Annotated in this window: 80 protein-coding genes (1 of these 80 cut by a window edge); 41 read left to right on the forward strand and 39 right to left on the reverse strand. The window is 74.3% G+C overall.

The window, feature by feature from the left end; genetic code table 11:
• Positions 1-545 carry the 3' portion of a glucose-6-phosphate isomerase gene (pgi, locus tag IFT72_RS00315; protein WP_192045259.1) on the forward strand. 1,183 nt of this gene lie to the left of the window's left edge, so only the last 545 of its 1,728 coding nucleotides appear in the window; its start codon lies beyond the left edge, outside the window; it ends in the stop codon at positions 543-545.
• Positions 546-648: 103 nt separating this feature from the next.
• Here pgi and IFT72_RS00320 read toward each other — a convergent pair whose 3' ends face one another.
• Complete coding sequence (locus tag IFT72_RS00320; protein WP_371741114.1) at positions 649-1,638, reverse strand: diacylglycerol kinase family protein; 990 nt, start codon at positions 1,636-1,638, stop codon at positions 649-651.
• A gap of 77 nt (positions 1,639-1,715) precedes the next feature.
• On the opposite strand from IFT72_RS00320, the gene IFT72_RS00325 reads away from it, so the two are divergent.
• Together IFT72_RS00325 and IFT72_RS00330 are read left to right on the forward strand one after the other, a co-directional pair.
• Positions 1,716-2,531, forward strand: a complete 816-nt coding sequence (locus tag IFT72_RS00325) for an alpha/beta fold hydrolase (RefSeq protein ID WP_192045260.1) — start codon at positions 1,716-1,718, stop codon at positions 2,529-2,531.
• A gap of 171 nt (positions 2,532-2,702) precedes the next feature.
• Positions 2,703-7,796, forward strand: a complete 5,094-nt coding sequence (locus IFT72_RS00330; RefSeq protein WP_192045261.1) for a glycoside hydrolase family 3 N-terminal domain-containing protein — start codon at positions 2,703-2,705, stop codon at positions 7,794-7,796.
• An 85-nt stretch (positions 7,797-7,881) separates the two neighbouring features.
• Here IFT72_RS00330 and IFT72_RS00335 read toward each other — a convergent pair whose 3' ends face one another.
• From IFT72_RS00335 to IFT72_RS00350, 4 genes are all read right to left on the reverse strand, one after another.
• The gene (locus IFT72_RS00335) at positions 7,882-9,954 is read right to left on the reverse strand and encodes a fructose-specific PTS transporter subunit EIIC (RefSeq protein ID WP_185231498.1); all 2,073 of its coding nucleotides are present in this window, start codon (positions 9,952-9,954) and stop codon (positions 7,882-7,884) included.
• A gap of 33 nt (positions 9,955-9,987) precedes the next feature.
• Positions 9,988-10,956: a 1-phosphofructokinase family hexose kinase gene (locus IFT72_RS00340; RefSeq protein ID WP_185234323.1), complete on the reverse strand. Its 969-nt coding sequence runs from the start codon at positions 10,954-10,956 to the stop codon at positions 9,988-9,990.
• A gap of 488 nt (positions 10,957-11,444) precedes the next feature.
• Positions 11,445-14,054: a lamin tail domain-containing protein gene (locus tag IFT72_RS00345; RefSeq protein WP_192045262.1), complete on the reverse strand. Its 2,610-nt coding sequence runs from the start codon at positions 14,052-14,054 to the stop codon at positions 11,445-11,447.
• 153 nt (positions 14,055-14,207) lie between these two features.
• Positions 14,208-14,459 (reverse strand): hypothetical protein, encoded by a 252-nt coding sequence (locus IFT72_RS00350; RefSeq protein WP_185231502.1) that lies wholly within the window; start codon positions 14,457-14,459, stop codon positions 14,208-14,210.
• Positions 14,460-14,584: 125 nt separating this feature from the next.
• Between IFT72_RS00350 and IFT72_RS00355 the strand changes: the two genes are divergently transcribed.
• Complete coding sequence (locus IFT72_RS00355) at positions 14,585-15,046, forward strand: SRPBCC family protein (protein WP_244634133.1); 462 nt, start codon at positions 14,585-14,587, stop codon at positions 15,044-15,046.
• On the opposite strand, the gene IFT72_RS00360 is transcribed toward IFT72_RS00355, so the two are convergent.
• A complete protein-coding gene (locus tag IFT72_RS00360) occupies positions 15,021-15,881 on the reverse strand; it encodes an alpha/beta fold hydrolase (protein ID WP_192045263.1) in 861 nt (286 codons plus the stop codon). The two genes, IFT72_RS00355 and IFT72_RS00360, sit on opposite strands and share 26 nt — an antisense overlap.
• 85 nt (positions 15,882-15,966) lie before the next feature.
• On the opposite strand from IFT72_RS00360, the gene IFT72_RS00365 reads away from it, so the two are divergent.
• Positions 15,967-16,464, forward strand: coding sequence for a CGNR zinc finger domain-containing protein (locus tag IFT72_RS00365; protein ID WP_185231506.1), 498 nt, complete (start codon positions 15,967-15,969; stop codon positions 16,462-16,464).
• Between the two features lie 72 nt (positions 16,465-16,536).
• On the opposite strand, the gene IFT72_RS00370 is transcribed toward IFT72_RS00365, so the two are convergent.
• The 7 genes from IFT72_RS00370 to IFT72_RS00400 all read right to left on the reverse strand — a co-directional run bounded on the left by IFT72_RS00370 (position 16,537) and on the right by IFT72_RS00400 (position 22,615).
• Positions 16,537-17,463: a carbohydrate ABC transporter permease gene (locus IFT72_RS00370; protein WP_235491133.1), complete on the reverse strand. Its 927-nt coding sequence runs from the start codon at positions 17,461-17,463 to the stop codon at positions 16,537-16,539.
• Positions 17,464-17,476: 13 nt separating this feature from the next.
• A complete protein-coding gene (locus tag IFT72_RS00375; protein ID WP_192045264.1) occupies positions 17,477-18,388 on the reverse strand; it encodes a carbohydrate ABC transporter permease in 912 nt (303 codons plus the stop codon).
• Positions 18,388-19,668 (reverse strand): sugar ABC transporter substrate-binding protein, encoded by a 1,281-nt coding sequence (locus IFT72_RS00380; RefSeq protein WP_192045265.1) that lies wholly within the window; start codon positions 19,666-19,668, stop codon positions 18,388-18,390. The genes IFT72_RS00375 and IFT72_RS00380 overlap by 1 nt, the downstream gene beginning before the upstream one ends.
• On the reverse strand, positions 19,665-20,720 hold the full coding sequence (locus IFT72_RS00385) for a phosphotransferase (RefSeq protein ID WP_192045266.1): 1,056 nt from the start codon (positions 20,718-20,720) through the stop codon (positions 19,665-19,667). The genes IFT72_RS00380 and IFT72_RS00385 overlap by 4 nt, the downstream gene beginning before the upstream one ends.
• A 94-nt stretch (positions 20,721-20,814) precedes the next feature.
• Complete coding sequence (locus IFT72_RS00390; protein ID WP_056052505.1) at positions 20,815-21,219, reverse strand: tautomerase family protein; 405 nt, start codon at positions 21,217-21,219, stop codon at positions 20,815-20,817.
• A 62-nt stretch (positions 21,220-21,281) separates the two neighbouring features.
• Positions 21,282-21,779, reverse strand: a complete 498-nt coding sequence (locus IFT72_RS00395) for a DUF2231 domain-containing protein (RefSeq protein WP_192045267.1) — start codon at positions 21,777-21,779, stop codon at positions 21,282-21,284.
• 38 nt (positions 21,780-21,817) lie between these two features.
• Positions 21,818-22,615: a hypothetical protein gene (locus tag IFT72_RS00400; protein WP_192045268.1), complete on the reverse strand. Its 798-nt coding sequence runs from the start codon at positions 22,613-22,615 to the stop codon at positions 21,818-21,820.
• A 129-nt stretch (positions 22,616-22,744) separates the two neighbouring features.
• Here IFT72_RS00400 and IFT72_RS00405 point away from each other — a divergent pair, with 129 nt between their 5' ends.
• Genes IFT72_RS00405 through IFT72_RS00420 form a run of 4 tightly spaced genes read left to right on the forward strand, consistent with a single transcriptional unit; the run spans position 22,745 to position 25,935 of the window.
• On the forward strand, positions 22,745-23,551 hold the full coding sequence (locus IFT72_RS00405) for a phosphatase PAP2 family protein (RefSeq protein ID WP_192045269.1): 807 nt from the start codon (positions 22,745-22,747) through the stop codon (positions 23,549-23,551).
• A complete protein-coding gene (locus IFT72_RS00410; protein WP_371741115.1) occupies positions 23,548-24,204 on the forward strand; it encodes a DedA family protein in 657 nt (218 codons plus the stop codon). The genes IFT72_RS00405 and IFT72_RS00410 overlap by 4 nt, the downstream gene beginning before the upstream one ends.
• Positions 24,191-24,862, forward strand: coding sequence for a response regulator (locus IFT72_RS00415; RefSeq protein ID WP_192045270.1), 672 nt, complete (start codon positions 24,191-24,193; stop codon positions 24,860-24,862). The genes IFT72_RS00410 and IFT72_RS00415 overlap by 14 nt, the downstream gene beginning before the upstream one ends.
• Positions 24,859-25,935, forward strand: a complete 1,077-nt coding sequence (locus IFT72_RS00420; protein ID WP_192045271.1) for a HAMP domain-containing sensor histidine kinase — start codon at positions 24,859-24,861, stop codon at positions 25,933-25,935. The genes IFT72_RS00415 and IFT72_RS00420 overlap by 4 nt, the downstream gene beginning before the upstream one ends.
• Before the next feature lie 41 nt (positions 25,936-25,976).
• On the opposite strand, the gene IFT72_RS00425 is transcribed toward IFT72_RS00420, so the two are convergent.
• Positions 25,977-26,738, reverse strand: coding sequence for an SDR family NAD(P)-dependent oxidoreductase (locus IFT72_RS00425; RefSeq protein WP_192045272.1), 762 nt, complete (start codon positions 26,736-26,738; stop codon positions 25,977-25,979).
• Positions 26,739-26,840: 102 nt separating this feature from the next.
• Between IFT72_RS00425 and IFT72_RS00430 the strand changes: the two genes are divergently transcribed.
• Positions 26,841-27,704: a helix-turn-helix domain-containing protein gene (locus IFT72_RS00430; RefSeq protein ID WP_192045273.1), complete on the forward strand. Its 864-nt coding sequence runs from the start codon at positions 26,841-26,843 to the stop codon at positions 27,702-27,704.
• 283 nt (positions 27,705-27,987) lie between these two features.
• A complete protein-coding gene (locus IFT72_RS00435; RefSeq protein WP_192045274.1) occupies positions 27,988-28,137 on the forward strand; it encodes a hypothetical protein in 150 nt (49 codons plus the stop codon).
• Between the two features lie 200 nt (positions 28,138-28,337).
• Here the strand turns inward: IFT72_RS00435 and IFT72_RS00440 are convergent, their stop codons facing one another.
• Both IFT72_RS00440 and IFT72_RS16540 read right to left on the reverse strand, forming a co-directional pair.
• Entirely contained in the window at positions 28,338-29,003 is a 666-nt protein-coding gene (locus IFT72_RS00440; RefSeq protein WP_056052528.1) for a TetR/AcrR family transcriptional regulator, read from the reverse strand.
• A gap of 128 nt (positions 29,004-29,131) precedes the next feature.
• The gene (locus IFT72_RS16540; RefSeq protein WP_056052533.1) at positions 29,132-29,734 is read right to left on the reverse strand and encodes a TetR/AcrR family transcriptional regulator; all 603 of its coding nucleotides are present in this window, start codon (positions 29,732-29,734) and stop codon (positions 29,132-29,134) included.
• 238 nt (positions 29,735-29,972) lie between these two features.
• Between IFT72_RS16540 and IFT72_RS00450 the strand changes: the two genes are divergently transcribed.
• Positions 29,973-30,254 carry a DUF4190 domain-containing protein gene (locus IFT72_RS00450; RefSeq protein WP_185231528.1) on the forward strand — a complete coding sequence of 94 codons (282 nt, stop codon included), beginning with the start codon at positions 29,973-29,975 and terminating at the stop codon, positions 30,252-30,254.
• 114 nt (positions 30,255-30,368) lie between these two features.
• On the opposite strand, the gene IFT72_RS00455 is transcribed toward IFT72_RS00450, so the two are convergent.
• The 3 genes from IFT72_RS00455 to IFT72_RS00465 form a co-directional block, all read right to left on the reverse strand.
• Positions 30,369-30,527 carry a hypothetical protein gene (locus tag IFT72_RS00455; protein ID WP_185231530.1) on the reverse strand — a complete coding sequence of 53 codons (159 nt, stop codon included), beginning with the start codon at positions 30,525-30,527 and terminating at the stop codon, positions 30,369-30,371.
• Between the two features lie 173 nt (positions 30,528-30,700).
• Positions 30,701-31,132 carry a hypothetical protein gene (locus tag IFT72_RS00460; RefSeq protein WP_056052539.1) on the reverse strand — a complete coding sequence of 144 codons (432 nt, stop codon included), beginning with the start codon at positions 31,130-31,132 and terminating at the stop codon, positions 30,701-30,703.
• Positions 31,133-31,189: 57 nt separating this feature from the next.
• Positions 31,190-32,143 carry a helix-turn-helix domain-containing protein gene (locus IFT72_RS00465; protein WP_192045275.1) on the reverse strand — a complete coding sequence of 318 codons (954 nt, stop codon included), beginning with the start codon at positions 32,141-32,143 and terminating at the stop codon, positions 31,190-31,192.
• Positions 32,144-32,386: 243 nt separating this feature from the next.
• Between IFT72_RS00465 and nadE the strand changes: the two genes are divergently transcribed.
• Entirely contained in the window at positions 32,387-33,214 is an 828-nt protein-coding gene (gene nadE / locus IFT72_RS00470) for an ammonia-dependent NAD(+) synthetase (RefSeq protein ID WP_192045276.1), read from the forward strand.
• A gap of 151 nt (positions 33,215-33,365) precedes the next feature.
• Positions 33,366-34,214: an alpha/beta fold hydrolase gene (locus IFT72_RS00475; RefSeq protein ID WP_185231541.1), complete on the forward strand. Its 849-nt coding sequence runs from the start codon at positions 33,366-33,368 to the stop codon at positions 34,212-34,214.
• A gap of 74 nt (positions 34,215-34,288) precedes the next feature.
• Here IFT72_RS00475 and IFT72_RS00480 read toward each other — a convergent pair whose 3' ends face one another.
• A complete protein-coding gene (locus IFT72_RS00480; protein ID WP_192045277.1) occupies positions 34,289-35,734 on the reverse strand; it encodes a nucleobase:cation symporter-2 family protein in 1,446 nt (481 codons plus the stop codon).
• A 286-nt stretch (positions 35,735-36,020) separates the two neighbouring features.
• On the opposite strand from IFT72_RS00480, the gene IFT72_RS00485 reads away from it, so the two are divergent.
• Together IFT72_RS00485 and IFT72_RS00490 are read left to right on the forward strand one after the other, a co-directional pair.
• Positions 36,021-36,296, forward strand: a complete 276-nt coding sequence (locus IFT72_RS00485; RefSeq protein WP_056052552.1) for a GlsB/YeaQ/YmgE family stress response membrane protein — start codon at positions 36,021-36,023, stop codon at positions 36,294-36,296.
• Between the two features lie 115 nt (positions 36,297-36,411).
• Positions 36,412-36,723: a putative quinol monooxygenase gene (locus tag IFT72_RS00490; protein WP_056052556.1), complete on the forward strand. Its 312-nt coding sequence runs from the start codon at positions 36,412-36,414 to the stop codon at positions 36,721-36,723.
• 9 nt (positions 36,724-36,732) lie between these two features.
• Here IFT72_RS00490 and IFT72_RS00495 read toward each other — a convergent pair whose 3' ends face one another.
• Positions 36,733-37,548 carry a hypothetical protein gene (locus IFT72_RS00495; protein WP_185231547.1) on the reverse strand — a complete coding sequence of 272 codons (816 nt, stop codon included), beginning with the start codon at positions 37,546-37,548 and terminating at the stop codon, positions 36,733-36,735.
• Positions 37,549-37,748: 200 nt separating this feature from the next.
• Here IFT72_RS00495 and IFT72_RS00500 point away from each other — a divergent pair, with 200 nt between their 5' ends.
• Together IFT72_RS00500 and IFT72_RS00505 are read left to right on the forward strand one after the other, a co-directional pair.
• The gene (locus tag IFT72_RS00500; protein ID WP_192045278.1) at positions 37,749-39,176 is read left to right on the forward strand and encodes a hemolysin family protein; all 1,428 of its coding nucleotides are present in this window, start codon (positions 37,749-37,751) and stop codon (positions 39,174-39,176) included.
• Entirely contained in the window at positions 39,169-40,209 is a 1,041-nt protein-coding gene (locus tag IFT72_RS00505; RefSeq protein WP_056052565.1) for a hemolysin family protein, read from the forward strand. The genes IFT72_RS00500 and IFT72_RS00505 overlap by 8 nt, the downstream gene beginning before the upstream one ends.
• Here IFT72_RS00505 and IFT72_RS00510 read toward each other — a convergent pair.
• Positions 40,206-40,934 carry a GntR family transcriptional regulator gene (locus IFT72_RS00510; RefSeq protein WP_192045279.1) on the reverse strand — a complete coding sequence of 243 codons (729 nt, stop codon included), beginning with the start codon at positions 40,932-40,934 and terminating at the stop codon, positions 40,206-40,208. The genes IFT72_RS00505 and IFT72_RS00510 overlap by 4 nt on opposite strands.
• A gap of 245 nt (positions 40,935-41,179) precedes the next feature.
• The gene (locus IFT72_RS00515) at positions 41,180-42,925 is read right to left on the reverse strand and encodes a glycerol-3-phosphate dehydrogenase/oxidase (RefSeq protein WP_056052571.1); all 1,746 of its coding nucleotides are present in this window, start codon (positions 42,923-42,925) and stop codon (positions 41,180-41,182) included.
• A 124-nt stretch (positions 42,926-43,049) separates the two neighbouring features.
• Here IFT72_RS00515 and IFT72_RS00520 point away from each other — a divergent pair, with 124 nt between their 5' ends.
• The 3 genes from IFT72_RS00520 (at position 43,050) to IFT72_RS00530 (ending at position 53,016) form a co-directional block, all read left to right on the forward strand.
• Entirely contained in the window at positions 43,050-44,012 is a 963-nt protein-coding gene (locus tag IFT72_RS00520; protein WP_341777173.1) for a sugar-binding domain-containing protein, read from the forward strand.
• A gap of 283 nt (positions 44,013-44,295) precedes the next feature.
• The gene (locus tag IFT72_RS00525) at positions 44,296-52,296 is read left to right on the forward strand and encodes a pectinesterase family protein (protein ID WP_192045282.1); all 8,001 of its coding nucleotides are present in this window, start codon (positions 44,296-44,298) and stop codon (positions 52,294-52,296) included.
• Positions 52,297-52,440: 144 nt separating this feature from the next.
• The gene (locus tag IFT72_RS00530) at positions 52,441-53,016 is read left to right on the forward strand and encodes a DJ-1/PfpI/YhbO family deglycase/protease (protein WP_056052581.1); all 576 of its coding nucleotides are present in this window, start codon (positions 52,441-52,443) and stop codon (positions 53,014-53,016) included.
• Between the two features lie 90 nt (positions 53,017-53,106).
• Here IFT72_RS00530 and IFT72_RS00535 read toward each other — a convergent pair whose 3' ends face one another.
• The 4 genes from IFT72_RS00535 to IFT72_RS00550 are packed head-to-tail and all read right to left on the reverse strand — an operon-like array spanning position 53,107 to position 58,379.
• Positions 53,107-54,246: a ThiF family adenylyltransferase gene (locus IFT72_RS00535; RefSeq protein ID WP_192045283.1), complete on the reverse strand. Its 1,140-nt coding sequence runs from the start codon at positions 54,244-54,246 to the stop codon at positions 53,107-53,109.
• A complete protein-coding gene (locus IFT72_RS00540) occupies positions 54,243-56,636 on the reverse strand; it encodes an ABC transporter permease (RefSeq protein WP_192045284.1) in 2,394 nt (797 codons plus the stop codon). Before IFT72_RS00540 ends, IFT72_RS00535 begins: the two co-directional genes overlap by 4 nt.
• Before the next feature lie 31 nt (positions 56,637-56,667).
• The gene (locus IFT72_RS00545) at positions 56,668-57,450 is read right to left on the reverse strand and encodes an ABC transporter ATP-binding protein (RefSeq protein ID WP_056052589.1); all 783 of its coding nucleotides are present in this window, start codon (positions 57,448-57,450) and stop codon (positions 56,668-56,670) included.
• A complete protein-coding gene (locus IFT72_RS00550) occupies positions 57,447-58,379 on the reverse strand; it encodes a hypothetical protein (protein ID WP_056052592.1) in 933 nt (310 codons plus the stop codon). The genes IFT72_RS00545 and IFT72_RS00550 overlap by 4 nt, the downstream gene beginning before the upstream one ends.
• A gap of 318 nt (positions 58,380-58,697) precedes the next feature.
• Here IFT72_RS00550 and IFT72_RS00555 point away from each other — a divergent pair, with 318 nt between their 5' ends.
• Together IFT72_RS00555 and IFT72_RS00560 are read left to right on the forward strand one after the other, a co-directional pair.
• The gene (locus tag IFT72_RS00555; protein ID WP_192045285.1) at positions 58,698-59,294 is read left to right on the forward strand and encodes a hypothetical protein; all 597 of its coding nucleotides are present in this window, start codon (positions 58,698-58,700) and stop codon (positions 59,292-59,294) included.
• A 148-nt stretch (positions 59,295-59,442) separates the two neighbouring features.
• Positions 59,443-60,711 (forward strand): GAF domain-containing protein, encoded by a 1,269-nt coding sequence (locus IFT72_RS00560; RefSeq protein ID WP_192045286.1) that lies wholly within the window; start codon positions 59,443-59,445, stop codon positions 60,709-60,711.
• Positions 60,712-60,958: 247 nt separating this feature from the next.
• On the opposite strand, the gene IFT72_RS00565 is transcribed toward IFT72_RS00560, so the two are convergent.
• From IFT72_RS00565 to IFT72_RS00575, 3 genes are read right to left on the reverse strand one after another with little or no spacing between them, the layout of a single operon-like run.
• Positions 60,959-63,337: a GNAT family N-acetyltransferase gene (locus IFT72_RS00565; RefSeq protein ID WP_192045287.1), complete on the reverse strand. Its 2,379-nt coding sequence runs from the start codon at positions 63,335-63,337 to the stop codon at positions 60,959-60,961.
• Positions 63,334-64,686: a lysine N(6)-hydroxylase/L-ornithine N(5)-oxygenase family protein gene (locus tag IFT72_RS00570; RefSeq protein WP_192045288.1), complete on the reverse strand. Its 1,353-nt coding sequence runs from the start codon at positions 64,684-64,686 to the stop codon at positions 63,334-63,336. Before IFT72_RS00570 ends, IFT72_RS00565 begins: the two co-directional genes overlap by 4 nt.
• Positions 64,683-66,224 carry a pyridoxal-dependent decarboxylase gene (locus IFT72_RS00575; RefSeq protein ID WP_192045289.1) on the reverse strand — a complete coding sequence of 514 codons (1,542 nt, stop codon included), beginning with the start codon at positions 66,222-66,224 and terminating at the stop codon, positions 64,683-64,685. Before IFT72_RS00575 ends, IFT72_RS00570 begins: the two co-directional genes overlap by 4 nt.
• 292 nt (positions 66,225-66,516) lie before the next feature.
• Between IFT72_RS00575 and IFT72_RS16290 the strand changes: the two genes are divergently transcribed.
• From IFT72_RS16290 to IFT72_RS00585, 3 genes are all read left to right on the forward strand, one after another.
• A complete protein-coding gene (locus tag IFT72_RS16290) occupies positions 66,517-66,651 on the forward strand; it encodes a hypothetical protein (RefSeq protein WP_255354131.1) in 135 nt (44 codons plus the stop codon).
• A gap of 131 nt (positions 66,652-66,782) precedes the next feature.
• Positions 66,783-67,949 carry an RtcB family protein gene (locus tag IFT72_RS00580; protein WP_192045290.1) on the forward strand — a complete coding sequence of 389 codons (1,167 nt, stop codon included), beginning with the start codon at positions 66,783-66,785 and terminating at the stop codon, positions 67,947-67,949.
• A gap of 318 nt (positions 67,950-68,267) precedes the next feature.
• Positions 68,268-68,582, forward strand: a complete 315-nt coding sequence (locus IFT72_RS00585; RefSeq protein ID WP_192045291.1) for a hypothetical protein — start codon at positions 68,268-68,270, stop codon at positions 68,580-68,582.
• A 13-nt stretch (positions 68,583-68,595) separates the two neighbouring features.
• On the opposite strand, the gene IFT72_RS00590 is transcribed toward IFT72_RS00585, so the two are convergent.
• The 4 genes from IFT72_RS00590 to IFT72_RS00605 form a co-directional block, all read right to left on the reverse strand.
• Positions 68,596-68,943, reverse strand: coding sequence for a LysR family transcriptional regulator (locus IFT72_RS00590; RefSeq protein ID WP_056052618.1), 348 nt, complete (start codon positions 68,941-68,943; stop codon positions 68,596-68,598).
• Between the two features lie 65 nt (positions 68,944-69,008).
• Entirely contained in the window at positions 69,009-69,836 is an 828-nt protein-coding gene (locus tag IFT72_RS00595) for a hypothetical protein (protein WP_056052621.1), read from the reverse strand.
• A gap of 23 nt (positions 69,837-69,859) precedes the next feature.
• The gene (locus tag IFT72_RS00600) at positions 69,860-72,244 is read right to left on the reverse strand and encodes an SDR family oxidoreductase (protein ID WP_192045292.1); all 2,385 of its coding nucleotides are present in this window, start codon (positions 72,242-72,244) and stop codon (positions 69,860-69,862) included.
• A complete protein-coding gene (locus IFT72_RS00605; protein ID WP_056052626.1) occupies positions 72,241-73,062 on the reverse strand; it encodes a hypothetical protein in 822 nt (273 codons plus the stop codon). Before IFT72_RS00605 ends, IFT72_RS00600 begins: the two co-directional genes overlap by 4 nt.
• 86 nt (positions 73,063-73,148) lie before the next feature.
• Between IFT72_RS00605 and IFT72_RS00610 the strand changes: the two genes are divergently transcribed.
• The 5 genes from IFT72_RS00610 to epsC all read left to right on the forward strand — a co-directional run bounded on the left by IFT72_RS00610 (position 73,149) and on the right by epsC (position 78,207).
• Positions 73,149-73,928, forward strand: a complete 780-nt coding sequence (locus IFT72_RS00610) for an SDR family oxidoreductase (RefSeq protein WP_056052629.1) — start codon at positions 73,149-73,151, stop codon at positions 73,926-73,928.
• Positions 73,925-74,851, forward strand: coding sequence for a lysophospholipid acyltransferase family protein (locus IFT72_RS00615; protein ID WP_192045293.1), 927 nt, complete (start codon positions 73,925-73,927; stop codon positions 74,849-74,851). Before IFT72_RS00610 ends, IFT72_RS00615 begins: the two co-directional genes overlap by 4 nt.
• The gene (locus IFT72_RS00620) at positions 74,848-76,554 is read left to right on the forward strand and encodes an FAD-binding oxidoreductase (RefSeq protein WP_371741116.1); all 1,707 of its coding nucleotides are present in this window, start codon (positions 74,848-74,850) and stop codon (positions 76,552-76,554) included. Before IFT72_RS00615 ends, IFT72_RS00620 begins: the two co-directional genes overlap by 4 nt.
• Positions 76,555-76,703: 149 nt before the next feature.
• Complete coding sequence (gene cysK / locus IFT72_RS00625) at positions 76,704-77,654, forward strand: cysteine synthase A (protein ID WP_192045294.1); 951 nt, start codon at positions 76,704-76,706, stop codon at positions 77,652-77,654.
• 1 nt (position 77,655) lies between these two features.
• Positions 77,656-78,207, forward strand: a complete 552-nt coding sequence (epsC, locus tag IFT72_RS00630; RefSeq protein ID WP_192045295.1) for a serine O-acetyltransferase EpsC — start codon at positions 77,656-77,658, stop codon at positions 78,205-78,207.
• Between the two features lie 351 nt (positions 78,208-78,558).
• On the opposite strand, the gene IFT72_RS00635 is transcribed toward epsC, so the two are convergent.
• Entirely contained in the window at positions 78,559-79,320 is a 762-nt protein-coding gene (locus IFT72_RS00635; protein ID WP_197981052.1) for an ABC transporter permease, read from the reverse strand.
• Positions 79,321-79,375: 55 nt separating this feature from the next.
• Positions 79,376-80,287 (reverse strand): ABC transporter ATP-binding protein, encoded by a 912-nt coding sequence (locus tag IFT72_RS00640; RefSeq protein WP_192045296.1) that lies wholly within the window; start codon positions 80,285-80,287, stop codon positions 79,376-79,378.
• A gap of 130 nt (positions 80,288-80,417) precedes the next feature.
• Between IFT72_RS00640 and IFT72_RS16545 the strand changes: the two genes are divergently transcribed.
• Both IFT72_RS16545 and IFT72_RS00650 read left to right on the forward strand, forming a co-directional pair.
• Positions 80,418-81,629: a histidine kinase gene (locus tag IFT72_RS16545; RefSeq protein ID WP_192045297.1), complete on the forward strand. Its 1,212-nt coding sequence runs from the start codon at positions 80,418-80,420 to the stop codon at positions 81,627-81,629.
• Entirely contained in the window at positions 81,626-82,228 is a 603-nt protein-coding gene (locus IFT72_RS00650; protein ID WP_192045298.1) for a DNA-binding response regulator, read from the forward strand. The genes IFT72_RS16545 and IFT72_RS00650 overlap by 4 nt, the downstream gene beginning before the upstream one ends.
• A gap of 46 nt (positions 82,229-82,274) precedes the next feature.
• Here the strand turns inward: IFT72_RS00650 and IFT72_RS00655 are convergent, their stop codons facing one another.
• A complete protein-coding gene (locus IFT72_RS00655; protein WP_056052644.1) occupies positions 82,275-83,024 on the reverse strand; it encodes a FadR/GntR family transcriptional regulator in 750 nt (249 codons plus the stop codon).
• Between the two features lie 218 nt (positions 83,025-83,242).
• Between IFT72_RS00655 and IFT72_RS00660 the strand changes: the two genes are divergently transcribed.
• From IFT72_RS00660 to IFT72_RS00685, 6 genes are all read left to right on the forward strand, one after another.
• Entirely contained in the window at positions 83,243-84,604 is a 1,362-nt protein-coding gene (locus tag IFT72_RS00660) for an MFS transporter (RefSeq protein WP_056055583.1), read from the forward strand.
• A gap of 177 nt (positions 84,605-84,781) precedes the next feature.
• Positions 84,782-86,518 carry a dihydroxyacetone kinase family protein gene (locus IFT72_RS00665; RefSeq protein ID WP_192045299.1) on the forward strand — a complete coding sequence of 579 codons (1,737 nt, stop codon included), beginning with the start codon at positions 84,782-84,784 and terminating at the stop codon, positions 86,516-86,518.
• A gap of 52 nt (positions 86,519-86,570) precedes the next feature.
• Positions 86,571-87,062: a ribose-5-phosphate isomerase gene (locus IFT72_RS00670; protein WP_056052650.1), complete on the forward strand. Its 492-nt coding sequence runs from the start codon at positions 86,571-86,573 to the stop codon at positions 87,060-87,062.
• Positions 87,059-87,874, forward strand: coding sequence for a triose-phosphate isomerase (locus tag IFT72_RS00675; RefSeq protein ID WP_192045300.1), 816 nt, complete (start codon positions 87,059-87,061; stop codon positions 87,872-87,874). Before IFT72_RS00670 ends, IFT72_RS00675 begins: the two co-directional genes overlap by 4 nt.
• A complete protein-coding gene (locus IFT72_RS00680; RefSeq protein WP_371741117.1) occupies positions 87,871-88,680 on the forward strand; it encodes a sugar phosphate isomerase/epimerase family protein in 810 nt (269 codons plus the stop codon). Before IFT72_RS00675 ends, IFT72_RS00680 begins: the two co-directional genes overlap by 4 nt.
• A complete protein-coding gene (locus IFT72_RS00685; RefSeq protein WP_167258261.1) occupies positions 88,673-89,593 on the forward strand; it encodes a phosphogluconate dehydrogenase C-terminal domain-containing protein in 921 nt (306 codons plus the stop codon). The genes IFT72_RS00680 and IFT72_RS00685 overlap by 8 nt, the downstream gene beginning before the upstream one ends.
• A 145-nt stretch (positions 89,594-89,738) precedes the next feature.
• Here IFT72_RS00685 and IFT72_RS00690 read toward each other — a convergent pair whose 3' ends face one another.
• On the reverse strand, positions 89,739-89,984 hold the full coding sequence (locus IFT72_RS00690; protein ID WP_056052658.1) for a hypothetical protein: 246 nt from the start codon (positions 89,982-89,984) through the stop codon (positions 89,739-89,741).
• Between the two features lie 123 nt (positions 89,985-90,107).
• On the opposite strand from IFT72_RS00690, the gene IFT72_RS00695 reads away from it, so the two are divergent.
• A complete protein-coding gene (locus IFT72_RS00695; protein WP_192045301.1) occupies positions 90,108-90,884 on the forward strand; it encodes a histidine phosphatase family protein in 777 nt (258 codons plus the stop codon).
• Positions 90,868-91,737, forward strand: coding sequence for an NAD(P)H-hydrate dehydratase (locus tag IFT72_RS00700; protein WP_192045302.1), 870 nt, complete (start codon positions 90,868-90,870; stop codon positions 91,735-91,737). Before IFT72_RS00695 ends, IFT72_RS00700 begins: the two co-directional genes overlap by 17 nt.
• 46 nt (positions 91,738-91,783) lie before the next feature.
• Here the strand turns inward: IFT72_RS00700 and IFT72_RS00705 are convergent, their stop codons facing one another.
• Positions 91,784-92,962 (reverse strand): acyltransferase, encoded by a 1,179-nt coding sequence (locus IFT72_RS00705; RefSeq protein WP_192045303.1) that lies wholly within the window; start codon positions 92,960-92,962, stop codon positions 91,784-91,786.
• Between the last annotated feature and the right edge of the window lie 137 nt (positions 92,963-93,099).

Below are 93,099 nucleotides of genomic sequence, written 5' to 3' on the forward strand. Positions count from 1 at the left end.
TCTTCTGGGGCGAGCCCGGCACGAACGGCCAGCACGCGTTCTACCAGCTCATCCACCAGGGCACCCGCATCGTGCCCGCCGACTTCATCGCGGTCGCCAACCCGGCGCACCCCCTGAAGGACGAGTCGGGCGACGGCAGCACGGTCGAGCCCGGCCAGGACGTGCACGCGCTCTTCATGGCGAACTTCTTCGCGCAGTCGAAGGCCCTGGCCTTCGGCAAGACGGCCGACGAGGTCCGCGCCGAGGGCACCGCCGAGGCGGTCGTGCCCGCCCGCGTCTTCAGCGGCAACCGCCCGACGACGTCGATCCTCGCCCCGGCGCTGACCCCGAGCGTGCTCGGCCAGCTGATCGCGCTCTACGAGCACATCGTCTTCGTCGAGGGCACGATCTGGGGCATCGACTCGTTCGACCAGTGGGGCGTCGAGCTCGGCAAGCAGCTCGCGCTGCAGATCGCCCCGGCGGTCGACGGCGACGTCGCCGCGCTCGAGGCGCAGGACAGCTCGACCGGCGCGCTGATCGCGAAGTACCTGGAGCTGCGCGACTAGCGAGCGACGAGGTCACCGGGCGAGGGCCCGGGGGAGGCGCGGGGCAGGCTCGACCTGCACCGCGCCTCCTGCGTCCGGGCCGTGTCGTCGGCCCCCGCCGGGCTCAGCCCGCGGGCGGCACGCGCACGGTCAGCGCGTGGTGCGCGACCGTGATGGCGACCTCGCTGACGAGGCCGCGGGGGTCGCCGTCGATCTGGATCTCCTGCGGGGCGGCGAGCTGCACGCGCATCGCCCGCGCCTGGGCGAAGCGCATCGAGCGGGGCCGGGGGCTCCACCGGGTGACGACACGGCCGATGCCGGTGCGGTGCAGCAGGCGGTTGAAGGCGAGCCGGTAGCCGATGTACGTCCACCCCGGACCGCGCCCGGGGCGGAGCACGACGGCGTCGAGCAGCCCGTCGTCGACGACGGCGTCCGGGATCATCAGGATGCCCGCGGTCAGCGTCCCCGAGTTGCCGACGATCACCGTGTGCACGCGGGTCGACACCGGGGGCTCGTCGTCGAGCGCGTACGTCATGTCGAACTGGCGGTTGCCGAAGACGCTCCGCGCGATCGGGTCGGAGTACGCGAGCCAGCCGATCCGGGCCTTGAGCCGGGGGTCGGTGTGCCCGGCCATGTGGGCGTCGACGCCGATGCCGGTCATGACGAGGAAGGCGTGGCCCGTGCTCGTCCCGTCGGGGCGCCCGAGCTCGACGGTGCCGACGTCGACCGGGCGGTCGCGGCCGCCGAACGCGGTCTCGACCGCCGAGCGCAGCGCGTTGAGGGGCAGGCCCAGCTCCCGGGCGAACAGGTTGCCGGTGCCCGCGGGCACGAGCCCGAGCGGGGTGCCTCGCCCGGCGGCGACCTCGGCCACGGCGCGCAGCGTGCCGTCGCCCCCGGCCACCACGAGGAGTCGCGGGTCGGCCGCCAGCGCCGCCTCGGCCGCCGAGCGCCCGTCGTCGCCCGCGCTCGTCTCCCACCAGGTCGCGGGAGCCCAGCCGAGCCGCTCCTCCTGCTCGGCCACGAGCAGCCGGAGCGCGGCGACGTCGACCTTGACCGGGTTGACCACCACGGCGGCCCTGGCGGGTGTCGGAGCGTCGTGCCGGGGTGGTTCCACAGGCGAGACCCTAGTGCAGGGCGCCGGGCCGCCCGCCGGTACACTCCCAGACGGCAGATCCCCTGCCTCACCCGCCCGTGGAGGACACCATCGCCGAGTCGTCCCCCCGCCGCGGCGGCCCGTCGGCCGACCGGCCCTCCGTGCACTGGTGGTCCGCCCACGGCCCGGAGCGGCACCCGCCCGGAGCGCCGGTGTTCGTGCTCGTGCACGGGCTGGGCCTGTCGCACCGTTCGTTCAGCCGGCTCGCGGCCGCGCTCGTCGCCCACGGGCCCGTGCTGGCCCCGGACCTGCCCGGCTTCCGGCGCTCGCCCGGCCCGGGGCGGCGCCTGGCGATCCCGCAGCTCGCCGAGGCCCTGCTGCCGAGGCTCGACGCGCTCGCCTCGGCTCCGCTCGCCGGTCCGGTCGTGCTCGTCGGGCACTCGCTCGGCGCGCAGGTGGTCGTCGAGATGGCCCTGCGTCGCCCCGACGTCGTCGCGGGCGTGGTGCTGGTGGGCCCCGTCGTCGACCGCGTCGCGCCGGGCGTCGTCGGCCAGGGCCGCCGGCTCGCCCTCGACATGCTCGGCGAGCCGCCGCTCACGAGCGCCATGGTGACGCGTGACTACCTGCGCGGCGGCCTGCTGTCGTACGCGGCGGGCACCCGCTCGATGCTCCGGCACCCGATCGACGAGCGCCTCCCCGGTCTGGCGGCGCCGCTGCTCGTGCTGCGGGGCCGCCACGACCCCGTGGCGCCCGCCCGCTGGGCGGACGAGCTCGTCGCGCTCGTCGTCGACGGCGAGGCGCGCGACGTGCCCGCCGCCGTCCACGACGTCGTGCACTCGCGGGCCGCGGAGGTCGGCCGCGAGGTCGTCGACTTCGCCCGGCAGTGCTGCCCGGGGGCCGTGTCGCAGGTCTGACATCGATGTCGTCCACCCCTTGCCTCGGAATGAGCTGTGTGGATACGATCAGCCGGTCGAGCCCCTGGCCCCCGATCACGGGGTCGGTGAGGGCCGACGTCCCCCTGGTGAGCCACCGCGCACGATGTCGTGCGCACCGGCCCGCCTGCTCGTGATTACAAGGGAGTAGTCGTGACCGTCGTCCCCACCCGCCCACCTCGAGGCCGAGCCGGCAGGGCGACGCGCCGCGTCGCCGTCGGCACGGCCCTCACCGCCGTCTCGGCCCTGCTGCTGTCGGGCCTGCCGGCCCTCGCCGCCGTCGCCGCCCCGGTCGACCTCGCCCGCTTCGGCACCGTCACCGCGTCGGCCTCGCAGTCCGACGCCGACGGCACCTTCCCCGCCGAGGCCCTGAACGACGGCGACGCCGCGACCCGGTGGGCCAGCGGCAACGGCCCCGACGAGGACGTCCCGTTCACCGCCTCGGTGATCGTCGACCTCGGCGGCGTGGCCCGCGTCGACGCGATCGGCCTCGACTGGGAGTCGTCGTACGCGACGCGCTACACGGTCGACGTGACCACCGGCGACCCGGCGCTGGCCGAGAGCTGGACCACCGCCCAGACGGTCGACGCCGGCGACGGGCAGCGCGACGAGGTCGCCCTGTCGGCGCCCACGGACGCCCGCTACGTGCGCGTGAGCATGCTGCAGCGCTCGGCGGCGACCTGGGACGCCTCGCGGCCGCACTGGTACGGCTACTCCGCCTACGGCCTCCAGGTGTACGGCGAGGCGCAGACCCGCTCCGTCAGCTTCGACCGCGCGACCGCGACCGTCGCCGCCGGGCAGACCCTCACCGCCGGCCTCAGCCTGACCGGCACCAGCGACGAGCCCGTCAGCGTGCGGGTCCGCTCGACCGGCGGCACCGCCGTCGCCGGCACCGACTACCGGGCCGTCGACGAGACGGTGACCTTCGCGCCCGGCGAGACCACCGCCTCCGTCGCGCTCGAGACGATCTCGACCGGCGCGCTCAGCCCCCGCCGCACGGTCGAGCTGACCGCCTCCGACGCCAGCGAGCCGACCGTCGTCGGGTCGCGCGGGTCGCTGGCCGTCACGCTCACCCCGACGGGCGAGCTGCCCAACGTCGGCGAGACCCGCGTGCTCGACGACTTCGAGGCCGGGGTGCCCTCGGGCTACTTCGGCTGGGGCGCCAGCGCCGCGGTCACGCCCGCGCTCTCGACCGTCGCCGCCGAGCGCGAGGGAGCCGCCGGCACCCAGGCGCTCAGCGCCGTCGTCGCCGGGCCCACCGCCCCCGACAGCTGGTACGGCTTCTCGCACGACCAGCCCGCCGCCGACTGGAGCGACGCCGACGGCTTCTCGTTCTGGTTCAAGGGCGCGGCCAGCGGCCAGCAGCTGCGGTACGAGCTGAAGAACGGCGGCGTGCTCTTCGAGACGAGCGTCACCGACGACAGCACCGACTGGAAGCGCGTCAGCGTGCTCTTCGCCGACCTGCGCGTCAAGGGCCAGCCGACCAGCGACACCCGCTTCGACCCGTCCGCCTCGACCGGCTTCGCGGTGACGCTGACGCAGCTCGGCGCCGGCACGTACCTGGTCGACGACGTCGCCGTCTTCGACCGCGCCACCATGATCGAGGACTTCGAGGGCGACGTGCCGCTCAGCACGACCGCCGACCCCGTCGGCTTCTTCACCTGGGGCTCGCCGGCTCCGACCGAGCCGACCATCAGCCGCGAGGTCACCGTGCAGGAGCGCGGCAGCGACGTCGAGAACCACGTGCTCTCGGGGCAGTTCTCGATCCCCTCCGGGGGCTACGGCGGGCTGAGCCACAACCTGGCCGACAGCCAGGACTGGTCGAGCTACCAGGGCATCCGCTTCTGGTGGTACGCGTCGCAGTCGAACAACCCGGCCTCGCCCACGGCGGGCGCCGACATCAAGCTCGAGATCAAGGACGGCGACCCGGCCGGCGGCGACACCGCCGAGACCAGCGAGCTGTGGGCGACGACCTTCAAGGACAACTGGGGCAGCAGCACCTCGCGCTGGAAGCTCGTCGAGCTGCCCTTCTCGTCGTTCACGCCGTCGGGCTACCAGCCGGGCGACGCCGCGACGACGAACGGCACCCTCGACCTGACGGCCTCGTTCGGCTACTCGTTCACCTTCACGCCGGGCACCCCGGCGCCCGTCGGCTGGGCGATCGACGACACGCAGCTCTACGGCACCCCCGCCTCCGCGGCGTCGGTGACCGTGGACTCCACGCAGGACGTCTGGCTCGTCGACGCCGGCCAGCCGGCCGAGGTCGCGCTGACCGTGACGACCGCCGGTGACGAGCCCCTCGCCTCCGACGTGTCCGTCGACTGGGCCACCGCCGACGGCACGGCCGTCGCCGGCACCGACTACGACGCCGCGTCGGGCACCGTGACCTTCCCGGCCGGGAGCGCCTCGGGTGCTCAGCAGACGGTCACCGTGGCGACCCGCGCCTCCGCGGGGGCCGCCGAGGCCAAGGAGCTCCAGGTGACGCTCGCGTCGACCACGGCGAAGGTCGGCGACGGCCCGCGCGTCGTGCTCGCCGCGCACGACCTGCCGTACCTCGACGCCTCGCTGCCCACCGCCGACCGCGTCGCCGACCTGCTGGGCCGGATGACGCTCGAGGAGAAGGTCGGGCAGATGGCCCAGGCCGAGCGCCTCGGCCTCACGTCGACGAGCGACATCAGCGACCGCGCCCTCGGCTCGTTGCTCAGCGGCGGAGGGTCGGTGCCCGAGGGCAACACCGCCGTCGCCTGGGCCGACATGGTCGACGCGTACCAGCGCGAGGCCCTGTCGACCCGTCTGCAGATCCCGATGATCTACGGCGTCGACGCCGTGCACGGCCACAGCAACGTGGTCGGCGCGACGATCTTCCCGCACAACACGGGGCTCGGCGCCACCCGCGACCCGGCCCTCGTGGAGGAGATCGCCCGCGTCACCGCGAAGGAGGTGCGCGCCACGGGCGTGCCGTGGACCTTCGCCCCCTGCCTCTGCGTCTCGCGCGACGAGCGCTGGGGCCGCAGCTACGAGTCGTTCGGCGAGGACCCTGCGCTGGTCCGCACCTTCGCGGCCCCGTCGGTGCTCGGCCTGCAGGGCGACGACCCGACCGACATCGGCGGCGCCGACGAGGTGCTGGCCACGGCCAAGCACTGGGCCGGCGACGGCGGCACCACGTACGACGAGTCGGTTGCCGGCACGGGCGCCTACCCGATCGACCAGGGCGTCACCGAGGCCGGGTCGCTCGAGGAGTTCACCCGCCTGCACGTCGACCCGTACCTGCCGGCGCTCCAGGCCGGCGTCGGCACGATCATGCCGTCGTACTCGGCGGTCGACCTCGGCGACGGCCCCGTGCGCATGCACGAGAACACCGCCCTGAACACCGACCTGCTGAAGGGCGACCTCGGCTTCGAGGGCTTCCTCATCAGCGACTGGGAGGGCATCGACAAGCTGCCCGGCGGCACCTACGCCGAGAAGGCGGTGCGGTCGGTGAACTCGGGCCTCGACATGGCGATGGCGCCCTACAACTACGGGGCCTTCATCGACAGCATCGTCGCGGCCGTCGGCTCCGGCGCCGTGTCGCAGTCGCGGGTCGACGACGCCGTCCGCCGCATCCTCACCCAGAAGTTCGACCTCAACCTGTTCGAGCAGCCCTTCGCGGACCGCACGAACGTCGACGGGGTCGGCTCCGCCGCGAACCGCGCCGTGGCCCGCCAGGCCGCCGGCGAGTCGCAGGTGCTGCTGACGAACGAGGGAGGCGCGCTGCCGCTCTCGAAGACGGGCTCGCTCTACGTCGCCGGCTCCAGCGCCGACGACCTCGGTCGCCAGATGGGCGGCTGGACGATCAGCTGGCAGGGCGGGTCGGGCGACACGACGACGGGCACGAGCATCGCCGAGGGCATCCGCGAGGTCGCCCCCGACGCCGCCGTGACCGTCAGCCCCGACGCCTCCGCCCCGATCGGCGCCGACCAGACCGGCGTCGTCGTGGTGGGCGAGCGCCCGTACGCGGAGGGCCAGGGCGACGTGCCGAACAACGGCTCGAGCCTCTCGCTGACGCCCGCCGACCAGGCGACGGTGGCGAAGGTCTGCGCCGCGACGGCCACCTGCGTGGTGCTCGTCGTGTCGGGCCGGCCGCAGCTGCTCGGCGACGTCGTCGGCCAGGCCGACGCCGTGGTCGCCTCGTCGCTGCCCGGCTCCGAGGGCGCCGGCGTCGCCGACGTGCTGTTCGGCGACCGGCCCTTCGCCGGCCGCCTGCCCGTGACCTGGGCGGCCAGCGCCGACCAGGTGCCGATCAACGTCGGCGACGCCGACTACGAGCCGCTCTTCCCCTACGGCTGGGGCCTCCGCACCGACGGTGCGCGTGACCGGGTGGAGGCGCTGGTCGCCGGCCTGCCCGAGGGCGCGGCCCGCGAGGCGGTCCAGGCCCTGCTCGACGCCGACGTCTGGGGCGACGACGGGAGCGTGACCGACCCGGCCGCGGCCCTGCGCCTCCTCCTGGCTGCGGTGGGCCCGTTCAGCGGCACCGACCTCGGGGCGATGACCACGGCCGACGTGCTCGTGTCGCTCGCCCGTGACCTCGCGCAGGCGGCGATGACCGACGGCACGGCCGCGGCGGGCTCGGACGCCCTCACGGCCGACGCCGAGGCCGCGCTGCAGCGCGGACTGCCCGACGTGGCCCTCCGGGGCTTCGCCGCGGTGCTCGGCATCGACCTCGAGGTCGACGAGCCCACGAAGGCGATCGTGCCCGGCACGCTCGACCCCGCGACCGCCCGCCCGGGCGACTCGGTGTCGATCACGGCCACCGGCTTCGTCGCCGGAGAGGCCCTCGCCGGCACGGTGTTCTCCGAGCCGCAGTCGATCGGCACGGCGACCGCGACGGTCTCGGGCGTCGGCGTCCTGCGCTTCACGGTGCCGGCCGACCTCGAGCCGGGGGCGCACGTCGTCGAGCTCGAGGGTGCGGGGCAGATCGCCCGCGCGACGCTGACGGTCCTGGCGGCCGACGGCCCCGGCGACCCGGGCACGCCCGGCACGCCCGGTGCGGGCACGCCCGGCACGCCCGGCGCCGGGGTGCCCGGTGCCGGGGTGCCCGGTGCCGGAGCCGGCGGCTCCGACGGCCCCGGCCGCGTCTCCGCCGCCCGCGGTCCGCTCGCCTTCACCGGCTCGGACGCCTGGGTCGGCATCAGCGCCGCGGCCCTCATGATGATCGTGATGGGCGCCTGGCTGACGCTCCGTCACCGTCGTCGACAGGGCAACGACTGAGCGGTCGCGCCACGTCGCACTGACGACGGAGGCCCCCGTCCCTTCCCGGGGCGGGGGCCTTCGTCGTGCGGTGCGGCGGTGGTCGCTAGGCGGCGACCGGCTTGCGCTGGCCGACCACGGCGCCGGCGTCGGCGGCCTGCGCGGCCTCGACGGTGACGCTCTCGCCCGAGCGGCGGACGAAGCGCTTGAGGCCGACGAGCACCACGGCCGACACCACGGTGCCGGCGAGGATCGCGACGACCCACATGCCGAGGTTCCCGATCGCGAAGAACACGAAGAGGCCGCCGTGCGGGGCCTGCGACGTGACGCCCGCGGCCATCGAGATGGCTCCGGTCACCGCGCCTCCGACCATCGAGGCCGGGATGACGCGCAGCGGGTCGGCCGCGGCGAACGGGATGGCCCCCTCGGAGATGAACGAGGCCCCCAGCAGCCACGCGGCCGTGCCGTTCGAGCGCTCGACCTGCGAGAAGCCCTTGCGGTACAGCACGGTCGAGGCGAGGGCCATCGCGAGCGGCGGCACCATGCCCGCGCCCATGACGGCGGCCATGATCATCAGCGGCGCGGGGTTGTCGGTGAGCGAGCCCGCCGAGAGGCCGGCGACGGCGAACGAGTAGGCCACCTTGTTGACGGGGCCGCCGAGGTCGACGCACATCATCAGGCCGAGCACGACGCCGAGCACGACCGCGCCCGTGCCGTTGAGGCCGTTGAGGAAGTCGGTGAGCGCGACGGTCAGCGCGGCGATCGGGCCGCCGAGCACGAGCACGAGCAGGCCGCTCGCGAAGATCGACGCGAAGAGCGGGATGATCACGACGGGCATCAGGCCGCGCAGCCAGCGCGGCACGGTGGGCCGGCCGATCCAGTACGCGGCGAAGCCGGCGAGCAGGCCGCCGACGAGGCCGCCGATGAAGCCGGCGCCCATGAAGACGGCGACGGCGCCCGCGACGAAGCCGGGCGCGATGCCCGGGCGGTCGGCGATGGCGTACGCGATGTAGCCGGCGAGGGCCGCGACCAGGAAGCCCATCGACAGGTTGCCGATCTGGAAGGCGGCGGCGCCGAGGAAGTACACCAGGCCCTCGGGCGGCAGGTTCGTCAGCGAGTAGTCCGTCAGCACGGTCGCGGCGTTGCCCGCGATCTCGTAGCCCGAGAGCAGGAAGCCCAGGGCGAGCAGCAGGCCGCCGCCGGCGACGAACGGGATCATGTACGAGACGCCGGTCAGCAGCCAGCGCTTCAGCGACGAGCCGAAGCCCTCCTTCGCGCGGGTCTCCTGCGCCGACGCGTCGTCGGCCGAGCCCGCGACGCGGGGAGCGGCGGGGTCGGTGGCCGCGGCCATCGCCTCCTTCACCATGGCGTCGGGGGCGTCGACGCCGCGCTTGACCGGCCCGCGCACGACGGGCTTCCCGGCGAAGCGCGACTGGTCGCGCACGTCGACGTCGACGGCGAAGATGACGGCGTCGGCCGCGGCGATCACGGCGGGGTCGAGCGGGGTCACCTTCGACGAGCCCTGGGTCTCGATCTGCAGGTCGGCGCCGAGGCGGGCGGCGGCCGCGACCAGCGCGTCCGCGGCCATGTAGGTGTGGGCGATGCCGGTGGGGCACGCCGTGACGCCGACCAGCTGGGGGCGACGGGCGCCGTCGGCCGGGGAGGTGCCGGAGGCGCTGTTCGCGCCCGCGGGAGCGGTGCCGGTGGTGCCCCGCGCCTCCGCCACGTCGCCGCTGACCTCCTGGTCGACGAGGGCGACCACGTCGGCGGGGGTGCGCGCGGCCCGGAGCGCCGCGGTGAAGTCGTCGCGGATCAGCGCGCGGGCGAGGGTGGAGAGGACCGTCATGTGGTCGCTGTCGGCGCCCTCGGGCACCGCGATCATGAAGACGATGTCGGCGTCGCCGTCGGGGGCGCCGAAGGGCACCGTGCGGGCGAGGCGCGAGAAGGCGAGCGTCGGCTCGGTGACCGAGGTCGACCGGGCGTGGGGGATGGCGATGCCGCCGGGCACGCCGGTGCCGATCGAGGCCTCGCGGGCGATCGCGTCGTCGGCGAGCGAGTCGGCGGAGCCGGCGCGGCCGGCGGCGGCCACGCGGCCGGCGAGCACCCGGATCACGTCGGACGACGTGGCTCCCAGGTCTTCGTCGAGGCCGACGAGGTCGGTGCTGATGAGTGCGGACATGGTGGAGTGCTCCTTGGGGTCGGGCGTCGTTGCTCAGCGGTGGCCGACGGCCACGGGGGCCATCGGGACGACGTCGATGTCGTCGGGGGAGGTCTGGTCGAGGGAGGGGACGATGCTGCCGGGGAGGGCCGCGGCGGCCGCGCCCGAGGCGACGGCCTGCGCGAGGCGGCCGGCCGGGTCGGCGCCGGCCTGCTCGGCGAGCAGCCAGCCCGAGAGGGAGGAGTCGCCGGCGCCGACCGTGCTCAGCGGCACGATGCGCGGGGCGGCGGCGAACCACGCGCCGGAGTCGTCGACGAGCACGGCACCCACGCTGCCGAGGGTCAGCAGCACCGCCCCGACGCCGAGCTCGCGCAGGCGCTGGGCGCCCGCCACGGCGGCGTCGAGGTCGCGCTCGTAGGTGTCGGCGTCGCCGCCGACGACCTCGGCGAGCTCCTCCGCGTTCGGCTTGACCAGGTCGACCCGGACGCCGGAGGCGACGAGCGCGGCGAAGGGGGCTCCCGACGAGTCGACGGCGATGCGCGGCGCGGCGTCGCCGTGGGCGGCGCGGACGGCGCCGACGACGTCGGCGAGCCAGGTCACCGGCAGCCCCGGGGGCAGCGACCCCGCGAGCACGAGCCACGACGCCAGGGGGGCGTGCTCGACGACGAGGCCGGTCAGCGCCTCCACGTGGGCTCCGAGGTCGGGGCCGACCTCGTTGATCTTGGTCGTCGTGCCGCCGGGCTCGGTGACGGTGACGTTCGCCCGCAGGCGCTGCTCGATCGGCAGGTTGACGGTGGGCACGCCGCGCTGGCGGAGGGCCGTGAGCACGGGGTCGTCGAGCAGCCCGGGCAGCAGCGCGACGGTCTCGGCGCCCGAGGCCGCGAGGGCCCGCGAGACGTTGACGCCCTTGCCGCCGGGCTCGTCGGTCGTGCGGGCGGCGCGCTGCACCTCGCCGCGGCGGAGCTCGTCGGTGAGCTCGATCGTGCGGTCGAGGGAGGGGTTCGGGGTGACGGTGAGGATCATCCGCCGGGCGGGGGCGCCCTCGGCGGGGCCGGTGCCGGTGCCGGTGCCGGTGCCGGTGCCGCTGCCCGCGGGGCCGTGGGCGGTCGGTGCTGTGCTCATCGTCGGACCTCGTCGTCGTCGGGAGCCTGATCGACTCCGTTCCGGACGATGAAACCACATGATCGGGCAGAGAACAACAAGAACGGGCATCCGATTCGGCCCACATGCCTCGGGATGTGCGACAGACCCGACGTCATCCACCGGTTCCTCTCGAATTTGAGAGTGATCCGTGCCTGTGAGCGTGGTTCTTCTCAAATTCGCGAGTGATCTGCTCGGCGGGCTCCGTGCCTCCCCGGCGTCTGGTCGCCGCCGAGCGAAAAGCTCGCGTTCTGCGGCGGGTTGCGGGCTGGGAGTCACGCGATGACGCCGACGGGCCGCGGCCGACGACGGTGAGGTCGACGGCCGCGGCCCGGGGGAGGCGCGGTGCGGGTGCCGGAGTCGCGCCGCGGTCAGGCGCGACGGCGGCTGACGAGCACCCCTCCCGCTCCGGCGAGGAGCAGCAACGCCGCGAGCGCCGCGCCGAGGCGAGCGTCGGCGCCGCCCGTGTAGGCGAGGCCGCCCGCGCGGGTCGGGGCGGCGGCGACGCGGGTCGGCGTCGTGCCGGCCGGGACGGTGCCCGTACCCGTACCCGTGCCCGCACCGGCGCCGGCGCCGGGCGCGCCGGCTCCCGTCCCCGGCACGACCGGCGTCGTCGGGTCGGTCGGCGCCGTCGGCGCCTCGCACGGCAGCGTCCCGGCGCGGAGCGAGAACCCGTCCGTGTCGGCGTCGTCGGCGTAGAACGTCTGGCGCGCGCCGTCGGTGCAGGTCGCGGCGTCGGCCACGGCGAAGCCCTCGTTGGCGAGCCCGCGGTCGGCGTTCAGCGGGGCCTCGTAGACGACCTGCTCGGCGAAGGCGCCCGAGGCGTCGACGTCGAAGAGGGCGGTGCGGCCCGAGCAGGCCTCGTCGCAGACGACCCAGAGGGCGTCGAGGTCGGCGTCGAACTGCACGTCGGCGACGAGGTCGAACGAGGTGGCGATGGTCGCGACGCGCTCGGCCGAGCCGTCGGCGGAGAGGGCGTAGGCGTAGACGCTCGCGGTGCCCTCGACGCCGACGAAGAACAGGCCGTCGCCGTGGCCGGGGCGGGCGGCGGGGTCGTAGGCGGCGCCGGTCGACTCGTCGACGAAGCCGCGCTCCGTGAGCCACGAGTCGGGCACCCAGGTGACGCCCTCGAGCCCGGCGTTCGCGCCGAGGCCGGGGAAGTCCGCGGCGAGGTTCCACTCCTGCGTCGCGACGAGCGTCGTCGCGCTGCCGGCGGCGGCCACGTCGTAGCGCAGCACCGAGGGGCGGCTGACGCTCGAGGCGGCGTTGTTCCGCTCGGACGAGACGTACATGCCGCCGTCGCTCGAGTCGCCGGTCACGGTGACGCCCTCGGCGTCGACGCGGCCGGTGCCGTCGGTGTAGCGCAGGGCCTTGCCCGCGGACCAGCCGGAGTCGGTGGCCGGGGCCCAGCCCCCCGCGCCGTCCGAGACGATGCGGTAGAGCAGGCCGTCGCCGTTCTGCACGGCCCAGAGGGTGCCGTCGGCCGAGGTTCCGGAGGGCTCGTAGTCCAGGCCGCTGAGGTCGCCGGTGAAGGTCGCCTCGTCGTCGAGCGGCAGCTCGTCCGGGCCGCCCGGCCACGGCTGCGTGAGGACGGTGCCCGCGGCGATGTTCGCCGAGCCCTTGGTGGCCTCGAGCGTGCCCGTGAAGTCGCCGGTGTCGTCGGGGCTGCGGCCCCAGGTCACCGCGGCGTGCTGCGTCCAGGCGTACGAGTCGACGAGGGTGACGCCGTCGCGGGCGAACAGGCGGACGCTGTCCGCGCCTCCCAGTCCGAAGTCGAACCCGGCGGGCGTCATCGCCGTCAGCTCGTCGAGCACGAGGAAGCCCCCGGGCTGGATGACGGAGCCCGTCGGCAGCACGTACCGGTGCGTGTCGTCGCTGTCACGGAGCACGAAGCCGCTGACGTCGACGGGGGTCGCGCCGACGGTGGTCAGCTCGACCCAGTCGCCGGGCGTGCCGCCGCTCGACTCGACCTCGTTGAGGCGCACGGGGGAGGAGCAGTCGTTCGCCGCGCCCTTCGTGCTCGTCGTCGTGGTGGCGAACTCGCCGGTGCCGTCGGGGCAGCGGCCGTAGCTGACGAGGCTGTGCTCGGTCCAGCTGTAGGTGAGCGCCAGGGCGCCGGAGGCGTCGTAGACGCGGGCGGAGTCGGCGCCGCCGAGGCCGAAGTCGAAGCCGGGGCGGACGCCCTGGGCCTGGTCGATGACGAAGAAGCCGCCGGGGGCGACGGTCGAGCCGGCGGGCAGCACGTACTTCGCGTGCGAGTCGTCGCCGTCGAGGAAGGACCAGCCGGAGACGTCGACGGCGGTGCTGCCGACGTTGGTCAGCTCGACCCAGTCGGTGTCGTCGCCGTTCGACTCGACCTCGTTGATGCGCAGCGTCGACGCGACCGGCGCGGGTGCGGGTGTGGGCGTCGGAGCCGGGGTGGGCGCGGGGGTCGGAGCCGGCGTCGTGCCGGGGTCGGCCGGCGTCGGCGTCGTCGCCGCGGCGTTGGCGGCGCCCTTGCTCGAGGCGGGCGTGACGCCGAAGGCGCCCGTGCGGTCGGGCAGGCGACCGTACGTCGTGGCGGCGGCGGCCGTCCAGCTGTACGAGTCGAGGAGCGTCGTGCCGTCGGCGTCGAACAGGCGCACCGAGTCGGCCTTGCCGAGGCCGAAGCTGAGACCGAGGGCCGGGTCGGTCGACTCGTCGACGACGAGGAACCCGAGGGCCGGGATGGTCGTGCCCGCCGGCAGGGTGAAGGCGTGGGTGTCGTCGTTGTCCTTCAGCACGAGGCCGGAGACGTCGACCGGGGCCGAGGTGGTGTTGGCGAGCTCGATCCAGTCGCCGGGCGTGCCGCCGTCCGACTCGATCTCGTTGACGACGACCGTGCCGGGGAGCGTCGGGGCTCCCGTGGCGGCCGAGGCGGGGGCGGCGGTGCCGACGAGCCCGACGGCGGCGACGCAGCCGACGAGGGTCGTCGCGCCGAGGCGCCGGAGGAGGGGGTGCATGCGTGATCCGTTCGTGGGGTGACGTGGTCACTCGAACTCTCGTGCCCCGCGACGTGCAGCCGGTGAACCCCCGGTGAACGACAGGTGGTGCGCATCACCGCGTCGACCGGGAGCGCTGCCTCCCGTCGGGCCGGAGGCCTGCCCGGAGGGGGCTCAGGCCTCCTCGTCGTCCTCGTCCTCGTCGCCCTCCGCGGCGCCCGCGGCCTCGACCCAGTCGGTCGCCTCGTCGGAGAGGTAGAACTCGTCGTCGGTGCCCTCGCCGACCCAGGTGTCGTCGTCGCCCGGCTCACCCGTGACGGCGGTGATCTGCTCGAGGATCTCCGGCGGCACGGCATCGCCGGCGTTGTCGATCAGCCACTGCCGGGTGCTCGGGATCAGGTCGGGCCACCACTCGTCGATTCGCATGCGCCGAGCCTGGCACGCCGCGGCGGGCCGTGCCAGCCCGGAGGGGCGTGGTCGGAGCGGGCGTGGTCGGAGCGGGCGTGGCCCGGAAGGGTGCGACAGGGCCGGCCCGGCGCTAGTGTCCCGGCATGACCTGGCCCGTCGTCCACCTCTCCCGCTCGTTCGACCACGACGTCGCCGCGGTGTCCCGCATCGCCGGGGACCCTGCGAACCTGCCCGCGTGGGCGGCGGGCCTCAGCGCGGGCGTCCGCGAGGAGGGCGGTCGGTGGTTCGCGGACTCTCCGATGGGCGTCGTCGAGGTGGCCTTCACCGGGCCGGTGGAGCTGGGGGTCCTCGACCACGACGTGACCCTGCCCGACGGGACGACGGTACGGAACCCGTTCCGGGTGGTGGCCAACGACCAGGGCAGCGAGGCCGTGTTCACCCTCTTCCGGCGTGACGGCGTCTCCGAGGCGGCGTTCGAGGCCGACGCCGCCGCCGTACGGAGCGACCTCGACCGGCTCGCGGCGCTGCTCGACGAGCGGCTCCCTCGCCCCCGCCGGGGGCCTCAGCCGACCGCGCCCGTCAGCGGGTCGACAGCCAGTCCCTGACCGTGGCCGCGACGACGTCCAGATGCGACTCGAGCAGGAAGTGCCCTCCGTCGACGAGCTCGACCCGGGCCTCGGGCGAGTCCTGGCGGAAGGCCGCGGCGCCCTCGGCGGCGAAGATCTCGTCGTGGCGTCCCCAGATGGCCAGGACGGGGACGCGGGAGTCGCGGAGCCAGTCGTGGACGGCCGGGTAGAGATCCCTGTTGGTGGCGTAGTCGCGGAAGAGCGCCAGCTGCACGTCGTCCTGGCCGGGGCGCGCGAGGAGCGCGAGGTCGTGCTCCCAGGCGTCCGGGTCGACGGTCGAGGTGTCGGGGACGCCGTGGGTGTACTGCCACTCGACGGCGTCACGGCCGAGCGCCGGGCGGAGGGCGTCGCGGGTCTCGGCTGTCCGCTCCGCCGCGTCGGCCCAGATCGGGTCCCAGAAGCTCGGCACGAAGCCCTCCTCGTAGGCGTTGCCGTTCTGTGAGATGACGCCCGTCACGGCCTCGGGGTGGTCCAGGGCCAGCCGCCAGCCGACGGGTGCGCCGTAGTCCTGGACGTAGATCGCGTACTCGTCGACCCCGACGGCGGCGAGGAACCGACCCGTCACCTCGGCGAGGGCGGCGAAGGTGTAGTCGAAGTCGTCGACGGACGGCGCCGACGATCGCCCGAAGCCGATGTGGTCCGGCGCGATGACGCGGTACCGGTCGGCCAGGGCGGGGATGAGGTGCCGGAACATGTGGGAGCTGGTGGGGTACCCGTGCAGGAGCAGGACGACGGGTGCGTCGGCGGCGCCCGCTTCCCGGTAGAACACGTCGAGGCCGTCGACGGAGACGGTGCGGTGGTGGACGGTGGTCATGACTAACCCCTAACGGCTTGATTACTGGTTAGTCAGGACGCTAGCATGATCCTGTCGGCGTGGCCGCGGAGGAGATCGGAGAGACGTGCTCGAGAACGAAGACCTTCTCCTGGCGCTGCTCAACAGCGCACCGGTGATCGACGGCGTGCCGACGGACGCCCTCGAGGGGGCGGAGGGCCGGGCCCTCGCTCTCCGGTGGGGCGGGACGGGCACCGACCGGGAGTCCGCTCAGCTCGCCGACGTCCGTCGGCTCCTCCAGGCCGTCGTCCGCGGGGGAGGCGCGGGTCCCGTCGACGAGCTCGCCGCGGTGCTCGAGGGCGCGGTCCAGGTGCCCCGCGTGACTCCGGCGGGCGTGCGCTGGGAACTCCGCGCCCCTGACGACGAGAAGCTCGCCGTCCGTGCCGTGCTGGCCTGGTCGGGCGTCGCGGAGGAGCTGCCCGGGCGACTGCGCGCGTGCGCCAACGACGAGTGCAACCTCTTCCTCGTCGACCACAGCCGCCCCGGCACGGCGAAGTGGTGCTCGATGGCCGTCTGCGGCAACCGCATGAAGGCCCGCGCGCACGCGAGCCGCGCCGCGCGCTGACCGCCTCGACGCAGACGTCCCGTACGGCCCGGCTGCTGACCCGGTCAGGCACGTCTCCGCCGCAGCCGTCGGCTACCGCACCCCGCTGCGCACGAAGCCCTGGACGAAGAAGCGCTGGAACGCCAGGAACAGCACCACCATCGGGAGCACCGAGATCACGGCCAGCGCCATGATGCCGTTGTAGTCGGGCGTCGTCTGCCCCTTGAGGTAGAGCAGCCCGACGGGCAGCGTGTAGAGGTCGGGGTCCTTCAGGGCGATCAGCGGCCAAGCGAAGTCGTTCCAGCTGCCGAGCAGCGTGAGCAGCACGAGCACCGCGACGAGCGGGCCGCTGAGCGGCAGGACGATCGCGGTGAAGACCCGCACCGGGCCCGCGCCGTCGAGGCGGGCGGCCTCGATGAGCTCCTGCGGGATGCCGAGCATGAACTGCCGCGCGAGGAACACCCCGAACGCGGTGGCTGCCGAGGGCAGGATGACGGCCCAGTAGGTGCCGTAGATCTCGAGCCCGTTCACGAGGCGGAACTGCGCGACCATGGTCGCCTGCACCGGGATCATCAGCGTCGCGAGGAAGACGAGGAAGACCGCCGTGCGCCCCGCGAAGCGCAGCTGCGCGAACGCGTACCCGGCCAGCAGGTTGACGACGACCGTCAGCACGGTGACGAAGACGCCGATGACGACGGAGTTGCCGAACCACTCGGCCACGGGGTACCGGTCGAGCACCCGGCCGAAGTTCTCGAGGGTGAGGGCGCTGGGGAGGAGGCGCAGGCCGCGCCCGAACACCTCGCCCCGCGGCGAGAAGGCCACGACGAGCATCCACAGCAGCGGGAACGCCACCACGACGGAGGCGACGACGGCGACGACGGTGCGGACGACGACGAAGCCGCCGCGCCGGGGAGGACGTCGACGTGGGGCGCGGGCCCCCGCGGCACGGTCGGCGCCGAGGGCGGTGCTGCGGGGCGCGCCGGCCGCAGGCGGGTCGGCGACGGTCTGGGGGATGGTCACAGGCTGGTCCTCGTCATTCGGTGAGGTCGCGGGTGCGGTTCGTGCGCCACTGCACGACGGTGAAGGCCAGCGTCACGACGAGGATCACGACGCCGAGGGCGGCACCGTAGCCCTGCTCGCGGATCTGGAAACCGTTGCGGTAGGCGTAGGTGCCGAGCACCGAGGTGGAGTAGCCGGGGCCGCCGCCGGTGAGGACGAAGACGAGGTCGAACACCTGGAACGACGCGATGACGTTGAGCACCAGCAGGAAGAAGGTCGAGGGCCCGACGAGGGGCACCGTGATCGACCGGAACCGCTGCCAGGCGCCCGCGCCGTCGAGCTCGGCGGCCTCGTACAGCTCGGGGGAGACCGACTGCAGCCCGGCCAGGTAGATGATCATGTTGAGGCCGACGCGCAGCCAGATCATGGTGAGGATCACCGACACCATGGCCAGGGCGCCGTCCGACTGCCACGGCACCGCGCCGAGCCCGATCGCCCGGAGCACCTGGTTGACCAGGCCGTTGGCCTCGGTGAAAAGGATGACGGCGATCATCGCGCTGGCCACCCCCGAGATGACCATCGGGAGCACGAGCATCGTCCGCCAGGCACGGCGACCGGGCAGCACCCCGTCGAGCAGCACGGCGAGGCCGAGGCCGAGGGCCATCTCGACGGGCACGGTGACGACGGTGAAGAGGACGGTGTTGCCGAGGGTCTGCCAGAAGACCGGGTCGGCGGCCATGCGCGCGTAGTTCGCGCCGCCGACCCACTCGGGGTCGCCGAAGCCGCGGGTCTCCTGGAACGACAGCTGCACGGCCCCGAGGATGGGCACGAGCAGGAAGACCGACAGCAGGACGAGGTTCGGTCCGATGAAGGCCCAGCCGACGAGGCCCTCCCGGAGGCGCGCGGCGCGCTGCCCGGGGCGGCGCGCGCCCGTCAGCACCGTCATCAGTCGGTGGCCTGGCCGACGGCCTCGTCGATGGCGCTCAGGGTGTCGTCGACCGACTGCCCCTGGGTGAACGCCGCCTCGAGCTGGTCCTGCATCGCGACGGTGATCTCGGCCAGGTAGGGCGACGTCAGCTGCTTCACGTCGGAGGGCTCGATGGTGGTCGCCTGCTCGACGAAGACCGGCATGACGTCCGGCCGCACCGCGAAGTCGATCGACGAGGCGTCGACGTCGGTGCGGGTGGGCAGCTCGTTGGTGGCGGCGCAGAACTCGGTCATCGCGTCGGCCGAGGCCATGAAGTTCAGGAACTCCGTGGCGAGCTCGCCCTGGTCGGTGTCGGCCGTCGCGACGAGGGCGTTGCCGCCGAGGTCGGTGGCTCCGCGCTCGTCGACGGGCAGGGGCACGGCCGTCCAGTCGAAGTCGGTCGACGCGAGCTCGGGCACGAGGAACGAGCCCACGAAGGCCATCGCCGTCGTCTGCTCGCTGAACAGCGTGTCGGCGTACGAGGTCGACTTGACGCTGCTGGTCGGCGGCACCCACTGCTGGTCGAAGAACGACGTCGTGAAGGCGAGCGCCTCGGCCGCCTCGGGCGAGTCGATCTCGCTCGTCGTGCCGTCGTCGCCGAGCAGCGCGCCGCCCGACTGGAAGAGCCAGCTGAGCCAGCGGGGCGTGCCGCCCTGCTGCCAGTTGACGACGAAGGGGTACTGCTCGGCCGGGAGGCTCGTGCGCAGCGCCGCGGCGACCTCGCCGAACTCGTCCCACGTCCACGCGTCGGCCTGCGTGGTCGGCAGGTCGGTCACGCCCGCCCCCGCGAGCAGCTCGGTGTTGACGAGCAGCGCCGAGACGTCGGTCTGGTGCGGCACGCCGTAGACGGCGCCGTCGTACGAGACGGCCTCGAGCATGGCGGGCTGGAAGGAGTCTTCGTCGTCGACCTGGCCGGTGAGGTCGAGCAGCTGGCCCTGGCTCGAGTAGACGCCGAGGTTGCCGTAGTCGACGCGGAACACGTCGGGCGCGTCACCGGTGGAGAGCTGCGCGTCGATGTTCGAGAACATCTGGTCGTAGGGCACGACGTTGAGGTCGACCGTCGCGCCGTCGTGCTCGCTCTCGAACTGGGTGACCAGGGCCTCGAACGACTCCTGCTCGGACTCGCTCGCCCAGGTCGTGAAGGTCAGCGCGCCGTCGGCGTCGTCGTCGGAGCCTCCGGTGAAGCCGCTGCAGCCGGAGAGGCCAGCGGCCAGGGCGAGGGTCGCGGCGGCTGCCGCGGTCGTGCGTCGGGTCGTCATGTCGGTTCTCCTGGCGTCGGTTCGGTCGTGATCGGTGCGCGGGGCGTGGGGGGTGCGGTGAGGCGTTCCTCGACGAGGGACACGAGGCCGAGCGGCCCCAGCAGGTCGCGGAGACCGGCGTGTACCCCGACCGCGTCCGGGTCGTGCTGCGCAGAGTGTGCTCCCTCACGCGTCGTGAAGGCCGCCGTCACGTCTTCCAGGGCCCGGACGCACGCGAATCGGATGAGCCGGCCCTCGTCGAGGGCGGCGTCGCCGTACCCCGCACGGAACGCCGCCCGGTGCTCCGACTCGACGGGCAGCCCCGGCAGGACCCCGAGCTCGACCAGCACGAGATCGACCTCGCGGGGCGCGACGGTGGCCTCGTCGAGGTCGATCAGCCAGGGCCGGCCCCCGTCGTCGACGACGACGTTGCCGAGGTGCGGATCACCGTGGCAGGGCACCCGCGGTGCGGGTCGGCGCTCGGCCTTGAGGCGCAGGGCCGTCGCCTCGAGCTGTCGGAGGCGCCCCCGGTTCGCTCGCCAGAGGTCGGTGAGCTCGGGGTCGGCCGTCGAGGCAGCACCGTCGTCGCCCAGGAGGGCGTCCAGCTCGCGGAGGCGGACGCGTGCCCGTCGCCCCGCGCGCTTGACGCCGCTCCGGAGCGGCGCGATGCCGGCCGGGGGCTGCTGGGAGTGGATCCGTCGCACGACGGCGCCCAGCTCCGACCACTGGCCGAGGTCGAGCCCGCGGCCGTCCTCCGCGGCGTCGTCACCGAGCACCCAGGGCGACACGGAGACCGTCGAGCCCTCGTGCTCGGACCAGAGCTCGCCCGCGAGGGTCGGCAGGGGAGCGACGACGCCGGGCGCGCCGCCGAGGGAGGCGGCCAGGGCGAGGCCGAAGCGGCAGTCGCGCCGCGTCGCCTTCACCGACCAGTGGCCGCCCGAGCTGTCCTCGACCTGCCAGACCGACGCGTCGGGGTCGAGGCCACCGACGATCGGCACGTCGGCCACGACGACGAGGCCCCACGCGGCGAGGGGCGGAGGCGGCGTGCGCGTCGAGCGCGCGGGAGGCTGCACCGGGCGAGCGTGTCACCCGCCACCGACATCGCGCCTCCGGCCGGGCGACGCGGCCCGGCGATCCGCCTCCGGCCTCGGCGTCCCGCCGGCAGCGTCACGCCCCGGGCGTCGCGAGCTCCCCGGTCGTGTACTGGGCGCGGCCGAAGCCGAACGACCAGTCGGCGGGCGTGTTCTCGACGAACCCGATCACGAGGTCCTCGCCCGCGACTCCCACCCCGGCCAGGGCCTCGGCCAGCGCGCGGAAGAACTCCTGTTTCTCGTCGGTGCTGCGCCCGGCCTGCGTGAAGATCTGGATGACGACGACCTGCTCTGAGCGCTCGATGCCGAGCCCGACGTCGAGGGCGGTCAGGCGGCCGGGTGCGTGCTCCGTGACGATCTGGAAGCGGTCGCGCTCCGGCAGCCCGTAGACGTCGACGAGGGTCTGCATGAGGGCGTCGCCGATCGCGGCGATCTGGTCGTCAGAGCGACCCTCGACGAGGTCGATCCTGATGAGGGGCATGTGTTCTCCTGTCGTGGGGCGGGAGCGGGCGCTCCTGGTCGAGCTGTACTCGGGGGCCTGGGTCACCCCTCGCTCGAGTCCGACCACACGGCCTCCGCGCCCGAGTGGCCGATCCGGACCGTCGTGACGATCCCGCCGATGCTCGTGCCGACGGCCAGCACCATCAGCACGACGCCGACGACCAGTCGTGCGCTGCCGCGGACGGCCGGGCGCTGTCGCTGGGCCTCGGGGGTCAGCACCCAGCGCTGCCAGATCCACTGCGCCACGGCGACGACGAACACCGCGATCGCCCAGGGCAGCAGGGTGTCGCCCAGCTGCGTGTGGGCCTCGAGCAGGGCGCTGCTGTCGACCCGCTCCTCCAGCGCCTCACCGGACGAGGTCGCGAGGGGAACTGCGATCAGCGAGACCAGGGCGATCAGCGGAGTGATGACGCCGAGTCGTCGACGGAGCGCGGGCCAGAAGGCCCCGACCAGGACGAGCAGCGACGCCGTCGGGAACGCGACGGTGACGAGGTGGACGATGAGCGGGTGCAGGGGGAGGCCGTCGAACTGCCAGTCCATGGACGTGCTTCTCTCTCGAGGGGGTGGAGGAACGGGGGTCAGACGCGGAGGGCGGGCTGAGCCGGTCGCCGTACAGTGAGGACGACGACCAGGGCTGCGATGGCCAGGAGGAACACGACGCTCGTGACCGTCGAGCCGAGGCCGAGCCCGCCGTCGCCCACCGGCTGCGACAGGAAGTCCCCGACGGAGGCGCCGAGCGGGCGGGTGAGGACGTACGCGGCCCAGAAGGCGAGCACCGACCCGACGCCGGCGAACCGGTGCGCCAGGGCGACGACGGCGATGGCCGCGGCGAACAGCAGCGCCGAGGGCAGGTAGCCGAGGGCCAGCTGTTCGCCGAGGAGGTCGCCGACCGCGGTGCCGAGCGCGAACGTCATCAGCACGGCTGCCCAGTAGAACGACTCGCGACGGGGCGTCGTCACCTCGTGGATCGACAGGGTGCCCTCGGCGCGGTGCCAGACGGCGAACACGGCGGCCAGCGCCACCGCGAAGACGGCCGTCGAGACCCAGAGGTCGACGCCGAGCGAGTCGGTCAGCGTGTCGGTGAGGAGGGTGCCGACGACGCTGATCAGCACGACCGCGAGCCAGTAGACGACCGGGACGTAGGCCCGCGCCCGGAACTGCACCACGAGCGCCACGACGAGCAGGGCCGCCATCACGACGCTCGTCACGGTGAGCCCGAGCCCGAGGCCGTCGGCGAGGAAGTCGGCGAACGTCTCGCCGACGGTGGTGCAGAGCACCTTGATCACCCAGAACGCGAGGGTGATCTCGGGGACCTTGTTCAGCAGGGCCCGGCGCTCGAGGGCCGTGGCCCCGCTCGGGACAGCGCGTGTCGTCATGCCACCACGGTCGGGGGTCGCCTCCCAGGAACCCCCCAGAAGCCACCGAGGGCCCGCGTCGAGGAGGCGCGCGGCCGGTCGGCAGGGCGTCTGGGCGGTTCCTGGGACGGTGGCGCGGAGCCTGCGTGCATGACCGTCCTGCACCGCCCGCCCTCGCCGGCGCTCCCTCGCGGCCGCACCGCGCCTCCTCTCTTCCCGGCCGTCCGCGCCGTCATCCACGACCGAACATGGGCCGTGGGGGGCGCGACGGGCATCACCGGCGTCGTCGTCGCCGGGCTGCTGATCACGTCCGGAGCCGGCGGCGTGAGCGAGGTCGACCTCGACCTCGTCCAGCACGTGAGCCGCGCGCACCTTCCCGTGCTCGACGAGGCCGCGCTGCTCGTCGACCGGCTGTTCGGGCCCCAGCTCGGGGCCGCCCTCGTGCTGCTGCTGACCGTCGCGGTGTGGGTCGTGAGCCGTCGAGCGGCCGCGGCCCTGACGGTCCTGGGCGTCGCCGTCGGTCCGTGGGCCGCGGCCGAGCTGGTCAAGCTCGTCGTGCAGCGCGATCGGCCCGACCCGGGGCTCCTCGCCGACCCGTTGATCGTCGAGCCGCACTCCTTCTCGTTCCCCAGCGGGCACACGGCCCTCGCGACCGGGCTCGCGCTGGCGATCGTGCTGCTCGCAGCGGGGCAGCGCCGCGCTCTGGTCGTCATCGTGACCGGCGCGGCATCGGCTGCGGTGGCGGTCGTCGGGCTGTCGCGCGTCTGGGTGGGCGTGCACTACCCGAGCGACACCGTCGCGTCGGTCGCGCTCGGCTGCTCGGTCGTCGCGCTGGCCCTCCCGTCGTGGCTGCGCCTCCTCGACCACCTCGACGACCGCCGCGGCGCCGCCCCGCCCGTCGGGCCGTCGGCACCGAACTTCCCCACGACCACCGACCCAGGACGGACCCGCGCGTGAGCATCCTCGACCCCCAGACCCTCCTCGCCGGCATGGGCCCCTGGGCCCTCGGTGGCCTGTCGCTGATGATCTTCGTCGAGTCCGGCCTGCTGTTCCCCTTCCTGCCCGGCGACTCCCTGCTGGTCACGGCGGGCCTGCTGCACCAGAGCCTCGGCCTCAGCGTCGCCCTGATCGCGCTCTGCGCGTTCCTCGCCGCGGCGGCCGGCGACCAGGTCGGGTTCTTCCTCGGCCACCGGTTCGGGCGCCGCTGGTTCCGCCCCGACGCCCGCGTGCTGAAGACGGCGCACCTCGAGCAGGCCGAGGCGTTCTTCGAGCGCCACGGCGGCGCGGCGCTCGTCCTCGGCCGGTTCGTGCCCGTCGTCCGCACCTTCGTGCCCCTCGCCGCCGGCACCAGCGGGTACCCCTACAAGAAGTTCGTCGTCTGGAACCTCACCGGGGCGTTCCTGTGGGCCGTCGGCATGACGGTGCTCGGATCGCTGCTCGGTGGCCTACCGTTCGTGGCGGACCACATCGACCTGCTCGCCGTCGGGCTCGTCGTCGTGTCGGTGCTGCCGATCGTGGTCACGGCCCTGCGGCGTCAGCACGCAGTCCGGGCCGACGAACGATCCACGGCGAGGACGAGAGGTGAGGAGGCGGCGGGTGACCGGTCCTGACACGCGCCCCCGCCTCCTGCTGGTCGAGGACGACCCGCAGCTCGGCCCCATCGTGGCCGAGGTGCTCGGCGAGGCCTGGCAGGTCGACCTCGTCGCCGACGGCCGGCGGGGCCTCGACGCCGCCCGCGCCGGCGGGCACGCCGTGCTGGTCGTCGACCGCCGCCTCCCGGGGCTCGACGGCACCGAGCTGGTCGCGGCCCTCCGTCGTGAGCACGTGACGACGCCGGTGCTGATGCTGACGGCCCTCGGCACCACGGCCGACCGCGTGGCCGGGCTCGACGGCGGTGCCGACGACTACCTCGTCAAGCCCTTCGAGTTCGACGAGCTCCTCGCCCGGCTGCGCGCCCTCACCCGCTCCTTCGCCGTCGAGGAGCGCTGGCTCGACATCGGCGAGGCGCGGCTCTGGCCCGACAGCCGCATCGTCGTCACGCCCTGGGCGAGCCGGGTCGTGCTGAGCGAGCGCGAGTGCGCCCTGCTCGCCGAGCTGGCCCGTCGGCCCGACCACACCTTCGACCGGGCGGACCTGCTCGCCCGGGTGTTCCCGCACGGGGAGCAGCTCGGCACCGTCGACACGTACGTCAGCTACCTGCGGCGCAAGATCGACCGCGACGTCGTGCTCACCGTGCGGGGGAGCGGCTACCGGGTGGGGGCGCTGTGAGCGCGCGACGCCGTGCGGGCGGCACCGCCACCGACCCCGAGTCCGAGGCCCTGCAGGCCGCCGCCCGGTCGATCGGGCGGCAGATCGTGCTCGTCTCCGCGCTCGTCGTCATGGGGGCCCTCGCGCTCACGATCGCGTGGGTGCTGCACCAGACCGTGCCCCGGGAGCGGCTCGAGCAGGCCGTGGCCGCGGGCCGGGGCGAGATCTTCGTCTCCGCCACCGACGTCGTGGCGGGCCTGGTGGTGCTCGGCCTCGGCGGAGTGGTCTTCGCGGGCCTGGTGACGGTGGTGATCGCCAGGCGTGCCGTCCGGCCGCTCGGCGAGGCGCTCCGCCTCCAGCGGCAGTTCGTCGCCGACGCGAGCCACGAGCTGCGAACGCCCCTCGCCGTGCTCGACGCCCGGCTGCAGGCGCTCCAGCGGGCGATCGCCGGAGGCGCGGCGACGGCCGACGAGCGGGTCACGACCGACCTCGCGAGGCTGCGCGACGACTCCCGGGCCCTCGTCGACATCGTCGGCGACCTGCTCGAGGCGGCGGGGCGCGACCCGTCCGAGGCGGCGCCCGCCGAGCCCGTGGTCGTCGACGACGTCGTCGAGGACGTGCTCCGGTCGATGTCCGTGCTGGCCGAGGAGCGCGGCGTCGCCCTGCAGCACGACGGGGCGGCCGCCGCTCGCGTCCCCGTGCCGCCCGCGAGCCTGCGGCGGGCCGTGCTGGCCCTGGTCGACAACGCGCTGAGCCATGCTCCGTCAGGGTCGACGGTCACCGTGTCCACGCGCGTGGACGGAGGCGCGGCGGTGCTGTCGGTCACGGATCGCGGGGCGGGCATCACGGGCATCGACCCGGCTCGCGTCTTCGACCGGTTCGCCCGGGCCGACCCGCCCCCGGCCGCACCGGCTGCTCCGGCCACGGTGGTCGCACCGGCCGCCGGCCCGGGCCGCCGCCCGAGCTTCGGCATCGGCCTCGCGCTCGTCCGCGAGATCGCCCTCCGCCACGGCGGCAGCGTCCGGGTGGCAGCGACGGCCGCGACCGGGACGACGCTCGAGCTGGCCCTGCCCGTCGCGGCGACCTCCGACTAGGCGAGGCACAGACCTCGCGGCCCGGCCCGGGAGGGCGCCGCCTAGAACGGCGCGACGCCCGAGCGGTCGGTGAACGTGCCGGTCGGCCCCTGACCGCCGCGGGTCGCGAGCTCGACCACGGCGTCGGTGCCCTCGGTCACCGTCTGGTGGCCGCTGTTGCCGTTGAGGTCGGTGGCCGTGTAGCCGGGGTCGGCGGCGTTGACGCGGATCTCGGGCAGGGCCTTGGCGTACTGCACCGTCAGCATCGTGACGGCCGCCTTCGACGCCGTGTAGAGCGGCGCGACGACGGTCGACTCGATGCGGTCGGCGTCGTGCACCGCCGTGAACGACCCGAGGCCGCTCGTCACGTTGACGATGGTCGGGGCCGACGAGCGGCGGAGCAGCGGCAGGAAGGCCGTCGTCGTGCGCACGATGCTCGCGACGTTGGTGTCGAGCACCTCGAGGGCGTCGGCCCCGGTGAGCTGGTCGGGCGAGGAGTGCGACCCGGTGATGCCCGCGTTGTTCACGAGGACGTCGAGGCCGCCGGCCGCGGCGATCGTCTCGGCGGCGGCGGCGACCGAGGCGTCGTCGGTCACGTCGAGCTGCACGAAGCGGGCGCCGAGCTCGTCGGCGGTGGTGCGGCCCCTGGCCTCGTCGCGGGCGCCGATCCAGACCGTGTGGCCGGCCTCGAGGAGGCGGCGGGCGGTCTCGCGCCCCAGCCCCTTGTTGCCCCCGGTGACGAGGGTGGTCGTGGTCGCGGCGGTGTCGGCGGAGGTGGTGTCGGGGGAGGGAGCGGTGCCCGTGGCGGGCGTGTCGTTCGTCATGACCCGAGTCTCCGCCCTGCCCCCGACGCTCTGCCAGGCCCGCCGCGTCGGGAGGACCCGCAGTACCACCCCGTCGGCCCCCGGCGCTGCGAGACTGACGAGGTGGACACCCCTGCCGGCGACCTCGGCGCGCTGCTGCGCGCGTGGCGCGACCGCCTCTCGCCCGTCGACGTCGGCCTGCCCGCCGGCGACCAGCGCCGGGCCGCGGGCCTGCGGCGGGAGGAGCTCGCCGCGCTCGCGGGCCTCAGCGTCGACTACGTCGTGCGGCTCGAGCAGGGCCGGGCGCAGCACCCGTCGGCACAGGTCGCCGCGGCGCTGGCGCGGGCCCTCCAGCTGAGCGACGCCGAGCGCGACCACCTGTTCGTGCTCGCGGGCCTCGTGCCGCCCTCGCCCGCCACCGTGCCCGAGCACGTGCCGCCGGGGGTGCAGCGGCTGATCGCGCGGCTCGGCGAGACGCCGCTCGCGGTCTTCACCGCCTCCTGGGACCTGCTCAGCTACAGCCCTCTCTGGGGCCGCCTCTTCGGCGAGCCCGTGGGCGAGGGCGGCGAGCGGCCGAACCTGCTGCGGTCGTGGTTCGGCGGCACGGGAGCGATCACGCCGGGCGAGCGCGTCGAGCACGGGCGCGACGGCGGCCTCCGGGCGTTCGAGGCCTCGCTCGTCGCCGACCTGCGGCGGGTGCACGGCCGCTACCCGGGCGACCCGCGCGTGCGATGCCTGATCGACGACATGACCGCCGTGAGCGACACCTTCCGCGAGCTCTGGCGCACCGGGGCCGTCGGTGAGCACGTCTCCGAGCGCAAAGTTATCCGCCACCCGGTCGTGGGCGACGTCGAGCTCGACTGCGACGTGCTCACCGTGGCGGGCACCGACCTGCGCCTCGTCGCCTACACGGCCGCGACCGGCTCGCCCGCAGCCGCCGCCCTCGACTTCCTCCGCGTCTCCGCCGTCACGGCCGACGCCCGCTGAGGCGCCCCCGGCCGCGTCCCGCGCTCCGTGGTGCTGTACCCCGGCGCGCACGGCTCGTCGCCGCCCCGCAGCCGACCGGTCGACGACCGCCCGTGGCCCTGTCCCCCGAACGGGAAACGCGGGCGACTGTCCGATTCACGCAACTAGCTAGACCGTCTAGCTGTTCGGTGTCATGATCGTCCCGTACCGGTTCACGGCGGTACGCGGCCCTGGCGACAGGGCCGACCACCCGGTCACCACGGTCACCGACGGCAGCGCAGGGCTGCCAGAGACGAGCAGCACCATGAGCCTCATCCACGGCAGCAGGAGCCCCTTCTCCGAGATCCGCGGCGCGGATCGTCAGATCACGCTCCTCGTGATCGCCACGTCGGCGCTGGCGACCTGCGGCACCGCGATCGCCGGCATGCTCGTCGTCCTCGGCGCCGGCGCGTGACCGCCTCCGTCGCGATGGTCGACCACCTCGACCTCCCGATGACCGAGCCCCTCGACCTGGCGGAGCTCGTCACGAGCGACGCCGCCTGACGCACCCGCGTCGCCCCGGCCCGTACCAGCCGCCCACGTCGTGGGGGGCCGACGAGGGCCACGTGCAGAGCCTCCCCCGGGAGGCTCTCCGCACGTCCGGGGGCGGCCGGGTCAGGCCGCGCCGACCAGCGCCAGGTCGTCGAGGTCCCAGGTGGGCGCTGCATAGGGGCGGCCCCACCCGTCCCGGAGCCGCGTGACGGCACGGTCGTAGGCGTCGAGGAGGTCCATGCGCGGCCGCACCATCGACTGCAGCTGCAGCCCCTCGTAGAGGGCGAGCAGCTGCTCCGCGCCGCGGGCCGGCGCCATGGTCGCGGGCTCGCGCCCGAGCTCGACGTCGCGGCGCAGGCCCTCGGCGACCATCCGGTGGAACCGGCTCCAGTCGCCCTGCAGCAGCTCGGAGAGCGGGTGCCCGGGAGTCGCGGCCACGTTGACGAGGGAGCTCAGCAACCGCATCAGCGACGGGTCCTCGATGTTCGACTGCACGATCCGGCGCAGGAAGAGCACGGTGCCGTGCGACGCCATGACCGGCAGGAGGGGAGAGGTGCGCTCGGCCGTCCAGCGGTCGACGGCCGCGAGCAGCAGGCCGTTCCAGTCGGGGAAGTGCGCGGTCACCGCCTCCAGGGGCAGCCCTGCGGTCTCGGCCACCGCCTCCAGCGTGGTCTCGTGGAAGGCCCGGTGCCGGAAGGTCTCGATGGCGGCGGCCACGACGCTGCGGCGCAGCTCGACGTGGGCCGACTCGGCGTAGAAGTCGTCGGGGGAGGCGTTCTGGTCGTTCACGACAGCAATGTCACCAGAGCTGCGCGGCCCTGACGAGTCCCCGTTCTGGGGAAGGCCCGGGGAGGCGCGAGGTGCGTCGGTCTGCTGCAGCGCGGGCCGAGGGCGGTCGCCTCAGCCGCGCCGCGCGGTCACCACGAGCAGGTGATCTCCGCGAGGGCGTGGTCGAAGGCCGTCGTCGGCTCGAAGCCGGGGCGCAGCAGCATCTGCAGCTGGAGGCCCTCGAACAGCGCGATGAGGGTCGTCGCGAGCGCCTTGACGTCGACGCCGGCGGGCACGACGCCCTCGGTCACGTCGAAGGCGAGCCCCTGCTGCACCATGGTGTGGAAGTCGCAGTACCGGTCGCGGAGGTAGAGCGACGCGAGGTGTCCGGGGTCGGTGCCCTCGACCGCGAGCGACAGCAGCGTGCGGGAGAGCGCGGGGTGTTGGGCGCTGTAGGCGACCAGCCCGCGCATGAAGCCGAGCGTGGCGCCGCCGGCGGTCTCGCGGGCGACCTGCTCGAAGCGGTCCTGGTTCCAGCGGTCGAGGGCCGCGAGCACGAGGCCGAGCCACGACGGGAAGTGGCGACGGACGGCGGCGACGCTCGTCTGGGCGGTCTGGGCGACGTCCTCGAAGCTCGTCCCGGCGTACCCGAGGCGCTCGAGCGTCTCGACGGTCGCGACGACGACGTCCTTGCGGTCGGCGACGGCGAGGTCGAAGGCGCTCGGATCAGGGGCGGTCGTCTCGATCGTCACGGTTCTCCTCGAGGGGTGGTGGGGTCCTCGGCCTCAGCTTGTCGGGGTCGGCCGCCGCCTGCCACGCCCCCTTCGGGGGCGGAGGGAGCCGCACCGTCGGGGGCTCCGGCGTGCCCTGTGGAGAGAGCGCGCCCCGCCTCGTGCCCGCTGCTACGGTGAGGGCGCTCGGTTCCGGGGGGATCCACGACCGGACGAGCAGCTGCCCTGCTCCGTTCCATCGACTCCTCAGGAGAGAACCATGACCACCCCCCAGCCCTACGGCGCCCCCGGCGCCCCCGCACAGACCGACAAGACCAACGTCCTCGCCATCGTCGGCATCATCCTCGCCTTCTTCGTGCCCCTCGTCGGCGTGATCCTCGGCTTCGTCGCGCGCTCGCAGATCAAGCGCACCGGCGAGAAGGGCAGCGGCCTCGCGCTGGCCGCGATCATCATCGGCCTCGCGATCATCGTGATCTACGTGATCGGCGTCATCGTCTTCAGCGTCGCCGCGGCGAACTCGGGCATGACCACGACCTACTAGGTCGAGCACGCAAGCCGGCCCACGGCCGGACTGCAGGAGGCGCGGTGAGCGATCACCGCGCCTCCTCGCGGTCCTGGGGCTCGTCCGTCGTGCCGCGCCGAGACGCCCGAACGCTCAGGCGGCCCCGAGGGCGACGAGCATCCCGGCCACGAGCATGCCGCAGGCCGACACCGCCGACGTCGCGACGACCAGGAGCGTCGTGCGACGCTCGGCCTCCCGCACCTCCGAGAAGGGCGAGGCCTCGGCGAACGGAGACTGTCGGAGGATGCTCATGGCGGTTCTCGTTCCTGACGGCCCTGCGCCGTCGTCCGTACCGGGCCCCGCGGGGCCGCATCGCCGTGAATCGATGCGCATGCATACTCACACACGGATAGCTAGATCGCCTAGCTACACCCGCTAGAGGTCGCGCTCAGCGGACAGGGCCCGCGACCAGCGGACCGTGACGGTCAGGAGGCCGGGCCGAGCAGCACCGCGAGCATCGTCGCGGCCGAGCCGACGAGGAAGATCGCGGTGCCGAACTGCATCGTCTTCGTCTTGTTGCGGTCGGAGACCGGCACGCTCACCTCGAGGATGGGGCACCCCGACCAGCCGATCAGGCCGAGGCTCAGCGCCACGGCGCCGGCGCCGACCCAGAACAGCACCTCGCCGGGCGTCGACAGGAGCTCCGGCCGCCAGCCCGAGAGCAGCACCGCCGCGAACGCCACGGCCACGGCCACCACGCCGCCGACGAACCACAGCGTGCCCGTCCACATGATCCGCTGCAGGTTCTCGACCGGGCCCATCAGGTCGCGCCCGCCGGGCAGCGGGGGCTGGCCGACCGTGGGGGCGGAGTCGGGCGAGGAGGCGGGGGTGCGGGGGGTCGGGTCGGTGTCGTTCACCCCCCTACGCTGCCACTGATCGCGCCGGAACGTGCACACGACGCACGTCTCCGTGCGTCAGCGCTGCAGCGTCGCGCTCGGGTACTCGCCGAAGCGCTCGCGGTACGTGCCCGAGAACCGGCCCAGGTGGCCGAAGCCCCACCGGCGGGCCACGTCGGCCACGGTCGCCCGCCGGGGGTCTAGCTCGGCGAGCTCGGCCCGGGCCCGGTCGAGGCGGACGGTGCGGAGGTAGAGCGTCGGCGTGGTGTCGAGGTGGCGGGCGAACGCCGCCTGCAGCCCGCGGCTGCTGAGGCCGACCGCGGCCGCGGCGTCCGCCACGGCGATCGGCTCGTGCGCGTGGTCGCGGAGGTACTCGACGGCGCGGCGGAGGCGCGAGCCGGAGGCCACCAGGGCGAGGGGCGACGACGCGCCCGCCTCGTGGGGGAAGGTGTCGAGCACGGCCAGGGCGAGGTGCCGGTCGGCCTCCGACCGGGTCAGCAGCGGGGTCGCCGCGTCGAGCAGCAGGGGCGTCGTGGCCGCCAGCACGCGGCGCCACCGGGCGAGGGCGTCCCGGCCCGGCTCGGCGGCGTGGTGGAAGAGCAGGCGCCCGGGCTCGACGCCCTCGTGCTCGGCGGCCAGGCCCTCGAGGTAGCCGCCGTCGAGGTGGACGAGGTTCTGCCGGTAGTCGGCGTAGTCGAACTCGTACGCCCGGGTGGGCGCGACGTGCGGCACGTGCAGCGTCTGGACCGTCTCGTCGCGCCCCACGTCGGTCACGCCGTGGCCCTCGTGCAGCCACGAGACGATGTACTCGCGCGTCTCCTCCGCGACGCCGTGGGCGGTGCCGCGGAACTCCGACGTGCGGAGCGTGACGACCGCGTCGCCCGCCGAGGTGTAGCGGTACGAGAACGGGCCGTCGCCGTGCTCGAGCCGGAAGCCGTCGCCCGGGTAGGCCGTCTCGTAGAGCAGGCGCGCCTCGTCGAGGTCGCGGCCGTCCGTGGCCGACCTCGTCATCGAGCCGTCTGCGTCATCCATCCCGACCCCGATCCTGGCACGGCCCGGGCCGTCCTCCCATCCGCGTCTGCCACGATCGGTCCGACCGACCCCGACCGGCAGGAGCCGACCCATGGACAACGCCCAGATCGCCACCTTCTTCACCGTGCTCATCAGCGCCGTCACGGTCGCGGGCCTCGGCCTCGTGGTCGCGTCGTTCGTGGCCATGGGCTCCTCGAAGTAGGGCCCCGCGCAGCTGTCGGGCGTCGTGGCTACTCTCGACGCATGAGACCGCTGCAGCAGACCATCATCGCCGAGCTCGCCGTCGCCCCGCAGATCGACCCCGCCACCGAGGTCGAGACGCGCGTGGCCTTCCTCCGTGACTACCTGGAGACCACCGGCGCCGCGGGCTTCGTGCTCGCGGTCAGCGGCGGTCAGGACAGCACGCTCGCCGGTCGTCTCTGCCAGCTCGCCGTCGAGGGCGTGCGCCGCGACGGCGGCGAGGCCGAGCTCGTCACGGTCCGCATGCCCTACAAGGTGCAGGCCGACGAAGACGACGCGCAGCTCGCGCTCGGCTTCATCGACGGCGCCGAGGGTCGAGTCGTGAACATCCAGGGCGGTGTCGACGGCACCGCCGGCGACGTCGCCGCCGCCCTCGGGGCGCCCGTCAGCGACTTCGCGAAGGGCAACGTCAAGGCCCGCACCCGCATGGTGGCCCAGTACGCGATCGCGGGCGAGCGCGGTCTGCTCGTCGTGGGCACCGACCACGCGGCCGAGGCGCTCACCGGCTTCTTCACGAAGTACGGCGACGGCGGGGTCGACCTCACGCCGCTCACCGGGCTCAGCAAGGGCCAGGGCGCCGCCCTCCTCCGGCACCTCGGCGCGCCGGCCCGCCTCTACGAGAAGGCGCCGACGGCCGACCTGCTCGACGAGACGCCCGGCCAGACCGACGAGGCGAACCTCGGCCTCACCTACGCCGACATCGACGCGTACCTCGAGGGGCGCGACGTCGACGACGCGACGGCCGAGCTGATCGAGCAGCGCTACCTCGCCACCGAGCACAAGCGCCGCGTGCCGGCCACGCCGCACGACACCTGGTGGCGCCGGGCCTGAGCCCGCGCCGGCTCCCCCCACCGGCTCCCCGCCCCGCGGGGCGGTCCGGGGAGCGCGCCGGTCGGTGCGCTCCCCGGACACCCTCCGGTCGCTCCCAGGGTGCGGGGCCAGTGTCGGGGTCACATCCGACACGACACGAAGGAAGGCAGCCATGCCCACCATCACCGTCCCCTCCGCCACCGGCCCCGAGGTCGAGCTCCACTACGAAGACGTCGGCAGCGGCGCGCCCGTCGTCCTGATCCACGGCTGGCCCCTCAGCGGCCGTTCGTGGGAGGGCCAGGTGCCCGCGCTCGTCGAGGCCGGCCACCGGGTCGTCACGTACGACCGCCGGGGCTTCGGCCAGTCGTCGCAGCCGTGGGACGGCTACGACTACGACACCTTCGCGGCCGACCTGGAGGCCGTGCTCGACGCCCTCGACCTGCACGACGTGACGCTGATCGGCTTCTCGATGGGCGGCGGCGAGCTGGCCCGCTACGTGAGCACCTACGGCCAGGGCCGCATCGCGAAGCTCGTCTTCGCCAGCGCCGTGCCGCCGTACCTGTACAAGAGCGACGACAACCCCGAGGGCGGCGTCGACGACGACCTCGCCGCGTGGTTCCACGACGGCATCGTGGGCGACCGCCCCGCCTTCCTGGAGGAGTTCGTCCGCATGTTCTTCACCGCCGGCAAGCCCTCGCTGCTCAACGGTCCGAAGGTCAGCGACGCCCAGATCGCCTACAACGTGGCCATCGCCGAGATGGCGTCGCCCAAGGGCACGCTCGACTGCACCGTCGCGTTCGCGACCACCGACTTCCGCGACGACCTCACGAAGATCACCGTGCCGACGCTCGTCATCCACGGCGACTCCGACAACACGGTGCCGTTCGAGGTCAGCGGCGCGCGCACCCACGCGGCGATCGCGGGCAGCGAGCTCGTCGTGATCGAGGGCGGCCCGCACGGCGTCACCGTCTCGCACAAGGACGAGTGGAACCGCCACGTGCTGGCGTTCCTCGCCAAGTAGGCCCTCCTGCACGACCCGGCCCGCGCCTCCTCGTCACCGGGGAGTCGCGGGCCGCGTCGTGCGCGCCGGCCCGGTCAGCGGGTCGGCGGCTCCGGATCGGCCGCGAGCTGCGCGCCGCGGACGGCGTCGTGGGCGGACGGGCCCTCGGCGACGGTGTCGCCGCCGCGGCTGCCCCGCTCGCCGCCGAGCAGGAGGTTGAGGGCGATCGCGACGATCGCCCCGGCGCTGATGCCGGAGTCGAAGACCAGCGTGAACCACGACGGGAACCGCTCGTAGATCGTCGGCGACACCGTCGGCAGGAGGCCGACGCCGACGGCGAGGGCGACGACCAGCACGTTCCGGTCGGTGAACCGCACCGTCGAGAGGGTGCGCACGCCGCTCGCCGCGACGATGCCGAAGAGCGCGACGCCGGCCCCGCCGAGCACGGCGAGCGGCACGGCCTCGACGACGGCGCCGAGCTTCGGCACGAGCCCCAACGCGATCAGCATCACGCCGGCGCAGGTGGCGACCCAGCGCGACTTGACGCCCGTGATGCTGACCAGCCCCACGTTCTGCGCGAACGCCGTGTACGGGAAGGTGTTGAACACCCCGCCGAGCACGGTGGTGAGCCCGTCGGCGCGGAGCCCGTCGGCCAGGCGGCGGGGCGTCAGCGGCCGGTCGACGATCTCGCTGACGGCGACGATGTCGCCGGTGGTCTCGGTCATGATCACGAGGCCGACGATGAGCATCGAGATGACCGCCGCGGCCGGGAAGGTGGGCAGCCCGAACTGGAACGGCGTCGAGAAGCCGACCCACGGCTGCTCGCCGACGCCGCTGACGTCGACGAGGCCGAGCGGCACGGCGGCGAGCGTGCCCACGACGAGCCCGAGCAGGATCGACAGGCGCCCGAGGGCCGGCGGGGCGAAGCGCTCGATCAGCACGATGACCGCGAGGGTGCCGGCGGCGAGGGCGACGTTGACCGGCGGTGCCCCGTCGGTGGCGCCGTCGATCACCCAGCCGCCGGCCACGCTCATCAGCGAGAGGCCGATGACGAGGATGACCGTGCCGGTCACGAGCGGCGGGAAGAACCGCACGAGCTGCGAGAAGACGGGGGCGATGGCGAACATCATCAGCCCGCACATGATGACCGAGCCGTAGATGGCGCCGACGCCGTGCTCGGTGCCGATGGTGATCATCGGTCCGACCGAGGCGAAGGTGCAGCCCTGCATCAGCGGCAGGCGGGCGCCGACCCGCCAGACCCCCACCGACTGGAGCACCGCGCCGATCCCGGCGACGAAGAGGTCGGCGGTGATCAGGTGCGGCAGGGCGCCGGGGTCGAGCCGCCCGGCCTCGATCAGGGCGGTGCCGATCACGAGCGGCACCGCGACGGCGCCCGCGTACATCGCCAGCACGTGCTGCAGGCCGAGCGGCAGCAGGCGGCGGAGCGGCGGCACCTCGTCGACGGGGTGCCGCGGCCCCTTCGGGCTCGTCGTCGTCGCGCCCACGACGGTGGCGGGGGCGGTCGGGGGGTGGTCGCTCATGCTGCTCCTCGCTGGGCCCCCGGCGGGGCCCCCTGACAGCTTGGCGTGCCCCGGGGGCCGCGCCGCGCCTCCGCCCTGATGTTTCACATGACCGTAACGCGGGAGGCGTGGGTCGCCCCCTACAGGACGATCGCGTCACGCGCCCAGATCACATAGCCCACGTCGTGCTCCAGCACCAGTTCTCGGCGAGACGTAACAGGGAACGCTCAGGCGTGGTTCAGTGGTCGGAGCGGCTGACCCGGCCGCTCTCGCATGTCGCAGACATGACAACATCAAGGAGAACACCATGATCGGCCTCATCATCAGCCTTCTCGTCATCGGGCTCATCGCCGGTGCCGTCGCTCGCCTCGTCGTCCCGGGCAAGCAGAACATCTCGATCCCCATGACCATCCTGCTGGGCGTCATCGGTTCGTTCGTCGGTGGCTTCCTCGCCTACCTGCTCTTCGGCAGCGACAACGCGGACGGCTTCTTCCAGCCCTCCGGCATCATCGGCTCGATCATCGGCGCCATCATCGTCCTCGTGATCTACATCCAGGTCACCGGTCGTCGCAGCCGCCGCTAGGCAGCAGCAGCACGGGCCCGGCCCGTCGCGCACCGAAGGGCCCCGGCACTCGCCGGGGCCCTTCGTCGTACCCCGGCGCCGCGGCCGCACCGGGGCGGGGGTGTTGGGTGGCCGCATGATCATCGTCACCGGACACCTGCTCGTCGACCCGGAGCTGCGCGACGACTACCTCGCCAGCCGTGCCCCCGAGATCGAGGCCGCGCGCGTCGCGCCCGGCAACCTCGACTACGCCCTCTCGCCCGACGTCGTCGACCCGGGCCGCGTCAACGTCGCCCAGCGGTGGGTCTCGGAGCAGGCGCTCGACGACTTCCGGGGCGAGGGCACATCGGAGGAGGACGAGGCCGAGGTGCGCGAGTCGCACGTGCACGACTACGCGCTCACCGGGCCGGAGGAGCCGTCGCTCTCGCCGGACGGCGACCTGGTCTGAGGGGCCGCCCTAGTCGGTGCCGTCGATCCCGCCGAGGCGCTCGAGCACCCCGGTGAGGATCGTGCCGGCGGGGTCGGGCAGCACGTGGTGGTTGAGGTAGATGCCCTCGAGCCACGACAGCACCTCGTCGGCGGGCATGCCCACCGCCGCCCAGTCGACGCCGGGCACGGCCCGGGTGACGGGCTGCTCGGTGCCGGGCCGCAGCCAGGCCTCGGCGATGGGGGAGTCGGGCGTGCCGTCGGCCGCGGCCGTCCAGAGCAGGGCGATCGGGTGCTCGCGGTCGTCGTCGACGCCGTGGTCGAGGGCGCCGTGCGCCGACTCCTCGACGTGGTCGTGCTCGACGTGGCCGGCGCCGAGCCACGGCAGGGTCAGCAGCTCGCCCTCGATGTCGACCTCGATCAGGTCGAGCTGCGTGGGCTCCTCGACCTCGCAGACCCAGAGGGTGAGGCCGGCGTCGTGCCAGGCGGCCGCGTCGTCGACGTCGTCGAGCAGGTCGGGCACGAGCTGGTGGAAGTCGGAGAGGAGCGCCGACGACCAGTCGAGCAGCTGTCGTGTGTCGTCGCCGTTCCAGGGGCTGACGTCGGTGTCGTCGCCGCTGAGGTCGTGGAAGTGGTGCTCGATGCCCGTGGGCGCGGTGTCGAGGTGGATCTGCCCCGTGCCGAAGCCGACGTAGAGCGTGCTCTGCTCCGTCTCGTCGTCCCACTCCGCGAAGAGGTTCGGGGCGCCGAGGGTCGTCGGCAGGGGCAAGCTGGCCGCGCGCCGGGTGCCGAGCGCGAAGACGGCGCGGAACCGCGTCGTCGGAAGCCGGAGGCTCATGTCAGTCACGGGGTGGTGGTCCAATCTCGATCGGCTCCACAGTACGGCCTCCCCGGCGCCGGTCGGCCCGTGCAGCGCCTGCACGTTCCCAGGGGTCTGTCGGCGCGGGCCCCTACCGTTCTCGCTCATGGACGACCCTCCCTCCCACATGCCCTGGCCCTTCCCGGCCCTGACCGCCTCGGCGGCCGCACCACGGGGGGAGGGGCACCATGAATGAGTGGGTGATGCTGGGCATCGGTCTCGTCCTCACCGTCGGCACCGGCCTGTTCGTCGCGTCCGAGTTCTCGCTGGTCAACCTCGACCGCAACGACCTCGAGAAGCGCCAGGAGAGGGGCGAGAAGCGCCTCGGCCCGACCATCAAGGCCCTCCGCATCACGTCGACGCACCTCTCCGGCGCGCAGCTCGGCATCACGCTGACGACGCTCCTGACGGGCTACACGTTCGAGCCGGCGATCAGCTCGCTGCTCGAGGGCCCGCTCACCGGCCTCGGCGTGCCCGAGGCGATCGTGCCCGGCATCGGCGCCGTCGTCGGCATCCTCGTCGCCACGCTGTTCTCGATGGTGATCGGCGAGCTCGTGCCGAAGAACTTCGCCCTCGCCCTGCCGCTCGCCACGGCCAAGCTCGTCGTGCCGTTCCAGGCGGCCTTCACGACGGTCTTCAAGCCGGTCATCCTGCTCTTCAACGACACGGCCAACGCGGCCATCCGCCGCATGGGCATCGAGCCGAAGGAGGAGCTCTCGGGTGCCCGCTCGGCCGAGGAGCTCAGCTCGCTCGTCCGCCGCTCCGCGCTCGAGGGCGTCCTCGACGACGACCACGCGACCCTGCTGGGCCGCACCCTGCGCTTCTCCCAGCACGACGCCGTCGACGTGATGACGCCGCGCGTGCGCATGACGACCGTCCGGGCGACCGACACCGCCGCCGCCGTGGTCGAGGCTTCGCTGAGCAGCGGCTTCTCGCGGTTCCCCGTCATCGGCGACGACTCCGACGACATCCTCGGGGTGGTGCACGTCAAGCAGGCGTTCGCCCTGCCCCTCGCCGAGCGCGACGACGTGCTCGTCTCCGCCCTCGTCTCCGAGGCGCGCTTCGTGCCCGAGACGATGGGCACCGACACGCTGCTCGGCCTGCTCCGCCGCGACGGCTTCCAGATCGCCGTGGTCACCGACGAGTTCGGCGGCACCGCCGGCCTCGTCACCCTCGAGGACCTCGTCGAGGAGATCGTGGGCGAGCTGGAGGACGAGCACGACCGTGCGCGCGTCGGCATCGTCCGCTCGGGCGGCACCGTCCTGTTCGACGCCGCGCTCCGGCCCGACGAGCTCCACGACCGGGCCGCGATCCGCGTGCCCGACGACGGCGACTACGAGACGGTCGGCGGCTTCGTCACCGAGCGGCTCGGGCGGCTGCCCGAGGTCGGCGACGAGGTGGAGGTCGCCGGCGGCGCCCTCCGTGTCGAGCGCGTCGTGGGCCAGCGCACCGAGCGGCTGCGCTTCGTGCCGCGGGCGGACGACGACGCGACCGGCCCGGCCGGCACGACCCGCGCCTCCGGCCCCGCCACCCCCGCCGAGAACCGCGACCGCGCCGACCGCGCGGAGCACGACCGCATCGCCACCGCCCTCCGAGAGGACCTGACCCATGAGTGAGTACCTGCCCGGCATCGTCTGGCTGGTGGTGCTGCTCGTCGTCAACGGCTTCTTCGTCGGCGCCGAGTTCGCCGTCATCAGCGCCCGTCGCTCGCAGATCGAGCCGCGCGCCGAGGCGGGCAGCAAGGCCGCCAAGACGACCCTGTGGGCGATGGAGCACGCGACGCTCATGCTCGCGACCAGCCAGCTCGGCATCACGGTCTGCTCGCTGGTGATCCTCAACGTGTCGGAGCCCGCGATCCACCACCTGCTCGAGATCCCGCTCGGGCTGACCACGCTGTCGGCCGAGGCCATCGGCGTCGTGGCGTTCGTCATCGCCCTCGTGCTCGTGACCTTCCTGCACGTGGTGGTCGGCGAGATGATCCCGAAGAACCTCTCGTTCTCGGTGCCCGACCGGGCCGCGCTCATCCTGGCCCCGCCGCTCGTCTTCGTGGCCCGCGTGTTCAAGCCGGTGATCTGGTCGCTCAACGGCATCGCCAACGGCGTGCTGCGGCTCTTCGGCGTGACGCCGAAGGACGAGGCGACCAGCACCTACACGCTCGACGAGGTCGCCGGCATCGTGCAGCAGTCGACGCGCGAGGGCGTGCTCGACGACGCGTCGGGCACCCTCAGCGCCGCGTTCGAGTTCACGACCCGCAAGGTGCGCGACGTCGAGGTGCCGGTGGCCGACATGGTGCGGCTCGCCCCGGCGGCGACCCCCGCGGACGTGCAGCGCGCCGTCTCGGCCCACGGCTACTCGCGGTACGTCCTCACCGACGCCGACGGGCAGCCCACCGGCTACCTGCACCTCAAGGACGTCATGGACCTCACGACGCCGGAGTCGTTCCACGCCCCGGTGCCCGAGAAGCGCATCCGTCGCCTGGGGGCGGTCTCGCACGACGCCGACCTCGAGGACGCCCTCGCGGCCATGCGCCGCAGCGGTGCCCACGTGGCCCGGTCGGTGCGGGCCGACGGCACGACGACCGGCGTGCTCTTCCTGGAGGACATCATCGAGGAGCTCGTCGGCGAGGTCGACGACGCGACGACGGTCTAGGCCCCGACGACGGGCTGGGCCGCGACGACGGGCTGGGCCGCGACCGGCCCCGGCCCGCCCCCGCGTGCCGGGGCGGGCCGCTCGCCCGGCAGCTCGTGCAGGGCCTCGGCGGCGAGCTCGGCGGTGATCGGGTCGCCGTCGAGGGTCGCCTGCCGCAGGAGGCGGTACTGCTCCGCCATGCCGGCCCAGTTGAGCACCTGGACGATGTTGGGCAGGCGGAGCTTGTAGGCGAGGCCGTCGGTCACGTCGCGGCAGACCCGCTGCAGCGAGGCGTTGCCGCAGTGGTCGACGTAGGTGGAGAAGAGCGCCACGGTGTGGGCGTTGAGCGCCGGGCCGTCCTCCGCGTCGAGGTCGGCGAGGCAGGCGTCGATGCCGGCCACGATCTGCGCCGTCACGCCTGCCGCCAGCAGGGGGACGGCGAGGCGCACGGCGCCGCCGAACAGGACGCCGAGCGTCTGGACGGCCTCGATGGCCTCCTCGGCCCGGGGGGTCGCGACCCGGGTGTAGCGGTTCGGCGCCATCTCGACGAGGCCGGCGCGCACGAGGTCGCCGAGCGCCTCGCGGATGGGGGTGCGCGACACCTGGAGCCAGGCGATCAGCTCGTCGTCGTGCAGGCGTTCGCCGGGCTCGAGCGTGCCGTCGACGATCGCGTCGCGGATGCGCGAGCGCACCGTGTCGCGCAACAGCTGACGCTCGGCGGCGGGGGGCGAGGTGGGGATGGGCACGGCGGTCTCCGTTCGGCACGAGGGCGGTACGGCACGACCCTACCGGAGAAGTGTCACATACCAGTCCGTCGTCCGGGGGAGCGAGGGCTGGGGACGGGTGGCCCGGACGCACGAGACCCGCCCGGCCCAGATGGGGAGGGCGGGTCTCTCCTGGCGTGCGCACCGTGTCGGGTCAGGAACGCGACGCGCACGGGCCGGTGCACCGCGCCTCCCGGGGGCCCTCGCGGGTCAGGAGGCGCGGGTCGTCACTTCGAGGCCGTGGCGGTCTCGCTCGGCACGTGCTGCGAGCCGACCTCGACGCCGTGCGAGGCGCGCAGCGTCTCGATGGTCGCCTCGATCTCGGCGTCGCGCTGCTCGTCGCTCCAGTCGAGGGCGCGGCCCAGGACGTCGGCGATCTCGGTGAGCAGCTCGATCGTCACGCCGCCGACGAACGCGAGGTTCGTGCGGCGCAGCACGACGTCGGCCAGGTGGACGGCGTCCTCGTGCTCGGCGAAGTAGGCGATCTCGGCCTCGGTCAGCTCGGGCTCGCTGGCCAGCGGCTGCGACGGCTGGTCGAGCAGCGTCTCGATCACGCTCTCGGCACGGGTGCCGTAGCGCGTCAGGAGGCGGTCGACCTGGTCGCGGTCGAGGCCGTCGGCGTGCGCCGCGACCCACGTCGTGCGGGCTGCGTCGGTGGTCGGGAACCCCTTGCCGCCGCCGATCGCCATGCCCGTCGTGTCGACGGTGCGCTCGACGCCCAGGCGCTTCGTGGCCTCGGTCGACAGGTGCGCCGAGAGGGCGCGGAAGGTGGTCCACTTGCCGCCGACCAGGCTCAGCACGGTCGAGGTCAGGCCCGCGATGGGCGTCTCGACGATGCGGTAGTCGCGCGACACGAAGCCGGGGGCGGTGTCCTCGTGACGGGGCAGCGGGCGGATGCCCGAGTAGCGGTAGACGATGTGGTCGCGGCCGAGCTCGATCTGCGGGAAGACGTGCTTGACGAGGTCGAAGAAGTAGTCGACCTCCTCCTCCGTGCAGACCGCGGGCTGCGACGGGTCGGCGTCGATGTCGGTCGTACCGATCAGCACCCGGCCCTTGAGCGGGTAGATGAGCACGATGCGGCCGTCGTTGTTCTCGAAGAAGATCTCGCGGCCCTTGGTGGCCTCGAGCAGCTCGGCGTTGTCGACGACGATGTGCGAGCCCTTGGTGCCGCCCATGTACGCCGACTCGCCGCCGAACGCCTGGTTCGTGAGGTCGGTCCAGGGGCCGGAGGCGTTGATGACGACGTCGGCCTGGACGACGAACTCGGTGCCGCTGACGACGTCGCGGAGCAGCACGCCGCCGTCGCGCGAGCCGACGGCCTCGACGTAGTTGGCGCTGCGGGCGCCGGTGCCGACCGCGAGGCCGTCCTTGAGCACGTCGAGCGCGAGGCGCTCGGGCTCGTGGACCGACGCGTCGTAGTAGGTGCCGGTGTACTTGACGCCCTTGTTGAGGGCCGGCATGTCGTTCAGCGCGGCCTTGCCGGTGCGGAACACGTGGCGGGGCACGGAGCCGCCGTCGCGCGAGAAGGAGTCGTACAGCGTCATTCCGACCTTGATCAGCAGCGCGCCGCGCTCCTTGGTGGAGCGCTGCTTGTGCGTGAGCATGCGCAGCGGGGCGTTGAGGATGCCCGAGAAGGTCGAGAAGATCGGCATCGTCGTCTGCAGCGGCTTCACGTAGTGCGGGGCGATCTTGAGGAGGCCGTTGCGCTCCTCGACGCTCTCGCGGACGAGGCGGAACTCGCCGTTCTCGAGGTAGCGGATGCCGCCGTGGATCATGTGCGACGAGGCGGCCGAGGCGCCCGAGGCGTAGTCGTTGCGCTCGACGAGGACGACGTCGACGCCCTGGAGGGCGAGGTCGCGGAAGGTCGCGATGCCGTTGATGCCCCCTCCGACGATCAACACCTTCGCGGTCGGGCGGTCGATGATCGCGGCGACGTTCTTGCGGATGCTCTGTGTCTTCTTCGACTCGGTCACGGGGTCTTCTTCCATCTGGGGGTGGTGGCGGGGCGGGTGGACGCACCGTCTCGCCGGTAACCTCATGGTCGACCCCTCGGAGCGAGGGTGCAACGTATCTGCACACATGTGCACGGAGGTGCCCGTGACCGAGCTGACGACGGCGGAGAAGACCCAGGAGGCGCTGCGTGCGGCGCACCTCTACTACATGCAGGACCTCACGATGGAGGCGATCGCCTCGGAGCTGGGGACGTCCCGCTCGTCGGTCTCGCGCCTCCTGAAGTCCGCCCGCGAGTCGGGGCTCGTCGACATCCAGATCAAGTCGCCGCTCGACCAGGCGACCGCCGTCGCCGAGGGGCTGCACCGGCGCTTCGGCGTCGTGGCGCACGTCGTGCCGGTGCCCGACCAGACGAGCGACGTCGACCGGCTCGAACGGGTCGCCCTGTCGGCTGCACGAACGATCACGCCCTACGTCGACTCGAACATGGTGATCGGGGTCGCCTGGGGCTCGACGCTCAGCGCCGTGAGCCGGTCGCTGGTGCCGAAGCCCACGCACAACTCGGTCGTCGTGCAGCTGAACGGCGCCGCGAACACGCGCACGACGGGCATCGAGTACGCGAGCGAGATCCTGCGGCGGTTCGGGCAGGCGTACACGGCGGCGATCCAGCAGTTCCCGGTGCCGGCGTTCTTCGACGACCCGGCGACGAAGCGGGCGCTGTGGCGGGAGCGGAGCACGAAGCGCGTGCTCGAGCTGCAGGCGTCGATGGACCTCGTCGTCTTCGGCGTCGGCTCGCGCGACGCACGCGTGCCCAGCCACGTCTACTCGGGCGGCTACCTCGAGCAGAGCGACCACGACAGCCTCGACGCCGACCACGTCGTCGGCGACGTGGCGACGGTCTTCTACCGCGCCGACGGCTCGTCGACCGACATCGAGCTGAACGCCCGCGGCACGGGGCCCGACCTCGCCACCGTCCGCCGGGCTCCCCGGCGGGTCTGCGTCGTCGCCGGCGAGGCGAAGGTCGCGGGCGTGCGCGGCGCCCTCGCGGCCGGGCTGGCGACCGACCTCATCCTCGACGAGGGCACGGCGCGGGCGCTGCTCGCGAGCTGAGGCGGGCGCGCGCCGACGCCGCGGCCCGGGGGGCGGAGGAGCCGCGGGGAGGCGCGCCCGCGGCACCGACGACACGCCGACGTGAGAGACCCTTGCGTCTGGGGCTGTGCGTCCCCCATGATGGGGACGCTCCGGGGCCCACCCCACCTCGGAGTGAGCGCTCACCCGAACCTGCGATGCACGATCGCCGCGCACCCGTCCCGCCCCACGGCCCCCGGCCGTGGTGCGTCGGCGCGTGCCCGGGCGGTCGGTCGCCGCGCCTACCCGAAGGCACCCCACCGCCATGCCCGGTCGTCCCGTCACGCCCTCTCCCGACTCCGCCCCCGTCGCCCCGTCCCCGCGGGCGCACGGCCGACGTGCCGCCCGCCGCCGCGGCGCCTCCGCCCCCGGTCGCACGCGCGCCCTCGTCGCCCTCGCCGCCGTGGTCGCGCTCGCCGGCGCGGCCCTGCCGATCCAGGCCGCCACGGCCGCGGCCGACACGACGCCGCCGTCCGCGCCGAGCAGCCTGAAGGTCAGCTACAGCGGCGGGGTCGGCAGCTCGCTGAGCTGGGGCAGGGTCTCGGCCGGCGACCTCGCCGGGTACCGCGTGTACCGCTCGAGCACGTCGTCGGTGTCGACGTCGTCGACCCTCGTCGCGAGCCCCACGACGCCGTCGGCGGTCGACGCGACGATCACGGGCGGGGCGAAGGCCTCCTACGCCGTGGCCGCGGTGGATCGCTCGGGCAACGTCTCGAAGCTCTCGAGCGTCAAGTCGGTCACGGCGACCGACACGACGAAGCCCTCGTCGCCCGCGAAGCTCAAGGCCACCGTCTCCGCCGCCGGGGTCGCCCTCGACTGGGCCGACGCGACGGAGCCCGACGTCGCCGGCTGGACGGTCACCCGCACCGCCTCCTCCGGCGGCTCCGCCGTCCAGCTCACCAGCTCGCCGGTCACCAGCTCGCAGTTCACCGACGCCCAGGCCCCCTCGGGCGTGAAGTCGACCTGGCGCGTGACCGCCGTCGACCACAGCGGCAACGTGTCGTCGGCCACGACCGTCAGCGCCACCCGCCCCGCCGGCCCTGCCGTCGTCCCCGCCGCCCCGGCCGGCCTCGCCGTGAAGCTCAGCAGCGCCGGCGTGCCCACCGTCTCGTGGTCGGCCACGCCGGGCGCCACCGGCTACGTCCTCTCCCGCGGCGCCGCGGCCTCCGGGCCGTGGGTGCGCGTGCCCACCTCGTCCGCCACGGCGACGAGCGCCGTCGACGCCGCCGCCCCCGCTGGGGCGACGTCGTGGTGGTCCGTCGTCGCGACGAACGCCGCGGGGCAGGGCCCGGCGACCGTCGTCAGCGCCGCCGTCCCCGGCGACACCACGCCGCCCCGCGCTCCGTCGAGCCCGAAGGTCGTCGTGCTGGCGACCGGAGGAGTGACGGTCTCGTGGACGGGCGGGGGCGAGGCCGACCTGGCCGGCTACACCGTGACGAGGCGGAACGGCGACGAGGTCTACGTGCCCCACCTCCCGGCGAGCGGGCAGGGCGTCCTCGTGGCGTCGACCTTCACCGACCCGACCGTCGCCGAGGGCGACACCGTCTACTACCGCGTGCGCGCCGTCGACCGGTCGGGCAACGCGTCGTCGTACCTCGCCGTCACGGCGAAGTCGCCGAACGTCGCCCCGGGTGCTCCGGGCTCGCTGAAGGTCGCCGCCGGCCCGACCGCCGGCCTCGCGCTCTCCTGGACGGCCCCGAAGGACCTCGACCTCGCCGGCTGGGCCGTGTCGCGCAGCGTCGCGGGAGGCACGTGGACCCTGCTGGCGACCGTCCCGCTCGACGCGGCCGGCGCCTCCCCCCGCTTCGTCGACACCAGCGCGCCCCAGGGAGTCGCGGCCTCGTACCGCGTGACCGCCCAGGACCGCGTCGGCAACGTCTCGAAGGCCAGCGGCGTCGTCACCGCGACCTCGCGCACCGTCGCCGTGCCCCTGCCCGTCGTGCAGACCGTGCTGACCGTCGGACCCGAGGGGACCTACGCCACCATCGGTGCGGCCCTCGCCGCGATCCCGCGCGCCTCGCTCGACGCGTACCGCGTCGACGTCGCCCCCGGCACCTACGACGAGTCGTTCGAGATCTCGCGGCCGAACGTCCAGGTGCACGGCACCGGGGCGACCCCCGGCGACGTCGTGATCCGGTCGGCCCGCGCCTCGGGCAGCGCCGACCCCGACGAGCCGGAGTCGACGCTCGGCACCGCCGGCAGCGCCGTCGTGCTCGTCACCGCCGCGAACGTGACCCTCGACCACCTCACCGTGGCCAACACCTTCGACGAGGCCGCGAACCCGCAGATCACCAGCGCCCAGGCCGTCGCCCTGCGCGTCGAGGGCGACCGCTTCGTCGCCGACACCGTCCGCCTGCTCGGCAACCAGGACACCCTGCTGGCCGACACCCCGAAGCCCACCACCCGCATCCGCCAGTACTACGTCGACAGCTACGTCGAGGGCGACGTCGACTACGTCTTCGGCGCCGGCACCGCGGTGTTCCAGCGGGTCACCTTCCGGTCGCTGGACCGGGGCAAGGCGAACAACGGCTACCTCACCGCCGCGAGCACCGACACGGGCAGCAAGTACGGCTTCCTGATCACCGACAGCAAGGTCGTGAGCGACGCCGCCGCCGGCACGGTCAACCTCGGCCGCCCGTGGCACCCGAGCGCCGACCCCGACGCGCTCGGCTCGGTCGTGGTCAAGGACACCTGGCTGCCCCGCGCGATCGACGCGGCGGCCCCCTGGGACGACATGTCGTCGACGAACTCGTCGGGCGTCAAGGTGCCCTTCTCCTGGAAGGACGCCCGCTTCGCCGAGAGCGGCAACACCGGCCCCGGCGCCGGCACGAACGAGAACCGTCCGCAGCTGACGGCCAAGGAGGCCGCGGCGGCGACGCCCGAGAAGTACCTCGCCGGGAAGGACGGCTGGAACCCCGTCCGTGCCGCCTCGACGGCGCTGCCGGCGACCCCGACCGACGTCGTCGCCTCGCCCGACGCCCGCGTCGTGCACCTGAGCTGGAGCGACGACGCCTCCGCCGCCGTCACCGGCTGGCAGGTGCTGCGGGCCGACGAGACCGGCCCCTTCGTGCCGGTCGCCACCGTGGACGCCCCGACCTGGAGCGACACGACCGTCAGCACCGGCTCGACCTACCGCTGGGCCGTCGTGGCCCTCTCGCGCACCGGCGCCGTGTCGGCGCCCTCCGCCGAGGTGACGGCGCTCGTCGCCGCGGCCCCGCTCGTCACCGACGTCGTCGTCGACCCGGCGGCCCCCGCCGACGGCGTGACGCGCTTCACGACGCTCCGCGACGCGCTCGCCGCGGCTCCCGCGGGCACGGCCACCGACCCCACCGTCATCTCGCTCGCCGCGGGCCGCTACGCCGAGTACGCCACGATCAGCAAGCCCCACACGATCGTCGTGGGCGCCACCGGCCAGGCCGGCGACGTCGTCATCACCGGCGACCGCGCCGCGGGCACGCCGACCGGCACCACGACGAACGGGGTCGCCGACACCTACGGCACCTCGGGCAGCGCCACGCTCGTCATCACCGGCAACTCGGTGCAGCTGCGCGACCTCACGGTCGAGAACGCCTACGTCGAGGGCACGTACGCCTCCGGCCAGGCCGTCGCCCTCCGCACCACCGGCGACCGCCTCGTGTACGAGAACGTCCACCTGCTCGGCAACCAGGACACCTGGTACGCCAACAGCCCGTCCGCGGGCGTGCCGGCCCGTTCGTACTTCCACGGCGGGTACGTCGCCGGCGACGTCGACTTCGTCTTCGGGCGCGGCACCGTCGTGATCGACGACTCCACCCTCGCGGCGCTCGACCACGGCACGTCGCCGAACGGCGCCGTCACCGCGGCCAGCACCGACGTCTCGCAGCGCTTCGGCGTGCTGATCACGGGCAGCCGCATCGTCGGCACCGCCCCCGACGGCTCGCAGTCGCTCGGCCGCCCCTGGCAGCCCGGCAAGGCGCAGGCCGACGGCACGAGCGTCGCCGACTCGTCGGCGATCGCCCAGGTCGTCGTCCGCGACACCTGGCTCGGACCGGTGATCAGCTCGACCCAGACCTGGACGAACATGGTCAACAGCGGCGTCACCACCACCTGGCAGAGCGCCCGCTTCGCCGAGCACGGCAACGTCGGGCCCGGCAGCGGCGCCTCCGCCACCCGCCCCCAGCTCACCGACGACGAGGCGCGCGGCTACACGGCCGCGACCTACCTCGCGGGCAGCGACGGCTGGGACCCGGTCGCGGCCCCGCGCCCCGACGTGGCGCCCCTCGCCGTGGCCGGCCTGGTCGCCAGCCCCGACGAACAGCGCGTCGGCCTGTCGTGGACGGAGTCGATCGAGGCTGACGTGACGGGCTACCGGGTCTACCGGTCGACCGGTGACGAGCCCGTCGCCGTCGACCCGGCCCTGCTCGTCGCCGAGGTCGCGAAGCCGACCTTCGTCGACACGGGCCTCGCGAACGGCACGGCCGTCCACTACCTCGTGGTCGCCGTGGACCGGGCCGGCACGTCGTCCGCCCCGGCCGCCGTCACCGCGGTGCCCGCCCCCGCGCCGCTGGTCGCCGACGTCACCGTCGCCGCCGACGGCTCGGGCGACGTCACGACCCTCCAGCAGGCCCTCGCGGCCGTCCCCGCCGGCACGGCGACGAAGCCCTCCGTGGTCGTCGTCGAGCCCGGCACCTACCGCGGCGTGGTCTCGTCGTCGAAGTCGAACCTCGTCATCGCCGGCAGCACGGGCGACCCCCGCGACGTCGTGCTGACCTTCGACAACGCCAACGGCACGCCCCGCTCCGCCACCACCTGCCCCGCCGTCGTCGCCGCCACCTGCGGCACCGCGGGCAGCGCCACCGTCACCCTGTCGGGCGCCGGCGTCCAGGTGCGCGACCTGACGATCAGCAACACGTTCGACAAGGCGGCGCACCCCGAGATCGGCACCTACAACACGCAGGCCGTCGCCCTCCGCGCGACGGGCGACCGCCAGGTCTACCGCGACGTGCGCCTCCTCGGCGTGCAGGACACCCTCAACGCCGACGCCTCGGGGAACATCACGGCCGACGGCAGCGGCTACCCCCGCCAGTACTACGTCGACAGCTTCATCGAGGGCAACGTCGACTTCGTCTTCGGGCGGGCGACCGCGGTCTTCGACCGGACGACGATCCACGCGACCGCGCACGGCGGGGGCACGATCTTCGCGCCGAGCACCGCCAGCAAGGCGCGCGGCTACCTCGTGGTCGACAGCCGGATCGCCAGCGACGCCGACGACACGTTCGCGCTCGGTCGGCCCTGGCGCTCGTGGAGCGACGGCGCCTACGGCGACGACTCCCGCGGCCAGACCGCGCTGGTCGACACCTGGATCTCGGACGGCGTCTCGACGACGCAGCCCTGGGTCGACTTCGCCCCGAACGTCTGGACCGACGGCCGGTTCGCCGAGCACGGCACGACGGGCCCCGGCGCCACGGTCAACGACAAGAGGCCGCAGCTCAGCGACGCCGACGCCGCCTCCGCGACGCCGTCGGCCTGGCTCGCCGGCACCGACGGGGGGGACCCGACGCTCGCGCCGGTCGCCAACGTCGCGCCCACGGCCCCCGTCGGCCTCACCGCCGCGGGCGGCAGCGGCCAGGCCGTCCTCACCTGGGACGAGTCGACCGAGGCCGACGTCGTCGGCTACCGCGTCCAGCGCGACGGGGTCGAGGTCGGCACGACCACGACGCAGGGCTTCACGGCCACGGGCCTGACCAACGGCACCGAGACCTCGTTCACCGTCACCGCGGTCGACGCCTCCGGCGCCGAGTCGACCCGCAGCGCGGCCGTCGCGGTGACGCCGGCGCAGCGCGTCGACGCGGTCGTCCAGGCCGGCGGCCCCTACCCGACGCTCCAGTCGGCGGTCGACGCCGCCACCGGCTCCGGCCCCTGGGTCGTCCGGGTGGAGCCCGGCAGCTACGTCGGCAGCACGACCATCGCGCGGTCGAACGTGACCGTCCTCGGCGGCGGGGCCCGCGCCTCCGACGTGACCCTGACCAGCAGCACGGCCGCGCCCGCCCTGTCGATCACCGGCTCGGGCGTGACGGTGCAGGGGCTGTCGGTCGAGAACACCTCGGGCGCCTCGAACGGCCCGGCCGTCTCGATGACGGGCGACCGGGTGCTCCTCACCGGCGTGGCGCTGAGCGCCGTCGACCGTGCCGTCTGGGCCGACGTGCCCACCGCCGGCGCGACCAGCCGACAGATGATCGAGTCGTCGACGGTCCGCGGAGCGAGCAACGTCCTGCTCGGCCGGGCGTCGCTGGTGGTGCACGACACGACCATCACGCCGACCCGCACCTCGGGCACCGTGCTCATCCCGTCGACCACCGCGGCTGGCGGACGGGGCTTCCTCGTCGTCGGCTCGACGATCGCCCCGGCGGCCGGGGTCACCGACGTGCGCCTCGGCGGCCCGTACGCCCAGGGCACGACGACCGCCGCGAACGCGCCCCAGGCGATCATCCGCGAGACCGTGCTGGGCACCGGCGTCAAGTCGTCGCCCTGGCAGGACTTCAACGGGTACGCCTGGACGGCGGCGCGGTTCGCTGAGTTCGGCAACACCGGGCCCGGCGCCGCCGCGACCGCCACCGCGTCACGGCCGCAGCTCACCCCCGCCGAGTCGGTCACCGCGACCGTGGCCGCCTGGCTGGGCGCCGCCTCCTGGTACCCCGCCGTGGCCGACCCGGCTGCTCCGGCCGACGCCACCGCCCCGGGCGCGGCCACCGCGCTGACCGCCGTCGCGGGCTCGCGGTCGGCGACCCTGGGCTGGACGGCGCCGGCCGACGCCGACGTCGTCGGCTGGTCCGTCCACCGGGCACCCGGCACGACCGTCACGCCCTCGGCCGCGAACCTCGTCGCCTCGGTCGGGCCGGTCACGAGCTGGAGCGACACCGGCCTCACCGACGGCCAGCCTTACACCTGGGCCGTGGTCGCGGTCGACGCGGCGGGCAACCGCTCCGCGCCGGCCACCGTGACGGCGACGCCCGCCACGGCCGTCACGCCGGTGACCCCGACGGAGCCGGTCGACCCGGGGGCCGTCGCCCCCGTCGCCCCCACGGCGGTCACGACCACCCTCGGCAAGGGCTCGGTGACCGTCGGCTGGGCCGCGAGCACCGCCTCCGGCGTCACCGGGTACGACGTGGTCCGCAGCTCGGCCTCTGCCGGCTCGGCCGTCGTCGCCTCGCTGGGCGCCGACGCCACGCGCTTCGTCGACCAGTCGGTCGTCGTCGGCACCGCCTACTCGTGGTCGGTCGTCGCGAAGGCCGGAGGCGCGGTGTCGGCCCCCTCGGCGGTCGCCTCCGCGACCCCCGTCAAGGTCGACTACGTGGTCGCCGCCGACGGCAGCGGCGACGCCACGACGCTGCAGGGCGTGCTCGGCCAGGTCGACGCGGCCGGCGCCCTGGTCGCGGCCTCGCCGGGCCTCCTGCCGAACAACGCCGACTACACGACCCAGGGCGGCCGCACCGTGCTGGTGCTGCCGGGCGCCTACTCGGGCCCGGTGGTGAGCGGCAACCGCTACGGGGTGACGATCGTCGGTGCGACCGGCGACCCGGCCGACGTCGTGGTCACCGCCCCCGGCGGCGCGGTCGCCGCGATGACGATCTCCGGGCCCCAGTGGACCCTGCGGGCCCTCACGCTGAAGAGCGTGGCGAGCACGCCGGGCGCTCAGGCGACGGCGCTGCAGGTGAAGTCGGGAGACAAGCAGGTCGTCGACCACGTGCGCCTGCTGGGCGACAAGCAGACGCTGCTCGCCTCCACGGCCAACACGTCGACCTTCAGCCGCGTCTTCGTCACGGGGTCGTACCTCGAGGGCGGGGCCGACCTGGTGCTCGGCCGGGCCGTCACGGTGATCGACCACAGCACCGTGCACGTGCTCGACCGGCCCGGGGCCTCGCTCACCGACTCCTCGGTCTCCGCGGCGTCGCCGTTCGGGTTCCTGGTCACCGACAGCACGATCGTCACCGACGGCGCCGCCGGGACGATCTACCTCGGCCGGCCGTACTCGACGCAGGGCAAGGCGCAGGTCGTCGTCCGCGACACCGTGCTCGGGTCGGCCGTCGCGGTCGACAAGCCGTGGAACGACTGGGACGCCGGGACGACCTGGACGGCCGGCCGGTTCAGCGAGTACCGGAACACCGGCCCCGGCGCCGTCGTGACGACGCCGGCGACCCGCCCGCAGCTGAGCGACGAGGCGGCGGCCGGCATGACGGCGGCGGCGTACCTCGCCGGGACGGACGGCTGGGACCCGACGCGGCGCTGAGCCCGGCGGCGCGCCGGTGGGCGGCGCCGAGCTCGGCGCGGGCTCCGGGGGACACCGTCCCGGAGCCCGCGCCCAGTGGCCCGGCGTAGACCAGGAGGGTCATCACACGAGGCCCGCCCGGCGGGCCACCGAGGAGGAACCCCCATGGCAGACACCGATCTCACCGGTCGCCGCGTTCTCGCGATCGTCACCAACTACGGCGTCGAGCAGGACGAGCTCGTCGTGCCGACCGAGGCCCTGCGCGCGGCCGGCGCCACCGTCGTCGTCGCGGCCCAGTCGACCGGCCCCGTCGAGACCCTCGTCGGCGACAAGGACCCGGGGCAGTCCGTCCGCCCCGACACCACCATCGAGGAGGCCTCCGCGGCCGACTACGACCTGCTGCTCGTGCCCGGCGGCACCATCAACGCCGACACGCTGCGCCAGGACGACGCCGCGGTCGCCCTGGTGAAGGCCTTCGCCTCGGCCGGTGCGCCCGTCGCGGCGATCTGCCACGGGCCGTGGCTCCTCGTCGAGGCCGACCTGCTGAAGGGCAAGGAGCTCACCTCCTTCGCCTCGCTCCGCACCGACGCGACGAACGCCGGCGGCAGCTGGGTCGACCGCTCGGTCGTCACCGACGTCGAGGGCGGCTTCACGCTCGTCACGTCGCGCACGCCCGACGACCTCGACGACTTCGTCGGCGCCGTCCGCGACGCGCTGACGACGGAGCCCGCGGGCGCCTAGCCGTCTCGTCGACGCCCTCGCGTCCGGGCCCCCGAGCCGCCGCCTCCGTGCGGACGGCCGGGGGCCTCGTCGGTCGCTGGCCGCGTCCCGTCACGCAGGAGGAGGAACAGGAGCAGAGGCACCACCGGCACACGGACACGACCGTCGTCTCGACACGCTCGTCTCGTGCCACTGCATCGTCATCAGGTCGAGCTCGAGCAGCCGGTCGGAGAAGCCGAGGGGCAGACCGAGCAGCACCCGAAGTGCCTCCCACGCGGTCATGTTCCCGACCAGGCCGGTGACGGCGGAGATCGTCCCTCCTCGCGGAGTCACGAGGGCGGCCTGCCACGAGGGGTCGTCGTCCGGGCCCGTCGCCGCCGACCGGGCGCACCACCAGCAGGCGGTCGATCCCGGCACGACCGTGAACCCCGGGACGCCGAGGGCACTGCCGTAGGCGCCGCCGACGATGTGGGGGAGGCCGCGAGGCCACGCTGCGTCGGCCACCCACCCGGAGGCAGCGGCCACGCTCGGCTGGTCGGCGCAGCTCACCACCAGGTCGACTCCGTCGAGGAGCGGATCGAGATCTGCCGGGCCCCGGACGTGGAGGGGCACCGGCACGACCCGGACGGCGGGGTCGACGGTCGCGACGCGAGCCGCCGCAGCCACGACCTTGTGGCTGCCCACGTCGTCGGTGTCGAAGAGCGGCTGCCGGTCGAGGTTCGACACCTCGACCACGTCGGCGTCCACGACGACGATCTCCCCGACGCCCGCGCGGGCGAGCGCGGCGACGACCGTCGACCCCGCGCCTCCGACTCCGAGCACGACGACCCTCGACGCGACCAGGGACGCCTGGAGGGAGGCGGCGTCACGCCCGGGGGCCGGGTGCAGCGAGGCGAGCTCGTCGAGGAAGCGCAGCTGGGCCGTCCGTCGAGGGTCGGCACCCGCTGCGTCCGGGCCCGTCGCCAGCAGCCCGTCGCCGCGCAGCACGGCGAGGACGGCGTCCACGACGCCCAGGGAGACGAGGTGTCCCGCCTCCTGCAGGCGACGGTGGACGCCGCCCCGGTCGAGGGTCCCGTCGAGACACGCCAGGAGGTCGACGACGTGGTCGTCGACGGCGTACTCGATCACCTCGCGCGTGGCCATCGACGTGACGCGGAGCGCGCCCGGGGCGTGCTCGACCACGAGGCCCCGGCGGAGGCGCAGGATCGGGGGCGTCGTCACGACGGCGGCAGCGACGGACGGGTCGTTCACGGAGCCTCCCGGAGGGCGAGGACGGTGGGCGACGCTGCCGTCCGGCGAGCGGTCACCCCTGAGGAGGTGAGGATCGCGGTCGCGACGACCACGCAGCAGGCGAGGAGGCCCACGACGGGCACCTGCGGCGCGAGGGCCGTGCCGAGGGCCTCGGCGACGAGCGTCGTCGCCAGCAGGCCCGCCGGGACCCCGCAGGCGAGGCCGCCCGCGACGGCGGCGGCGACGACGAGGGCGGCGTCGAGCACGAGGAGCCGCCCTACGTCGCTGCCCTGGGCTCCGACGGCCCTCCAGGTCGCGAATTCTCGTCGCCGTCGCGACGCCTCGGTCGCCCACGTGCCGGCGGCCGCGAGGGCACCGAAGGCGACGCCGACGCCGACCACCGCGACGAGCGCGCCCGAGGAGGCCCCCAGCTCGGAGACGGCTCGGGCGCGCATCTGGGCCCCTGTCACGACGGAGCTCCCCGGGACGTCGGCGAACACGTCGTCGACGCCGCGGACGACGAGGTCGGGGTCGGCACCGGGCGAGGTCGCGATGTCCCAGGCCGACGCACCCGCGAAGCCGAGCGATCGGGCCGTGCCGACGTCGACGACGATCTGGTCGCCGGTGACCAACGAGGCGAAGGTGCCCACCACCACGAGCGAGGTCGTGCGACCGCCGTGCTGCACGACGACCGGGTCGCCCAGGGTGGTCCCCAGCACGGTGGCCACGGAGACGGGCAGCAGGACGCCCTCCCCTCGCGCCAGGGCATCGCGGGCGTCGTCGTCGTCGCCGTCCACCCACGGCACGGAGGCCACGTCGAACCAGCTCGAGGCGTCGACGCCGACGAGGCCGACGTCGGACGTGCGCACGCCCGCGACGGCCAGGGCCCTGCCCGAGACCGAGGCCGACACCGTCTCCGCCCCGGGCACGCCCCGCACGCGGTCGGTGAGGTCGTCCGGGAGCGCCACGGGGACGCTCGCCTGCACGTCGGCCCCGAACTGGCGCTCGACCTGGTCGAGCGTCGCGGCGGCGACGGTCGACAGGGTGATGGCGGCCGCGGTCGCGAAGCAGGTCACGAGGGCACAGAGCGCGGCCACGGAGGCGGACGCCCCGGACGCCGAGGCCCGGCGGGCGGCCGTCGCGACGCGCCAGCGGCGGGAGTGGCGCAGGAGACGGCCGAGTGCGGCCAGGAGCAGCGGCGTCCCCACGACGCAGAGCACGACCGCGAGTGCGACGGCGACGCCGCGGCCCAGGGGGCCCCCGGTCGTCGCCAGGGCCACACCGACGGCCGTCACGAGGCAGGTCGCGAGACTGCGCGCGATCACGCCCCGCCGCCTCTCCGCCCCGCCCAGCGTGTCGACCGGTCGGCTCCGCGCGACGTCGCGGGCGGCCGCGGCGGCGCCCGCGAGGCCGGCCACCGTCCCCACGCTCACGCCGACGACGCCGAGACCCGCCATGGACGAGAGCGACGGGACGGCGCCGGGGGCGGCGAGCACGCCGCCGACCAGCCCCACGACCACCCCGAGGCTGCTCCCGAGCGCGGAGGCCAGGCTCGCCTCGACGAGCACGGCCGCTGCCGTCCAGCGGCCCGGTGCGCCGAGGGCGCGCAGCGCTCCCCAGGTCGACGCCCGTCGCCGTGTCGACGCCCGGAGGGTGTGCGCGGTGAGCAGGGCGGTCAGTCCGAGCGCCACGGTCGAGCAGGCCGCGAGGACGAGCGACTGCACGGCCAGCACGGGCTCGACGGCCGTCGCGAACGCCGAGGTGTCCTGCACCTCGACCCCGGCGGGGAGGTCTCCGGCGTGGTCCGTGGCCCAGGTCGTCCGGACGGACGGCTGGAGCTCCACGTCGACACGGGTCGCCCCGTCGGGCTCGGAGAACGCCTCGCGCGCCGAGGCGAGGTCGACGAAGACGGTGTCTCCGCCGAAGAGGCCGAGGGCCGCGTCGTCGGCGAGCCCGGAGACGGTGAACTCCCGGCCGCCCGCCGTGCTGCTCACCCCGAGGGTGTCCCCGACGTCGACGCCGAGCTCGTCCGCGAGGTCCCGGGGCAGGACTGCGTCGCCCGACGCCGCCGTCGGGGACGCGCCGGAGACGAGCGCCCGCTCCATGAGGTCGGCGGCGTCGGAGGGGTACCCGGTCACCGTCACCTCGGTCACGACCGAGACGCCTCCGCCGGACCCGTGCGACGGTGCCGCTGCGACGCTCGAGTGGCTCAACGTCGGCAGGAGACGGGCGACGCCGGGCAGCCCGGCGATCTCGTCGAGCGAGGTGGACGAGATCACGTCCGTCCCCGCCGATGCCACCAGTGCGACGTCGCCGAAGGCGACCAGGGCGTCCAGCCGGTCGTCCGTCGCCCGCTCCGCCGCGTCGCTCGTCAGCAGCGTCGCCACGACGAGGGCCGCACCGACGGCCACCGCAGCCGTGGACAGGGCGTGGTGACGAGCGTCATCGCGCCAGTGACGCCATCCAAGCGTGCACGCGCTCGACCACATCGGCCGCTCCTTCCTGGTCGTGTCGGGCGCGGGCGACGTCGAGCTGCGCCACCACCCGGCCGTCCGCCAGGGCGATCGCCCGATCGGTGCGGCTCGCGGCGACCGCGTCGTGGGTCACCATGAGCGCACAGCCGACGGCGCCTGACTCCACGGCCGACCGCAGCATCGTCAGCACGGTCGCGCCCGTCGAGGAGTCCAGGTCGCCCGTGGGTTCGTCGGCCATCAGGACGTCCGGCGACCCGAACAGGGCGCGCGCGACGGCGACGCGCTGCTGCTGCCCCCCGGAGAGACCCTGCGGCAGCCGCGGTGCGAGGGACGCGAGCCCGAGGTCGTCGAGGAGCCGGGAAGCCTCCGGGGCCCAGTCCTCGCGCCGGCGACCGTCGATGAGCGCCGTCGCTCCGACGTTCTCGAGCACGGTCAGTGTCGGCACCAGGTGGAAGGACTGGAAGACGAAGCCGAGGTGCCGACGCCGGAAGCGCGCGCGGGCTCGTTCGTCGGCCCCGACCAGGTCCGTCCCGGCCACCTCGAGCTCTCCTCCGTCGACGGCGTCGAGCCCGCCCAGCATCTGGAGGAGCGTGGTCTTGCCGCACCCGCTGCGCCCGACGATGGCGACGAACTCACCGTCGCGGACCTCCAGCGAGACCCCGTCGACGACCGGCACCGTCTCGACCCCGCCACGGCTGGGGAACTCCCGACGCAGGCCGACGGCGCGCACGAGCGTGCGCCCCTCGCTCACGTCGGCTCTCCCCGTCGCGGTGACATCAGGTCGAACTCGATCCACATCTCCCAGTCGCCGACCCGGCCGTCGAGGAGCTGTGACTCCACGACCCGCCACAGCGACTCGAGTGCCTGCCGGCCCGTCGTGTCGCCGAGGGGAGGAGGTACGGGGGGCAGGAACCTGAGGGTGAAGTGCCCGCCGCCGTCCGAGTCGAGGACGATCGGCAGCATCGGCACCCGGGCGGCACGGCTGAGGAGGACGGGCCCCTCGGGCGCGAGGACCGTCGTGCCGAGGAACGGGACACGAGCGTGGCGCAGCCCCTGCCCCCTCGGGTCGAACTCAGGGAACATGGCGAAGACCTGACCCGCCCGCAGGGCTTCCAGCCCGCGGCGGAAGGTCACCGCGTCGTCGACGGGGAACGCCTCCACGTCGAGGTCGGGGAACGCGACGTCACGGAGGTCGGCGACGTTCATGCGGTTGTAGACGAACCTCGTCGGCGCCAGGTGCGCGAGGACCAGCGGGACGGCGTACGACGGGCCGAGGTGCAGCGGGAGGGCGAGCACCCCGCCGCGGCGCTGGGCCTCGACGAGGTGCTCCAGGCCGCGGATCTCGACGACGTCCTGGAAGAGCGTCCGGTCGTCGGAGAGCCAGAGCGACAGGAAGGTCGACTCGAGCTGGAGGCGGGGGCCGTACGTGGCGAACCGCCGGGCCGCAGCCGTCGCCGTCTCTTCGTCGAGCGCCGGCGCCAGCTCCATGAAGGCCCGTGTCTGAGCCTCGACATGGGCGGCCGTCTGGTCGGGCTCCGCGCAGGCGTCGTGGAGCGGGCGGTCGAGGGCGGCGAGCTCGGACATGAGGGCCCACGCTCGAACAGGGCCTGCGGCACGGAGGGCCTCCCACAGCTGCCGGTCGCGACGCAGCGTGAAGAGGGTGAAGAGGGGTAGGTGCACGGTGCTCCTCGGTCAGGTCGGCGCGGCGGGGAGACGGGGCTCCCCGCCGCGAGAGGTCACGTGCACATGCAGTTGCCGCGGTCGCATCGCGCCGCAGCTCCCGGCTTCAGCGTCGAGGTGGTCGTCTTCGTCATGGTCACCTCCTCTCGTCGTCGAGTCGACCCTCCTGGACGTGACGTCCGGAGGGTGACATCGAACATACTGGTCGGTCCCGTGGCGTGCAAGGGCGGGCGCGTGACGAGCCGCGCCTCCGGAGGGGCTTTAATCGGGGGTGGACGTCCGACGCGGACGTGGGCGTCCGGATCAGGAGGCAGCGGCATGAGGTGGTCGAGGAACCGCGGTGCCGACGACGGCGTCGACCCGGCCCCGGTCGACCCGGTCGCCCTCGAGCGCGCCGTGGGGGAGGGCCTGCTCATCGCGCGGGCCGCGGCCGTCGTGTCGGTCGCGAACCGCATCGTGGTCAGGGCCCTGCGCGACGACGACGTCTTCGACCGTGACGAGACCGCGGAGGCGGTGGGCCGGACCCTGCACCGGCTCGCCGAGGAGCAGCGCTACCAGAACAAGCGCATCGAGGCCGCCCGCGCGAAGACCAAGGGCAGCCGCGGCCGCTCCCGCCACCAGCACGACTACCGGAGCGCGGACGACGCGACCCTGTGGTTCCGCGAGAACACCTACGTCGCCGTCGCCGACCGGCTCGACGCCCTCCGCTCCGACCGCGACTACATCGACGGGATCGTCGCCTCCGCCGTCGAGCGCGCCTGGGCCGACGTCGGCTCCGCCGTCGTCACGCGCGTGCGCGCCGCGGGCGCCGTCGACCCCGCCTACGAGGCCGAGCGCGACGAGCGGCTCGCCGGTCTCGGCGACGACCTCGCCGCGCTGGGGGAGGCGCGGCGCAGCCCCGACGACCGGGGGTGACCGGGGGCTCGACCCGCGACTCCCCGCGCCCCCGTCCGGGGGCTTGCCGCCCCGGGCTGCGTGGGCCAGGATCGAACGTCCACGGTCAGGCCCCGCCCCCGCCCGACCCGCCACCCTCTCTCCCGTCACCCGGGGACGGAGCTGCCGCATGTCCCTGATGCACCGAGCCGTCCGAACGGTCGCCCGCGGGCGCTACCGCGTCGTCGACGACCTCCTCACCACGCCCCGCCCCGACGACGCCCCCTCGGCGCACGCGCCGGGCACCGACCCCGACCGCGTGCTCGTGTTCGGCAACGGCCCCGCCGTCGGCTGGGGCGTCCGCAGCCACGACCTCGCGCTGCCGGGGCACCTCGCCCGCCGGCTCTCCGCCCTGACCGGGCGCGGCGCCGACGTCGACGCCCTGGCCGACCCGCAGGTCACCGTCGCGACCGCCCACGAGCTCGCCGCGTCGCGCCCCCTCCGCGGCTACGACGCCGTGGTCGTCGTGCTCGGCATGAGCGACGCCCTCCAGCTGCTGCCCGGCCACCGCTGGAGCAGCCACCTCTGCGCCCTGCTGTCGCAGCTCGAGCAGGCCACCGACCCGAGCTGCCACCTGCTCGTGGTCGGCATCCAGCCCCCGAGCTCGGTCCAGAAGTTCGGCGCCGCCCGCGGCGGGGCGGCCGACCAGCAGGCCGGCGTGCTCAACCGGCTGTCGGCCGACCTCTGCGCGGGGCGCGAGCGCCTGCACTTCCTGCTGCCGCCGGTGCCGTCGACGGGCTCGGCCGAGCAGGCCCGGTCGGGCTCGGCCGAGCAGGGCCGGGCTGGCTCGGCCGCCGGCGGCACGGCCGACCGCCGCCTGCAGGTGCTGCGCTACGGCGCCTGGGCCGCCGACCAGGCCGCCCTGCTCGCCCCCCTGATCGACCGCGAGCTCGAGCGAGGTGCGACGGCCCGTCGCGCCCGGCACGCCCCGCAGGACGCCGAGGCCCAGCTCGCCGCCGTGCGCGCCCTCGGCCTGCTCGACACCCCGCCCGAGAAGCGGTTCGACGAGATCGTCGAGCGCGCCCGCGTGCTGCTCGGCGGGCAGGGCGCCTCGTTCGCCCTGATCGACGAGGGCCGCCAGTGGAACAAGGCCGTCTCGGGCCAGATGCGCGTCGAGCAGCCGATCGCCGACTCGTTCTGCGCCCACACGGTGCGCGACGGCCAGGCTCTCGTCGTGCCCGACGCCTGGGCCGACCCGCGCTTCGCGTCGCACCCGTCGGTGCGGTTCTACGCCGGCCACCCGGTCGAGACGGCCGACGGCGTGCGGGTCGGGGCGCTCTGCGTGACCGACGTCGTGCCGCGCAGCGCCGAGAGCGTCGACCTCGTGCTGCTCCGCGAGCTGGCGCTGCAGGTGCAGCGCGAGCTGCAGGACCTCCCGGCGCGGACGCCCGCGGCCTGAGCAGGCCCGGTCCGGGGTACAGCGCGTACCCCGATCCGGGCGGTCGGGCTCCTACGGCCCGGGCTCCCGTCTGGCCACCCCCCTGACGCGACACGTGTCGACCGGTAGCGTCGACCAGGTCCCGGGCACGTGAGGCCTCCGGCCCGGTCGACGGTCGGCACCCGCCGACGGGGCGCGGCCGGGGGGATTCGGGTCCGACCCGGCCGTGCTCCCCTCGCCCTGCCCCGCGCCCTCGCCCCGCGCCTCCTCAGCGGGCGATCGGGTTCGGCAGGGTGCCCGCGTAGATCAGCGACGACGACTGCGCCCCGAGGTCGACCATCTGCCTCGTGTCGCGCAGCTGCAGACGGTTCAGGCACGAGTGGTCGAACCGGGCCGCCCGCAGGTCGACGGCGCCGTGCAGCCCGGGGTGCTCGACCGCGTGCCGGTCGACGCACTCCGCGACGAGCCGCCAGAAGAGCGCCTCCGGCAGCACCCGGTCGACGTCGAGGATCGCCGCGAGGTGCCGCAGCACCCCGTCGAAGACGTCGGTGAAGACGGCCAGCGCCTTCTCCCGGTCGTCGACCGGTGACACGACGCGGCGCAGCTCGGGCGGCAGCTCGTCGGGCGACGACGGCTCGGCGAGCAGGGCGACCTCCTCGCCGATGTCCTTCATCACGACGCCCGTGGGCACGTGGTCGCGCAGCACCGTGATCACGTTCTCGCCGTGCGGCATGAAGGCGAGGTCGTGGGCGAGCAGGCAGTGCACGACGGGCCGCAGGTAGGCGTGCAGGTACGACCGCAGCCACCGCTCGGCGCCGACGCCGGAGGCCCGGATCATCGCCGTCGCCAGCGCGTGCCCGTCGCGGTCGCGGTGCAGCAGCGCCGCCATCGTCGCCAGCCGCTCGCCCGGGGCGAGCAGCGGCACCGGGCTCTCGCGCCAGAGCGCCGCGAGCATCTTCCGCTGCGGGGACGCCGTCGCGGTGCGGTGGTAGACGTCGCCGGTGTACCCCAGGGAGGCGCGCTCCCGGAGGACGCGGAACCGCGCCTCCCGCAGGGTCGGGTCCGCCGAGACGAGGTCGTGCACCCAGTCGTTGATCGCCGGCGTCGGTCGCATGTACTCGGGGGAGAGACCGCGGAGGAACCCCATGTTCTGGATCGCCAGGGCGACCTTGACGTAGCTGCGCCCAGGGTGGGTCGGGGCGAAGAACGTGCGGATCGACTGCTGCGCCCGGTGCTCGACGTCGCCCTCGCCGAGCAGGACGAGGTCGCGGCGGGCGACGTCGGCGGCGAAGGTGACGGCGACGCGGTGCTGCCACTGCCACGGGTGCACCGGGAGGAGGTGGAAGTCGTCGGGGTCGAGGCCCCGGCCGCGGAGGGTCGCCGCGAAGCGCTCCAGCGTCTCGTCGCCGAGCTCGGCGCGGCGGTGGGCGGCCTCGTCGAGGCCCCGCCCGAGGGCGAGGTGCGCGTGGGCGCGCCGGGCCGCCAGCCAGAGCAGGCGCACGGGCTCGCCGTTCTCCGGGGCGTAGGCCCGCGACTCGTCGAGCCCGAACCCGATCCGGCCCGCGTTCGCGACGAAGGAGGGGTGGCCCTCGGTCATCGCCGCCTCGATCGTCGCGTGGTCGGCGGTCGTCAGCTGCTCGCTCGACGGCCCGCCCCGGTGGTGCTTGTGGGCGAGGCCGGCGAGGGTCGCCGAGACCTCCTCGAGGTAGGTGGCGAGGAGGTGCTCGGGCACGGCGAGGAGGGGCTGCAGCTCGACGACCAGCTCGAGGGCGTCGAGCGGGGCGGGGCGCCCGTCGACCGTGCGCGTGACGCTCGCCTCGTCGATGGCCCAGTGCTCGAGGGCGAGCCGCCGGGCGCGGAAGCGGTAGGCGACGGTCGGGGTCGGGGTCGGGGTCGGGGTCGGCGTCCGCGTCGGGGCGACGGCCGGCACCGCGGCCGTGCCCGCCGCCGCGTCGTGCCGCGGCAGCGCGGCGAGCACCACCTCGTACGCGTCGTCGCCCCGGTAGGCCGGCGCCAGCAGCCGCTCGTGCGAGAACTCGGCGAGGGCCTTCGTCACGAGGTGCCGGTGGGCGACCGCCATCGGCTCCGGCGCGAGGTGCGCCGCGGCACGGTCGTCGCGGGTCAGCACCGACAGGGCCGCACGCTTGTCGGGCAGCTCGAGCTCACGCAGCACGCGGAAGCCCGCCTCGTCGTTCTTCGCCCTGACCGCCGCGTTGCGCACGTCGGGCTCGACGACCACCCTGGTCGCCCCCAGGCCGTCGAGCACGAAGCCCGTCACGGCGGCCATCACGGCGGAGGTCAGCCCGTGCACGCGTCGCTCGACCGGCGGAGCGACGAGCAGGTGCACGCCCACGTCGCCGGGGCGCACCTCGGGCACCTCCGCCAGCAGCACGCGCGTGGGGTCGTACGTCTCGACGTAGAAGAGCGGCTCGTCGTCGACGCGGCCCAGCCAGGCCCGCTGGTGCGGGTCGGCCTCGATCGCGGCGAGGTGGGCGCGGACCTCGTCGGTGCTGAGGCCCGCCATGCCCCACCACGAGGAGGCGGGGTGCGAGAGCCAGCGCCGCAGCGGCACCGCGTGCGGGTGCGCCTCGAACGGCTCGATCGTGACCAGCCCGCACGAGGCGCGGTGCTCGGCGACCGCGGTCATCGGACCGTCACCCCCTCGGCGGCGGGGGCTCCCGGGGAGCCGACCCGCGACTCCTCGGTCGGCAGCCCGAACGTCTGGAAGGCGACCCGCCGCTCGACCGGGTAGACCTCGCGGCCGGTGATCGACGCGAGGATGCTCGAGCTGCGCCAGGCGCCCATGCCCAGGTCGGGCGCGGTGAGGCCGTGGGTGTGTTCCTCGCCGTTCTGCACGAAGACGCGGCCGCGACCGCCGTCGACGCTGTGGTCGCGGGCGACGGCGAGGCGCCCACGGGCGTCGCGCTCGACCTGGTCGCCGAGCGGGTCGAGCACCGAGGTCGACCGTGGGGCGTACCCCGTCGCCAGCACGAGGGCGGCGGTCTGCCGCACCGCCGTCGTGCCCAGCTGCGCGTGACGGAGGGCCAGCGTGAAGAGCCCGCGGTCGGCGTCCCAGGTCGCGTCGACGAGCTCGGTCTCGGTGAGGAGAGTCGTGTCGAGCGGGCCGTCGACGCTGCGGCGGTAGAGCGTCTCGTGGACGTCGTCGACGAGGTCACCGCTGATGCCCTTGTACAGGCTGCGCTGCTCGCGGCCGAGCCGGTCGCGCTCGGCGAGGGGGAGGCCGTGGAAGTGGTCGGTGTACTCGGGGCTCGTGAGCTCGAGGGTGAGCTTCGTGTACTCCATGGCGAAGAACCGGGGGGAGCGGGTGACCCAGTCGAGCCGGGCGCCGGAGCCCGCGACGCCCTCGCGCCCGACCCCGTCGAGCAGGTCGCGGTAGATCTCGGCCGCGGACTGCCCGCTGCCGACGATCGTCACGGAGGGCGCGTCACGCAGCCGGTCGCGGGCGTCGAGGTAGTCGGCGCTGTGCACGACCGGGCCGTCGAGGCCGGTCAGGTGCGACGGGACGGCGGGCTCGGTGCCCGTGCTCAGCACCACGTGCCGGGTGCGCCAGGTCTCGTCGCCGGCGTGCACGAGCAGCGTCCCGTCGTCGAGGTCGGTGACGGCCGTCACGCGACGGTCCCAGCGCAGCGTGCCGAGCTGGTCGGCGACCCACCGGCAGTAGGCGTCGTACTCGACGCGGAGCGGGAAGAAGCTCTCGCGGACGTAGAACGGGTAGAGGCGCCCGGTCTGCTTCAACCAGGCGAGGAAGGAGAACCGGGAGGTCGGGTCGGCCATCGTCACGAGGTCGGCCAGGAAGGGGACCTGGATGGTGGCGCCCTCGATCATCATGCCGGGGTGCCAGCGGAACCCGTCGGCCGCGTCGAGGAAGACCGCGTCGAGGTCGTCGACGGGGTCGCTGAGGGCGGCGAGGCCGAGCCCGAAGGGGCCGAGGCCGACGCCGACCAGGTCGTGGACGTGCTCGGGGACGGCGCTCATCGGACGACCGCCGCGCTGGCCGCGCCGTCGGTGCTGCCGACGTGCAGGGCGCTCGCCGCCTCGCGGACGAGGTCGAGCACCCCCTCGACGTCGGCCAGGGTCGTGTCGGGGTCGAGCAGCGTGAGCTTCAGGCACGGCCTCCCGTCGATCACCGTCTGCGCGACCGCGGCGCGCCCCGACTCGACCAGGGCGCGTCGGACGAGCGGCACGAGCCGGTCGGCCTCGGCGTCGTCCAGCCCCTCCGGGCTCCAGCGGAACAGGACCGTGCTCAGCTGAGTCTCGCCGATCAGGTCGAGGTCGTGGGAGTCGCGGACGACCCCGGTCGCGGCCGCGCCCAGCTCGACGACGCGGTCGATCATCGCTCCCAGCCCGTCGGCACCGACGGCCCGCAGGGTCGCCCAGAGCTTGAGGGCGTCGAGCCGCCGGGTCGTCTGCAGCGACTTGTCGACCTGGTTCGGGTCGGCGGCGCCCACCGGGTTGAGGTAGTCGGCGTGCCAGGCGAGCGGCTCGAGGTCGGCCCGGTCTCGCACGACGAGCGCGCTCGACGACACGGGCTGGAAGAAGGTCTTGTGGAAGTCGACGGTGACCGACCGGGCCCGCTCGACGCCCTCGAGGAGGCGCCGCCGCGTCGTCGAGACCAGCAGGCCCCCGCCGTAGGCCGCGTCGACGTGCAGCCAGACGTCGGCGTCGTCGCAGACGTCGGCGATCGCGGCCAGCGGGTCGAGGCAGCCCCGGTCGGTCGTCCCCGCCGTCGCCACGACGGCGACGACGACGTGGCCGGCCTGGACGAGGGCGTCGAGGGTCACCCGGAGCGCGTCGGGCCGCATCCGGCCGAGGTCGTCGGTGGGCACGGCGACGACGCTGTCCGGCCCCAGGCCGAGCACCCGCGCGGCCGTCGAGACGCTGAAGTGGCTCTGGTCGGTGGCGAGCACCACCATCCGCTCGAGGACCTCGTGCAGGGAGCGCGGGCGCCGGTCGGGGCGTCGACCGGGCCCGCTCGTGCTCCGCAGCCGCGCCTCCTCGTCGAGGTCCTGACGTCGGGCCCGCCCGGCGGCGCGCTCGCGGGCCAGCAGCAGGGCGTGCAGGTTCGACTGCGTGCCGCCCGACGTGAACACCCCGTCCGCGGTGTCGGCGGGCAGGCCGGCGCGCTCGGCCGTCCAGGCGATCAGCCGCCGCTCGACGAGGGTGCCGACGGTCGACTGGTCGTAGGTGTCGACCGAGGGGTTGACCGCGGCGAGCACGGCCTCGGCGGCCACCGCCGGCAGGGCGACCGGGCAGTTGAGGTGCGACTGGTAGGCGGGGTGGTGGAACCAGACGGCGTGCTGGGTGAAGAGCTCGTCCACCTCGCGGAGGGCGGCGTCGGTGCCGGCGCCGGGGCCGTCGAGGTCGACGGCGTCGACGAGGGCCTGGAGGTCGGCGCGGGGCACGCCCGACGACGGCTGGTCGACGACCCGGAACCGGTCGGCGAGGCGCTCGACGACGGCGGTCGTCGAGCGGGCGTAGGCGTCGGCCGTGGCGGCGGACAGGAGGTGGGTCACGGTGGGCTCCCGGTGGTGCGTGATCGCGGCAGGCTCTCTGCGGCCTGCCCGAGGTTAGGCAAGGCTCACCTAAATCGCAAGACGGGGCCGCATGATGAAACAGGCTCATGACCAGGGGTTCACCGGGTGTCCGCCGAAAGGGCGACCCGGAGGTCGCCCGGGGCGACGGGCGCGACACGCCCGGGGTGTGGACAGCGACACGCCCGGGCTGTACTGTCACCTCTCGTGCCGATCGTCGGCACGACCCGTCGCCTCGTCGACGTCGAGCACCCCCGAGAGAGAGGCCAGCACCGTGTCGAACCGCACCTTCGCCGACCTGCGTGCACCGCGCCTCCTCGACGGCCGCGGTCGCTCCTGGCACCCCGGGCAGTACGCATCGCCCGAGCAGCAGGAGAAGACCATGCTCGAACTCGACACCCTCTCGTAGGCCGCGCGCGTCACCCGACGCCCCAGCCCACGAGGGCCGGGGCACCTCTCGCATCCACCGACACTGCAGGGTCGGAGTGCGTCCGTCCGCCCCGGACGACGACACCCCCCCCACAGAGGACCGAGAGGACCATGGAGAAGATCACCGCCCGGCTGTTCAGCTGGGCCAGCCTGCTCGAGGAGAAGACCGCGCAGCAGGCCAGGACGACGTCGACGATGCCGTTCATCTACCCGCACCTCGCACTGATGCCCGACGCCCACCTGGGCCTCGGCGCCACCGTCGGGTCGGTGATCCCGACGCTCGGCGCCGTGATGCCGGCCGCCGTCGGCGTCGACATCGGCTGCGGCATGATCGCCGTGCGCACGCAGTTCACGGCGGCCGACCTGCCCGCCGACCGCAAGCCGCTGCGCGAGCAGATCGAGCGGGCCGTGCCGACCTCGGCCGGCGCGTACAACCGCAAGGTCGTCGCCACGGCCGAGCCCCGCGTCGCCGAGCTCGAGGCGCTGGCCGCCGAGGCGGGCTTCGACCCCGCGTCGTACGCCAAGAACTGGCAGCTGCAGCTGGGCACGCTCGGCAGCGGCAACCACTTCATCGAGGTCAGCCTCGACGAGACGGACGCCGTGTGGCTCTTCCTGCACTCGGGGAGCCGGGGCGTGGGCAACAAGATCGCGCAGGCGCACATCAAGGTCGCCCAGGCGGCCATGACGCGCTGGTGGATCACGCTGCCCGACCCCGACCTCGCCTACCTCGTCGAGGGGACGGCCGAGTTCGACCGGTACATCGCCGAGCTCGGCTGGGCCCAGCGCTTCGCCCTGCTGAACCGGGAGGAGATGATGGACCGCGTCGTGCGCCAGTTCGCCGACTGGGTCGGAGCGCCCGTGGAGGAGCAGGAGCGGATCAACTGCCACCACAACTTCACGCAGCGCGAGCGGCACTTCGGCAAGGACGTGTGGCTCAGCCGCAAGGGCGCCATCTCGGCCCGGGCGGGGCAGGCCGGGCTGATCCCCGGCAGCATGGGCACCGCCTCCTACGTGGTCGAGGGCAAGGGGAACCCCGTCGCGCTCGAGTCGTCGCCGCACGGCGCCGGCCGGGCCTACTCGCGGAGCGCCGCCCGCAAGAAGTTCACGCACGACGAGCTGCGCACCGCGATGGAGGGCATCGAGTACCGCGACACCGACGCGTTCCTCGACGAGATCCCCGCGGCGTACAAGCCGATCGACCAGGTGATGGCCGACGCGGCGGAGCTCGTGACGATCCGGCACACGCTGCGCCAGATCGTGAACGTCAAGGGCGACTAGCGGGGGAGGCGCGGGCTGCGGCTCGCGCCTCCTCGCCGCCGACCTGCGTCGACGGTTCAGGAGTGGGCGGCGCGGGCGGCCCGCGCGGGGTCGCTCGCGCGGGTGCCTCCTGAGTCGTCGACGAGGCGGGCCGCCCGGCCGCGGGGGCGGTGCGGCGGGGCCGCGGTCGTCGCGGCGCTGCGCGCGGCGGTCGTGTCGACGGTTCAGGAGCCGGCGGCGCGGGCGGCCCGCGCGGGCTCGCTCGCGCGGGTGCCTGCTGAGTCGTCGACACGGCGGGCCGCCCGGCCGCGCCGCACGCGCCCCGGGCAGACTGGCCCGGTGACCGACCCGCTCGTGACCCCCGACGGCCGCTACCTCGTCGTGCGCGGCCGGCTGTGGCGGCGCACCGACCCGGCCCTGCCGGAGGAGCGGCGGTCCGAGCTCGTCCACGAGCTGATGGATGCCCGCCGCGCGAAGAAGACGGCCCTGTCGGCCGACGACCACGCCGGTGTCGAGGCGGCGAAGGCCCGGGTCGACGCGGCCAAGACGGGCCTCGGCGAGCGCGGGCCGGTGTGGTGGAGCGACGACGCACCCGACGAGACCCGGCGCATGGCCGAGAACACCCGCTACGCGGAGTGGTTCGCCGCTCTCTGACGAACCGGCGGAACTAGCGCCCCTGGCGCTTCTTGAACGGCTTCGGCTGCCCCTTGACCGCCGGGGTGCGCCCCTTGCCCTTCGACGCCTTGGCCTTGCCGCCCGCCGGCACGGGGGGCGGCGGCGGAGGAGTCGAGGGGCTCGCGAGCTCCTCCTCGGCGACGACGATCGCGGCCTGGCCGGCCTTGGTCAGCCGGTAGGGGCTGGCGTCGCGGTCGAACAGCTTGGTGCCGAACTCGAGCTCGAGCGCCTCGATCGACGACTCGAGCTTCTGGCGCGAGATGCCGAGCTTGTCGGCCGCGACGGGGAAGTGCAGCACCTCGGCCGCGACGAGGAAGTGCCTCAGGTGGCTGGTCTTCACGGTGTCGCCTCTCGCTGGTCGGCCGGGTGCCCGACGCCCCAGACTACCGCCGACGACATAGCGGCTCAGGCCACCGACACCCCGCCGGCGACCGGCGACGTGTGGCTGACGCCGAGCCCGTCGAGCGCCTTCTGGAAGATCTTGAGCCCGGTCATGCCCGGCAGGTTCGAGATGTTCGAGTCGAGCTTCTCGGCGGCCTTCCGGCCTTCCTCGCCGCTCATCAGCTGGCCGAACACGAAGCGGACGTCGTCGATCTCCATGATCGACGAGCCGACCGGGGCCCAGACCTTCTGGAGCAGGAAGCGGGTCAGCTTCTGCGCCTTCTTGCTCTTGAGCAGCCGCTCGCGGGCCTGCGACACGTAGAAGGCCACGTGGCGAGACTCCTGGCGGGCGATGCGGACGAGCAGCTCGGCGAGGACCGGGTCCTTCTCGAGGGCGGCCATGCGCTTGTACGCAGCGACGGCCGAGTACTCGTTGGCGGCGCCCCACGACATGTGGACGGCGACGAAGTCCGAGCCGACGAACTTGCCGAGCAGGCCCTGCTTGACCGGGTCGAGCTTGTCGCGCCAGCCGAGCTTGAGTCGGTTCGCGCGCAGCTGGTCGTAGTCGACCTTGACGCCGTGCACCTCGAGGATGGCGGCGAGGGCCTCGCCGTGCCAGAACTCCTCGCGGTTCCACATCGTCATGAAGGTCGAGACGTCGCCCTCCTTGTGCGAGGGCGTCGTCAGCAGGTCACGGGTGTAGCACACGGTGTGGTACTCGACGTCGGCCATGTAGCGCAGGGTGCGGAGCGAGTCCGCGCTGAGCGGGTTCTCCTTGAAGTGGTCGAGGTCGAGGTCGTCCCACGTGATCCGCTCGCTGGTCGCGGCGAACTTGTCGATGTCGAATGCCATGTGGTGTCAGGAGGCGCGGGTCGTCAGACCTGCCCTCCGTCTCCTTTCCGTGTGGTGCTGCCGCCGGTCGTCGCTGTGACCGCGCCCCGGGCCCTGGCCCAGTCGCGGATGCTCCATCTTCTTCGGAGCGCCTCGCGGGCGAGATTGGAGTCGGGGTTGACGGCGGACGGGTTGCCGAGCAGCTCCAACCAGGCGAGGTCGGCGTGGGAGTCACCGTACCCGTACGACCCCGTGAGGTCGATCTCGTTCTCCCGTGCCCACTGCGTCAGCCACGCAGCGCGGGCTTCGTCCACCAACGGCGGCTGCGCGAGGTACCCGGTGAGCACCCCGTCGCGCTCGTGCATGGTGCTGCCGACGACCTCGTCGAACAGGTCGGCGATCGGCCCGGCGAGGGTCGCGATGGAGCCCGTGACCAGCACGGTCCGGTGACCGGCGGCACGGTGCTCCGCGATGCGGGCGAGCGCCTCGGGCAGGGTGTGGCGGCGCACGGCGTCGGCGTAGCCGCCGGAGCGCACCACTCCGCGGAGGCGCGAGACGGGCATGCCGCTGTACCGCCTCAGGAAGCTGCGGATGAACTCGCCGCGATCACGCGACTCCGCCCGGAGGTAGGCCGGCAGGCCGGTCAGCAGCGACGCGACCTCGCCCGGCCAGGCCGCCTTGCGGAACCCGTTCGAGCGCACCCAGAGGTACTGCTCGACGATGTTCGAGTCGAGCACCGTCCCCTCGAGGTCGAACACGGCGACCACGTCGGTGCGGGGCGGCAGCGGCCGGGTGTCGACGACGGCGCCGACCGCGGCGGGGCGCACCGAGAAGGCGCGCGTCATGGCCGTGATCGACGGGAAGTGCACGGTCTGGAAGTACTCCTCCCAGTCGATGTCGGTGACGTCGAAGCCGACGTCGGCGGGGGAGCCCTCGGGCAGCCCGGCGTGCAGCGCCCGGGTGCGGCGGTCGTCGAAGATGATCTCGGACTGCACGTAGTGGCGGTAGAGGTCGGTCAGGCTCTGCAGCGACTCGAGGTCGGCCCGCCGGGTCTGCACGTCGCTCAGCGCGGTGCGCGTGCGCTGGTTCGAGGGGAGGTGCGTGAGCACGCGCTCGCGCCAGTCGTTCGTCCGCTGCTTGAAGCGGATGGCGCCCTCGACCTTGCGCACGCCGGGGAAGTCCCAGTGCGGCACCGGGATGGTCGTGTGCTCGTCGCGCGGCAGCGGGTTCGCCGTGAAGAACGCGTTGAGGTTCTCGAACATGCGCAGGATCGGGAACGGGTTCGCGTTGCCCGACGCCACGTGGAAGTACTGCGCCTCGGGGCCCGCCGGAGTCGCGGTGCGCGTCGCCGGCACCGCCGCGGCCGCGTCGTCGGTCACCGGGCGCGCCGGGGGGTTCGCCGCGACCGCGAGGATGACGTTCACCACGAAGTCGACGGGCACGATGTCGAGCACGCTGTCGGGCACCCCGGGGAACTCCGGCAGGAGCCCGCGGGCGTACGACATGATCAGCGGGTCGGCGACCTTGAAGCCGTCGATCCAGCCCGGGTACGGGTGGCGGAGCGCGCTCTCCACGATGGCGGGGCGGACGACCGACAGGCGGTGGCCGTCGGCGGCCCACAGCTCCTCGGCGGCGCGCTCGGCGAAGGCCTTGGTGAGCGTGTAGACGTCCGTCCAGCCGAGGGTCTCGGCCCGGGTGCGGCCGTAGTCGACGAGACGGGCGGCGACCCAGGCGACCCGCGCCTCCTCGGCGGCCGTCGCGACGGCCTGGGGCCCGGTCTTGCCGTGGCGGGCACGGCCCTCGGCGAGGAACCGGCGGAGGGTCTCGGGCTGCCGCGACGCGGCCTCGACGCGGGCGCGCGCGTCGCGGGCGGCGGCGTGCTCGGCGCGCCAGTCGACGGCGTGCGTGAGCGCCGCCTCGGGGAAGACGCCCTTGCGGATGCCGCCGACGTACGCGGTCGACACGTGCACGACGTGCGGGTCTCCGCCCGCGCGGCGCAGGGCCTCGTACAGGCCGACGGCCCCGCCGACGTTGGTGTCGAAGGCCTGGTCGATGGGCGGGTCGAACGAGACGGTCGACGCGCTGTGGATGACGACGTCGAGGTCGGCGGGCAGGTCGGGCAGCGAGCCGAGGCTGCTCTCGACGACGCGGAGCCGCTCGGTGAGCGCGCGCTCGACCTCCTCGGCGCCGACGCGCTCGCGCCAGCTCGCGAACACCGGCTTCTTGAGCAGGTGCCGCAGCCGACCGAGGGCCGGCGTGCCGGCCTTGGGCCGGATCAGCAGGGTGACCGTCGTGTCGGGATGGGTCGAGAGCAGGCGCTCGAGGATCGCCTGGCCGACGAATCCGGTGCCGCCCGTGAGCAGCACGTGCGCCGAGCCGAGGCTGGCGACGGTGGAGCCCGGCGTGGCGGAGGGGAGGGGTGCGGTCATGCGGTGAGCTTTCGGGTCACGGTGGAGCCGACGCGGGCGTCGAGCCCCGGCAGGGCGGCGACGCGGTCGCCGACCGAGTCGGCGCGGAGGTGGCCCTCGGCCCCGCCCCAGACGACCGTGTCGAAGAAGGTGCGCTCGGAGTCGGCGCGCTCGATCGCGCCGATCGGCCAGACGGCCTTCGCGAGGGAGGCGCGGGTCTGCTTCACGGCACGCGCCGAGTCGGCGAGGCGCCAGTGGGCCTCGAGGTCGAAGAACCGCTCGTGGCGGCGCTTGATCGCCCGGACGCGGTCGAGGACGGCGCTCAGCGCCGGGCTCGCGGCGCGGAGCTCGAGCACGTCGTAGGCCTCGCCGAGCACCCACTCGTCGACGAGCCCGGTGGTCATGTGCTCGGCGACGATCGGCACGCCCTTGTTGATCGCCTCGAGGGCGCGCGTGATCGGGCCGCGGCGCTCGGCGGCCTCGGAGGCGGCGTGGCGGCGCGGGCCCTCCTCGTCGTCTCGGAGGCGCGGGCGGCCGTGCGCCTCGAGCACGGCGTCGAGGGCGTCGGCCAGCCAGAACTTCTCGAAGGCCCACGTGACGAGGAAGGCGGTGACGCGGGCGTCCTTGTGCGTCGCGGTGACGAGGAGGTTGCGGAGGTGCTCCATCGTGGCGGCCTCGAGCCGGCCGAGGTGGCGCAGCAGGCGCAGCTCGTCGTCGCCCAGAGGGGAGGCCTCGAAGGGCGTCAGGTCGAGCTCGGGGCGGAGGGTGCCCTGGGCGGTCAGGGTGAACTCGCGCATGTCGAACTCGGTGGTGTCGTAGGGGTCACCGTCGATCGTCATGACCAGTGATCCTCTCGTGACGTGTTCGTGCGGGCGGGCGGGGCACGATGCACGCTGCGAGCCCTCAAGACCGTATCGTAAGCGGCATGGCAACAGCGCTCGTCACCGGGGGCACGTCCGGCATCGGAGCCGAATTCGCCCGCCAACTCGCCGCACGTGGCTGGGACCTCGTCCTGGTCGCGCGTGACGCGACCCGACTCGACGAGACGGCCGCCGCGCTCCGCGCGACGGGCCGCCGGGTCGAGGTCCTCTCCGCCGACCTCGGCGACCGCTCGGACGTCGACCGGGTCGCCGCCCGGCTGGCCGACGAGGCCTCCCCGGTCGAGCTGCTCGTCAACAACGCCGGCTTCGGCGTGCACACGCCGCTGACGTCGGAGGACGTCGCGACGCACGACGCGGCGTTCGAGGTGATGGTCCGCAGCGTGCTGGTGCTGTCCGGGTCCGCGGCACGCGCCATGCGCCTCCGGGGCCGCGGCCGCATCGTCAACGTGTCGAGCACCGCCGGCTTCATGACCATGGGCGGCTACTCGGCCATCAAGGCGTGGGTGACCTCGTTCAGCGAGAGCCTGTCGGTCGAGCTGGCGGGCACGGGCGTCGGCGTCACGGTGCTGCTGCCGGGCTGGGTGAAGACGGAGTTCCATCAGCGCGCCGGCATCCGGTCGTCGAGCATCCCGAACGCATTGTGGCTCGGCGCCGAACCACTGGTCGCCGCGTGCCTGCGCGACGTCGATGACAACAAGGTGGTCTCCATGCCCACGGTTCGGTACCGCGTGCTGTTCTGGTTGGTGCGGCACGCTCCACGCAGCGTCGTGCGCCGCGTCTCGGGCGCCATCTCGTCGAGCCGTCGGAAGCCCGCGGAGTCGTGAGCGACCCCACCCGGCCCGGCCACCCGCGGCGCGAGGCCGTCGCCCGCGCCGCGACCGACGTCACCGACCGCTTCAGCTCGCGCGGCCGGGCGATGGCCCGGTACGTCGCCCAGCGCGTCGTCCTCAAGCCGACGATCTGGTCGATCACGAGCGTCACGGTCATCGACCGCGACCGCCTCAAGGGCGTCGAGGGCGGCTTCATCGTGGTGGCGAACCACTCGAGCCACCTCGACGCGCCCCTCATCCTCGGCGCGCTGCCGCGCCGGCTCGCCCGCTACCTCGCGACCGGGGCCGCGGCCGACTACTTCTTCGACGTGCCGTGGCGGCGCCAGCTGACCGAGCTGTTCTTCAACGCCTTCCCCGTGCAGCGCGGCTCGTCGACCGCGACGCCCGCGGGCACGCCCGGCTCGGCGACGCCCCAGGCCCCCGGGGCCGTCGCCGCGGCGGCGGCCGCGGCCGCCGCGCACCCGTCGACCGGCGCGACGCCGGCGCAGTCCGCCGCCCGCCGCAAGGCCGCCGCGAAGTCGGCCGCCCGCAAGCGCGCCGGCCAGCCCACGGTCAGCGCCCGGTCGCTGCTCGAGCGCGGCTACCCCGTGCTGGTCTTCCCCGAGGGCACGCGCTCGAAGGACGGCTCGGTCGCCGCGTTCAAGCCCGGTGCCGCCGCGCTGTCGGCGGCGTGCGACGTGCCGATCATCCCCCTCGCCCTGATCGGGGCGCACATCGCCCACCCCCGCGGGTCGGCCTGGCCGAGGCCCGGCCGGCTGCCCGTCGGCGTGGCCTTCGGCGACCCGATGCGGCCCGAGCCCGGCGAGACGCCGGTGCAGTTCTCGGCCCGCCTGCGCGACGAGATCCTGCGTCTGAAGGACGCGAACACCGCCCGTATCCTGGGTCCCGACACCCCGTCCGAAGGAGCACGACCGTGACCGACGTCCAGAGCAAGCCGGAGACCGAGGTGCGCGACCACGGCGTCGCGCACATGAAGTGGTGGGGCTGGGGCGTCGAGGGCGTCGCCTTCCACCACGACGACAAGCCGGGCTTCGCCCCGTTCGTCAAGAAGATCGTCGGCGTCGAGCTGTCGCAGGGCCAGCACGACACGGGCCTCGACTTCTCGCAGCTCACCGTCCCGGCCTCGCGCGCCTCCTCCGAGGTCGTCGACTCGCTCGTGCAGATCGTGGGCACCGAGCACGTCGACCAGGGAGACCACGACCGCGTCGTCCACACGTACGGCAAGAGCATCCGCGACCTGATCCGCATCCGTGCGGGCGTCCTCGACCGGGTGCCCGACGTCGTCGTCTACCCGGCCGACGAGGCCGAGGTGCAGCAGATCGTCGACCTCGCCGTCGCGAGCGACGTCGTGCTCATCCCCTTCGGCGGCGGCAGCAACATCGTCGGCAGCCTCGAGCCGATGCCCACGGAGGAGCGCACCGTCGTCTCGCTCGACATGGGCCGCCTCTCGAAGGTGCTCCACGTGGACGAAGACAGCGGTCTCGCCCGCATCCAGGCCGGCGGCCAGGGCCCCGACCTGGAGGAGCAGCTCAACGCCCGCGGCTGGACCCTCGGCCACTTCCCCGACAGCTTCACGCACTCGACGATGGGGGGCTGGGTCGCGACCCGCTCCTCCGGCATGCAGAGCGACAAGTACGGCGACATCGCCGACATCACCAAGGGGCTGCGCGTCGTCCGCCCCGGGGGCGTGCTCGTCATCCGGGCCGTGCCCAGCGCCTCCACCGGGCCGTCGCTCCGCGAGATGATCATCGGCTCGGAGGGGCGCCTCGGCGTCATCACCGAGGTCACCGCGCAGGTGCACCGCCTGCCCGAGAAGCGCGAGATCCTCGCTTACCTCTTCCCGTCGTGGCACGACGGCCTCGCGGCGATGCAGGCCATCGCCGAGAGCGACGCCCACCCGTCGGTGACGCGCGTCAGCGACGCCCACGAGACCGCGTTCTCGTTCGCGACCTCGAAGGAGAGCAAGGGCATCTCGAAGGTCGTCAACGACGCCCTCCCGAAGGTGCTGAAGGCCAAGGGCTGGGACGTCGAGGCGATGTGCCTGTCGTTCATCGGCTACGAGGGCAGCCCCGAGCACGTCGCCCAGACGCAGAAGGCCGTCGCCAAGATCGTCAGGGCGAACCGCGGCATGAGCGTCGGCAAGGGGCCGGGCAAGCTCTACGACCAGAAGAAGTTCGACACGCCCTACCTGCGCGACTTCTTCATGGACCACGGAGGCGCGGCCGACGTCAGCGAGACCGCCGCACCGTGGTCGAAGCTGCGCGACGTCTCCGCCCGCGTCTACGCCGCGGCGAACCAGGCGTTCGACCAGATCGGCGTGCAGGGCTGGATCATGGGCCACCTGTCGCACTCGTACCACTCGGGGGCGTGCCTCTACTTCACCTTCGCGTTCGAGCACGGCGCCGACGCCGAGGCCGAGTACGACGTCGTGAAGCACGCGATCCAGCAGGCGTTCATCGACACCGGCGCGACCGTGTCGCACCACCACGGGGTCGGCCTCGAGCACGCCCCGTGGCTCGAGCAGGACGTCTCGACGCAGGGCATCCAGGTGATGCAGGGGCTGTTCGACTCGGCCGACCCGGGCCGCGTCTTCAACCCGGGCAAGATCACCGGCGCGTAGCGACCGGGCAGGAGGCGCGGGTGGGCCCTCGGGCCGACCCGCGCCTCCTGCGCGACCTGCACCTCCGGTCACCGGGAACACGGTCGACCTAGGATGTGTTGATCGCAGGTACCGCTCGCACCCGGCGGGCCCTCACGGAAGAGACGCGCATGACCGGAATCCACGGCGACATCACCTCGGCCTTCGGCGACACCCCCCTCGTGCGGCTCAACGCGCTCGCCGTGCCCGGCGGCGCGGAGGTCGTCGTCAAGCTCGAGTTCTACAACCCCGGCGGCAGCGTCAAGGACCGCCTCGGCGTCGCCATCGTCGACGCGGCCGAGGCGAGCGGCGAGCTCAGGCCAGGCGGCACGATCGTGGAGGGCTCGAGCGGCAACACCGGCATCGCCCTCGCGCTCGTCGGCGCTGCCCGCGGCTACCGCGTCGTCGTGACGATGCCCGAGACGATGAGCGTCGAGCGCCGCACGATCATCGCCGCCTACGGCGCCGAGGTCGTGCTCACCCCCGGCAGCGAGGGCATGCGCGGCGCCGTCGAGCGCGCGAAGCAGATCGTCGACGAGACCGAGGGCGCCGTCTGGGCCCGGCAGTTCGAGACCGACGCCAACGCGGAGATCCACCGCCGGACGACCGCCCCCGAGATCCTCCGCGACACCGACGGGAAGATCGACTTCTTCGTCGCCGGCGTCGGCACGGGCGGCACCATCACCGGCGTCGGCCAGGTGCTGCACGAGCAGGTGCCCGGCGTGAAGGTCGTGGCCGTCGAGCCCGCCGACTCGCCGCTGCTCAGCGAGGGCAAGGCCGGCCCGCACAAGATCCAGGGCATCGGCGCCAACTTCGTGCCGGAGCTGCTCGACCGGTCGCAGATCGACGAGGTGTTCCCCGTCCAGCTCGACGACGCCCTGCGGGTCGCCCGCGACCTCGCCGCCAAGGAGGGCATCCTCTCCGGCATCTCGTCGGGAGCGATCGTCCACGCCGCGCTCGAGATCGCCGCCCGGCCCGAGAACGCCGGCAAGCGCATCGTGGCCATCGTCTGCGACACGGGCGAGCGCTACCTGTCGACGGTCCTCTTCCAGGGCCTCGCGGGCGCCGGCGCCGGCGCGTAGCGTGCGGGCGGTCGCCCGCCTGGGGGAGGACGTCGCGGCCGTGCGCCGGCGCGACCCCGCCGCCCGGGGGCGTGTCGAGACGGCCCTGGTCTACCCGGGGCTGCACGCCGTGTGGCTGCACCGCGTGGCGAGCCGCCTGTGGCGGGCCGAGGGCCTGACCCGCCGGCTCGGCGGGCGCGTCGCCGCGCGGCTCGTGGCGCACGCGGCGCGGTCGCTGACGGGGGTGGAGATCCACCCCGGGGCCCGCCTGGGGCGCCGCTTGTTCATCGACCACGGGATGGGCACGGTCGTCGGCGAGACGGCGGTCGTCGGCGACGACTGCACGCTCTTCCACGGCGTGACGCTCGGCGGCAAGGGCGGGCGGGGCGCAGGGGCACGTCGCCACCCCACGCTCGAGGACGGCGTGACCGTGGGCGCCGGCGCCTCGGTGATCGGCGGGGTCGTGGTCGGGGCGCGGAGCGTGGTGGGCGCGGGCGCCGTCGTCACGAAGGACGTGCCGGCGGACTCGGTCGCGACCGGGGTGCCCGCCGTGAGCCGGCCGCGCGGCGCCTGAGCCGCGGCGCCTGAGCGGCGGCACCTGAGGCTTGGCGCCTGAGGCGAGTCGCGACGCTGCGCCCGCGCGCCCGCTCTGCTCGGCGTGCCCGGGGCCGCCCCGCTCCGCGTCGACGGTTCAGGAGTCACCGGCTCGCCGGGCCCTCCGCGCACCCGTCGCGCCGGGCGCTCCTGAACCGTCGACGCCGCGCGTCCGCCCGAGCCGCCGAGGCCCCCGGCCGGCGGGCGGCGGGCGGCGGCCGTGCGCGGGTCGACGTGCGTCGACGGGCGTCGACGGTTCAGGAGGCGGCGGCGGCCCGTGCGCCGCGAGGGCGCCTCGCGCCGCCCGATCCTGAACCGTCGACGCGCCCCGTCAGCGCCGCGGCTCCCACCGGAACGACCGCATCGCCGCGACGCCCCCCACCACGGCCCACCCCACGCTCGGCAGCAGCAGCCACGGCAGCAGCCCGAGGTCGCCGCCGTCCCAGGCGAGGGTGACGAGCTCCATCAGACCGCCGCCCGGCAGCAGCCGCTTGACGGCGACGAGGTCGTCCGCGCCCGTCAGCTGGAACCAGAACCCCACCCCGAGCGTCAGCAGGAAGAAGGGCATCGTCGTGTACTGGGCGTGCTCCGGCGACGTGGTGACGCCGGCCGTGGCCAGCGCGGCCCCGACGAACATCGCCTCCGCGATCAGCACGGCCACGACGAGCAGCCCGGCGTGCGCCGGCGGGCTCTGCACCCCGAGCACCCCCAGCACGACGACGAGCTGCGCCAGGCTCACCGCGACCACGGGCAGCACGAGCCCGGCGAGCAGCCCGCGGTCCGACACCGACCCGCCGCGCAGCCGCTTGAGGTACAGCGTCTGCCGTCGGGCGGCGAGCGTCGTCGTCACGGTGACGTAGACGCCCATGCCGACCATGCCGAGGATCTGCACGCCGGCGAGCACGCCCGCGCTGTCGGCCCCGTCGAGCACGAGCAGCAGGGCTCCGAAGGCGAGCGGCACGAGCACGGCGCAGGCGGCGACCGTGCGGTTGCGCACCATCATGCGCAGCTCGGCGACGCCGATCGCGAGCACGGCGTTCACGGGCCGCCCGGTCGTCGGGCGGGGAGGGGCGGTGGCGGTCGAGGTGGTCACGAGAGGTCCTTCCGGTGGGGTGTGCAGGAGGCGCGGGTCGGCCCGAGCGGGCCGGTCACGCGTGGCTCAGCGAGCGGAACACGTCGTCGAGCCCCGACTCGTGCGCGCTGAGGCGCTCGAGCTCGTGCCCGGCGTCGGCCGCCCAGGCGAGCAGGGCGGCGACGTCGCGCTGCGGGTCGGCGGTCTCGACGACGACCAGCCCGTTCTCGGTGCGGGCGACGGGCAGCGGCAGGTCGTCGAGCGGCCCCGGGGCGACGAAGCGCACGGTCGTGGTCGACCCCGCGGTGAGGTCGGCGACGGTGCCCTCGCGGCGGAGCGTGCCCCGGTGCATGAGGCCGATGCGGTCGGCGTGCTGCTGGGCCTCCTCGAGGTAGTGGGTGGTCAGGAGGAAGGTGACGCCCGCCTCCCTCAGCTCCGTCACGACGGCCCAGAGCCGGTCGCGGGCCTCCGGGTCGAGGCCGGTCGTGGGCTCGTCGAGGAAGACCAGCTCGGGCGTGCCCCAGATCGCCCCGGCGAAGTCGACGCGGCGCTTCTCGCCGCCCGACAGCTGGAGCACGCGCGCGTAGGCGCGGTGGTCGATGCCCACCCGGGCGAGCACGGCGTCGACGTCGTCGGCCCGGCCCGACACGGCGCCCGACAGGGCGACGCTCTCGCGCACGGTGAGCTCGCCGGCCAGGCCGGAGTCCTGCAGCATCAGGCCCACGCGGGGCCGGGTGCGGGCGCGGTCGGCGGGGTCGCCGCCGAGCACCTCGACGCGGCCCGTGGTGGGGCGCCGGTGCCCCTCGAGCACCTCGAGCGTGGTCGTCTTGCCGGCGCCGTTCGTGCCGAGCAGGGCGTACAGCTCGCCGCGGCGCACGGTGAGGTCGAGGTCGGAGACGGCGACGTGCCCGTCGTAGGAGCAGCCCAGGCCGGAGGCGCGGATCACGTCGTCCGTCGCCGGCGGGGCCGGTCGTGTGGTGTCGGTCATGACCACGACGATCCCCGCTGCGGGCGTCGGCGCCCAGTGTCGCCGGGGCACGAGTCGCCGTGACACTTGTCACGTCGAGTCGTGACGGGAGGCGGGTCCGGCCCGCGGGGGCGGCCGTTACCGTGGAGGGATGGACCTCCCGGGCGTGACCGCCGACCGACCTGCCGAGCCCGTCGGGCCCGCCGTGCGGCCGGGGCCCGCCGACCCGGCGCGCCCCGGTGACCGGACCACCGCCTCCCCCCTGGCCCGGATGCGGCGGTACACCACCCTCTCGTTCTCGGGCATGGTCGGCGTGCTGACCGGCGTGCTCGTGCTCGTGACGGCGACCGCCACGGGCTCGCTCGCGGCGGTCGCCGCCGCCCTGCTCGTCGGCGTGCTCGTCACCGTGCTGTCGCTGTCGTGGGAGCACGGCCCGCCCCGGTCGCTGGCCATCGTCGCCCTCGTGCTCGCGGAGGCCGCCTGGTGCGTCTCGCTCGCCCTCGGCACGAGCTCGTGGGGAGCGCTGCCCGTCGCCGTCGCCGTGGCCGTCGTCGCCACGACGCCCCGGTCGGGGGCGCCGCGGGGGAGCGCACCGCGCGGCTGGCCCTGGCTCGTGGGGGGCGTGCTGGCCGTGGCCGCGCCCCCCGTTATGGCCGGGGCCCTGGGCGAGCTGCCCGCCGCCGCGGTGGCGCCGGTGACGACGAGCGCGGTCGTGTTCGTCGTGGCCGCGTGGAGCGCCTACCGCCTCAACCGCTACCAGTTCGCGCTGTACCTCGAGATCGACGCGGCGCGCGCGACGGAGGCCGAGCTCGCCGTGCTGCGCGAGCGCTACCGGTTCTCGACCGACCTGCACGACATCCAGGGCCAGGCCCTGCACGTCGGCCGGCTGCAGCTGCAGCTCGCCGACAAGACGCTCGACCGCGACGTCGAAGCCGCCCGGGGGCACCTGAGGGAGGCCGAGCAGCTGATCGCCCAGACGATCGCCGAGACGCGGCGGCTGGCCTACGGCGAGCGGACGGTGACCCTCGCGGGCGAGGTGGCCAACTCCGCCGAGCTCATCCGGGCCGCGGGCATCGAGCTGCGGGTCGACGGCGCCGTGCCCGCGGCCCAGCCGCTCGACGACCTGCTCGGGCTGGTCGTGCGCGAGGCGACGACGAACCTGCTGCGGCACGCGCAGGCCGAGCACGTGGTGATCGAGCTGGCTCCCGGCGCGGTCTCGGTGGTCAACGACGGCGCCGCGCCGAACGGCCGGGGCCTCAGCGGCCTGGCCCGGCTCGGCGACCGCTTCGCCGCGGCCGGGGGAGTGCTCGAGACGTCGCAGCACGGCGGCACGTTCCGCACCGCGGCGCGGGTCGCGCCGTGATCCGCGTGGTCCTCGCCGACGACGAGACGCTGCTGCGCACCGCGCTCGCCGCGCTGCTCGACCTGAGCGACGAGATCGAGGTCGTCGCCCAGGCCCAGGACGGCCTCGAGGCGGTCTCCCTGGTCGAGCGGCACCGGCCCGACGTGGTGCTGCTCGACCTCGAGATGCCCGGGCTCGACGGCGTCGACGCGGCCACCCGCATCCTCGCCGCGCGCCCCGACCAGGCCGTCGTGCTGCTCACCCGCCACGGCCGGCCGGGGGTGCTGAAGCGGGCGCTGTCGGCGGGGGTGCGGGGGTTCCTGCTCAAGTCGGTCGACCCCGACGAGCTGGTGCGCGTCGTGGTCCACGTTCACGGCGGCCGCCGCTGGATCGACGCCGACATCTCGGCCGCGGCCATGATGGACGACTGCCCGCTGACCGCACGCGAGCTCGACGCGCTGCGCCTCACCGCCGAGGGGTGGTCGGTGCGCGAGATCAGCACGCGACTCCACCTGGCCTCCGGCACCGTCCGCAACTACCTGTCGTCGGCGATGTCGAAGACGGGCAGCAGCTCGCGGCACGCGGCCGCCCGGGTCGCCCGCGAGCGCAGCTGGCTCTAGGGAGTCGCGGCGGGCGCCCCGGCGCGCGGCCGGTCGGCCACCGTGGTCAGCGCTGCGAGCCCTCGACGTCGGCGTGGCCGACGCGCTCACCGGCGGTGGCCATGTGCGCCCGCATCGCCTCGAGGGCGGCGTCGGGGTCACGGCGCGAGATCGCCTCGAAGACGGCGAGGTGCTCGCGGTAGGCGACCTCGGCCTGGCTGCGCTCGCTGAGGCCGCGCTCGACCCAGAGGCGCAGCAGCGAGCGGGTGCTCTGCAGCAGGTCGCGCAGCACGACGTTGTCGGCGCTGACCGCGATCTGGAGGTGGAACCGCAGGTCGGCCTGGAGGAACGCGTCGAGGTCGTCGAGGCTGTCGCGCATCGTGTCGACGAACCCGCGGAGCGCCTCGACCGCCTCGTCGTCGACGCGCTGGGCGGCGTAGGTCGCGGCCTGGATCTCGAGCCCGCTGCGCACCTCGATCAGCTCGCGGGTGCGCGCGGCGTTGAGCATCATGCCCCAGCTGAGGGTGGTCGGCAGCAGCTCGGACGTGGTGTCGCGCAGGTACGTGCCCGAGCCCGGCCGGACCGAGACGATGCCGAGGATCTCGAGCGCCGCGAGGGCCTCGCGCACCGCCGAGCGCCCGACGCCGAGCTGCTCGGCCAGCTGACGCTCCGGGGGGAGGCGCGACCCTGGGACGAGATCGCCGACGGTCAGCAGCGCGATCAGCTGCTTCACGACCTCGCCGACGGCGGTGCCCTTCGGCACGAGCTCGAGCTCGAGCCGGAGGCTCGTGGGGTCGTCGTCGGGGTAGGCAGGCACGGCCCCGAGCTTACTGAGCGGCCCGGGACGGCTGCTGGCGACCCTCGCGCGGGTGCCCCTTGGGCGCCCCTCGGGTGCACCGACTGGTCAACCGGTTGACAAGTCGGCCGTGACGGGGGCAGCATGGACACCACGCCGCCGGGCCCACGGTCGGCCCGAACGATGACGTTGAGCACGAAGGAGTCGATGTGGACACCACCGCCCGAGCGACGGAGGCCATGAGCCCCGTCGAGAAGTCCGCGATCAGGAAGGTCGCGATCCGGCTGGTGCCGTTCGTCGCGTTGATGTTCTTCATCAACTACCTCGACCGCACCGCGATCGGCTTCGCCGCCCCGAACGGCATGGAGAGCGACCTCGCCCTGTCGGCCGCTCAGTTCGGCTTCGCGTCGGGCGTCTTCTTCATCGGCTACATCCTGCTCGAGGTGCCCTCGAACCTCGCCCTGCACAAGTTCGGCGCCCGCAAGTGGCTCGCCCGGATCATGGTCACCTGGGGCGTCGTGGCGCTGCTCTTCACCTGGGTGCAGAACTTCGAGCAGCTCGTCGTGCTGCGCTTCCTGCTCGGCGTCATGGAGGCCGGCTTCTTCCCCGGCGCCATCCTCTTCCTCAGCCTCTGGGTGCCCGCGCGGCACCGCAGCAAGATCCTCGCCCTGTTCTACCTGGCGCAGCCCCTGACCACCGTGATCGGGGCCCCGCTCGCCGGCTGGCTGATCAGCCACGACGGCGCGTTCTTCGGCCTCGAGGGCTGGCGCTTCATGTTCCTCGGCGTCTCGGTGCCGGCGATCGTGATCGGCGTCGTGGCGTGGTTCTACCTCAAGGACAAGCCCGCCGACGCGAAGTGGCTCACCCGGGAGGAGCAGGTCTGGCTGACCGGCGCCCTGCAGAAGGAGGCGGCGACCAAGACCGGCTCGACCGCCGGCGGGAAGCACCCCAGCATGTGGAAGGTCTTCGGCAACGGCCGGGTCTGGATGCTGAGCTTCATCTACTTCGGCTTCGTCTACGGGCTCTACGCGCTCGCCTTCTTCCTGCCGACGATCATCGGCGGCTTCCAGGAGCAGTACGGCACCGACTTCAGCATCACCGAGCGCGGCTTCATCACGGCCATCCCGTACGTGCCCGCCGCGATCGCGCTGTACTTCTGGTCACGAGACGCCACGAAGCGCGGCCTCCGCACCTGGCACATCGCCCTGCCGGCGCTGGTCGGGGCGGTGAGCATCCCGCTCGCGCTGTTCGCCGGCTCGCCCGCCGCCACCATCGCGGTGATCGCGGTCACGGCCATGGCCATCTTCGCGGCGCTGCCCAACTTCTGGACCCTGCCCACGCAGTTCCTCACCGGCGTCGCGGCCGCCGCGGGCATCGCCCTGATCAACACGATCGGCAACCTCGCGGGCTTCAGCGCCCCGTACATCACCGGGGCGGTCACCGACTGGACGGGCAACTACGAGGTGCCCATGTTCATCGTCGGCGGCTTCATGCTCCTGTCGGCCGTGCTGATGGTCGTGCTGAGCCGGATGAAGAAGCCCGAGGGCGCCGCGACGCCCGAGGAGGCCCGCGACCTGGCCGCCACCGCCGGCCTCGACTGAGGCCCGGCCGCTGCCGCCGGCAGCTGCACCCGGCTGCTGCCGCCGGCCGCCGCCCCGGCGCGGCCCCTCGACCGCATGGGCCCGGGCGTCCCCCCTCCCCGGGCCCGTGCGCCCCACCCCACCGCCTCGCCGACCGCGCCGCCGCGGCCGCTCGACCACCGCCTCCCTGGAGTTCCCATGACCCGCCTCTACAACGACCCGAGCGACTTCGCCGACGAGATGACCGACGGCTTCGTCGCGGCGAACCAGCGCTGGGTGCGCCGCGTGCACGGCGGCGTCGTCCGCGCCACGCGGTCGACGCCCGGCACCGTCGCGCTGGTCGTCGGCGGCGGCTCGGGCCACTACCCCGCCTTCGGCGGCCTGGTCGGCCAGGGCCTCGCCCACGGCGCCGCCCTCGGCAACCTCTTCGCCTCGCCCTCGTGGCAGCAGGTGCGCTCCGTGGCCCGCTCGGCCCACAGCGGCGGGGGAGTGCTGCTGAGCTACGGCAACTACGCGGGCGACGTGCTCAACTTCGACGCGGCGCAGGCGAAGCTCGTCGCCGAGGGCATCGAGACCCGCACGGTGCGCGTCACCGACGACATCGCCAGCGCCCCCGCGGCGGACGCCCACAAGCGCCGCGGCATCGCCGGCGACCTGACCGTCTTCAAGGTCGCCGCCGCCGCGGCCGAGGCGGGCTGGTCGCTCGACGAGGTCGTCCGCGTCGCCGAGGCGGCCAACGCCCGCACCCGGAGCGTCGGCGTCGCCTTCACCGGCTGCTCGCTGCCGGGCGCCGACGAGCCGCTGTTCACCGTGCCCGAGGGGCGCATGGCGGTCGGCATGGGCATCCACGGCGAGCCCGGCATCGGCGAGGTCGACGTGCCGACGGCCGACGGCCTGGCCGCCCTGCTCGTCGAGTCGCTGCTGGCCGACGCCGAGCGGCCCGAGGGCGTCGAGGAGGCGCGGGGCCAGCGGGTCGCCGTGCTCCTGAACGGCCTCGGCTCGGTCAAGTACGAGGAGCTGTTCGTCGTCTACGCGAAGGTCGACGCGCTGCTGCGCGAGGCCGGGGTCGAGGTCGTCGAGCCGGAGGTCGGCGAGCTCGTCACGAGCTTCGACATGGCCGGCGCCTCGCTCACGCTGTTCTGGCTCGACGACGAGCTGGAGTCGCTCTGGGCGGCGCCCGCCGACGCCCCGGCGTACAAGAAGGGCTCCGTCGACGTCGCGGCGCGCGCCGACGACGCGGAGCTCGAGGCGCTCGTCGCCGCGCCCGTCCCGCCCGCGACGGCCGCGTCGCGCGAGGCGGCCGAGCTCGTGCTCGCCGCCCTCGAGGCGGTCCAGGCCACCGTCGAGCAGCACGCCGACGAGCTCGGCCGGATCGACGCGGTGGCCGGCGACGGCGACCACGGCATCGGGATGCTCCGCGGCGTGGGCGCCGCGGTCGCCGCGGCCCGCGAGGCGCTGCAGGCGGGGGCCGGCGCCGGCACCCTCCTCGACCGGGCCGGCGACGCCTGGTCCGACCGCGCCGGCGGCACCTCCGGCGCCCTGTGGGGCTCCGCGCTGGCGAGCCTCGGCGCGGCCGTCGGCGACGACGAGGCGCCGACGCGCACCTCCGTCGTGGCCGGCGTCGGCGGAGCGACCGAGGCGATCCTCGAGTTCGGCGCCGTCGTCGGCGACAAGACCATGGTCGACGTGCTCGTGCCCTTCGACGAGGCCCTCCGTACCGAGGTCGAGCGGGGCGCCGACCTCGCGACCGCCTGGGCCCGGGCCTCCGTCGTCGCCCTCGCCGCCGCCGCCGCGACGGCCGACCTGCTGCCGCGCATGGGCCGCGCCCGCCCGCACGCCGAGAAGAGCCTCGGCACCCCCGACGCCGGCGCGACCTCGCTCGCGCTGATCACGGAGGCCGTCGGCCTCGTCGTCGCGAGCCGGCAGCGGGCCTGACCCGCGCCTCCTGCACGCCCCTTCCCCGCACCACCCCACGAAAGGCACCACCATGGCTGACCAGCTGCGCATCGTCGTCGGATCGGACGACGCCGGGTTCGACTACAAGGAGGTCCTCAAGGCGGACCTCGCGGCGAACGACGGCGTCGCCAGCGTGGTCGACGTCGGCGTCGGCTCCGACGGGCACACCGCCTACCCCCACGTCGCCGTCGACGCCGCCCGCATGGTGGCCTCGGGCGAGGCCGACCGCGCGATCCTGATCTGCGGCACGGGGCTCGGCGTCGCCATCGCGGCGAACAAGGTGCCCGGCGTCCGCGCCGTCACCGCCCACGACTCGTTCTCGGTCGAGCGGGCCGTCCTCTCGAACGACGCGCAGGTGCTGTGCATGGGCCAGCGGGTCGTCGGCGTCGAGCTGATGCGCCGCCTGGCACGCGAGTACCTGACCTACCGCTTCGACACGACGAGCGCCTCGGCCGACAAGGTCGCGGCGATCTGCGGCTACGACGGCTCGGCCGAGCCCGTCGGGATCGACGCGCGGTCGTGACGGCCGCCTCACCGGCCTTCACGATCGGGGTCAGCCTCAAGACGTACCTCAGCCACGCGCGCACCGTCGCGTGGGCGACCGAGCTGGCCGAGGTCGCCCGGCGCCACCCCGCGGTGCGCGACGGGGTCGTCGAGCTGTTCGTCGCGCCCACCTTCCCGTCGCTCGTGCCCGTGCGCGACGTGCTCGCCGGCACCGGCGTGCGGCTCGCCGCTCAGGACGTCTCGGCCACCGGCCCGGGGGCGTCCACCGGCGAGGTCAGCGCGGACGAGCTCGCCGAGATCGGCTGCTCGATCGCCGAGGTGGGGCACGCCGAGCGGCGCGCGCTCTTCCACGAGGACGACGCGGTCGTCGCGGCCAAGACGGCCGCCGCGCTGCGGAACGGCCTCACGCCGCTGATCTGCGTCGGCGAGGACGACCGGGCGCCGGCCGCCGTCGCCGCGCGCGAGGTGCAGCGGCAGGTCGACGCGGCGCTCGCCGCCGTCGAGGACTCAGGACGCGTCGTCGTCGCGTACGAGCCGGTGTGGGCGATCGGCGCGGAGTCTCCTGCGTCGTCGACGCACATCGCCGCCGTGGTCGCCGCGCTCGAGGGTCACCTCGCCGCGCTGCCCGGGCACGCCGACAGCCGCGTCATCTACGGCGGCAGCGCCGGCCCCGGCCTGCTCACCGAGCTCGGGGGGCAGGTGCGCGGCCTCTTCCTGGGGCGTCGCGCGCACGACGTGTCCGCCGTCGAGGGCGTCCTCGACGAGGCGCTGGCGCTGGCGGCGGTCGCGCCGGTGGCGCCGGCCGCGGCGGTCGCGGAGGTCGCCTCGTGATCGGCCTGAGCACCTACGCCTACTTCTGGCGCGGCAGCGAGCACGTGCCCGCGCCGATGAGCCTCGCCGACATGCTGCGCGACACCGCGGCGCAGGGCGTCCGGCTCTTCCAGATCTGCGACCACGCCCCGCTGGCCGACCACGACGACGAGCAGCTCGCCGCCCTGCGGGCGCTCGCCGACGAGCTCGGGCTCACGCTGCAGCTCGGCACCCGGGGCACCGACCCGGCCGTGCTGCGGAGCTGGCTGCGCCTCGCGGTCGCGCTCCGCGCCTCCCTCGTCCGCACGATGTGGACGGCCGGCGACGACCGTCCCGACGCCGTCGAGACGGAGCGTCGCCTGCGGGCCGTGCTGCCCGAGTACGAGGAGGCGGGGGTCACACTCGGCCTCGAGACCTACGAGCAGGTCGGATCCGCCGAGCTCGTGGCGGTCGTGCAGGCCGTCGGCAGCCCGCGGCTCGGCATCGTGCTCGACCCCGCGAACACGGTCGCGGCCCTCGAGCACCCCGCCGACGTGACGGCGCGGTGCCTGCCCTTCGTCGTCAACTGGCACGTCAAGGACTTCGCCTTCTCGCGGCAGGACGGCTGGGTCGGGTTCGCGCTCACCAGCACGCCCCTCGGCGAGGGGCGGCTCGACCACGCCGGCATCCGGGCGGCGCTCGCCGAGCGCGACGGCGGCACGTCCGGCGTCGACGAGGTCGTCGAGCACTGGCTGCCCTGGCAGGGCGACCCCGAGACCACCACCCGGCTCGAAGCCGAGTGGACGACGAAGACCATCTCTGAGCTAAGGAGCAAGAACCATGACTGACACCCTCGACACCACCGCCCCCGAGAGCACCGTCACCCACGCCGACGGCCAGGGCTCGCCCGACGTGACGGTAGCCGTCATCGGCGCCGGCGGCAAGATGGGCCAGCGCGTCTCGAACAACCTGGCCAAGAGCGCCTACACCGCCCTCTACAGCGAGGCCTCACCCGCCGGCGTCGAGCTGATCGAGTCGCTCGGCCGCACCGTCACGCCGACCGACGTGGCCGTGGCCGACGCCGACGTGGTCATCCTGGCCGTGCCCGACGTCGTGCTCGGGAAGGTCTCCGAGCAGGTCGTGCCCGCGATGAAGTCGGGCGCGGTCATCCTCACCCTCGACCCCGCCGCCGCCTACGCCGGCCTGCTGGCCGACCGCGACGACATCCACTACGCCGTGGCGCACCCGTGCCACCCGTCGGTGTTCCTCGAGCGCACCACGAAGGAGGAGTGGGCCGACACGTTCGGCGGCGTGGCCGCGCCGCAGGAGGTCATCGCCGCGCTCGAGGGCGTCGACGAGGGCTCGCCCGTGCGGGAGCTGGCCACGCAGGTCATCTCGACGATCTACGCCCCCGTCATCGCGGTGCACTACGTGACCGTGAAGCAGCTCGCCGTCCTCGAGCCCACGCTCGTCGAGACGATCGCGTGCATGGTCGGCGCGTTCCTCAAGGAGGCGCTGGAGGAGACCGTCGACGGCGTCGGAGTGCCCTACGAGGCGGCCCGCGCCATGCTCTACGGCCACACCTGGATCGCGCTGACCAACGGCCTCCGCGGCTCGAACCCCTTCAGCGACGCCTGCCACATCGCCATGGACTACGGCCGCGAGTCGATCGTCAAGGACGACTGGAAGAAGATCTTCGACGACAGCGAGCTCGACTCCGTCATCGCGCGCATGCTGAAGATCGACGCCGTGCAGCGCTGAGGGCGACCTGCGCCACGCTCGTGAGCGGGGCGTGGAGGAGGCGGTGGCGGCGTCGGCGACGCGGCCACCGCCTCCTGTCGTGCGTGCCGGGCATCCCGTCGCCGGGTGCCCCGTCGCCGGGTGCCCCGCGGCGGGTCGGCTCGGGTCAGCTCGGCATGGTCGGGGCGGCCTGCTCGTCGTCGAGGGCCTCCTCGCCGGCCTCCTCGTCGGCCGCGGCCTGCGGGTCGGTGCCGGTCTCGCCCTGCCGCTCGCGGAGGACGTCGTCCTTCGCCGCGTCGCCCTCGCCGGCGTGGTCGTGCTCGACCTGCTCGGCCAGGCCACGGGTCTTCTCGGCGTCGGTGGCCTCGTCGGCACCGTCCATGATGGGTCGGGTCATCTTCTCGTCGCTCATGGTCGGAGGGTACCTCCCGACGCCGTGCGGGCGGGGGCCTGCGTCCAGGCAGCGTCGGCGGGGGCGGTCGCACCCGGCCGCGGAGCCGTGCGGGCCCGCGCCGATCGGCCTACCGTCGCCCGCATGATCAGGGAACTCTGGCTCCTCCGGCACGGCGAGAGCACCGCCAACGTCGCCGCCACCGCCGCCGAGCAGGCCGGCTCCGAGACCATCGACGTCGAGCAGCGCGACGCCGACGTGCCGCTCAGCGAGCGCGGCGTCGAGCAGGCCCGGGCGCTCGCGGGCTGGCTCGCCGAGCACGGGCTCGACGCCTCGACGGTGGGCGCCGCCTCCCCGGGCGGCGACGCGGGCTCGTCCGCCACGTCGTTCTGGTGCTCGCCCTACCTCCGGGCCCGGCAGACCATCGGCACCGCGCTCGACGAGGCCAGGCTCGCCCCGGTGGTGCGGGTCGACGAGCGCCTCCGCGACCGCGAGCTCGGCGTCCTCGACCTGCTCACCCGGCGCGGCGTCGCGGCCCGGCACCCCGACGAGGAGGCGCGGCGCGAGCGGCTGGGCAAGTTCTACCACCGGCCTCCCGGCGGCGAGTCGTGGGCGGACGTCGCCCTGCGGGTCCGGTCGCTGCTGCGCGACCTCGACGAGCTGCCCGGCGACCGGGTCGTCGTGACCGCCCACGACGCCGTCGTCATGCTCTTCCTCTACGTCTGCACCGGCCTGAGCGAGGCCGACCTGCTCGAGTTCGCCCGGTCGAACACCGTCACCAACGCCTCCGTCACGCGGCTGTCCCGCACCGACGGCGACGCGTGGTGGACCCTCGACGCCTTCGCCGACGTCGCCCACCTCGACCGCGGCGACGCCCCGGTCACGACCCACGGAGGAGACCGTGATGTCCAGCCCCGATGAGATCGTCGTCACCCCCGACCTGCTGCGCGGCTGGGAGCTCCCGTCCGCCGGCGCCGGCAAGTACTCGCGGGGCCAGGTCGTCGTGGTCGGCGGAGCGGCGCGGACCCCCGGCGCGGCCATGCTCGGCGCCTGGGCCGCGCTCCGGGTCGGGGCGGGCCGCCTGACCCTCGCCGTCGCCGGGTCCGTCGCCCCGCACGTGGCCGTGGCCCTGCCGGAGGCGGGGGTCGTGCCCCTGGGGGAGACCGACGGCGGCCACGTGGTCGGCTCGTCGCTCGCCCAGGCCTCGAGCGACCTGGAGGGGGCCGACGCCGTGCTGGCCGGGTCGGGGCTCGACGACGCGGACGAGGCGGAGGCCCTGGTGCGACTCCTGCCCGACCTCGTCGGCGACGACGCCGTCGTCGTGCTCGACGCCTTCGCGCTGGGGGTGCTGCCCCGGTGCGGCGACGCGGTCGACCCGCTGCGCGGGCGCCTCGTGCTGACGCCGAACCCGAGCGAGGCCGGCCGGCTGCTCGAGCGCGACGTCGACGACCTGCCGAGCGATCTCCTCGAGATCGCCCGGCGCTGGGGCGCCGTGGTGGCGTGCCAGAGCTTCGTGGCCTCCGACGACGGGCGGCTGTGGCGGTCGGGCGCGGGGCACCCGGGGCTCGGCACGTCGGGCAGCGGCGACGTGCTCGCCGGAGCGGTCGCGGGGCTCGCGGCCCGCGGGGCGACCCCGGCACAGGCGGCGGTCTGGGCGACCCACGCCCACGCGACGGCGGGCGACCGCCTGTCGGTGGGCGTCGGGCCGATGGGGTTCCTCGCGAGCGAGCTGCTCGACGAGCTGCCGCGCGTGCTGGTGGAGGTGGGGGCGTAGCCGGCGCTCGCGGCGGCGGCGGCGTCGGCGTCGGTGGCGGTGGCGCCTAGGCGTCGACGCGCGGGCGCGTCTCGGCGGCGACGGACGTCGCGGGAGCAGCCTCCGCCCGTCCGGACTCCTCGCGGGTCGGGGTCGACGACGGCTCGAACCGGTCCTTGAGGCGCAGCGCGGGCTGCTCGACGAAGCGGTGCGACAGCCAGGCGGTCGTCACGGCCGCGGCGATGACGGCCACGGCGCCGAGCGCACCGGGCACGACCGGCTCGATGAGGGCGATGAACACGACGTGCCAGAGGTAGAGCGGGTACGACAGGGCCCGGCCGAACCAGGCGACCGGCCCGAGCGACAGCACCCGTGCCGGCAGGGTCGGGCGGCAGGCGAGGCCGCCGATGAGCAGGGCCGAGGCCACCGCGACGCCGGGCAGCATCACCGTGAACGTGGTGACCTGCTGCTGCCAGCCGCTGCCGATGACGGCCAACGAGCCGACGACGCCGACCAGGCCGGCCCAGGTCGCGACCGTGCCGAACCGGCCCTGGAACGCCGCACGGCCGCGGTCGGACCCCAGCACCAGCGCCAGGGCGCAGCCGAGCAGCAACGGGGCCACGTTCAGGACAGGACTGAAGTAGATGTCGGGGGTGGCGCCTCCGGCCGGTGCGTCGAAGAGGACGCTCGAGGCGACCACCGACGCGACCACGAGGGCCGCCAGCACGGCCACGGCGACGCGACGCGCGGCCCTCAGCGCGAAGAGCAGCATGAGGAGCGGTGGCCAGACGAGGTAGAACTGCTCCTCCATCGAGAGGCTCCACATGGGGGAGAAGACGCCCTGCGACTCGCCGAGGAACGACCGGGCGACGTTGCCGGTGTAGGAGACCGCCACCAGGCCGGCGCCGAGGGCGCTCATCGTCGAGCCCTGGTAGTCGCCGATCAGCCACCAGAGGGCGAGGCCGACCACGACCACCGCGAGCAGGGTCGGGTAGAGGCGAAGGACGCGGCGCAGCCAGAACCGGCCGAGGCGGATGCGGCCGGTGCGGGCCCGCTCGCCGACCAACAGGGTCGTGATCAGGTAGCCGCTGAGCACGAAGAAGACGTTGACCCCGACGAAGCCGCTGCCGAAGCCGGGCACGTGCAGGTGGTAGAGCACCACGAAGGCGATGGCGACCGTCCGCAGACCGTCGAGCGGCAGCACGCGGTCACGGCGCGTCGATGTCGTCGGGGGAGCGAGGGGCATCGGACCAGTGTGGACCGGAAGGCTTGGGAACGCCCGGACGGGGCTCGGTGGGCCTAGCGGGCGCCGGGGTGTCGGGGCGCCGGCCGTTCTCGCGCCTCCCGCGTCGACGGCTCAGGAGGGTCGCGCCGCCCGGGCCG

The sequence above is a fragment of the Frigoribacterium sp. CFBP 8754 genome, from assembly GCF_014841815.1.
Classification (GTDB): domain Bacteria; phylum Actinomycetota; class Actinomycetes; order Actinomycetales; family Microbacteriaceae; genus Frigoribacterium; species Frigoribacterium endophyticum.

Excerpts from the sequence above, each read along its gene's own strand:
- IFT72_RS00335 (WP_185231498.1), bottom strand. The coding sequence starts at position 9,954 with ATGTCCGCACTCATCAGCACCGACCTCGTCGGCCTCGACGAAGACCTG.
- IFT72_RS00340 (WP_185234323.1), bottom strand. The coding sequence starts at position 10,956 with ATGATCCTCACCGTCACCCCGAACCCCTCCCTCGACCGCACGATCGAG.
- IFT72_RS00345 (WP_192045262.1), bottom strand. The coding sequence starts at position 14,054 with ATGCACCCCCTCCTCCGGCGCCTCGGCGCGACGACCCTCGTCGGCTGC.
- IFT72_RS00350 (WP_185231502.1), bottom strand. The coding sequence starts at position 14,459 with ATGCGAATCGACGAGTGGTGGCCCGACCTGATCCCGAGCACCCGGCAG.
- IFT72_RS00355 (WP_244634133.1), top strand. The coding sequence starts at position 14,585 with ATGACCTGGCCCGTCGTCCACCTCTCCCGCTCGTTCGACCACGACGTC.
- IFT72_RS00360 (WP_192045263.1), bottom strand. The coding sequence starts at position 15,881 with ATGACCACCGTCCACCACCGCACCGTCTCCGTCGACGGCCTCGACGTG.
- IFT72_RS00375 (WP_192045264.1), bottom strand. The coding sequence starts at position 18,388 with ATGACGGTGCTGACGGGCGCGCGCCGCCCCGGGCAGCGCGCCGCGCGC.
- IFT72_RS00380 (WP_192045265.1), bottom strand. The coding sequence starts at position 19,668 with ATGACGACCCGACGCACGACCGCGGCAGCCGCCGCGACCCTCGCCCTG.
- IFT72_RS00390 (WP_056052505.1), bottom strand. The coding sequence starts at position 21,219 with ATGCCCCTCATCAGGATCGACCTCGTCGAGGGTCGCTCTGACGACCAG.
- IFT72_RS00395 (WP_192045267.1), bottom strand. The coding sequence starts at position 21,779 with ATGGACTGGCAGTTCGACGGCCTCCCCCTGCACCCGCTCATCGTCCAC.
- IFT72_RS00400 (WP_192045268.1), bottom strand. The coding sequence starts at position 22,615 with ATGACGACACGCGCTGTCCCGAGCGGGGCCACGGCCCTCGAGCGCCGG.
- IFT72_RS00405 (WP_192045269.1), top strand. The coding sequence starts at position 22,745 with ATGACCGTCCTGCACCGCCCGCCCTCGCCGGCGCTCCCTCGCGGCCGC.
- IFT72_RS00425 (WP_192045272.1), bottom strand. The coding sequence starts at position 26,738 with ATGACGAACGACACGCCCGCCACGGGCACCGCTCCCTCCCCCGACACC.
- IFT72_RS00435 (WP_192045274.1), top strand. The coding sequence starts at position 27,988 with ATGAGCCTCATCCACGGCAGCAGGAGCCCCTTCTCCGAGATCCGCGGC.
- IFT72_RS00450 (WP_185231528.1), top strand. The coding sequence starts at position 29,973 with ATGACCACCCCCCAGCCCTACGGCGCCCCCGGCGCCCCCGCACAGACC.
- IFT72_RS00455 (WP_185231530.1), bottom strand. The coding sequence starts at position 30,527 with ATGAGCATCCTCCGACAGTCTCCGTTCGCCGAGGCCTCGCCCTTCTCG.
- IFT72_RS00465 (WP_192045275.1), bottom strand. The coding sequence starts at position 32,143 with ATGGATGACGCAGACGGCTCGATGACGAGGTCGGCCACGGACGGCCGC.
- nadE (WP_192045276.1), top strand. The coding sequence starts at position 32,387 with ATGAGACCGCTGCAGCAGACCATCATCGCCGAGCTCGCCGTCGCCCCG.
- IFT72_RS00475 (WP_185231541.1), top strand. The coding sequence starts at position 33,366 with ATGCCCACCATCACCGTCCCCTCCGCCACCGGCCCCGAGGTCGAGCTC.
- IFT72_RS00480 (WP_192045277.1), bottom strand. The coding sequence starts at position 35,734 with ATGAGCGACCACCCCCCGACCGCCCCCGCCACCGTCGTGGGCGCGACG.
- IFT72_RS00485 (WP_056052552.1), top strand. The coding sequence starts at position 36,021 with ATGATCGGCCTCATCATCAGCCTTCTCGTCATCGGGCTCATCGCCGGT.
- IFT72_RS00490 (WP_056052556.1), top strand. The coding sequence starts at position 36,412 with ATGATCATCGTCACCGGACACCTGCTCGTCGACCCGGAGCTGCGCGAC.
- IFT72_RS00500 (WP_192045278.1), top strand. The coding sequence starts at position 37,749 with ATGAATGAGTGGGTGATGCTGGGCATCGGTCTCGTCCTCACCGTCGGC.
- IFT72_RS00505 (WP_056052565.1), top strand. The coding sequence starts at position 39,169 with ATGAGTGAGTACCTGCCCGGCATCGTCTGGCTGGTGGTGCTGCTCGTC.
- IFT72_RS00525 (WP_192045282.1), top strand. The coding sequence starts at position 44,296 with ATGCCCGGTCGTCCCGTCACGCCCTCTCCCGACTCCGCCCCCGTCGCC.
- IFT72_RS00530 (WP_056052581.1), top strand. The coding sequence starts at position 52,441 with ATGGCAGACACCGATCTCACCGGTCGCCGCGTTCTCGCGATCGTCACC.
- IFT72_RS00555 (WP_192045285.1), top strand. The coding sequence starts at position 58,698 with ATGAGGTGGTCGAGGAACCGCGGTGCCGACGACGGCGTCGACCCGGCC.
- IFT72_RS00560 (WP_192045286.1), top strand. The coding sequence starts at position 59,443 with ATGTCCCTGATGCACCGAGCCGTCCGAACGGTCGCCCGCGGGCGCTAC.
- IFT72_RS00565 (WP_192045287.1), bottom strand. The coding sequence starts at position 63,337 with ATGACCGCGGTCGCCGAGCACCGCGCCTCGTGCGGGCTGGTCACGATC.
- IFT72_RS00570 (WP_192045288.1), bottom strand. The coding sequence starts at position 64,686 with ATGAGCGCCGTCCCCGAGCACGTCCACGACCTGGTCGGCGTCGGCCTC.
- IFT72_RS00580 (WP_192045290.1), top strand. The coding sequence starts at position 66,783 with ATGGAGAAGATCACCGCCCGGCTGTTCAGCTGGGCCAGCCTGCTCGAG.
- IFT72_RS00595 (WP_056052621.1), bottom strand. The coding sequence starts at position 69,836 with ATGGCATTCGACATCGACAAGTTCGCCGCGACCAGCGAGCGGATCACG.
- IFT72_RS00600 (WP_192045292.1), bottom strand. The coding sequence starts at position 72,244 with ATGACCGCACCCCTCCCCTCCGCCACGCCGGGCTCCACCGTCGCCAGC.
- IFT72_RS00605 (WP_056052626.1), bottom strand. The coding sequence starts at position 73,062 with ATGACGATCGACGGTGACCCCTACGACACCACCGAGTTCGACATGCGC.
- IFT72_RS00610 (WP_056052629.1), top strand. The coding sequence starts at position 73,149 with ATGGCAACAGCGCTCGTCACCGGGGGCACGTCCGGCATCGGAGCCGAA.
- cysK (WP_192045294.1), top strand. The coding sequence starts at position 76,704 with ATGACCGGAATCCACGGCGACATCACCTCGGCCTTCGGCGACACCCCC.
- IFT72_RS00640 (WP_192045296.1), bottom strand. The coding sequence starts at position 80,287 with ATGACCGACACCACACGACCGGCCCCGCCGGCGACGGACGACGTGATC.
- IFT72_RS16545 (WP_192045297.1), top strand. The coding sequence starts at position 80,418 with ATGGACCTCCCGGGCGTGACCGCCGACCGACCTGCCGAGCCCGTCGGG.
- IFT72_RS00660 (WP_056055583.1), top strand. The coding sequence starts at position 83,243 with ATGAGCCCCGTCGAGAAGTCCGCGATCAGGAAGGTCGCGATCCGGCTG.
- IFT72_RS00665 (WP_192045299.1), top strand. The coding sequence starts at position 84,782 with ATGACCCGCCTCTACAACGACCCGAGCGACTTCGCCGACGAGATGACC.
- IFT72_RS00670 (WP_056052650.1), top strand. The coding sequence starts at position 86,571 with ATGGCTGACCAGCTGCGCATCGTCGTCGGATCGGACGACGCCGGGTTC.
- IFT72_RS00685 (WP_167258261.1), top strand. The coding sequence starts at position 88,673 with ATGACTGACACCCTCGACACCACCGCCCCCGAGAGCACCGTCACCCAC.
- IFT72_RS00690 (WP_056052658.1), bottom strand. The coding sequence starts at position 89,984 with ATGAGCGACGAGAAGATGACCCGACCCATCATGGACGGTGCCGACGAG.
- IFT72_RS00695 (WP_192045301.1), top strand. The coding sequence starts at position 90,108 with ATGATCAGGGAACTCTGGCTCCTCCGGCACGGCGAGAGCACCGCCAAC.
- IFT72_RS00700 (WP_192045302.1), top strand. The coding sequence starts at position 90,868 with ATGTCCAGCCCCGATGAGATCGTCGTCACCCCCGACCTGCTGCGCGGC.
- IFT72_RS00705 (WP_192045303.1), bottom strand. The coding sequence starts at position 92,962 with ATGCCCCTCGCTCCCCCGACGACATCGACGCGCCGTGACCGCGTGCTG.